The sequence below is a fragment of the Candidatus Omnitrophota bacterium genome, assembly GCA_028717245.1.
Classification (GTDB): Bacteria; Omnitrophota; Gorgyraeia; order Gygaellales; family Profunditerraquicolaceae; genus JAGUYA01.
Window position 1 is genome coordinate 1 of record JAQUOD010000003.1, and the last position, 113,042, is coordinate 113,042.

The following is a 113,042-nucleotide window of genomic DNA, read 5'->3' on the forward strand; positions in this document are numbered from 1 at the left end:
ATATTCACAGTATGAACAAAAAGAAAAGTCCGTCCCAAAAGAAAAAGAACTACTATTAACAATAACATGAAAACCGGACATTCTTGCTTTGCTAGAAACAGGACATTTTTGCCTTGCAATAACAAAGTTAAGAAAAAACCTTGCCCCGTTAGAAATTTTATGCTAATCTATAACAGCATTTCTAGCCCGGAGTAGTTGTTTTTTGCTTACCTGAATTAATATAATTCTATGAATAAAGAGATGCTCAAGAATAGTTTAATCCTGCTTTTAGCGGGAATAGCCATATTTAGCATTTTTAAGTACGTATCATCCGCCAGGGAAAGGCATAATTTAACGCATGCCCTGAACCAGGCAGGGATACAGATAGCGTTTTTAGAAAAAGATAAAGAAAACCTGACGCAGGCGCTTAATAAAAAAAATACTTCAGAGGGGCAAGCCGCTGCCGAAGTTTTGGCGCTTAAAGGGTATTTAAGGGCCGGTAAAAAGAGATTAACTAAACTATTTGCACAGCGCGCGCAGGCGCAAAGGCAAACCGAAGATTTAAGTTCTAAATTTAACCTTTTAAAGGCCGAGAACTCTGCCTTGATAAAACAAAGGAGTAAACTGCATAGCCAGGTAGCGCAGGTTTCCCGGGAAAACGATTCCCTTAAAACAAAATTGAGCTCTGTTTCAGAACTTAAGAGGATAATCGGCGCATTGATGAAAAATAAGAATAAAATCTATGCCCGAAAAAATCCGCAGCAGGCGGCGGATAAAATCGTAGAGGGAAACCGGGGTTTTCTGATAAAAGACGGTAAATTGACTCATCCGGCTAAGGTTAAAATAGAAGTAACTTCTGTTTTTACAAGTAAATAATAATGAGAGAAATATTCGTCCAGATAATCGCGAATAAAGTTTTTGTCATTACCCTTGCTGCCTGGATAATCGCGCAGGCCATAAAGGTAGCTATCGGCGTTATCCGTCAGAGAAAATTTGATTTCCGTTGGCTGATCGGCACAGGGGGCATGCCCTCTAGCCATGCCGCGGGCGCTACCTGTTTAGCTGCCAGCCTCGGGTTAGAATATGGTTTTAATAGCGCTTATTTTGCCTTGGCCGCGTCTTTTGCCATTGTGGTTATGTTTGATGCGCAGGGTGTACGTCGCTCAACCGGCAGGCAGGCGCGTATCTTAAATAAAGTGATGGATGATATTTATTGGCAGGGCAGGATTACTGAGGGCAGGCTACGCGAACTGGTAGGGCACACCCCTGTTGAAGTCTTGGTGGGGGCTTTATTAGGTATAGCAGTAGCTTTCTTTTTGCACTAAAAGGGAGGTTTCGTGAACAGGAGAATAGTTTTAGGCATCATCACAGTTTTAATAGCCGCGGTTATTTTTACCTTAGTAATAAAGAAGATTAATCGCCACTGGCAGATAAAGGCAGGCAGGTTTACTTCTGCCTCCGGCATGTCTACTCAGGCTGCGGCACTCTTGGATAAAGGCGATCTTTTCGCTGCGAAATCTATATACCAGCAAATGATTAATGATTTTCCTAATTCGCGCCAAGTCGTAAATTGGCAGAAGAAAATCGAAGAAATAAATATAAAATTATTATTCTCATCAGTCCTGACCCCCAAGAGCGTACTTTATGAAATAAAGCCCGGGGATACCTTAACCAAGATTGCCAGAGAGTTTAAGACAACTACTGATTTGATCAAGAAAAGCAACGGCATATCCGGAGACAGAATCGCTCCGGGTGAAAAAATAAAGGTATGGGTGTCTCCCTTCAGTATAGTTGTGGATAAATCCCAGAATATACTCATCTTAAAGACCGACGAAGAAGTCGTTAAGACCTATATCGTTTCAACGGGTAAAAATAACTCAACCCCCATAGGCACTTTTAAGATTATCAATAAACTTGCCAACCCCACCTGGTTTAAAACAGGCGCAGTAATTCCTTCAGAGAGCCCCGAGAATATCCTTGGTTCGCGCTGGTTAGGTTTTGATTTGTCCGGCTACGGGATACACGGCACGACCGAACCGCAAAACCTGGGCAAACAAGTTACCCAGGGGTGCGTACGCATGGCTAATTCCGATGTTGAAGAATTATATACCCTCATCCCCGTCGGTACAGAAGTAACTATCGTAGACTAACCTCCTATAAGAGAAAATGAGCGGACTTGATTTCGAAAAACCTATTGTCGCCTTAGAGAAAAAGATCCAGGAATTGAGGGGTTTTGTCTCGGAGAAAAAAATTGACCTTAGCTCTGAGGTAAAGCGCCTGGAAGAAAAGTTGGAGCGGTTAAAGAGAGAAACCTATGATAATTTAACCCCCTGGCAGAGGGTGCAACTTGCCCGCCATCCGCAGAGGCCCTATACTTTGGATTACATTAATATGCTGATGTCCGAATTCATCGAATTACACGGTGACCGCAGTTTTTCGGATGACTTAGCTATGGTTACGGGCTTTGCAAAATTTAATGGGCAGAAAATTGTAGTCATTGGCCAACAAAAAGGCCGGGACACCAAAGAGAATTTAAGGCGTAACTTCGGTTGCGCGCATCCTGAAGGCTACCGCAAGGCCCTTAGGATTATGCAGTTAGCAGATACGTTCAATCTGCCAATAGTGGTATTTATCGATACCCCCGGCGCTTATCCCGGCGTGGGGGCGGAAGAACGCGGGCAGGCTCAGGCCATAGCGCTTAACTTAAGAGAGATGGTCAGTATCGCCACGCCTATAATAGCCATAGTCATCGGCGAAGGCGGTTCCGGGGGTGCTTTGGGTATTGGGATCGCGGACAGGGTCTGTGTTTTAGAGAATGCCTACTATTCCGTTATTTCACCCGAAGGTTGCGCGGCCATATTATGGAAGAACGGCTCCAAGGCGCCTGAGGCAGCGCAGGTCTTAAAATTAACCGCGCAGGATTTGTTAAAGATGGGTATTATTGATGAAGCAGTCCCTGAACCTTTAGGCGGCGCGCATACCGACCCGGAAAAGATGGGCCAAACCTTAAAAGACCTGATAAAAAGAAACCTGCAGGAATTGGGTGCGTTAAAAAAAGAAGAGTTACTCAAGCTGAGATACAAAAAGTTCAGGCAGATGGGCATAAAAGGATGATTGAGCAGGAATTAATACTTCTGGGCCTATTAAAAGAGAGCCCCAAGCACGGCTATGAAATAAAGAAGAAAATCAAAGAGATTTTTTCTTTATTCGCGGGCGTAAATTTAAAATCCATATATTATCCTTTACGGATATTGGAGAAAAAAAAGCTGGTGACCAAGCGGATAACCAGGCCCGGCAGGCACCCGCAACGGTTAGTCTATACCTTGACCCCGCAAGGCGAAGCCAGGTTTAAGGAATTGCTTAACCGCAGCCTGCTTAATTTTAAACGGCCGCAATTCAGCCTGGACTTAAGCCTCTATTTTTTGAATTATATGAAACCGGACATAGTAAAAAACGGATTACGCGCGCGCACGCGGGTCTTACGCAGGCTCTCCAGGAGCTTAAAACAGATGGTCAGCGTTTTAAAAAAGAAAGGGTCTGCCCCTTCGGCTCGCATATTAGAACACAATCTCCAGATGGTAGAAACCGAGTCAAAATTCCTCGCCAGTTTAATAAAGACATTTTAGGACACTAAATAAAAGGCCCGTTCTCGCCGTAATTTACCCCATTGCTTTAAAATAGCTAAAAAATCCTTGACAGAGAAGAGGTTTTTTATATAATTATACTATAATTTAAATAGTAAAATTTTACTATATTTAAGAAAGGGCGCTTTTGATGAACTGGGAGCCGCAGACTAAAGAAAAATTCGGCCTGATGATCTCCAGGATACCCCTTTTTCATCGCCGCATCACCGAAGAGGCAGTGACCAAAAGGGCGCAGGAGCTGGCGGCTTTAAGAAAATCTGCGCAAGTCCAGGAAGAGGATGTGGTGGGCGCCTTTTTTACCGACGTGCCCTCTCCTTTTTACAGTATGATGGTCAGGCTCTTAGAACAGACGGGGTTTGATTATAAAAAATACGGCTTCCCTAGAAATACTTATCATAAAGAATGAAAATTGCAGTAATTGGCGCAGGCGCCATAGGTAATCTTGTGGCGGGTTATTTGAAATTAAAGGGTTTGGATGTATTTCTGATAGGCTATGCCGATTCAGTTAAGGCAATAAGAGAAAAGGGGCTACGGATCTCCGGAGTAAGAGGGGATTTTAATATCAAGGTTGATGTATCCGATAAATTAAATTCAAAGCCCGAGTTGGTAATCCTGACGACTAAAACCCAGGATCTCGGCCCGGCAGTAAAAGAGAACATGGGATTTATTAAAGATGCGGTGGTATTGACTACGCAAAATGGCGTCCAGGCAGAGAACATTGTTTCTCAATATATCCCCAAGGAAAATATCATCTCCAGTATCGTCATGTTCGGGGCAACTTATTTAGAGCCGGCTAAGGTAGTGCATAATTTTGAAGGCAATTGGATCATAGGCAGGATATTCTCCCAGAATGATGAAACTTTACTGAAGATAAGCGAAGTTTTAAATAAGATTTTCCCCGCCATTATAACGCAGGATTTGCAAGGGATGAAATATCTGAAAATTTTTGTCAATGCCAATAACTGCATCCCCGCGATATTAGGTAAGAGTATGCAGGAGGCTTTTTCGGATATCGCTGTCAGCCGCATCAGCATTGGCATATGGAAAGAGGGCCTGGAGATTATTGCTTGTTCAGGGATAAAGCTGGTATCCTTGCCGGATTTTCCGTTAGAGCGCCTGACTAAACTGGCCTCGTTGCCTCTTGAGGAGGCAGCCGGAATATTTTCCGGCATCATGACTAACTTAAGCCAGGAACCTCTTTACGGTTCGATATTGCAGAGCATAAAAAGAAACAGGGCCTCGGAAATAGATTATATCAACGGTGAATTTGTGCGCCTGGCTGAAGATAATAAGCTAGATGCGCCCTTAAACAGGAAATTAGTGGAAATGGTGCATGAGGTAGAGAAGGCAGGGAGGTTTTTTACTAAGGAAGAACTGCTGCGCAGGATGAAAGGAATGGCCGGTTAAAATGCCCAAGATTAATTCTCCCTTTCCCGGATTAAAACTTACGGTAACAGGAGTCTTTGGCGAGTGTTATCACGGATATAAAATCGGCGATGAATTAATCCTGGAAGACTTTACCCATCCTCCGGAATTATTTTGTCTGGGCCTGGCGCATGCGCTTTTTCCGGTTATCTATGCCTTAAGTTTCGGGGCAAGGTTTCCTTTTCGCGATAACCAGCGTTCCTTACTGGTTACTTGCCCTGACGGAGGAAAATTAGAATTTAAGGCAGAGATTCTGGATAAACAGGGGAAAGTCGAAACAATTCCTAAAGACCCCAACTTCCAAGGCCCTAATCCTAAAAAAATGGTTATTGAGGTAGTTAAGGCCAAAGGCAAATGCACCTTTGGTTATAAAGTAGGCGATAAATGGGAAACCACCGGCCTTAAGTGTATTCCCGGTTTTTGCGGCGCGGCGTTTCATACGGCGTTCCCCGCGCTTTTTGCCCTTAATTTCGGCGCTGATTTTTTCTTTATGAAGAATCCCGATTCCGTAGATACGGTTACCTGCCCTGACGGAGGTAATATTATTTTTAAAGTAACGCGGGTTAAAGAGGAGAAAAAGAAATAAAAATGCAAAAGCGGCGAGTAGTTATTACAGGCGTTGGCGTAGTTTCGCCTAACGGCATCGGCAAGGATAACGTCTGGCAGGCGATGTCTTCAGGGAAGTCAGCAGTCAGGCGGGTGGATAGTTTTGACGTTTCTTTATTCAATACCCGTATTGCCGCGGAAGTGCGGGATTTTGACCCCTTTAAGTTAGGCCTGACGCATGAAGAGGCAATGCGCATGGACAGATACGTGCAGTTTGGCGTAGTCTGTGCGGATATGGCTTTGAAAGATAGCGGGTTGGATTTATCTAAAGAAGATCCCGAGCGTATCGGCGTCTGTCTTGCTAATGCTATCTGTGGGACAAAATATATGGAAGAGGAGTTCGCCTTAGTTACCGACGATGGGAAAAATCCCATTGACCCGGCAAAAGTAAGGCCGGATTTGTATGACGCGGCTATGTTTAATACCCCTTCTATTGAAATATCCGCCAGATACGGGCTTAAAGGAATTTGCAATACGCTTTCCACGGGATGCACCGCAGGGACGGATTCATTGGGATTTGCCTTAGAGACAGTCCAGGACGGCGAACAGGATATTGTGTTTTCGGGGGCAGCCGAGGCGCCGATTACCCCGGTTACTTTCGGAGCCTTTGACGTAATCAACGTCTTATCCGTGCACAACGATAACCCGCAGGCGGCCAGCCGGCCTTTTGATAATAAACGCGACGGGTTTGTCCTCTCAGAAGGAGCGGGCATATTAATCTTAGAAGAATTAAACCATGCCTTAAAGCGCAATGCGCATATTTACGCAGAGATCCTTGGCTTTGGCACCAGTTGTAATGCCTTCCATATGACTGACCTGCCTTCAGAAGGCGCAGCCATGGTAAATTGCATTATTCTGGCACTTAAGGATTCCGGCGTAAAGCCAGAGGAGATAGATTATATAAATGCGCACGGTTCGTCCACGCGTATGAATGATATATTTGAAACCTCTGCCTATAAAATAGTCTTTGGCGATTATGCCTATAAGCTGCCGGCGAGTTCCTTAAAGTCTATGATCGGGCATCCTTTGGCAGCCGCCAATGCGGTTGAGCTGGTAGTCTGTTCTATGATTTTCCAGAAGAATATCCTTCCTCCGACCATAAATCAGGAAGAAAAAGACCCCTTATGCGATTTGGATTATATCCCTAATGTAGCGCGCGCTAAAAAGGTCAATATGATTCTTAAAACCTCAAGCGGATTTTCCGGCATACATTCGTCATTGGTGCTTAAACGTTTCTAAAGGTTATAATGGATAAAGTTGCGGTTACGGGTTTAGGTATAGTTGCCCCTCCAGGTATCGGCCGTCGGCAGTTCTGGGCGAATATCAAGTCCGCAAGGCCTTTTATCAAAGAGATTACCCGTTTTGATGCTTCCAAATACCCCTCGCACATTGCCGGGCAGATTGATGATTTAGAAAAATACAGCCACGTTTCAGAGCGGCTCTTAAAAAAGATAGACGCCTTTTCGCATATGGCGCTGATTGCCTCAGAGATGGCTCTACAGGATGCCGGGATAGATATTAAAAAAGAAGACCCTAACTTGGTGGGTATATTTTTAGGCAATGCCATCGGCGGATGGCTTTATGCCGAAACGGAACTACGCGATTTATATATTGAAGGCCGCGAGGGAGTCTCGCCCTACATGGCCTCGGCCTGGTTTCCCGCGGCACCCCAGGGGCAGGTTTCTATTTATTATGGCATAAAGGGTTTCAGTAAGACCGTAGTAGCAGACAGGGCAAGTTCAATTGAAGCCATTGGCTATGCGCGTAAAACTTTAGCCAAAGGCAAACTGAATATGATTTTAGCCGGTGGCATGGAAGCGCCGGTTACGCCCTATGCTTTATTGTGCTGCAATACCTACGGCGGATTATCTACGGATAATGCCTACCCCGAAAGTGCGTATAGGCCGTTTGACAAAAAGCGCACTGGTTTTGTTATCGGCGAGGGCGCAGGTATTGTAGTGATGGAACCTAAAGAAAGGGCTAAGGCGCGGGGTGCAAATATTGCGGCTTATATTTCGGGTTACGGAACAAGCTGTGACGGATACAACAGGATTACCCCTGACCCGAAAGGCCGGCAATTAGCAAGGGCGATCAGTATGGCTTTATCCGATGCGGGAATAACAGAAAATGGAATTGACTATATAAGTTTAGACGGCCTGGCGGTAAATATCTGGGATAATTCAGAAATAGAGGCGCTAAAGAGCGTTTTTGGCGCAAAATTAAAAGATATCCCTGTTAGCTGCCCAAAATCAATGTTTGGCAATCTATTGGGCGCATCAGGAGCGGTAGATTTGATTATTACGATTTTGTCGATGGAAAATAATTTAGTTCCTCCGACGGTAAATTTAGATGATCCGGTCCATCCGGGATTAAATTATATTATGAAAGAAGCCAAGGAACATAAAATAAATAAGGCCCTGATAATTTCCCGCGGTAGGGGCGGGATAAATTCGGTATTAGTAGTAGAAAAAGAATAAACCAGGAGGTCGTTATGAAGATTTTATTTGTGATGCCCAAAGTAGGTTCCTGGGCTACGCACGGAATACACCGTTCGCCCAATCAGCTCTATGCGCACTGGGCAGCATATATACGGGAGCGAGGATATAAGGACGTGGCAGTTATTGACGGCAGGGCATGCGAGACACCCATGGGTGAGCTCATAACACAAGCCAAAGCCAGAAATCCGGATATCGTAGTTATCGGCGAGCAAATCCACGGCTATGGCGGCTACGGGGTCTTGCGGCATTTTAAGGAAGCCGCCGCAAAAATTAAAGAGGCGTTACCTAAGATAAAAATAATCTTCGGCGGCTTATGGTATTCAGCCAGGCCGGTTGAGACCTTAGAAGAAAATCCTGCCGTAGATTTCGTGGTCATGGGTGAGGAGGAATCATTCGCGGATTTAATCGAGGCCATAGATAAGAAGAAAGATTTCAAAGATATTGGCGGCGTTACCTCGCGTATCGACGGAAAAATTGTCATGGGCCCGCATAAATCACTGATGACTGATTTGGATAAACTGCCGCTTCCGGCCTATGATCTGTTTCCTATGGATAAATATGTCGGCCATACCCATTGGAAGCCGTTTGTGGATATGATTACTTCGCGGGGTTGCCCTTCGGCATGTACCTTTTGTTATGAGTGGGATCAGTTTGACCCGCGTTCACCCTCGGATTTCCTGAAGTGGCGCGCAAAATCACCCGAACGGGTTATTGAAGAGTTAGAAGTATTACACAAGCAATACGGGGTAAAAGTCGTGGTTATTCAGGATGATAATTTTAATGTGGACCCTGCCAGAGTCAAAAGATTTTGCGAGCTAAAGAAACAGAAGAATATCCCTATTAAATGGGTCTCCTTAGGCCGGGCCGTTGATTGGGTAAACTGCGAATCGATTTTGCCCCTGATGAAGGAAACGGGTTTATTTATGGGCGTATTTGGTATCGAGGTTACCACGCCCGAAGAATTAAAGCGGATTGCTAAAGGCACTACCATTGACCAGATCAAGAAGACTATCGAGATTTTACGCAAGAATGATATCGCTATCGTCGCAGATATCATGATCGGGTTTGATTACGATACGGAGCAAATTATCAAGCAGCGCTTTGAATTTGCTGACCAGGTTGACCCGGATGTCTTATGGATTGGCTATGTTACCCCTGCGCCGAATTCTCCCATGTGGAGGATTGCCCTGAAAAAAAATTGGATTGACCCGAAGAAAGTGGATTTCAGCCAGTGGGATTTTCTGCATCCGGTAATACCTACGGATCATCTCTCCGTCGAGGATTTAGGCCGTTTGGGCGCATGGTGTATGCGCGAATTTTATTCCAAGCCCGGCCGTATTAACCGGATTATGGAGAGTAATTTTGATATACTCGCCAAGCTATGCTTTCAGGATGTGATGGCGGGGGTAGGCAAGTGGGAGGCAGGCGCGACTAAAGGCGAAGTCCACGTGTAATGAATCTGTCGATTCTCTCGCTTACGAGGTAGCGGGTCCTGCCGCGTGAGCGCCTCTCGCCAAATTTGGCTCGAGGCATCTCCCGCGTCACCCGCTAAATTCTAACGTTCGCTCGAAAACCGCCAGGTTCATTTTAAGGCTAATTATAGTTGCATTTGTAATAAAGGGAGGAAAATAATGGATATAAAAGCGCAAATAAAAGATATCCTGGTTAAGTTGCTGAAAGTAAAGCCCGAAGAATTGAAAGACGATGTGAAGCTTTATGACAGTATAGGCGTTGATTCTACGGAGATGGTGGAGGCGCTCATCGCTTTGGATAAGGTCTTTAACACAAAATTAAGCTCCAACGAAATAGGCAAGTTTTCCACTATCAACGATATCGAAAAAATTATTCAATCCAAGATTAGTAAATAATATCGTGCGATGAAAATAGTTGACTTGAGTTTACCCATTGATGAGAAGGCCTTTGAGGTGCACCGCGTGGATATCGAGCGCGTAAGCCATAAGGCAGGCGTTGCGAAATTCAACCGGGTGATTATGGGCAAGACCCTCTTAGGCAGGGTTAAATACGCTTTGGGTATACGTATCGTTAAGAAAGAAGAACTACCCGATGAAGAATTTCTTTCTCTTGAAATTGTGCACGCCCCGGTGCACGTCGGCACTCACCTGGATTATTCCTTCCATTACGGCTCCAAGACAGAAGGCCGCCCTAGTAAGACTGCTGAAGATATTCCCCTTGAATACTGCTACAGCGACGCAGTTAAAATAGACCTCACCCATAAGAAACCCGATGAGGTCATCAGGGCTCTAGATATAGAGTCCGGATTGAGGAAAATAAATTACTCTCTAAGGCCTTTGGATATTGTGCTTTTATTCACCGGAGCGGATAAATTTTACGGCACGCCGAAATATTTCAGCGATTATCCCGGAGTGGATATCTCCGCCATAGACTATCTTCTGGATAGGGGAATAAAAATTTTCGGTGTGGATACTATGGGTATTGACCGGCCCTATAAGTTTATGCTCAGTGAATTCTTAAAGACAAAAGACCCTAGGAAATTTTATCCGGCGCATTTTCACGGCAGAAAAAGAGAGTTCATCCATATAGAAAGATTGAGCAATCTGGGCAAGCTTCCTGATTATGGATTTAAAATTATCTGTTTTCCCATACGCATAAAACAGACCGGCGCTGCCTGGTCTCGTGTTGTTGCGATATTAGACTAGTATTGTAGGGACTGTCCCCGAAGGGGACTGTCCCTAATAAGAGGGATGGGATGGCCAAATCGGTTATAAAAGATTTAGAAAAAATGATGGAATTCCCTAAAGAGGGGATTTTCAGCAAGGTGCTGGTAAAGACAGATATTTCCAACTATACCCTGATGTGCCTGGCAAAGGGCAGCGATATTTCCGAGCACACCTCAACCCGGGAGGCCGCGGTTACGGTATTAAAAGGTAGAGGCACTTTTGTTTTAAGCGGTAAGAAGATTAAAATGAAACCGGGCGTATTTATTTTTATGCCCAAGAACGCCCCGCATTCTTTAAGCGCCAGGGAAGACTTAGCTATCATTTTAAGCCTTTTTGGAAAAGAACGATAAGGAGGAGAGATATGGGCCATACCTGTAATTCGATTATTATTAATGCGCCTTATGAGTTAATTTTTGATATCTCTAACGATATCCCGCGTTGGACAGAATTATTCGGTACAGAATACAAAAAAGCAGAAATTGTGAAAAAAGAGGGCAATAAAATTACCTTTAAGCTCACGGATGATGAAGATAAATCCTGGCAGTCCTGGCGTCTATTATTTAAAGATAAATATTTGGCTTACGCCGAAAGAGAAGAACCTAAATTCCCCTTTAAATATATGAAGATTATCTGGCTGTATACGCCAAAACCCGAAGGAATTGAATTGACCTGGATTCAGCATTTTGAAATGGATGATAAAGCCAAGTTTAACGACGAGCAGGTAGAGGGTTTTATCAATAAGCATTCCAAGGATAACCTAAAAATATTTAAAGAAGTTATTGAAAGGGCAGCCAAAAAATAGGGAGAAAAAAATGAACAATGACTTAAAAGGAAAGTCTGCGATAATCACAGGTGCCAGCAGAGGTATAGGCAAGGCTATTGCTAAGACCTGCGCGGGTTTAGGCATAAATTTAGCTATTGCCGCCCGCGGCGAAGGCCCTTTAAAAGAAACCGCGGATGAAATCGTCAAGGAATATAAGGTAGAGGTTTTAGCCGTACCTACAGATGTCACCAGTTTAAGCGATTTAGAAAATCTGGTGAAAAAAACAAAAGAGAAATTCGGCAAAATCGATATTTTAATCAATAATGCCGGGGTCTCCAGCCAATATCCCTTTGAGAAACAGCCAATGGAAGACTTGGAACGCTTAGCGCATACTAATTATTTGGGCTATGTGCGCCTCATCCGTCTGGTGATAAACGAGATGATTGAGCGTAAATCCGGCTCAATTATCAATATGGTCTCAGGTTCTACGCTTTGCGATCCTCTGCCGAGGAACTTTCTGGTCTATAGTTCGCTTAAAGTGGGGTTACGCGCTTTTTCCAAGGGCCTATTCTGGGAGATGCGCGACCATGGCATTAAAATTACCTCTATACTGCCTGGGGTTACGGATACTGACCTGACAGGCAAGCTGGATGAGGTAACTATGGATAATTCCCGGCTGATGACTACTGAGGCAATTGAAAACGCCGTTAAGTTTGCTTTGACTGTCCCGGTAAACGTCTGCCCTTTAGAGATTGCCGTGATTAACCAGCAGACGCCTTGGACAAAACCGGTAATACCTTTCACGCAGAAACACCCTAAAAAATAAATGGATAGACACGATACCCTGAATCTCAAGAAGAGATACCTGATCTGGTTATATAAGGCCGCGAAAGAGGCGCAAGATAAGATTGAGCGCAAATTTACGCAATTAGAAATTGACCGGTTCATCCTTAAAGAGCTGGAAAAAGAAAATGCGGGTAAGAATTTTATCGCCGAGTTTAAACAGTATATTGAAAATAAAGAAAAGGACGGCTTAAGCTTAAAATATAAAAATAAGAAATTGAGCCCGAATTACTTATTCCTGGCTTTAAAACTAAAAGCAATTGAGAAAGCCATCATTCATGAGTTGGGGCAGAGGGCCCTTAAAGAGATAAAAACCCTCTATGAGAAAGAGATGACGCAGAGGATTTTAAAGAGCACAGAACAGAAATGATTATAGACAGCCATTCGCATTGGTTACCGGAAGAAATTATTAAGAACGCCCATTTTTTTTCTAAGGTTTGGGGCGATATTGAGGCGCAAATTAAAATAATGGATGAGGCGGGCATTGCTAAAGCAGTCCTGACTTATCCTACTTCGGATGCGCATTTAAAATTGGGTAATGTCAGCCGTATTTATAATGACGCTATTGCCAAAATACTTAAGCGCTATCCAGAGAGGTTTATCGGCGCAGCAGTTTTACCGGTAGGGGATTCTCAAAAGATGCTCGATGAATTAAAGCGGGCAACGCAAGAGTTGGGATTTAAAGCTATTTCTTTAGCCAGCAGTTACAACGGCGTTTATCTTGATGATAAGAGGTTCTTACCTATATATAAGCTAGCCGAGGAGTCTAAAATCCCGATATTTGTGCACTCGCAGATAGTTAACCCCATCGGATTTGAACGCGTAAATGATCCTCTGCTTACGCCGGTTGTTGAATATGTATTTGATACTACGATTTGCATCGGTAAGCTCCTGATGGCGGATATCCTGCGGGATTACCCCAACCTTAAATTTATCTTTGCCTATTTTGGAGGAGTGATTACCCATTTAGAGCACCGTTTTGACGCTACTTACTCGATGCTCAGGGGTATAAATTTTGTCAAAGACCTAAAAGGTAAACCCACGGATTTGTTAAAGAATATTTATGTGGATACCAGCGGTGATATCAAAAAGACTAACTTTTTTTCCGCGCTTGAATTATTGGGCCCCAAACATATCCTCTGGGGCAGCGACTGGCCGGCAAAAAAAGATATTTCCGCCGGCATCAATGCCGTAAAGAATCTAGACATATCCGCGCAGGATAAAGCAGACATCTTAGGTGGTAATTTAGAGAAGATATTCGCTCTTTAATATATTTCGCTGCGGGCTTTGCTCGCGTGCTGAAATTAAAAGTTTTGCGGGTCCTGCCGCGGGGGCGCCTCTCGTCAAATTTTCCTCGAGGCATCCCCCGCGTCACCCGCTGAAGCAATATATAGCAAATAGGAAAGGCGGAGAATAAATGCGAAAGAAGACAGTTATATTTTTGCCATTTATAATCAGCGTGTCTATTCTTCTAGGTTGTGCTAGCGTTGGTAATAAAATTGAGCAAGATAAAGTTAGCCAGATTAAAGAGGGCGTGACTACTGGACAAGAAGTTGTATCTTTGCTTGGCACGCCATATATGAAAACTCTCGATTCTAATGGTAAGACTATAATGCTCTACCAATATACAAAGGTTAAGAATCGTGCATCAAATTTTATCCCGATAGTAAATATATTTGGCGGCGGTATGGATATGCGTCAGCAAATGTTGACGATTCTTGTAGATAAAGAAGGTAAGGTCGAGAAATATACATTAAATGATACAAATACAGAGATTAATTCGGGATTAACCAATACAAAGTGATAGGTAGTATAAAACTCAATACCGTTTCCGAACGAGCATAAATTTTAGTGTTTTGCTGGAGCGTGCATTAGAAAATCTTTGGCAAGAGTGCACAAGGGGTTACGTCGAGCTGCAGCCGAGTAACCTAATCTTACCAGCGTAAGTCGCGAGCGAAAGCGAGACGTAAACCGCAGTGCACGGCAAAGATTTTCAGCACGCGGAAGCGAAACACTAAAATAACAAGCGGTGCGGCGAAAACAAACCAAAACAGGACCCGCTAAAAGTGTAATAATATAGATAATTAGAGGAGAAGAAATCATGCAGATGCAAAAAGAAATTCATTTGACCGGACGGGATTTGACCGAGATGGTGCAGCTACGGCCCCAGGATGTGGGCAAATACGCGATTGTGCCCGGGCCAAAAGACAGGCTGGATTTTCTCATAAAAAAATTAGAGAATCCGGTGCGAAATTTCTCTTTTATGGAATATACTATGTATACCGGAACTTATCAGGGGATTAAAGTTACCGCGATTAACGGCGGAAGATTTTCCACTGATACGGCCATAACTACGGAAGTGATGTGTAATGCCAAGATAGAAAATATTCTGCGTATCGGCACCTGCGGGGCATTAGATGAAAATATCAAGGTCGGAGATTTGGTTGTGGCGGATAAAGTAATCCGCACAGACGGGGTTACCCCTTATTATGTAGATAAGGATTTTCAAACCGTTGCCGATAAGAAAATCAGCGATACTTTATACGCTGTGGCCAAGGATATGGGCATAAATATCCATCGGGGCACAACCTGGACTACGGATGCGCTTTTACGCGAAACAAAAGAGATAGTCGAGGCCAAGCGCAAAGAAGGCGCCATTGCAGTAGATATGGTTTCTTCAAGCCTTTTGACTATCGCCCAGGTTTATAATATCAAAGCAGGCTCTATTCTTGCGGTAAGCGATAATGTCATTACCGGAGAAATGGGGTTTATGAACCCGCTTTATTACATGGCAGAAAGTAAGCTTATTGAGATTGCTTTAGAAACAGTAAAAAGATTAGAAGGAAAATAAATGCGCTATTCTCCCTTATTTTGGCCGGTAAGATTAAAGGGTAATACTATTTATATCCTTGATGAAACTGCCTTGCCTGGTAAATTGACTTATCTAAAGGTTAGGAATTATCAGCAGGCCTGTAGCGCCATAAAAAATATGAAGACGCGGGCAGTAGGCCAGGTGCTTCTAGTCATGTATACATTCCTGCTTGAAGAAAAGCGGAGGACTGACTTAAAAAAAGTGGCTCAAGCCCTTAATTCTACCCGGCCGACGCTATCTTTTAAGATGTTAACTGATATGGTCTTAGATTGGGCGAGTCGCGGCGAGCCTTTAAAAAGGAATATTTTCGGGTTTTTGGAGGTGCTTAAAAACAAGAGGATAGAGCAGGCAAGGCAGGCGAGCGGATTGATTAAAAATAAAGACGTAATCCTTACCCATTGCAATGTCAGCGGCCTGATGCCTTTGATAGGAGATTTCTGCCGTAGGCAAAATAAGCGGGTCAGTTTCTTTGTTACTGAAACGCGCCCTTATTTACAGGGGGCGCGGTTAACTGCCTGGGAATTAAAGCAGGCAGGCTTAGCAGTTACTTTAATTACCGATAGTATGGCTGCTTATGTTATGTCACAAGGCAAGGTCAATAAAGTCATCGTGGGCGCAGATCACCTGGCGCAAAACGGAGACATTGCTAACAAAATCGGCACTTATCAGATAGCTGTTTTAGCGCGTTATTTCAAGATTCCTTTTTATGTTTTATGCCCGCCGCCTTCACGCGTAAAAAGCGGCAAAGAGATTAAAATTGAAATTCGCCCGGACAAGGAGATGTTAGAATACCAAGGCGTTAGGTTAGCGCCCAAAGGTGTAAAGGGCTATTATCCTGCCTTTGACGTTACTCCCAACGAATTAATTACTAAACATATCTACCTGGATATGAACAGATGATTATCGCTAGAGAGAGAAAACTAAAGAAGGAGATAATCGAGATTGGCAAAAGGTTGAATGCCTTGCGTCTTGCGGCAGGCCGTTCGGGGAATTTAAGTGTCAGGTTAAATGATAAGGATATACTGATCACCGCTACGCAAACCGCCTTAGGGGATTTAAAAGAAAAAGATATACTCAAGGTGGACCTGACAAACGAAAGCGAATTAAAGTCTAAGCCTGTAACCACGGAATTCCCCCTGCATAGCTTAATCTATAAGAACTTCCCGCATCAGGCAATTATCCACTGTCATCCGGTAATGGTGAATGCCTATTTTGCGGTTTATTCTGATATCAAGGCCCTTACCTTTGAGACCAAACTTTATTTAGGCAATATCCCTGTTGTCATTCAGGATGCCCCGGCAGTCACCCGGCCGGAATTAGTCATTGAAGCCCTGAAGGAGAATAATTTAGTAGTCTTAAAAAATCACGGGGTTGTGGCAGCAGCGGATAATTTTAAAGACGCGCTCTATTTAATTGAAACTCTGGAAGAAGCAGTAAGGACCTGCGCGGTTGCCAGATTATTTAAGAAAGAAATCCTCGATGATTTGGATAAAGAGCTGAAAGGGGTCTTATCCAGCGATAAGGCCTATGAGATGTTTTCTAAAGAACACATCCAGGCGATCGTAGATTTGGTGAATAAGGATGAATTTATCGCCAATAAAGGCAGGGAGATGGACCTGTCTCTACAATTAGCGATTAAGCTCGACGGCGAGGGTTCAGTTTATAAATTTAATTTTGAAAAAGGGAAAATCATCCGGTTAGATTATGATGCCGAGGCGCCTTTTATCATCTCAGCGCCTAAAGACGCCTGGGAAATGATATTTCTGGGTAAGCTTGACCCGTTTGTGGCGACTACGCAGGGCAAAATGAAGTTAAGGGGAGACTTAGGAAAACTTTCGCGCTGGTACGTGCCTTTTAGCCGTTTATTTGAATTGTTTAAACAGGTTAAAATAAAGTAAAGTGGGTCCTGTCTGGGGCATTTTCTCGCGCATCACGCGCTTCGAAAACGCCCCAGCCACCCACTTTAAACTAAATTAATATGACACATCCATATTCTTTATTCATTAACGGCGAATTTATTGATTCTCGGGAGCAACGGAAGATAATCAATCCTTCTACGGGAGAGGTTATAGCTAGCGTTAGCGTTGCTAATGAGAAGGATGTAGATTCGGCAATCAATAGCGCGCGTACAGCTTTTGATACAGGGCCATGGCCAAAGTTCTCTCTTAAAGAGCGCAAAGAATTTCTTCTAAAAATATCCAAAGGCATTTTGGATAAGGCTGGAGATTTAGCCAGGTTAGAATCTTTGAATACAGGTAAGCCCATAAAAGAATCGACTTTTATGGATATACCATCAAGCGCTAAAACCTTCGAACATTTCGCGCATAATTTAGAAGGATATTTAAAAGATGAACCGCGGGAGATAGCGCAAGATGCGCAAGGTAAACTTTTACGCGAGCCGCAAGGCGTTGTAGTATTAATTGTGCCCTGGAATTATCCTTTATTGATTGCTTCCTGGAAGTTAGCCGTTGCTTTAGCCGCAGGTAATGCCGTAATTTTAAAACCTTCCAGTTTAACGCCTTTAACAGCATTAGAATTAGCGAAAATTATCCAGGATGCGGGGTTACCTAAAGGAGTAGTGAATATTATTCATGGCGCAGGCGACAAATTAGGCGAGGCGCTCTGCGCGGATAAGTGCGTAGATATGGTTTCTTTTACCGGCAGTAATGCCGTCGGCAGACAAATCCTCGGATACTGCGCAAAGCAGGTAAAGAAGTTAATCATGGAGTTAGGCGGTAAGTCCGCCAGTATAGTTTTAAAAGACGCGGATTTAGAATCAGCAGTAAACGGTTCTTTATGTTCCATATTTTTGAATCAGGGCCAGATGTGCACCGCCATGTCGCGTATCTTCGTTGAAGATGATATTTATGATAAATTTATCGCTGACTTTGTGGCCAAGGCAAAACGGATTAAATTAGGCGATAGCCTGGATTACGAAACCCAGATGGGGCCTTTGATTTCCGAAAACCAGCGGAAAAAAGTCCTGGATTTTATCCGTAAGGCCAAGTCAGAAGGCGCGCAAGTCCTCTGTGGCGGAGAAATTTCCGATGAGCCGCGCCTGAAGAAGGGCTTTTTCTTTCCCGCTACGGCATTAACCGGAGTAAAGCCCGCAATGTCTATTTTTCAGGAAGAAGTCTTTGGGCCGGTTGCGTGCGTAGATAAATTTTCTACTTTAGAGGAAGCAGTGGCTTTAGCCAATAACAGCGATTTTGGTTTGGCAGGTTCAATTTGGACTAAGGATGAGGCACGAGCCAAAGATTTATCCGGTAAAATCAACGCCGGCATTATCTGGATTAACACCTACGGGATGTTTCATAATGAAATGCCTTACGGCGGATTTAAACAGAGCGGATTTGGTAAGGAGCTGGGAAGAGAAGGCTTCTTAGAGTATACGCGGTTAAAGAGTATTATTACTGATAAGGCCAAAGAGGCCAAACCCCTGTTAAATTACTGGTATAGCTTTTAGGTTTTTGGCATTATTTTTTTAACTATGCAGGTAGCCCGACTTTTAGAAAAACAGGCAGAAAAATTTTTAGATAAACCCGCCATAATCTGCAAAGACCAATCTATCAGTTTTACCCAATTAAAAGATATTTCTTTTAAATTTGCCAATAGCCTTACGGACTTAGGCGTAAAAAAAGGCGATAAAATCGCCATCTACCTGCCTAACGGGCTGGAATATGTTTACAGCTATTTAGCCAGCTGGTCTATCGGCGCTACTTGCGTGCCTTTAGATTTTATGCTGACAGGGGATGAGCTTATCTCCTGCATGTGCCATGCGGGAGTAAAAATCCTTATCGCCAAAAGTAAACCCGGCATTTCCTTTTCTGTTTTAAAAGAGAAATGCCCTGCCTTAGAAAAAATTATCATTTGCCACGAGAAGATCCCGCCATTTTTCTCCTTTGAGGAATTAGCACAGGAAGGCAAAAGCACTAACCTTCAAGTCCAAATCGATGATAAAGAATACGCGGTTATTTTTTATACTTCAGGGACAACCGGCAAGCCCAAAGGCGTGCTGATTAATTATCAACAGCTGGATGCGCCGCCGATGGCAATAAAATATTTCGTAAATAATGATATCTATGACCGTGACACGATAATATGCCCTCTTCCCTTGTCTCACCTCGCAGGCATTATCTCTATCCAGGCGAACCTTGCCTTCGGCGTCAGTGTTGTTCTGATGGAACGCTTCAGCCCTTTAGAGTTTTTAAAGAATATCGAAAGGCACAAGGTGAACTGGTTCTGGCTTGTCCCTTCCATGTATTATGCAATTTTGCAAATAAAAGAATTTGATACCTTTGATTTATCAAGTCTACGCTGGATAGTGCTCTTTGGGGCGCCCAGCTCAATTGATACCGTACGTAGGTTTCATCAGCGCTGCCCGCGCACTCTTTTTTATCACGGATGGGGCCTGACGGAAACCAATGCCCCTACTACCGTTATTCCCACCGGCTCGCAGAAGTTAGAAAGCGTAGGAAAGCCGGCGCCCTGGATAGAAATCAAGATATTGGATGAGAATGATAAACCAATGCCGGCAAATCAGGTCGGCGAGATTGCAGTGCAGGGCTGGACAGTTACCGACGGTTATTATAAGGAACCGGAGTTGACTAAACAGGCTATACGCCATAACTGGTTTCATACCGGAGATTTAGGCAGGATTGATGATGCAGGAGACCTTTATATTGTAGGCAGGATTAAAGAGATGATTAAGGTAGGCGGCGAGATTGTTTTTGAACCGGAAATTGAAGCAGCCTTACATAAGCATAGCGAGGTAGCGGAGGCAGCGGCAATCGGGGTAGCGGATAAATTAAGGGGCGAGGTCCCCAAGGCCTTTGTCGTCTTAAAAGCAGGCAGCTCCTTAAGCGAGGAGGACCTGCGTTATTTCCTGCGTCAGCATCTGGCACACTTTAAAATCCCCCATTATTTTGAATTCAAAACATCCCTTCCTAAAAACCGCCTCGGTAAGATTGATAAAGAATCTTTAAGAAAAGCATGCGGGATATAAAGGACCTAAGCTTAAGCGGACTGGAAGCTAAATTAAAGAACTGGGAAGAGCCTGCTTTTCACGCCCGGCAGATTTTTTCCTGGATATATAAAAAGGGAGCTGCGGATTTTAGCCGGATGAGCGATTTGCCCGCAGATTTAAGAAAAAAGCTGCAGGATAATTTTTATCTTTTTGGCTTAAAGTTAACTAAAAAATTAGAATCGAAAGACGGGACGGAAAAATTTCTTTTTGCGCTGAAGGATAAAAATTTTATCGAGGCAGTAGCCATACCCGAGAAGAACAGAATGACCGGCTGCCTTTCTACGCAGGCCGGCTGCAGGTTCGCCTGCCGTTTTTGCGCCAGCGGTCTGGGGGGTTTTCAAAAGAACCTATCCTGCGGCCAGATGCTGGAAGAGGCCTTATACCTGAAAAATCATTCCCGATATAAAAAACTCACTCACCTGGTATTTATGGGCACGGGTGAACCCCTAGATAATTATGAAAACGTGATTAAGGCTATCCGCATTATAAATTCCCCAGATGCCTTGGGTATAGGCGCACGCCGGATTACTATCTCTACCTGCGGCATCATCCCAGGCATTAAAAGATTAGCTCAGGAGGGGCTGCAGGTAGAATTATCTGTTTCCCTGCACGCTGCGGACGATAAAACGCGGTCAGAAGTTATGCCTATAAATAAGAAATACCCCCTTAAAGAACTCATTACCGCCTGCCGCGGCTATATCCAGAAGACTAACCGCCAAATCACCTTTGAGTATATTTTAATGCAGGGCATAAATTCTGGCTTGCAGAACGCCCGGAATTTAATTAAAATATTAAAGGGTTTAGGGTTAGTAAAGGTTAATCTGATCCCGGCTAACCCGATACGGGAATTAAAGGTTACTCCTCCCGCAGAGGGAGAAATCCGTTTTTTCCGGGATTATCTGGTAAAAGGCGGTTTACAGGTTACCTTACGCCGGGAGCGCGGAGAAGATATCGAGGCATCTTGTGGGCAATTAAGATTAAGACATGCTCAGAAATAAAATTCTGGTTATTGGGTTATTGGGTTATTGCATTATAGCCTTATGCGCCTGCGCCAAGAAAGAAATCAAGAACATAGATTCTCAAGGCGTAAATATCATTTGTTTCGGAGACAGCATTACCTTTGGATACGGCGCGCAAAGCGGAGAAGATTATCCTACGGCAATGGCTAAGTTAACCGTAATCCCGGTATTGAATATGGGTATAGACGGAGATACCTCTGTTGAGGCTTTAAAGCGCTTGAATTCCGACGTGTTAACCCGGCAACCGCTGGTAGCGATTATTGAATTCGGAGGGAATGACTTCTTAAGGAAGATACCTCAGGAAACCACCATAGTTAACGTCAGGGAAATGGTAGAAAAAATCCAGGCAGTAGGCGCTATGGTAGCAGTAGTAGATATCAGCACCGGGCCTTTTCTTGCCGAGTACCGCAAAGGGTTTTCTAAGATATGCAAAGAAAAAGGCGCCATCTTTATCCCCGGCGCCTTAAGCGGTATTATTACCAACCCGCGCTTAAAGAGCGATTTTATCCATCCTAATTGCGACGGATACAAGCTCATCGCCCAGCGCATCTACAAAGCCGTAAGGCCTTATCTGAGTCAGAATAGCCTATTAAGGCAGGCGCAAAAATAATAAATCCCAAAAATTAAATGCCGGAGAAGGGACTTGAACCCCCATGAGGTTGCCCTCGGCAGCTTTTGAGGCTGCTGCGTCTGCCATTCCGCCACTCCGGCAATATTTAGTTGACGCAAGCTATTTTATATTCTAAAATAGCACAGGTCAACAGAATAATTATGGGGCTGTAGCTCAGCTGGGAGAGCACTTGCATGGCATGCAAGGGGTCGAGGGTTCAAATCCCTCCAGCTCCACCAAGAGTGATAGGGTGCTGCTTCAAGGAGAGGACGGAAGGTACCTTCCGTCGAAAAATTGAGGCGGCGCTCTTTTAAAATACAGTTCGAACCAATCTTTTTCAGAAATTCTTTCTGGGATTCTAAATTTCCCCCTCGAATCGCATAACTTCCCTCATTCAAGGTAGTTACAAAGCGCCTGGCCTGTTCGAACCTATTATTACCCTCATCTGCAAAATCTCCCGCTTTTTCCTGTAAATCTTTCTTTAAGCACACTAATTCATTCTTCTTAAGGTTATATTCTTCAAGAGACAGGGAGCCTTGTAGGTAGAGGTCTATAAGCTTGCTTATCTTTGCGTCTATTTCGTTAATCTTAGCCTTGAGATTTTGCAGATGAGTATGTGATGATTGGCTGAAGCGTTCCTTATCTTTTTCAAGTTCCCTTAAAATATTCTCCAGCCAATCATCACGTAAAGAAACTTTTTGAATGTATTCCTGTATCTGATGCGCCAGCGCTTCCTCACGCACAAACTTTTGACTTGTGCCTTTGCAGGGAGTGAGTTTTCTGGTGCAGTGGTAATAATGATGGCCTTTCTGGATTTCTGCCGTAACCGTTGCACCGCAAACCCCGCAACGCATTAGTCCCTTAAAGACAAAATACTTTGTGTTTTTGCTTTGCGGTTTGCCGCGCTGGCGCATCACTATTTGCACTCGGTCAAAAAGTTTCTTGGTAATAATGGGTTCATGCTTACCCTCAAAGTGTTCGCCCCAATAAGAGAGGAGTCCATAGTAGAAAGGATTAGTGAGTATCTGCTGGCACTTGCTTATTCTCAACTTATTTCCCATCTGGGTGGCAAAGCCGAGGGCGTTAATAGTATCGGTTAATCGCTCTAAGGTGTAGTTACCTGTTGCATATAACTCAAACATCTTTCTAAGTAATGGAGCCTTATTCTTATCTACTACAACTGTCCTTGTCTTAGTATCGTTCAAATAGCCGACTGGCGCGGGACCGGAATAGATACCGTTTCTGATCTTCTGCCTAATGCCTCGCTTAATATTCTCTGAAAGGTTATCCACATAGTATTTGCTTTGGCCAAAGGCAATAGAGAGCATAAACTTGCCTTGAGCGGTGTTATCAAAACGGTAAGTGGGAAATTTTAAGTCCTTAATAACTTCCTTATCAACCAAATAGATTATTTTCCCGCCATCCATAGAATTCCGCGCCAGTCGGTCAGGATGCCAAGAAAGTATGCCCTCGGCTTTGCCATGTTCAAGTAGAGAGATCATCTCATTGAATATAGGCCGGCCAGGCGCTTTAGCTGTTCGGGATTCGATAAACTCCCGGACAATCTCTAATCTTTCCTTCTTAGCGTACTCTAGCGTTTCAGTAATCTGAGCTTGAATAGAAAGAATTTGTCGGTCTTCTTCATCAGTGGACTTACGGGCATAGAGAAAGTAACGCATAAAAACCTCCTTGTAGGGGAAATTTAGAATCCAGCCATTTAATTTTGAGCTTCCGATTGCTCAAAATTAAATGACAAAAAGATTGGTGAAACTTGTCCTTGGCGAAGCCAAGGAGAACTGTATTTTAAAAGAGCGCCGCCTCAATTTTTCGACGGAAGGTACCTTCCGTCCTCTCCTTGAAGCAGCACCCTATCACTCTTGGTGGTGCGTATTGGAGAAAGTTAGAACCTGCCTCCAACACTCGCAGTTAAAATAATTTTAATCTATGTCAATGCTCCGCGCGCGGAGCGCGCTTCCGTATCTCCCGTGCACCGTTCGGCTTTGCTGGGGCAAAGCCTCACTTGGCGTTCGCTTGGCCGCTCACTTCTTGCTAATTTTTAAGCGTGTTCGGCTCGTCTTGCGGCTGGCGGCTGGGTGCGGGCAGCCGCCAGCCACTTGCGTCCAAATCAATTAGTTTATAAGAACGTTTTGTCCGCCTCCCGCCTTCAACACTCTAAAATACAGCTACGAGGCGGGATGCAAAGCCTCTCCCAAACAATGCTTGAGAAACGCAAGCAAAATTTTGGTGCGGGCAAAATTTTGCCAAAAGAAAACCGATATTTCAAGGAATGGAAATGCTATGAATTTGATTGCTATGTTGATTAAAAGTGTTAAAATAAGGCATAACAATAGTGTTTATAAAGTAGTAATATCATAGTAGCTATAATGTAGCATATTGTCAAGCAAAATGTTCGATAAAAGATTAAAACAATTAAGAAAGAAAGCTGGCTGGTCTCAGCAGAGATTAGCAGAAAAGGCCGGTTTATCTTATAACGTTATAACTAAGATCGAGCAAGGAGCAGCTAAGAATCCAAATATTCAAACTATGATTAAACTCGCTAATGCTTTTCAGATTAGCTTAGATGATCTTGTGGGCAGAAAGTAATTGACAAAAGTAAATTTCTATGGTAAGGTATATCCACAATCAGGTAAAAGTGGTATGTTCGAAGGGGGAACTGCCACGTTAAAATAATTAAAACCTTCGCTCAAAAGCGAAGGTTTTTTGTTTATACTATGCGCTATTACGGTTGTAAAAACAGACTTTTGGATTTTCTTGAAGAAGGAGTTGCAAAAACTGGCATTAACCATGGGTCCAGTTTTTGCGACTTATTCAGCGGGACTACTGTTGTCGCGCAGCATTTCAAAAGAAAAGGGTTTACTGTTTTTACAAATGATATTATGGAATTTTCATATGCTATTGCTAGAACATATATCAAAAATAATCAATATCCATTTTTTAAAGGTTTAAAAGGCCAAGTTATTGGAGTTAATGGTTGTAGAGAAAATATTATAAGAGTAATCGAGCACCTAAATAGCCTTCCGCCATCAAAAGGCTTTATCTACAATAATTATTGTCCCTCCGGTTCAAAAAATGGACCACATCAAAGGCAATATTTTTCTGATGAAAATGGTAAGAAAATAGATGCGATTCGTTCTGTAATTCAAGTTTGGAAAGAAGCAGAACTAATAAGCCTTGATGAATTTTATATTCTTTTATCTTCCTTGTTAGAAGCTGTGCCTTTTGTAGCAAATATTTCCGGTAATTATGCGGCTTTTTTGAAGTGTTGGGATCCCAGGGCGTTGAAGCCTTTAAAATTAAGAGTGCCTGTAATACCGCCGAGCAAAAGAAAAAATAAAGTGTTTAAAGGCGATGCTAATGAACTGATAAAAAAATTGTCGTGTGATATCCTTTATATGGATCCACCGTATAATGAAAGGCAGTATGCCCCAAATTATTTTATGCTCGAACTAATCGCTGAAGGTTGGTTTAACGGCGATAAGCCTCAAATATATGGAAAAACTGGCATGAGGCCATATGAGAATCAGAAGTCTTCATATTGCCAAAAGGTGAATGTCAAAATTACTTTTAAGGATTTAATAGAAAATGCCGATACTAAATATATGCTTCTAAGCTATAACGATGAAGGGTTAATGAACGAAGAGGAAATAGTTGATGTTTTGTCATCCAGAGGAAGAGTAAGGATTCTTGAGCGAGATCATCGCAGGTATAAAAGCATAAATCAGGCTGAAACGGATAGGCGCATAGTCAAAGAAAAGTTATATTTTGTTAAGGTGGCGAGATAATGGCAGAAAAGTTGAATAAATTAAACGGTGGAACCTGGCTCCAATACTCTTTCAGTATTTGGCGAGATGTCCAAAAAAACCAGGAAGAATGGAAATTAAAGCATCCCGCCATGTTCCCGATAAAACTGGCAGAACGCTTAATTGAGATATACACAAATAAACCGAATCAAATAGTTCTAGACCCATTTATGGGTAGCGGTAGCGTAATGATTGCTGCTCAAGCTATGAAAATGAAAGGTGTTGGTTTTGAGATAAACAAGGAATATTGCGGCATGGCTAAAAAGAGGTTAGAAGAAACATACAAAAGCATGTTTAGTGAAGACAATTCTACAATTTACTGTGACTCGTCTTTAAATATTAAAAAATACTTGGCGTCTGATTTCGTGGATTTAACGGTTACTTCACCGCCCTATTGGGATATCCTAAATCGTAAAAGGACAGCAGACAAAAAAGAGATTCAAAATTATAGTGATTCTAAAGACGATTTCGGGAATATTCCAAGCTATGAAGATTTCTTAGCTTCATTACAAAAAGTTTTTAAGGAAGTCTATGATGTTACAAAGCCAAAGCGTTTTTGTATAGTAGTTGTGATGGATATTAGAAAAAATTCTACATTGTATCAGTTGCATTCGGATTTAACTAGGAAAATGGAAGAAATAGGTTTTTGTTTAAATGATATTATTATTTGGGATAGACAAAAAGAATATAACAATATGCGTCCACTTGGATATCCGTATTCTTTTATCGTAAATAAAGTGCACGAATATATATTGATTTTTAAGAAACCAGACATCCAAAAGGAGAAATAAAACAATGTCGACATTTTTAGACCCGGATATGGCTTATCTGCTAGGTTTAATTGTTGGAAGAGGAACGATGAGAGAGGTAAGCGGTATGAGGCAGCTGGTTATTGATTATCCGTTTCGGAGCTTGGAAGCAAAAGGGATCAAGAAATCATTTGATACCAAGGACAAGATATTATTAAGTTTAGATGATACTATAAATCGCCTTGGAGAATTAACAGAAGTTACACCAAAGAAGGTACAATTAAAAAATTCCGTAAGCATAATCATTGAATCAACCAAAAATTCTTTGCTTTGGCGCAATATTAATAAATTGCTCCAAGGAAAAACAAGTTTTAGGGAAATGGAAGTACCGGAAATTATCTTTGGAGCAGAAGAAGAAATAAAAAAAGAGTTCCTTAGAGGTATCGCTGATGTGACTGGCTCTATTGGTACTGGTGGGCGAGATCAAGCTGGTAGGCACAGGGTTTATATCTCGATTTTAAACGAAAACTGGAAATTACCGGTACAAATTTGTAACCTGCTCCAGAGTGAACCGTTAATAATACCTGTGAATACTATAGACTGGGGCCATCCTAACATTCGAAATGGCCATGCCAAGGAATACCATGAAGGGCGAGAGCAAGCTTGGGCTAGAGAGCACCAATTAAAGGTTTACGCTGAATATTTTGAGCCAGTGGGTTTCAGGATTATTCATAAAAATGAAATTCTGAAAGAATTAGCAGAATATAATAAATTATATTTCTCCGGTAGAAAAGCAAAGCTGTGCATGCCCGAAAGAAAGAGGCAGAGGCAAAGAGGTATTCACCCCGAAGAAAATTCTGATAAATTACCGCGAGAGTTGAAGGGTAAGCATTGCGATACTTATTGGCAGGTTTGTTTGGAGCTTGGCTGTAAACAATCCGACAAAGAGAAAACTCTTTTTCAAGAAAAGGAATAAATGTATTCATCAGAAAAGGAATTATACCCAGAGATAATAAAATGGCTCGAAAAGTATCTTGAAGGTAAGTATCCTAAAGCCGAAATAAAAGCTTACGATACTTCCCGGCAAGATTTATCAGAGTTTCTGAGGCACCATAAACTACATTCATTTTTTCCTGAGTTCGAAACATATGTTATTAAAATTGATATCACTGCTTCTATAAAACATAAAGATAAGTGCGATTTAGCTTTTGTCGAATGTAAGCTAAATTCCATCAATCTAAATGACATATCTCAGCTATTAGGTTACTCAAGGGTTGTTAGGCCTAGGCATTCCTTTATTATCTCTCCAAATACTATTAGCGCTCCCGTTAGTACCTTAATAAAAATATTTAAACGATATGATATTTTAGATTACGCGACGGGCGCTCGAATTAGAATCGCCCAGTGGAATAAAATAACTCAAGGAATAGATATTTCGACCTTATTGCCACCGGGTGAGCATTTATAAATTTCTAAGGATGCTTATTTTGGAAATGTTCCAATAACCGGAAACGGCCCGAAGGATTTAAGTCATGGAACAACAAACAGAATTACAAGAGCTAAAACCTTGCCCTTCATGCGGAACTATGCTGCCGTATGACAAATGGCTTAAGGTAGTAGGTGTTTATGAAGAACAGCAAAAACACAGGAAACAGCTCGAGCAAGAACTTTCTAAAGCAAAAGAGCAAAGCCAAAAACTTAAAGAGGAATACAAAAACGTCAGAGAAAAAGAGAAACAATTAAAAAATCAATACTTGCAAAAAATAAAAGACAGTCGAGCACAAGTTAAAGAAACACAAGGGAGATTAAAAAACAAAGAGCGTCTCTTAAAATCAGAACTTAAACAGAAATTTAACTTGCGAGAAGAAAAACTCCAATCTAGATTTGAAAAAGATAAACAAACAGCATTAAATCGGATCAGAAAAGAAGGGATAAGAATTGGCTCAGAAAAAGAGAAAATAAAAGCAGAAAAACTTAAAAATGATATAGAGAAATTAAAAAAAGAACAAGTAGATGCTAAGGCAAAACTTAAAGAGAAATTTCAGAAAGAGCAAGAAAGAATTAAGCGTAAATTAGAAAGAGAAAAACATAAAGAACAGAAGCAGATTCGTCAAGATGGCATAAAGACGGGAATGGATAAACAAAGAGCGAGGACAGAGAAGGTAAGCCAAATGGCTGAGAAATATCGAAAAGCAAGAGATGAAGCAATTGAGAAAGCTAAGCAGCTTGAGGAAATGATAAAAAAAGGCACAACGCCACAGATAGAGGGTCTTGATTTTGAGCATGAGTTAGCTAATCAACTCAAACAGAAATTTCCAGAAGATGAAATAAAACCAACGGGACGAAAAGGTGATATTATTCAGACAGTGCAAGCGGAAAGCAAGAAGATCGGGAAGATTATTTATGAGTGTAAAAAGACCAAAGAATTTCAGAATCAATTCATAGAACAAATTCGACGCGATAAAGCTAGAGTAATTGCAGACCATGGGATAATCGTTACTTGGGCTACCAAAGAAGACAGGCGGGGTTTTTGGGTCGAAGGCGATATAATTATAGTTCATCCCTATGGAGTTTTGGATATGGCAACATTCCTTCGAGAAACATTACTACAGATGTATGCGCTTAAATTATCAAAGTCAGAATTTGAAACTAAAGGTAAGGCCATACTTGAATTTATGCAATCCGAAGAATTTAGGACCCGAATTCAAGATTCTATTACGAAAAGTAAAGAAGCCTATGATATTTTGAAAAAGGAAGTCAAAACACATATGAATACTTGGAAAAAGAGATTCAAAATATACGAGGGAATCCATAGAAATACTAGCATTATTCAGAATACGGTTCGTTACGTGTTGCTTCACGGTAAAATTCCGGAGAAACTTCCTGAGGCAAAAGAACTCCCAGCTTTACCTCTATCAATGGAAACAACAGGAAATAAGTCCAGGCCTATTTTAGAGACATAAATGTCGATTTTCATTTTTTCTTTATAGCGGGAACTTGCTTTAAAGATAATTTCTCAATTCTTTTCATTCATATGAAGGATTTATTTGGAAATCAGAAAGATAAAAATCAGCTTATTAATCTTAATCTATTTTGCGATGAAGCTGAATCTCAAGGTTGGCTGTATCTAGGGATTCTGATAATTCCAGTGGCAAGGGAAAATGAATTCATTCAAGATTTGCTAAACTGTCGTTGTGGTAATCCTGCTAAGAATACAATTTGGGGTGAATGCGTAGACATTTGTAGACATCATGCTAAGAATAATACGCATATTCATTTTAAAGATATTCACAAGGCAAAGGACAAGTTTTTTATCGCCAAAAAATGGATAGAATATTTACTGTCAGATCGAGAAATAATTCATTTTTACATATTAGGCTTAGATATCAATAAAATAGACCTATCTCAATTCGGAGAACGGAAACAACGCAGTAATATTTACAATAGATTCTTTAGAACAGCGATTTTAAAATCAGTTAAGTCGTACTTCCATAAATGGGATACCATTGTAATAGATAATATTTATCACGATAATAATCGATCGTTAGAAACACATAAACATTTTCCTTGGCATCCGATATTCTTTATATCAAGCAACGATGAAAAAATTACAATAAAAGCAAAGAATGTTACTTTTATTGATTCCGATCATAGATTATCGGGGAGTCAATATTCTCACCTTATTCAATTTATGGATTTGGTATTAGGATGTGTGCATAATTGTTTGCATCACACTTCAAAAGATAATGATAAGGAGATAATTGCTTTACAATCTTTAAAGCTAATACAGCGGATTATTGATAAGCCAAATAATCGCAACAGCCAATATAACTATGTGGGTAGACAAAAAATAGAATTTTTTCCAAAGTATGATTTGAGGAATCTAAATGAAAGTGAACTGGAGTGTGAAAACAAAAGGATGGGAGCATTTTATACAGGAAGACATATTAAGATAAAGGATAGAAACCAGATTACGCTTTTTAATTAATTGCTTATAATTTGTGGTAAAATAAAGCTTTCCATTCCTTGAAATATCGGTTTTCTTTTGGCAAAATTTTGCCCGCACCAAAATTTTGCTTGCGTTTCTCAAGCATTGTTTGGGAGAGGCTTTGCATCCCGCCTCGTAGCTGTATTTTAGAGTGTTGAAGGCGGGAGGCGGACAACCGTTCTTATAAACAAAGTTGATTTGGACGCAAGCGGCTTTTGGCTGGGTGGCGGCAGCCAAAAGCCGCAGCAAAGCCGACCACGCATTGCATTAGCAAGAAGCCCCGCCCCAGCGGGGCGCCCAGCGAGGCTTCTGCCCACAGAAGCCGAGCGGTGAAAAGGGAAATACGGGAGCGCGCTCCGCGCGCGGAGCATTGACATAGATTAAAATTATTTTAACTGCGAGTGTTGGAGGCAGGTTCTAACTTTCTCCAATACGCACCACCAAAAATTTCAGGGCGGCTCTTAGCCGCCCTTTGTTTTTCCTAGTATGCCCCTTGACGCTAAATTCTAAATAGAGTATAATTTAAGGCATCATGCTGCTAGGAATGCAGGTTTCTACTGAGGGGAAGGTTTACGAGGCACTGGAACGGGCGCATAAATTAGGCTGCAACACCATGCAGATATTCGCGCGCAATCCCCAGCAGTGGCGCCAGGATTTTTTAGAACCCAAAGATATTGAGGAATTCCGGCAGAGGCAGGAAAGATTTAAGATTTCTCCGCTTTTTCTCCATATCTCTTATTTGATTAATCTGGCCTCGCCCAATCCCAGGCTCTATAATGCCTCTATCGAAGCCTACATCGAGGATATCCTGGAGGCGCAGGTCTTAGGTGCTGATTATATTGTCACGCATATGGGTAGCCACAAGGAGACTACAGAAGAAGAAGGTTTGGCGAGATTCATCGAAGCCTTAGACAGGATATTACAGAAATCCCAAAGTACTAAGGTTGGCGTATTGCTGGAGAATACCGCAGGTTCTGGATCGTGGCTCGGTTATAAGTTCAGCCACCATAAAGAAATTATCCAGTGTTTAAAACATAAAGAGCGCGTCGGCCTTTGCTTGGATACCGCGCACGCGTATCTGGCCGGTTATGATATTGCTACTAAAGAGGGCTTGGAAGGCGTCCTCGATGAAATAGATGAAATGGTTGGCCTGAATCGGCTCAAGGTTATACATCTTAACGACGCCAAAGACAAGCTGGGCTCTAAACATGACCGGCACGAACACATCGGAAAAGGAAAGATAGGCTTAGAAGGCATGAAACGGATTATTAATCACCCTAGATTAAGGGATCTACCTTTTATCTTAGAGACCCCTAAGAAGAGCGATGAAGACGACAGCATGAATTTAAATACTGTCAGAAAACTCAGGCAATAAAATACGATGTATCCTTTTAAAGAAACCGAAGAAAAGTGGCAGAAGTACTGGCTGGAACATAAGATTTTTAGCGCTGAAGCAAAATCCGGCCGCAAAAAATATTATGTCCTGGAGATGTTCCCTTATCCGTCGGGAAAAATCCATATGGGCCATGTGCGTAATTACACTATCGGCGATGCCTACAGCCGCTATAAATGGATACAGGGCTATAACGTCCTGCACCCGATGGGTTTTGATGCCTTTGGCCAGCCTGCAGAGAATGCTGCCATAAAAAATAAGACCAAACCCGATACCTGGACGCATAAATGTATTGACTGGATGAAGGCGGAATTAGAAAAAATGGGCTTCTCCTATGATTGGCAAAGACAAGTCTCAACCTGCGAAAGCGATTATTATAAATGGAACCAGTGGATATTCTTAAAGATGTTTGAGCGGGCCTTAGCCTACAAGAAAGAATCTTCTGTCAACTGGTGCCCGGCCTGCGAGACCACCCTGGCTAATGAAGAGGTTATTAACGATGAATGTTGGAGGTGCCATACTAAGGTAGAGCAGAAGGATTTAGAGCAATGGTTTTTAAAGATTACCGAATACAGAGAGCGCCTCTTGGATGACCTTAAGGCATTGAAAGACTGGCCTGAGAGAGTCGTTGCCATGCAGACCAACTGGATAGGCAAGAGCGAAGGTGTTGAGATATATTTTCGCCTGAAAGATAACGAAAAAACCATCCCTGTTTTCACTACCAGGGTAGATACTATTTTTGGCGCAACCTACATTGTTTTGGCTCCGGAGCATCCTTTAGTAAAAGGGGTTATTCAGGGTAAGCCTCAGGAAAAAGAGGTTTTGAAATTTATAAAAAAGGTAAGCAAGGAGAGTAGAGTTGTGCGCGCTGCCTCTGACGTAAAGAAGGAGGGCATCTTTACCGGCGCTTATGCCTTAAATCCCGTAAATAACGAAACTATCCCTGTATGGATTGCGGATTATGTTTTAATGGAATACGGCACAGGCGCGATTATGGCTGTGCCTTGCCATGACCAGCGTGACTTTCTTTTTGCCAAAGAACACAAGCTACCAATGAGAATAGTTATTCGGACCAACGACCAAAGACCAACGACCAACGACCAAATAACTGAAGCATACGAGGGCGACGGGGTACAGGTTAATTCCGGGCAGTTTGACGGACTCCCTAATCAGGAAGCTAAGAAAAAGATTTCCGAGTGGATGGACGCTGCCGGAATCGGAAAAATCCAGACCCACTGGCGGCTGCGCGACTGGCTCATCTCGCGCCAACGCTACTGGGGGACACCCATTCCGATTATCTACTGTAAAAAATGCGGGGTTGTCCCTGTGCCTTACGAAGATTTGCCTGTGGAGCTACCTAAAGACGCGCCTTTTACCGGAAAAGGCGGAAGCCCTTTGGGCAAAGTAAAAGAGTTCGTTAATGTTTCCTGTCCAAAGTGCAAATCTCCTGCCCGCCGCGAAACCGATACCATGGCTACCTTCTTTGATTCCTCCTGGTATTTCTTAAGATTCTGTTCGTCTGCCTTTAGAGAAGCGCCCTTTGATAAAGAACAGGCCAAATACTGGATGCCGGTTGACCAGTATATCGGCGGCATAGAGCATGCCATTCTGCATTTATTATATTCGCGTTTCTTTACTAAGTTTTTCCAGGACCTCAGGATGATAGATTTTTCCGAGCCGTTTAAGAAATTACTCACCCAGGGCATGGTTTTAAAGGACGGGGAAGTAATGTCTAAGTCGCGTGGCAATATCGTTGACCCGGATTCCATTATTAAGAAATGCGGGGCGGATACCTTGAGATTATATATTTTATTTGCTGCGCCGCCGGAAGTAGAGATGGAGTGGTCAGAGCGCGGCATTGAAGGCGCATTTAGGTTCTTAAACCGCCTCTGGCGTTTGCTTGAACATCAGGAGAAGAAAAATTCATCTTCGGCTATAAGCCTACGGCTAGAAAAGAAGATGCACTCTACGATTAAGGAAGTGACCCGGGATCTGGAAGGCTTTAAATTTAATACGGCCATCTCCCGGATTATGGAGTTGGTGAACGAAATTTACCAGAACCTTGACGCAGATATAACCGAAGCAGTAAAGACCGCGGTATTGTTGATTTCCCCGTTTACGCCCCACTTGGCTGAGGAGATGTGGCAGAAATTAGGCCATAAAGAAAGCATACTTGCCGCGGGGTGGCCGAAATACGAGGAAAAATTCCTCCGGGAAGATTCCGTTACCATTATTGTTCAGGTAAATGGTAAGCTGCGCTTAAAAGTCGAGGCCCCGGCAGATATCAGCGAGGATAAATTAAAGGAACTCGTGCTTAGCGATGAAAAACTCAAACCCTGGATTAAAGGCCAGCCGATCAAAAACTGCATTATCGTCCCCAAGAAGCTCGTCAATATCGTAATATAATTCCCTCAATTACTTTTATATTTAGCGGGTCCTGTCTGGGGTATTTTCTCGCCGCACGCCGCGTCTCGAAAACACCCCAGCCACCCGCTAAATAATAAAAACTATTTTTGTTAGATTTCCCTTTTTCCTGCGTCTATTATAGTGAGGAAGGAGGATTTTATGTTTAATCTCACAACACAGGAGCGCAGGGTGATTTTGTTTTTACTTGCTGTGGCCCTGTTGGGCTTAGGCATAAATTTCACGCTCAAGGTTAATTCCCGCATAGCCAGCGTCGTCCGGATAGATGAGCGCATTACCAGAGTAAACTTGAATCAAGCCAACCCGCAAGACCTTTTAAACCTGCCCGGTATCACGCCAAAGTTAGCGGACAAAATAATGGCTTACCGCAATACCCAAGGCCGATTTAAAGATATTGAGGAACTAAAAGAGATAAAGGGTATCGGCGATTACCGGTATGAAAAATTAAAAGAGCTCTTTTATGCGGAGTAGTATAACTAAACGGCCCCTGGTAATATGCACAGTTATTTTCTGTTCAGGGATAATCATTGCCGATTGCTTAAGGTCGCCTTTTTTATGGGTTTACATTTTTGCCTTGGTTTTTCTGCTGCTTAGTTTTATTTTTCTTAAAAAGAGCGCCCGCTTTGATTTATTTTTATCCTGCCTGATATTCTTCTTTGCCGCGGCCTTATTAAGAAATGCACGGGTTCTTCCTAAATCCCATATTGGGAAATTCTTATCCTACCAGAGTAATCATACCTATATAGTAAAAGGGGTTGTGGATAACCAGCCTTTCTTAAAAAATAATCAGACCTCCTTTATCTTTAAGGCCGAAGAGATACAATCCGCTGATTCAAGGTATAAAACCTGCGGTAATATCCTGGTGCGTATAAAAGGCAGGGAAAATTTAAACTACGGGGAAGAATTGCTTCTTCATGGTAATCTCCGTCGGCCATTTAGTTTCGGTAATATTAAGCGGCAGAGTTACCGTAATTATTTATATAATCAGGGTATATTTTCTATAATGGCCGTGCGTTCCCCGGGCCTTGCGGTGAAATTAAATCAGAATAAAGCCCTGGCGCTAAAACGCCTGGTCTTTTGGTTAAAAAACAGGATGGAGGAGGTAATTTTTCAACGCCTTTCTCAGGTAGCCGCCGGCATATTAGATGCCATGGTCCTGGGCGAAAAGAAAAACATATCGCCGCTTATTTATAGCTCTATGATTAAATCCGGGACAGTGCATATACTGGTGGTGAGCGGTTTTAACACGGGTATAGTTAGTTTTCTTATTATTTTATTTTTAAGGTTAATCCGCATACCCAGGGAAATACGTTTTTACCTCGCTACCCCTCTACTGATTATTTATTGCCTGATGACCGGCGCATCGAACCCGGTAATAAGAGCGACGGTGATGGCCATAGTCTTTATGTTTGCTTATTTAGTCAGGAGGGAAGCAGATATCTATAATTCCTGCGCCCTGGCCGCGCTATTTATATTAAGTATCAAACCCGGGCAGTTATTTGATGTAGGTTTTCAACTTTCCTTTGTCAGCGTTCTTTCCCTAGCTTATTTTTATCCCCGGGTAAAATCGTTTCTGCGCGTGGATACCCTGAAAAGAAGATATATAAGGTTTTTCATAGAGGGCTGTATAGTTTCCTTTTCCGCCTGGCTGGGGACACTGGCGTTTATTGCATACTATTTTAAGATTATCTCTCCTGTAACCGTATTAGCGAATATATTTATTGTACCCCTAGCCTCCCTGGTTACTTTATGCGGTTTTAGCCTGATAGCCGCGCAGCTTTTTTGCCCTTTTTTGGCTCCTTATTTTGCCGCAAGCACCGAATTTGTAGTCAAGCTCCTCCTGGGCACCAATAGTCTCTTAATCAGGCTGCCCGGAGCCTATTTCTACCTACTTTAAACCCCTTAATTCAATTGACAAAAATAAGGGCGTATGTTAAATTAAAGCACTATGAGGCGGATAATCTTAATCTTTGTAATTTTATGCGGTTTGTCGGTTGAACCGGCTTACCCTTATTGGATCTGGACCCCCAAAACCGGAAAATGGATTAATCCCAAGAACCAGCCTAAATCCACGCCTAAAGAGCAATTTGATTACGCCAAGAGTTTTTATGATATAAAAAAATACGAAGAGGCAAAGCGTGAATTCCAGCGGGTGCTCAAGTTTTATCCGAAATCAGCCGAGGCTGCGGAGAGCCAGTATTATCTGGGGTTGGTAGATGAGGAATTGGGTGATTTATACGCCGCCTACCAGGCATACCAGAAGGTGATTGACAAGTACCCCTTTTCCGAAAGGATACCCCAGATTATCGAACGCGAATACAAGATCGGTGAACAATTTATGTCAGGGTATAAACGTAAGGCCCTGGGCGTGCCATTACCGGTAGAAAACCCGGCTATAGAGATATTCAGTAAGGTGGTGGATAATTCTACTTACGGCCCCCTGGCGCCCGCGGCACAGTATAAGCTGGGTTTAGTTTTGAAGAGCCTGTTACGTTATTATGAGGCAGAGGATGCCTTTAATAAAGTAGTCTCGAGTTATCCGGATAGCGAGTGGGCGGGGGCAGCTAAATTCCAGATTGCCTCCTGCCGTGCTGCCGTATCCCGCAGCCCCGATTATGACCAGTGGGCTACCAACGAGGCAAAGCAGAAGTTCGAGGAGTTCGTCCGGGAACATCCGGATGCGGTCCTTTCACGCGAGGCCGAGAAGAATATCGATGCCTTGAAAGAAAAAGAGGCGCAGAGTGATTATAATATCGCCAGGTTCTATGAGAAACAAAAGGCATTTGAGTCAGCCAAAATTTATTATAGGGAGATAACCGATAATTATCCCGGTAGCCAATGGGCAGCCAGGGCTTTAGAGAGGCTGGAGATATTGGAGAAGAGGGGAAAATGATAAATATTAAAAAGTTATTGGATTATTGGGTTATTGGATTATTGGGTTGTTGGATTATTGGGTTGGCCGGTTGTGGTTATACTACTAAATCAATGATATCTACCCAATTCAAGACCATATACGTGGTTCCCTTCGTCAATAAGATAGATATCACCCAGGAGAGCAGCGTCGGGAATAAATACAGGATCAATAAGCCGATGCTGGAGTCGGATATTACCAGGAGGGTCTCGAATAAGTTTCTTTTTGACGGTAACCTGCGGCCTGCCAAGGAGGAATCCGCGGATTTGGTTTTAAAGGGAGAATTGGTAGATTTCCGCCGCGACCCCTTACGCTATAATGATAGTGACGACGTAGAGGAATACCGGATCAACCTGGTAGTCAATATCAGCCTCTGGGATAAAAAGGAAAATAAATTAGTCTGGGAGGAAAATAATTTCACGGGTGATTATACCTACTTTACCAGCTTTGCCCCGTCAATCGCGGTAAAGAAATCCGATGATACCGCCGTCAACGAGGCCATGGATGATTTAGCGCGCCGGATTGTCGAGCGGACTGTCGAGCAATGGTAAAGAATGAGAGCCCCGTATATCTGTTTATCGGCCAGGATAGTTTTTCCAAAGATATACGGCTGAACAGGATAAAAGAAGAATTCCTCGATAAAAACACGCAGCACTTTAACCTCGATATACTCTACGCCAGGGAATTGAAACTCCCTCACCTGCAGGAAAGATTGTTATCCCTGCCCGTCAAAGCAAAAAAAAGAATCATCGTCATAAAAGACAGCCAGGATTTAAAAGAAGAGGTTAAGGAATTTCTCCTGAGGTATGTAAAGAAGCCCGAAGCCAGGGTGGTCCTGATTTTAGATGCGGATAAATCTTCGCCCAGGGATGATTTTTTCAGGCAGCTCATGCGGCATGCTTTGACCTGCCGTTTCAGGGAAACAGTGAACTTAGACGCCTTTGTCTTAAGCCGTTCCATAGATTTTAAAAAGACAGGCCATGCCTTATGGGTACTCAGTCAGCTTTTAAAAAACGGCGAGAAACCGGAACGGATTTTAGGGGGTTTGAGATATTCCTGGGAAAATAGCGTGGCCCATTCTTTAGAGACAAGAAGGAAAATGAAAGCCCTGCTTAATTGCGATATCGATATTAAGACTGGAAGGTTAAAGCCCGACTTTGTCCTGGAGAGGTTGGTAGTGAAACTATGCGGTCCGGTTAAGCCTTCGGGCTAAACGCGATTTCTTGCGGCTGGCGGTGTTGGAATGGATGACTCTTTTTTTTGCGGCTTTATCCAGTTGAGAAAAAATCTTTATCAGGTAAGTCTTTGCCTCGTTGATATTCTTGGCCGAAATCAAAGCCTGGAATTTCTTTAAGGCTTTTTTCAGTTCTTTTTTTATTTTGAGGTTGCGCAGGTGCCTTTTTTTATCCGTACGGTTTCTTTTTAAAGAAGTTCTACGCCTTGGCATATTCTTCTCCTTTTTAAATGAGCACATAAGTTACGGAATAAAATGACGTAACTTATAAGTGCGAATTAAACCCGCCAAAGTTCTATGGCGGATAAATTCGGTCAAATAATTTATGGTCGCTGTCGCTCCATAAATTATGACCTCATTTATAACATAACAAATTCATTATGTCAATAAACAAATCTATTGCCAAATCCGCCTCGGTCATTGCTTTTGCCACCCTTTGCTCGCGCCTGCTGGGGTTTATCCGCGATGTGGTTATTGCCCGCCTCTTCGGTGTTTATGTTTATGCCCAGGCCTTTGTCGTAGCCTTTAAAATCCCCAATCTATTCCGTGATTTAGTGGGGGAAGGCGCAACTAACGCTGCGTTTGTCCCGGTGTTTAGCGAATACGCGCTAAAGCACAATAAAGATGAATTCTGGGAACTCGCTAATGTAGTTTTAAATCTCTTGCTGGTGGTAGTAACGGCGGTTACCCTGGCAGGCATAATATTTTCTCCCCTCTTAGTCAGGCTCATTGCCCCGGGTTTTATTTCCGACCCCCAAAAGTTAGAAATCACCGTTAGATTAAACCGGATTATCTTTCCTTATATCTTGTTAGTCAGCCTGGCAGCATATGCCATGGGGATACTTAATTCCCTGAAGCATTTCAGCTTCCCGGCGTTTGCGCCCTGCCTTTTGAATATCTCTATCATTATTTTTGCTTTGGTGTTTGGAGAAGGTAGTATAGCCGGCCTGGCTTTAGGTATTCTCGTAGGCGGGGTTTTGCAATTAGCTATCCAGGTGCCGGTTCTTTACCGCAAGGGCTTTCGCCTGCATTTATTCCGTAGTTTCCGGCATCCCGCGGCAGGGGCCATCGGTAAATTGATGTTGCCGCGGGTTTTTAGCTCCGCGATTTACCAGCTGAATAATTTTGTGGACTCCATATTCGGTTCCCTGGCTTCTATCGTTGGAGAAGGGGGTGTAGCAGCATTATATTTTGCTTACCGGTTGATTCTTTTTCCTATCGGGATTTTCAGTAACTCACTTGCGCAGGCAATACTGCCTACTTTATCTGTCCAGGCTGTAGAGGCCGAACATAACGAATTAAAACGCACACTCTCTTTTGGCCTGCGGGCAGCATTTTTTGTGATGCTGCCGGCATCTATCGGGTTTATGGTTTTAGCCCAGCCGATTATCCGGATTTTATTTGAGCATGGGAAGTTTGATCCTTATTCTACGCAGATGACTGCAAATGCCCTCTTCTATTACAGCATTGGTTTGTTTGCCTACGGCTCAACCAAGATACTGCAGTCTTGTTTCTTTGCCTTAAAGGATACGGCAACCCCGGCAAAGGTTTCGTTTATAACCCTTATCTTAAATATTATCTTGAATTTTATTCTCATGTATCCTTTAAAATTAGGCGGGCTGGCCCTGGCTACCTCTATCTCCGCTATCATTACTTTTATCATCCTCTTTTTGCTATTGGAAAAAAAGATAGAGGGTTTTGAGGCAGGGGCGCTGGCGCTTTCTTTTATACGTATACTCCTGGCTAGTATCTGTATGGGTGTAGTCTGCGCGCTGGTCTCCCGCAATATTGTCTTTGGCTACAACTTCCTGCCCAAGCTGCTCAATCTTATCTTAACCATTATCGCCGGGGTTATCTCCTACATTGTTTTTTGTTTTATCTTGCGGGTAGGAGAAATACAGGAATTCTGGCGTTGGGTTGCAAAGAAGGGACTGTCCCCGCAGAAAGCTAATCCGAAGTAAACCAAGGGGACTGTCCCTGATAATTATATTTTGCGGGTCCTGCCGCGGGGGCGCCTCTCGTCAAATTTTCCTCGAGGCATCCCCCGCGTCACCCGCAAAAGAGATTAATTGATCTAGAATGAGGTGTTCTAAACTAGAAATAAGGAGATTTACATGGGAATAATTTTCCAGTTCATTTTTATATCTTACTTGGTGACTATATTTTTAATTGATAAGTTTAACTGGGGGAAATATTATATATTAAATTTGCTATTCTTTGCAGCAGCCTTATTTTTTCCAAAGCAAATACTGGGGATGTATGGAAAGGGAGGAGGTAGAATAGAAACATTCGTATTTGTTACCTATACTTTTTTCATTTTTTATATGTTGCCATCTTTCTGTATCTTGCGAGCTCGTAAGTTATTAAAGGTTAAAATAAATTTTGCTATAGATTTTATAATTCAATGTTTTGCATTTTTTATTTTATGGTTATTTTTTTATATTATCTTACTTTTCTTACCAATAAGTCGCTGGTCGATAAAAACAACGGGTGTTGGGCCATAAGGTAAAATAGTTATTTAAGTAACCAGTATAATAGAAACAGTTTCCGATGCAATCGGGAACTGTACCTGTTTTAAGATAGGAACTGTACTTTTTAGCGGATGGCTTGGCTTGGTTTCGAGCAGGGCGTTTGCAGGCCGAGCGGGCACGGTTCCCCCGCTATTAAATTATCTATGCGAATAATAGACGCTTTCCGAGGTAATCGGGAAAGTGTACTTATATCAAGATAGAAAGTGTACCTTTTAGCGGGTGGCTTGGTTTCAAGCGGGTTTTATATTCAATCTGCATGAAATCCTATTCTGCGTTTTGGTTGTTCAGGAGGAGCCATGAGTTCACGTATGGCTTCGAATACACCCTGTATTTCCGCGTCATGTTTCTCAATCCTTCGTTCCAATTCTTCTAATTTATGAGCCAATTCTTTATGGGTAGAGAGGATTCGTCTCAGTTTTACAAAAGCACGCATGATGGCTATATTGACCTGTATAGCTCTTTTGCTGCGTAATACGCTGGAAAGCATTGCTACGCCCTGCTCGGTAAAGGCATACGGCGGATGCCGCCTGCCACCCCAACTTGAAATCACAAATTGTGATTTCAAGTTCTTAAATTCTTCATCTGTTAACTGGAACATGAAATCTTCGGGGAATCTTTCTATATTGCGTTTTACTGCCTGAATTAGAGCCCTTATTTCTACTCCATAGAGCTTAGCAAGATGAATGCTTAGCATAACTTTTTGTCCATGTAACAAGAAAATTTTACGCTCAATTATCTCTTCCGGGATTAATTCTTTCATTTTTCCTCCTTTCTACTATAATAGACGCAAGAAGTTGTTAGATCTAACATGACTTTTAGCGGGTGGCTTGGGTGTTTTCGACAGCATGTAGTTTGTGCGAACGGTCAGGGTTCACCCGCTAATACGGAGTCGGTGAGAGTGAGCACAAACTTCAAGCGATCCGCCGTAGGCGGAGAGCGGTGCTGGAGAAAATACCCAAGCCAGGACCCGCTAAAACCAAATAATATGAATAGATTGAAAGATATCGTTGCGAATTTGCCGGATACGCCGGGGGTTTATATTTTTAAGGATGCTGGCGGCGAGATTATTTATGTCGGCAAGGCCAAGTCTCTTAAAAAGCGCGTGCAGTCTTATTTTAGACGATTTCTTGCTACAAAGACCCAGCTAATGGTTGCCAAGATAGCGGAGATAGAATATAAGTTGTGCCAGACAGAGAGTTTGGCCCTCATACTTGAAGCGAGCCTCATACATAAATACACGCCCAGATATAATGTGTCCCTGCGCGATAATAAAAGCTTCCCGTTGGTAAAGATAACCCGCGAGGATTTTCCGGTTGTCTGTATCACCCGTAAAAAAGTCGCCGACGGCTCGCGCTATTTCGGGCCCTATACCAACGCCGGGCTGCTTAGAGAAGCGTTAAGGATTATCCGTAAATATTTTCCTTACCGCTCCTGCGAAAAAATGACGCAGGAAGCGCGGATGTACCGTAAGATCGGGCTTGCTCCTGTTTTGGATGAGAGAGGCAGAAAAGAATACGCCAAGACAATTGAAAATATTTCTTTGATTTTAGAAGGCAAGACCGAAACCCTGATTAAGAAATTATCGCAGGAGATGATGACGAATTCCAGGGAACAGAAATTCGAAGAGGCAGCGAAAATCCGCGACCAGATAGAGGCCTTAAGCGTGATGTCAGAAGGCGCCGGACATTATAGCCGTAAAGAAGAATTAGAGGATTTAAAGAATCTGCTGCAGATGAAAAAATTACCCGTAAGAATCGAGGCCTTCGATATCTCTAACATTTACGGCAAAGAGGCCACGGGTTCTATGGTGAGTTTCTTTAAAGGCCTTGCCGATAAGGATAATTACCGTAAGTTCCGTATCAAGACCGTAGAAACAATAGATGACTATAAGATGCTGGCTGAAGTAGTCCGCAGGCGCTATTCCGGTTCGCTCTCAAAAGAGTTAGTATTGCCGGATTTAATCCTGATTGACGGAGGTAAATCTCATCTTGCGGTAGCTGATAGAGAGTTGGGAAAATTAAACTTAAAAATACCCTTAGTCAGTATTGCTAAAGACAGGGAGAACATATATACTGAAGGCAGGAGCCGCCCTATAAATTTAGATTCAGATACGCCGGCGCTGAATTTAATCCGCAGGGTCCGCGATGAAGCGCATAGGTTCGCGGTTTCCTATCATCATCTCTTAAGAAGGAAGAAAGCCATTGGCAGATAAAAGATACGCAAGCATTAAAATTTGCGGGTTTAAAAAAATAACCCCTTTTGCCAAGAGAGTCTATAGGGTAGTATTAAATATTCCTTTGGGTGAAGTGCGTAGTTATGCCTGGGTGGCGCAGAAAATCGGCTGCCCTAAAGCCGCGCGCGCAGTAGGGCAGGTTTTAAAACGCAATCCCTGGCCCTTGATTATTCCCTGCCACCGGGTAATTTCTGCGGACGGGAAACTCACCGGTTATTCCTCCGGAATAAAAAAGAAAAAGCTGCTTTTAGATTTAGAGAAGCAATTAAGCAAAGATATGGTATAATAAGTGAGCACATAAGTTATGGAGATGGCTGTTTATTAGCTAAGCGACATAACTTATGTGTGCGAACTTATACTTGACATCGTTAGATGTCAAGTATCTAATTATCACTGGAGGTGCGTAATGAATATAAAAGGTTACCTGAAATTAATGATTGAGAAGAATGCCTCGGATATGTTCTACCGCGCCGGGGCAAATGTGCGCATGCGCATTGACAGCAAGGTAGTCTCTGTAGACGAGAAGATCATCAACCTGGATGAAGTCAATGACGCGGTCAAGGAATTGACTTCTAATGAGCTAAGGGACTTTTTCCAGAAAAACCTGGACGTGGATTTTGGCATATATCTACCGGAACTTGAGCATCGCTTTCGTATCAGTATCTTCATGCAGCGTAACTGGCCGGCGCTGGTCATCAGAAACGTCCGTTCCGACGTCCAGACCTTTGAAGACCTGAACCTGCCGGGTAAGGTCCTGAAAGATTTATCTATGGAGACCCGCGGCCTGGTACTTTTAACCGGCAGCGCGGGCAGCGGGAAATCCACTACTATTGCCAGCATGATCGAGCATATTAATATTAATAGCAACAGGCATATTTTGACGGTAGAGGAGCCCATTGAATTTACCTTCAAAGACAAGAATTCCATTATTAACCAAAGGGAATTGGGTCGCGATGTCGCATCATATGAGATGGCGCTGCGCGCTTTTACGTTGCAGAGCCCGGATGTCATATTTATCGGTAATATCCGCGACCATGAAACTATGGCCGCTGCCTTGACTGCCGCGGAAACCGGAGTATTGGTCTTAAGTACTTTGCATACCATTAATACCGCACAGAGCGTAGAGCGGATTATCAATTTTTTCTCTCCGTACCAGCATGAAGAAATCAGGACGCAGCTATCTTCTCTTTTAAAAGGCGTAATCTCTCTGAGGCTGTTGCCTTTAAAAGACGCACCCGGGCGCATACCGGCCTATGAAACAATGCTCCTCACCCCTACCATCAGCCGGCTGATCAGGGAAGGAAAAATCTGGGAGATAACTCCTTTTATCGAAGACGGCACTATGTTCGGCATGCAGTCATTCAATCAATCCCTGGTAAAATTAGTCCGTGAAGGCAAGGTCAGCGAAGAGGTGGCCGTAAGCTTTTCGGATAATAAAGACGAATTTATCCTGGCCTTAAAAGGCATCAAGAAGATATAAAGTCCACCAGTCACGGAGGTATTTAAGATGTTAGAAGAGATGAAATCTAAACTTTCCGCTATAGAGATCCAGTTGCAGAATTTAAGAGGTTATCTTTGATGTAGATAACAAGAAAGGCCTCATCGATGATTTAACCTCCCAGATGGCGAATCCCGGGTTCTGGAACGATGAAGAGAATTCCGGTAAAATCGTAAAAAAACTAAAGTCTCTTAAGTCCGCAGTCGAACCCTGGGAGAACGCCCACCGTAAATACCAGGAATTAAAAGAACTCGTCGATATCCTCAAGGGCCAGGATAAGGAATTAATCGCTGACTTGACCGGAAATATCACGCTTCTTACGGGGGAAGTTGATAAGCTTGAATTCAGGACTCTTTTGGGCGGTGAGTTTGATAAGAGCAGCGCTATATTAAGTATTAATTCAGGCGCAGGCGGCACAGAGTCGTGCGACTGGGCGAGCATGCTTTTTCGCATGTATAGCCGTTTTGCCGAAAGCCACGGTTACGTCATAAATGCCACAGACGTGCTCTCCGGCGAAGAGGCAGGGATAAAGAATATTACCGCCCTGATTGAAGGAGAATATGCCTACGGTTATCTAAAGGCAGAGCGCGGGGTGCATCGGCTGGTGCGCATTTCGCCTTTTGACGCCAATAAGCGCAGGCACACCTCTTTTGCCTCGGTGGATGTCATCCCTGAAATCGAAGAAGACGTAGATCTTAAAATAGAAGAAAAAGACTTGCGTATTGATGTATTCCGTTCTTCCGGCGCAGGCGGCCAGAGCGTAAATACCACGGATTCGGCAGTAAGAATTACCCATCTGCCCAGCGGCATAGTTGCGCAGTGCCAGAACGAACGCTCCCAATACCAGAACAAGCAGACCGCCATGAAGATATTGAAGGCGCGAATTTATGAGCTACAGAGGCGAAAGAAGGAAGAGCAGTTATTGAAACAATACGCAGGAGAAAAGAAAAGAATCGAATGGGGCAGCCAGATACGCTCCTATGTTATGCATCCTTATAGCCTCGTAAAAGACCACCGCACGGATTACGAAACCGGCGATGTAAATAAGATAATGGACGGCGGCCTGGATGAATTTATCGAGGCGTATTTGAAACAGCAGGCGCGAAACAAACAATAAAATGTTGAGCTTTATTAAAAAGCAGCTTTTAAAACAAAAACAAAATATTATCCGCAAGAAATACCCGGATATTAATATCGTCTTACATGCGGAGATGCCCGCCCCTGCCATAAACAAGATGGTGGAGTTGGCTAAGACCGTTAATATAGTCAACAGCCTGGAATCTAAGATAAGCGTTCTTTCCGATGCGCAGTTACGGGAGAAGACGCGGGAATTTAAGGAGCGCCTTCTTGAAAAATCCAAAGAGTATGAGATGCAGATTAAGGATTTAGAGGAAGCGCTTCTGGCTGTGGCCATACCGGAGGAAAAAGAAAAATTAAAAGAGAAGTTGAAGCTGACGAGAAATAAGACCTTTGCCCCGGTATTGCCTGAAGCCTTTGCCGTGGCTAGAGAGGCAGCCAGGCGCACGGTAAATATGCGGCATTTTGACGTGCAGATAGCCGGCGGCATAGTATTGCATGAAGGCAGGATCGCGGAGATGGCCACCGGCGAAGGAAAAACCCTGGTGGCGACGCTGCCGGCGTATCTAAACGCATTATTGGGCCGCGGCGTACATATTATTACTGTTAACGATTACCTCGCCCGCAGGGACCGCGAATGGATGGGCCCGATTTATGAATTCTTAGGTTTAAGCGTAGGGGTAATCCAGCACGATATGTCGGATGAACAGAGAAAACAGGCTTATGCCTGCGATATCACCTACGGGACAAATAACGAATTCGGTTTTGATTACCTGCGTGATAATATGAAGTATAATTTAGAGGACCTGGTGCAGCGGCCTTTTTATTATGCCATTGTGGATGAGGTAGATTCCATATTAATAGATGAGGCGCGCACGCCTTTGATTATTTCCGGGCCCGCGGAAGAGTCCACCGATAAGTACTATATCATTGACAAGATTATCCCGCGCCTGAAGATAAGGAAGACTTTGGAGAAGGATGAGATTGAGGCAAAATATAGAGGCGAGGACCTCTCTAAAGGTTTTGACGCGATTGTCGATGAGAAGGCGCATACCGCCCACCTTACCGAGGAAGGAGAGTCCAAGGCCTGCGCTGTGCTGAATATCGCTAACTTGCATGATATTGAGACTATGGAGTGGCGCCATCATATTATACAGGCGCTGCGCGCGCACCAACTTTACCAGAAAGACGTGGATTATGTGGTGAAGGATGGCGAAGTAGTGATTGTGGATGAATTCACCGGCCGCATGATGCCCGGCAGGCGCTGGTCAGACGGGCTACATCAGGCAATCGAGGCAAAAGAGGGCCTGAAGATAGAGCGCGAAAACCAGACCTTAGCCACCATTACTTTTCAAAATTACTTCCGTATGTATGAGAAGCTGGCAGGGATGACCGGGACCGCCTTCACCGAAGCAAATGAGTTTAAGAGCATATACCAGCTGGATGTGGTGACTATCCCTACAAATAGTACCCTGATCCGCGCCAATTATTCTGACTGTATTTATAAAACAGAAAAAGAAAAATTTAATGCTGTGGTGGAGGAAATTGTCCAACTTTACAACTCAGGAAGGCCTGTGCTGGTGGGTACCATTTCTATAGATAAATCCGAACACCTGGCGGATATGCTTAAAAAGCGCGGTATACCCCATCAGGTGCTTAACGCTAAATACCATGAGATGGAGGCCCAGATTGTGGCCCAGGCCGGCAGGTATAAGGCTGTAACTATTGCCACCAATATGGCCGGCCGCGGAACGGATATCCTCCTCGGCGGTAATCCGGAATTTATGGCGCGTAATCTGGCTAAAGAGAAAATAGCTCCTGATGACCCTAGTTACCAGGAAGAATATAAGAAAATATTGGATAGATATAGGAGTGAGACTGACGCAGAGCATAAAAAAGTAGTCCAAGCCGGTGGTTTGCATGTGTTAGGCACAGAGCGCCATGAGGCGCGGCGCATTGATAATCAGCTGCGCGGACGTTCCGGCCGCCAGGGAGACCCTGGTTCGTCAAGATTTTATGTATCATTATGCGATGACCTGATGCGCTTATTCGGCTCAGACCGGCTTATCGGGATTATGGATAAACTCGGCTTAGAAGAAGGCCAGGTGATTGAACACCCCTGGGTCAGTAAATCCATTGAAATCGCCCAGAGGCGCGTAGAAACCCATAATTTTGAGATTAGAAAACAGCTTTTGGAATACGACAATGTGATGAATAAACAAAGAGAGGTTATTTACGGCCAGCGCCGCGCAGTATTAGAAGGTACGTTTCTTAAAGAAGACATACTGGCCATAATGGATAAGATTATCGCTGATATAGCGGCCTTGCATATAAATGAGAACACCAGCCCCCAGGAATGGGATATCGTTGGCTTGATGAGTATGATCAGGTTAAAATTCGGCATAGACATTAATACCTCTAAAATACAAAATCTAAATAAAGAAGGCATAAAGGAGGAGTTGTATAATAATCTTGTTGCCGCCTATGAGGGAAAAGAAAGATCCCTCGGCAGCGAGGCCACGCGTCATTTGGAGCGCATGGTCTTTTTACAGATAATCGACGCCAAATGGAAAGACCACCTTTATGCTATGGATAATTTAAGGGAAGGTATTGGCCTGCGCGCTTATGGCCAGCGCGACCCTCTGATAGAATATAAGCGCGAGGCCTTTGAGATGTTTAGCCAGATGGTTTGCGGTATTGAAGAAGAGGCCATCGAGGCGATCTTTAAAATTCAGCCGGTAAAGCCGGAGAGATTTAGGGGTATATTCAGCCAGGTGAGCCAGGATTTTTTGCATCCTGAGGCGGCTAAATTCGAAATACCGCCTGAGCAATCAGAATCTGCTGAGCTGACGCCCCAATCTTTTAGCGGGAAAACCTCGGCCATTAAACCGGCTAAGGCCACCGGTGTCGGCCGAAACGACCCCTGCCCTTGTGGTTCCAAAAAAAAATACAAAAAATGTTGCGGAAGATGATTTCGTCGCTAGTCGCTAGTCGCTGGTCGCTGGTAAAAGATCTCCTCTTATGTTTATTCTCCGCAGGTTTATTCATCTTTTCTTTCCCCAATTTTAATCTCTGGTTATTTGCCTGGTTTGGGTTTGTGCCTTTGTTTTTTGCTATTCAGGGCAAATCTAAGACTAAGGCATTTTTACTCGCTTATTTGACAGGTTTTATTTTCTGGCTAGGTATTATTTATTGGTTAATTCATGTCACTTTTTCCGGTATGTTCGTCTTGGCATTATACCTAGCATTATATTTTGGTATTTTTGGTTTAATCATCAGTACTTACAACTTACAACTTACAACTTACAGCTTCTTTTTTATTCCTTCAGCCTGGGTTTTACTGGAGTATGCCCGCAGCCATCTTTTTACCGGCTTTCCCTGGGTGCTCTTAGGGTATTCGCAGTATCTTAATTTACCGGTTGTCCAGATAGCAGATATTACAGGCGCCTGGGGGGTTTCGTTTCTGGTAATGCTGGTCAATGTGGCGATTTATTTAGCTATTAGTCGTTTGTCGTTAGTCGTTAGTGAAAAAAAGAAATATCTCGTGCCGATATTATGTATAATTGTTAGTTTAGGTTACGGATATTATAGATTAAACCAACGACCAACGACCAACGACCAACGACCTATTAAGATTTCCGTCATCCAGGGTGATATCCCTCAGGAATTAAAATGGGATAGCCGCTTGAGTAATTATATCATAAATAAATACTGGGATATCTCCTTTGCCGCGGCTAGGGAAAAACCGGATTTAATCATCTGGCCGGAGGCAGCGCTGCCGGTAATCGTGGAAGAAGAGCCTTTTTATTATGAAAGGGCAAAGGACTTAGCCAAAGAAATTAATACGCCCCTGCTTTTAGGCGCGGTTACTTTCAGGGATAATTCTTATTATAACAGCGCCCTTTTGCTTTCGAAAGAGGGTGAACTTCTTACCAGGTACGATAAACTACATCTTGTGCCTTTTGGGGAGTATATCCCCTTAAAGAAAACCCTACGGTTCTTAGAGACAATCGTGCCTATCGGTGATTTTACTCCCGGCAGAGAATATACAGTATTCAACCTACCTGCTAAATTTTCTGTCCTTATTTGTTTTGAGGATTTATTCCCTGAGATTTCCAGAGAGTTCATAAAAAGAGGCGCTGTTTTCTTAGTCAACATTACTAATGACGCCTGGTTTAAGAAGACAACCGCGCCATATCAGCATCTGCAGGCCTCGGTATTCCGGGCAGTAGAGAACCGCGTATTTTTAGTGCGCTCTGCAAACACCGGCGTTTCGGGTTTTATCGCTCCGACGGGAAAAATTGTTTCTTTGCTCGCGGATAAGGCCGGGAATAATATTTTTGTCCCCGGTTATAAGAGCAGCGAGATTTCTATTTCCGGGTGCGGCCTTAGTTTTTACAGCCGTTACGGCGATATCTTTATTGCAGCCTGCTTTTTTTTCTTTGTCTTATACGGCATAATTGCCCTTAGGAAGAGGCCATGAAAAAGCTATTCTTATTTTTACTTTTGTTCTTATTGGGTTATATCGTGCTGAGTTTTTATTTTCTGGATAAATGTTATTTTCTCTGCCCCATAGAGTATAAGGGGGATATTGTTATTCGTCACGATAGCCGGGGCAATGGTTTTTTTGCCGCCCAGCGTAACGGCAGGAGGATACATGAGGGTATTGACCTTTACGCAGAAGTCGGGACCCCGGTTTTGGCCTCCCGTTCGGGGGTGGTAGTCGCGGCCAGAAAGAGCAAAGGCATGGGTAATTTCGTGATCGTCCGCCACAACAGCCGCATCATTACTATTTACGGCCACCTTTCTAAAATTTTCGTCCGGCGCAATGAATTTGTCAGTCAGGGAGAAGTTATAGGCAGCGTTGGGAAGACCGGGAATGCCAACTCCCCAGATATAAAACCGCATCTGCATTTTGAAGTAAGGAAAAACGGCAGGCCCCAGGACCCCTGGGAGTATTTACAATAACCCGTAACTCGTAATTTTAAAAAAATTAATAATTTTAAGGATATCGGTTATACCTTTTCTTCCGGTTCTATGTGCACTACTACGTCAGTGACTTCCGGGATGCCCTTTTTGATTTCCTCTTCGATAGTATAGCTTATCTTATGCGCCTTATCCACATGCATATCCGGGCTTACCTGGACATGTAAATCCACATAGATATCGTCTGGCCTGCCCCGCGTCCTGATCTTATGGCAGGTCCTGACCCCTCTTATGCCTAAGACAATATCAGTTATTCTCTGGGTGTCCATTATTGCTACTGTATCGCAGAGTATCCGGGAGCTTTGGCGTGTTATATCAAAGGCGGCATGGGCGATAAACAGGGCTATAACTATGGTAGCGATAGGGTCTAAAATGGAATATCCTAATTTTATCAATACCAGCGTGATGATTACCGATAAGGAAGTAAAGATATCAGCCTTGGTATGCAGGGAATCCGAAACGAGTATGTCGCTTCGTAAGTCTTTGCCTTCCTTATACTCGTAATTCATCACCAAAAGATTAATCCCCAGCGTAATAACCATGACCACGAAACTTATAATATCGACCTGCGGGGTGAGCGGATGATAGAGGCGCGTTATGGCTTCCCTGATCAGGTTGACGCAGATGATAATCAACAATGCGACTATGCCTAAAGAGAAGAAGGTTTCATATTTTTTATGGCCATAAGGATGGTCGGCATCTTTGGGCTGGCAGGCAAAATGTATACCGATAAGGCAAATGATATTGGAAGCGCCGTCGGATAGGGAATGCAGGCCGTCAGCCGTCATACTGGTGCAGCGGCTGAGCAGCCCGTAGATAATTTTTGCCAGGGCTACTAGCCAGTTAAGGGCCAATATCCAGATTAGTATGCGCCGGATTTTCTGATAATGCCCCCGAGCCTCTTCTGTCATACGTATAATTATATACGGATTTAACTTGTCTTTCAAACAATTTATTGTTCCAGAAATTCTATGTCACTTTTCTTGCCTTTATGAGGTAGTGGGTCCTGTCAAGGCTATTTTCTCTCAGCACCGCTCGATTTTCCCCACCGAGGAAAATCTCGCTTGAAGTTTCTGCTCGCTCTCACTGATTATCTAAATAGCGGGTGAACCCTGGCCGCTCGCATAAACTACATGCTGTTCGAAAACAGCCTTGCCACCCACTAGACCCTTCGCTAGCTCAAAAACTGCCAGATTCATTTGTTACAAATTGACATATTTATCTTTAGCGGGTGACGCGGGGGATGCCTCGAGGAAAATTTGACGAGAGGCGCCCCCGCGGTGAGGACCCGCTGCCTAGTAAAATTTATACAAGATTGGGTATGCTACCGCGCAGAGGTTCTGTATTGATTTATCCGGGTTTATGTGTTAAAATAAAATTTCCTAACGTATTCCAGAATATAATAACGAGGGGCAGGTTGATTTTTCATGGTTAAAAAAAGCGTATTTATCCTGGTTTATATTGTTTTAACTATCGGCTATGCCTATGCGTGTGCAACCATACCGCAACCGCCGCCGCTTACGCTTAACAGTATTAAGCCCATAGAAAAGAATGACCGTATCCTTATCCTCGCCCCGCACCCCGACGATGAGGCCATAGGTTGCGCGGGCATTATCCAGGAGGCAGTAGATAAGGGGGCGGATATCCGGATAGCCTATCTGACTAACGGCGACCATAATCAGGTCGCCTTTATTGTCTATGAAAAAAGGCTCACCTTCAGGAAGGGTGAATTTATCCATATGGGTGATGTGCGCAGGAAGGAAGCTGCCAAGGCCATGAAACTCCTGGGCGTGGATGAGAAGAAACTCATCTTCCTGGGTTACCCTGATTTCGGGACACTTACGATTTTCAAGGATTTCTGGCAGAGCGCTCGGCCTTATAAGAGCATGTTAACCCGGATATCCCAGGTTCCTTCCAAAGAGAATTTTTCTTTCGGTGCGCCCTATAAGGGGGAGAATATCCTGGCAGATATTAAGAAGATACTCAGGGATTATAAACCTAATAAGATATTTGTCTCTCACCCTGCGGATACGAATGTAGACCATAAGGCCCTTTACCTCTTTCTGCGGATTGCCCTATGTGATTTAGGGGCGGAGATCCCCCGTCCTGAAATATACCCTTATCTTGTGCATTGCCTAGGCTGGCCCTTGCCGCGCCATTACCACCCGCAGTTAGGGCTTAATCCTCCCAGGCAATTTTCAGGTTCTCAGGTGGAGTGGCTCAAATTTGATTTGACCCCCGAGCAATTAAACAAAAAATACCAAGCCATCCTCTGCCATAGGAGCCAGACGTCTTCCAGCGCCTTTTACCTCTTATCGTTTGCCCGTAAAAACGAATTATTCGGGGATTATCCTGATGTGGAATTAAAGAAAGAAGAATCGCCCTTGCAAAAGGCGATATCATTCTTCGGGTTTTCCAATATGTTTGCTGATTCAGGCCCGGGGGCTACTTTTGAAAGTTCAAAACAACTCACTGAGAATAAAGGCCAGGTCAGTTACGGCCTTTCAGGAGACATCCTGCTCATCCGTGTAGATAAGCCCAGAGAATTAAATAGGAAGTTTCGCCTCCAGCTTTATCTTTTTGGCTATAGCACAAAAATACCTTTTGCCTCTATGCCCAAGATACGCATTATTACCAAATATAAAAAATTTAAGGTGTTTGATGCCAGGAAAATGATTAAAGCGCAGGGCATAGACTTAGAGTTTAACCACAAGGAGCTGATCTTGAAAGTGCCCCTAAAAATATTGGGGGACCCGGATTTTATCCTATCCGCAGTGAAAACCTACACCAGCTCCATGCACGTAGATACCACAAGTTTTAGGAATATAATTATCAAGTAGGAGGCATCATGCTGGAATTTAAAACAGTCAAGGTGAAGAAACCCGATGACGTAAACGTAATATTGGGCCAGAGCCATTTTATCAAGACAGTAGAGGATTTATACGAGGCAATAGTGAATAATATCCCGGCTGGTGAGTTCGGCCTGGCATTCGTAGAGTCTTCGGGCGCCTGTAAGGTCAGGTCTGAAGGCAATGATACGGAATTAAAGAAACTGGCAGAGGCAAATGCCCTGGAGATTGCCGCGGGACATAGTTTTATCATATTTTTAAGGAATACTTACCCGATAAATGTCTTGAATGCGCTTAAAACTGTCCCGGAAGTCTGTAATATATATTGCGCTTCGGCCAACCCCGTTGAGGTGATTATTGCCGAAACAGAGTCCGGCCGGGGGGTATTGGGGGTTATTGACGGGGCAAGGCCTAAGGGCATCGAATCCAATGAAGATATCGCCTGGCGCAAGGAATTTTTACGTAAGATCGGCTATAAGCTTTGATTTTTAACTTGCATTATCCGGCTCTTTTATCTATAATTTTTTTATCTTGCGGGAATAATGGATTCTAAGAAGATACGTAAAAGTATAGGCCGTTTTTTTGGCTGGATAGGCCTGGGTTTTAGCTCTTTGATAATCAAGGCCATCCCAGAGCACTGCATCTATACCCTTGCTAAAAGCCTGGCTGCTATCGGTTATGTTGTCGCCGCCAAACAGCGCAAGATTGCCTTAGAGAGCCTGACCATTGCCTTTGAAAAAGAGAAATCCAGAGAAGAAATAGAGCAGATTGCCAGGGATTGTTTTGTTTTTATGGCCAAGGCGGGGTTAGAACTATTGTTCTTTATGGACAGGCTGGAGTTGATCAAGAAACGGGTAGGGATAGCAGGGAGAGAGAATCTTGAAACTGCTTTAGCTAAGGGCAAGGGCGCTATTTTAGTCAGCGCGCATTTTGGCAGCTTTCCTTTGCTATTGGCCAAGTTGAGTTTGGAAGGTTATAAGACCGCTGGGATAATGCGTTATATGCGGGATGAACGGGCAGAGAAATTCTTTCTGGCCAAGCGTAACCGGGTAGGCATAAAGACGATATACAGCCAGCCGCGTAAGGCCTGCGTGGAAGAGACCATCAGGACATTAAGGGATAATGGTTTGGTCTTTATACCGTTAGACCAGAATTTTGGCACAGGCGGCGTATTTGTAGATTTTTTCGGCAGGAAAGCGGCTACGGCTACCGGCCCGGTAGTGCTTGCCTTAAGGACAGAAGCAGCAATGCTGCCTTGTTTTATAGTGAGGCAGAAAGATGATACGCATAAAATAATTTTTGAACCGGCGTTAAACCCGGAAAAGGGCAGGGACTTTCAAGAGACTGTAGCCTTAAATATACAGAAGTTGACCGGCATAATTGAGTCTTATATACGCAAATACCCCGCGGAATGGGGTTGGATTCACAGGCGTTGGAAGAGTAAGCCGGATTAAAAGGGGGTGGGAGAATGGCGGAAGAGATAAAACAGGAAGAGAAAAAAACAGGCGCGAAAAGGGTGTTTTCTTCTCTCCTTAAGGTTATTCTGGGTTTAGTGTTTCTGGCCTTAGGAGCTCTGGCTATTATCAAATGGTTGCCTGACCTTCTAGCCGTGGTAAGGGGTTGTATTGGTTTGTTTCTGATTTTAGCCGGTATGATTGCTCTAGCGATAGCCAAGGAATAAACTTTTCACCAACCAAAAGGAAAAACAGAATGCGAGAATTAATACTGAAGAGGGAAATAGTAGTCAATAAAATACTCTGCCGGTTATTGGGCGTGGGTATTTTTCTTATTCTTAGTTGTCTCGGCGCATTTGTGCGCATACCCTTGCCGTTTACGCCTGTGCCCATAACGCTGCAGACCTTTTTCGTTTTGCTCTCAGGGGCTTTTCTGGGGAGTAAGTTAGGTTTTTTGACTCAGTTAAGCTACATATTCTTAGGGATATGGGGCTTGCCTATTTTTACCGGGGCAGGAAGCGGCTTGTTGTATCTTCTAGGGCCTACGGGCGGGTACCTTTTAGGTTTTGTTTTAGCTGCTTTTTTAATCGGCAGTTTTATAAAGTTTAGCGATAACCTGCTTTTTACTTTCGCTTTATTCTGTTTGGGCGATGCGGTCCTTTTATTTTGCGGCACTCTCTGGCTTAAGTTCCTCTTCGGGTATGATTTAACCAGGGCGTTGTTTATAGGATTCTTGCCTTTTATCCCCGGGGATTTATTGAAAATAACGGCAGCCAGCGTTATTTACGGCAGGTTAAGATCCCGCCTCAAAGAGATTTTTTAGGCCGGCAGGTTTTAAAGCCTATTTTCTTAATTGGCAATTTGGCTTGACAAGGCCCCGGATTGTGTTAGAGTAGACTTTTGTAAAGCCCCCTAAGGAGGTAGAAAATGAAAAGGCAAACGATTATTACTATGTCTATTACGTTTCTTTTAACCTTCTGCGCAGGTATTTTGCTCTTTGCCCAGGATTTAGAGACGCAAGATACCGCTATGCCGCAGAAATCCCGGGGCGCTGCTATAGCTACGCAACAACCAATTACTGCTGCGGCAGAACCAGAAGTAGAGTGGCTTTGGGGAGAGGTAGTCTCCATAGATACGGATAGCAAACAGTTGTTAGTTAGGTGCCTGGATTATGAGACAGATACCGAAAAGGTGATAAGTATTAACATAAACGAGAAGACTACTTACGAAAACGCAAAATCCCTAGCTGAAATCAAAACGCAGGATACGTTGAGTATTGATTATGTAGCTGCTCTTGATGGCAAAAATATAGCCAGGAATATCAGCGTGGAAAAGGACGAAGGCGCAGAGCAGGTTATGCTGGAGGAGAATAAAGCGGGGGCAAAGGCTACGCCTGGCTTGGAATAAACTTATAACAGGCATCCGCTAATAATAGCTTAGTGAAGATGAGGCAGGAAGGGTTTCCTGCCTTTGTTGTTTATCCTTGCCATGAAAAATATAAAACTCATTATTTTTGATCTGGACGGGACATTGGTTGACGCCTATCCCGCCATTATCAGCAGCTTCAATTATACTATGCATAGGCTCGGCTATCCTAAGCAGAGTAAGCTGTCTATCCGCCGGGCAGTAGGCTGGGGGGATGAGAATCTCCTAAAGGTCTTTATAAGGCAAAAAGATTTATCTGCGGCATTATCCATATACCGTCAGCACCATGAGGCCTCATTGATAAGGCAATCGCGCCTCTTTCCTTACGTAAGTAAAGTACTTACCTATCTTAAAGACAAAGGGTATAAACTTGCCGTAGCCAGTAACCGCCCGAGCCGTTTTTCCCAAATTTTAATCCGCCACCTGAAAATAAAACGATATTTTAGTTATGTCCTCTGCGCGGATAAATTAAGGCGCGGAAAACCCCATCCGGAGATAATCAATAAAATCGTTAAAAAATTAGTCTTAAAACCGCAAGAGGTTTTTTATGTAGGCGATATGGTTATCGATGCCTTGGCAGGTAAGGCGGCTGGGGTTAGAACCATCATTGTTACTACCGGTTCCAGCTCTAAAGAAGAGGTTAAAAAAACAAAGCCCTACCGTATTATCAGAAGGATATCAGGGCTTTTGCATATATTGTAGCGTCGGCTTTTGTCTTGACAGTGGGATGTATTTTTTATATAATTTTCAGCACAGTGGTATTTAAAGGCGGAAATAATGAGGAAATTATTACTGATTGCCGGGTGCGTTATTTTTATCGCAGGATTAATGGGTTGTGCTTTGATACATCGTAAGGCCGCCCTTAATAACGCGGGCGCAGCGCCTTTACCGTCCTATTCCGGGCCTAAGGCGCGCATTGCCGTGGCGGATTTCGAAGTCAAGGCAGCCAAGGCTACCGCTGAGGCTGGTTTGGGCCTGCGCGAGATGCTGGTAATGGCCCTAGCCAATAGCAACCGTTTCTCGGTAGTGGAACGACAGGAATCAGGCGCAGATTTAATCATCAGCGCTGCGGTTACCGAATTCGAGCCCGAGGCATCCGGAGGCAGGGCAGGCATCGGCGGAGGAGGAGGCGCTGGTAGCGGCGCTTTAGGAGGATTATTGGGCGGGGCCTCAAATAAGGCGCACATGGTTTTAGATATACGTATTGTTGATCTCCCTACTTCTAAAGTTTTAGCCGCTACGCGCGTTCAGAGTCAGGCCTCGGATATTGCCGGCGGCGTGATGTCCGGGTTTTTCGGCAACTGGGGTTTAGGCGCGGGATTGTCCGGTTACGCCAATACCCCCATGGAAAAAACTATACGCATTTGCCTCATTGAGGCAGTGCGCTATATATCCCAAACTATACCGGAGAATTATTATAAGTATTGATATGGGTAAACGTAAACGTAGAGGCAAACTCAACTGGCGTTCAAAACGGGCGAATAAAGGCAGAAAGCCTAACTTAGGGTAGTCATTTTTAGGCCAGCTGTTTTTTATTTATTATTGCTGATTCTAAAGAGGATAACTCCTGATATCCCGCTTAAGACGTTAGTTATAATGAGGGGTACTAAAGTGCATAATTCTCTTTGGCTTTTGTTAATTTCGACTATCTCCGTTGCTTTTCTGCACGCCCTTGCCCCGGATCACTAGATGCCTTTTGCTGCTATTGCCAAGGCGCAGAAATGGCCGAAGTTGAAACTTCTTTGGGTAACTTTTATCTCTGGGTTAGGGCACGTGGGTATTTCTATAATTTTCAGCGTCATCGGTATTTTATTGGGTTTTAGCCTGTCTAAACTGAAAGCCGTAGAAGGCCATCGCGCAGAGATTGCCTTGTGGCTTCTGATTGGTTTCGGGGTTGCCTATATGCTTTGGGGCATAAAAAAAGCGCAGGAGCAAAAGCGCAAAAATATAGATGAAGCAAAACTCAAGGCAGAAACCGTGGCGGTCTGGACGATATTCGCCGTAATTATTTTAGGCCCCTGCGAGCCGCTCGTTCCCCTGATGTTTTTGGGGTATAATTACGGCTGGGTAGGAGTTGTAAGCGTGACTGTCGTTTTTTCTGCGATTACGATAGCGATGATGCTGGGGCAGAGCCTTTTGGCATTCATGGGCATTCAATTGATAAAGAACGATATTGCAGAGAGATACTCCCACGCTTTTGCCGGCCTGGTTATTGCTTTAACAGGCGTATTTGTGATGGCTTTAGGTATCTAGCTTTATTCTCCATAAGAGGCATATATATTAGTATGGCTAACTTTTTTTGGGCGCTCACCGCCAGCATAGTGGTCAGCCTGATTTCTTTAATCGGCATTTTTAGTTTTTTATTTAAAGAAGCGCGGCTGAATAAGATACTGATTCTCCTTATAGGTTTTTCCGCGGGCGGGCTGATCGGCGGGGCATTCCTGCATTTGCTTCCGGAGGCATTAGAGCAGGCTAAGAGTGAGGCCGTTTTTCTTTACCTTATTTTAGGTTTTATCGCTTTCTTCATCCTGGAGAAATACCTGCATTGGCGCCATTGCCATGAGGGCGCCTGCGCGGTCCACGCCTTTACCTACCTTAATCTTATCGGGGATAGTATCCATAATTTTACTGACGGTCTGGTTATCGGCGCCAGTTTTATGCTGGGCATACATTTTGGGTTTATCACTACCCTGGTAATTATACTGCATGAGATTCCCCAGGAAATAGGCGACTTCGGAGTCTTGGTCTACGGCGGCTTCAGTAAGCTTAAGGCGCTTTATTATAATTTTGTCACTGCCCTCACCTGCATTCTGGGGACGATAGCAGGATATTTTATTGCTGCGCATATCCGGGATTTTTCTGTATTCCTCCTGCCTCTTACCGCAGGCGGCTTTATTTATATCGCTGCCTGCGACCTGGTACCGGAGCTGCATAAACAGCAGGGGGGTTTAAAAAAGAGCATAGCGTCGCTGCTTGCCTTCTTATGCGGTATCCTGCTTATATTTTTGGTAAGGATAATGCACAGCCATTAAAGGCCTCGCCCTTTTTCCCCGAATGAAAGCAATCGCCTTAATTTCCGGTGGTTTAGACAGCATGCTGGCAGCTAGATTGATTAAAGAACAGGGTATTGATGTTATCGGTTTAAAATTTAAGATTCCCTTTTCTGGTAATACAAACCAGAATTTTGCTGATTCAGGCATAGATATCCGGGAAGTAGATATCGGGGGTGATTTCTTAAAGATGCTGGAGAACCCCAGATATGGTTATGGCGTTAACATGAACCCCTGCATAGACTGTAAGATTATGATGTTAAATAAGGCCAGAGAGTTAATGGGGCAGTATGATGCCAAATTTATCATCACCGGGGAGGTTTTGGGCCAGCGTCCGATGTCGCAAAATAAAGAAGCCCTGGCTACTATTGTTAAAAGAGCAGGCCTTGAGGGTCTGGTTTTAAGACCGCTTTCAGCTCAACTCCTTGCGGAGACTGTCCCGGAAAGAGAAGGCTGGATTAAGCGCCGGGACTTATTGAATTTTAGCGGCCGGGGCCGCAGGCAACAGATAAAATTAGCACAGGACTTCGGCATCAAAGAATACGCCCAGCCTGCCGGAGGGTGTTTATTGACTGACCCTGAATTCTCAAAAAGGCTCAAGGAGATCATTGTCCACAAAGAACTCACCTTAAGTAATATAGAATTGTTAAAAGTAGGCCGGCATTTTAGGATTTCGCCGAATGCAAAATTGATAGTAGGGCGTAACGAGAAGGAAAATGAGAAGCTGGTGAGCCTTGCCGGGAAAGATGACTATCTGTTTTTCCCTTGCGCTGACTTAGCCGGCCCAACTTCATTAGGCAGGGGGGAATTCAACAAAGAATTAATTGCGCTCTCTTGCGCCATAACCTGCCGCTATTGCGATTTAAACGGTAACCTTGATGCAGAGATAGTTTATCGAAGAATCCCCGAAAAGGAGAATAAGGCGTTACGAACCTCACCTATCACAGAGCTTGAGCTTTTAAAAGTCCGGATATGAGAGAAGCCCTGCTTTACGAAAAGCTAGATGGTAAAATCGTGCGTTGCTATCTATGCAGCCATGGCTGCCGGATTGCCGATAAGAAATTCGGGTTATGCGGAGTGAGGGAAAACAGGGGCGGTATATTATATACATATGCCTATGGGAAGGTTATCGCCAACCATGTTGACCCTATTGAGAAAAAGCCCCTGTATCATTTCCTGCCGGGGTCAAAGAGTTTTTCTATTGCTACTATCGGCTGTAATTTCCGCTGTGAATTCTGTCAGAACTGGAAGATTTCACAAAGCACGTTTAGAGAAGGCGGTAATCTGGGCGCAGAAGAATTCCCGCCGCAGGAAATAGTAAAAGCAGCCATAGAAAATAAATGCCGGAGCATTTCTTATACTTATACAGAGCCCACTATATTCTTTGAGTATGCCTTGGAGACGGCAAAATTAGCCAAAGAGGCCGGGCTCTACAACAATTTTATTACCAACGGGTATATGAGCGCAGAGTGCCTTGAGATGATCAGGCCTTATCTGGATGCGGCTAACGTAGACCTGAAGTTTTTTAAAGACAGCTCTTACCGCAAGGTCTGCGCTGCCAGCCTAGCGCCGGTGCTGGATTCTATTGTCTTAATGCATAAATTAGGTATTTGGTTGGAGATAACTACTTTAATCGTACCGCAAGAGAATGATTCCGAAGAGGAATTAAGCGGTATTGCCGGATTTATCGCCGGGATAGACAAGAATATCCCCTGGCATGTCTCCCGTTTCCATCCGGATTATAAACTTACCCACCGCCACCCTACGCCGGAGGCAACCCTGGAAAAAGCCCAGGCTATAGGCAGGAAGGCAGGGCTGAAGTTTATTTATGCGGGCAATGTTTATGGCTGGGGCAATGATACCCATTGCCCGAATTGCAAGGAGTTAATAATTAAAAGAGAAACCTTCAGCGTTTTAGAGTATAATATCAGGCAGGGCAAGTGCGTTTATTGCAATACGGTTATCCCGGGTCTATTTGATTGAGAGATTGTAAAAATGGAAAACCTTTTACAGAATATACATCCTGTAATACAGGCTTTTATTGCCGGGCTCTTTACCTGGGCGATGACTGCCTTTGGAGCGTCAGCTGTATTTTTAGCTAAAGATATAAACCGCAAGATACTTGATGTGATGTTGGGGTTTGCCGCCGGGGTAATGTCTGCTGCAATCTATTGGTCAATGTTGGCACCTGCCATGACCATAGCAGTTGCCAGGCAAATTCCTCCCTGGCTTCCGGCTGCGGTAGGTTTTCTAGCAGGAGGGGTCTTTTTAAGAGGCATCGATAAAATACTGCCCCATCTTCAGTTCGGGGCTCCTATAGAAAAGGCCGAGGGTATCAAAACACATTGGCATAGGCCCACCCTACTTATTTTGGCCATGACTTTACATAACATTCCCGAAGGCCTGGCAATAGGGATTGCCTTTGGTGCTACTGCTGTAGTTTCCCCGAGTACTACTTTACAGACAGCCATAGCTTTGGCCATAGGTATAGGGATACAGGATATCCCCGAAGGATTGGCGGTTTCAATACCGCTACGCCGGGAAAAAATATCGCGGTTAAAAAGTTTTTGGTATGGACAACTATCAGGAATAGTCGAGCCGGTTGCCAGCGTTATCGGCGCGTTGGCCGTAATCCTTGCGCAATCTATCCTGCCGTATACCTTGGCTTTTGCCGCAGGCGCTATGTTTTTTATCGTAGTCGAAGAAATTATCCCGGAGTCTCAGCGCGGCGGCAATGCTGCCCTGGCTACGATGGGTACGATAATAGGTTTTATAGCGATGATGATACTGGACGTGGCGTTTAGTTAGAAGGATTTAAGATGAAATTTAAAAAAGCGCTTTTGGTTGTGGATGTGCAGAATGATTTTTGCCCTAATGGTGCCCTGGCTGTCCCCGAAGGCGATAAAATCGTCCCTAGCGTCAATAAATATATAAAGATTTTTTCCAAAAAGAAATTACCGATTTTTCTTACCCGCGACTGGCACCCTAAGAAGACCGGGCATTTTAAGAAATTCGGAGGCGCCTGGCCGGTGCATTGCATTCAGAATACTAAAGGCGCAGCCTTTCATCCTAAACTTAAGCTTCCTAAGGGAGCAATTTTTCTCTACAAGGGCATATATCCGCAAAGAGACGGTTATTCTGTTTTCGAAGCAGAAACCCTAAGCGGGATGAGTTTTTCGAATCTTCTGGAATTATTCGGCATAGAAGAAATTTATATAGCCGGACTGGCTACGGACTACTGCGTTAAGTTTTCTACCAGAGATGCCTTAAGGGGGGGATTTAAGGTAAAATTATTGATGGATGCCGTAAAAGGAGTGAATATAAACCCCGAAGACTCTGAAGATGCGGTGAGGGAAATGGCCAGAAACGGGGCCAAAAAGATAACCTTAAAAGATATGGAGAGATAATATGCAGCTGGATGAAATAAAAATTTCCCGGGCAATAATTGAATCTTACAAGAATAAGCTTGTTGATTCTTTAGATATAGACGCAGCCATTGCCGGTGCCGGGCCTGCGGGTATGGTTTGTGCCTATTATCTGGCCAAGGCAGGCAAGAGAGTGGCTATCTTTGAGAGAAAATTATCCGTAGGCGGCGGTATGTGGGGCGGCGGGATAATGTTTAATGAGATAGTGGTACAGGAGAAGGCCAGAAAAATCCTGGATGAATTCGGGGTGAAAACCAGGCTCTATGAAAAAGGATATTATTTAGCGGATTCCATTGAGGCGGTTTCGACTATCTGCTCAAAGGCAGTTAAGGCAGGGGTTAAGGTGTTTAACTGTTTTAGCGCCGAAGACGTAATGGTCAGGAATAAACGTGTCTGCGGTTTAGTTTTAAACTGGACTGCCGTAGAGATGGCGAACCTACACGTTGACCCCATTACTATGAGGGCTGAGTTCGTCATAGATGCCACCGGCCATGCCGCAGAGGTAGTGCGTATTGTAGAGAAGAAATCCGGCATAAGGCTTAAGACTAAGACCGGAAAAATTATAGGCGAGCAATCTATGTGGGCAGAGGTGGGGGAGGATACTATTGTAAAAAACACCAAAGAGGTTGCCTCCGGGCTCTATGTCTGCGGGATGAGCGCAAATGCGGTCTTTGGCGCTCCGCGTATGGGCCCGATATTCGGCGGTATGCTTTTATCGGGTAAAAAATTAGCAGAGGACTTAATTTAAATGAAAATATTTGTCGTAGCAATATTCCTTATTACCTATATGTTCCTTATGTTAAAGAAGGGGCATCCTTTTATCGTCTTAGGCACTGCTATAGGTTTACTGTTTTTAAGCCGCGCCATTAATCTGGCGCAGGCATTTGCCAGTATAAATTATAATGTCCTGGGCGTATTCCTGGGGACGATGATTTTATCGAGCCTCTTTATATTTTCAGGCGTTCCGGCATATCTGGCCACAAAATTAGTGGATAGGTCAAAGACCGTAGGCATGGCTTTATTGTCTGTTTGTTTACTTGCGGGTTTTATTTCCAGTTTTGCGGAGAACGTGGCTACGGTTTTCATAGTAGCGCCCATTGCCTTTGAGGTAGCCAAGAGGCTAAAGGCCAATCCCGTTCCTTTTCTCATCGGTATAGCCGTATCTTCAAACCTGCAGGGGTGCGCCACGATGATAGGCGACAGCCCCAGTATCATCCTTGCCCTTTCTAGCGGTATGAATTTTATGGACTTCTTCTGGATGAAAGGCAGGCCCGGCATAACCTTTGCCGTAGAGCTGGGCGCGGTTGCTTCGTTCGTTATTTTATACCTATTGTTTAGAAAATATAAAGAACTGGTAGTGCAAATAGAAGAGGTAAAAGTCAAGACCTGGTTTCCTGCCTGGCTGCTTGGTTTTATGATATTTACTCTGGCGGTTTCCAGTTTTATCAAAAACAAGCCTGCTTACTCCATAGCCTTTATCTGCCTCGCCTATGGCATCATCGGGTTAATCTGGCATGAACTGAAACACAGGGAATCGCTTTCAGCCATAAAGGATTTGGATTGGCACACCTTTTTCTTTTTAATCGGGGTATTCGTCCTGGTAGGAAGCCTGACTTATGCGGGCATAATAGATGATATAGCGAATTTCATAATAGGCTTTACTAAAGGGAACAAATTACTGGCATATACAATTATAGTCTGGCTTTCGGTTTTGTTATCGGCATTCGTAGATAATATACCTTATACCGTAGCCATGATACCCGTGGCAAAACTTGTAGCAGCTTCCTTAGGCATAAGCCCACAGCTGCTTTTATTCGGCCTGCTTATCGGGACGTCGCTGGGAGGAAATATCACGCCCATAGGCGCCTCGGCGAATATGGTCGCCGTAGGCCTATTGCGTAAAAAAGGCCTTCAGGTCAGTTTCGGCGACTTTGTAAAAATCGGCCTGCCTTTTACCCTTGCCGCGGTAAGCGTAGCTTATTTATTTATCTGGTTCATCTGGAGCAGATAATGGCGCAAGACCCCGTTTGCGGGATGACGGTAGATGAATTACGCGGGATTAGAGTAAATAGAGACGGACAGGATTATTTCTTCTGCAGCACTCATTGTAAAGATAAGTTTCTCCGCCAGGAGAAAATAAAAGATAATTCTGCCTGCTCTCCTTTGCCAGGAAAGCCGCTTTTTAAGAATAAATTATTTATTACCGTCGGCATACCCGCTCTCCTTTTAATACTCTCCTTATTTTTTCCTCTACTGGTAGCATTTCGTAATTCTTTCCTTATGTATTTAAAAACCATTTGGTGGGCGGTGCTGGCAGGCCTATTTCTTGGCGGGGTTATTGATTACTATATCCCGCGGGAATACATCTCTAAAATCTTAGCCAAGAAATCCCCGCTTACAATATTTAATGCGGTATTCTTAGGTTTCTTGATGAGCGCCTGCAGCCACGGCATACTTGCGCTTTCCATGCAGCTGCATAAAAAAGGGGCGTCTAATCCTAGTGTAGTCAGTTTCCTCCTGGCCAGCCCCTGGGCGAATTTTACGATTACGGTAATGTTAGTCGGGTTGTTCGGCATGAAGGGGTTGTTTATTATCGTGGCGGCCCTAATAGTAGCTGTTAATACCGGCCTTATATTTATGTTTCTGGAAAAGAAGGGCCTGATTGAAAAAAATAAGAATATCGTAGATGTACCCGGACAATTTTCTATTTTTAAAGATTTAAAAATCCGCCTGAAGAATTATAGATTCAGCCTTGCTGCCCTAGCCGATGATTTTAAAGGCGTGATTAAGGGGGCCATAGCGCTTTCGGATATGGTCCTCTGGTGGATTATCTTAGGTATGCTTATTGCCAGTATAGCCGGCGCGTATATTCCGACCCATTTCTTCCATAGGTTTATGGGGCCGACCTTGCTGGGTTTAGTGGTGACGTTGGGTTTGGCGACGATAATTGAGGTCTGTTCGGAAGGTTCCTCTCCGCTTGCTTTTGAGATATACCGCCAGACCGGCGCCCTGGGAAACAGCTTCGTTTTTTTAATGGCAGGCGTAGCTACGGATTATACGGAGATAGGGTTGCTTTGGGCAAATGTAGGCAGGCGCGTAGCATTATGGATGCCTGTAGTTACCGTACCGCAGGTAGTAATCATCGGTTATCTGGCCAATATTATCTTTAGATAAGAAAGGAGATGGTATGAAAAAAGTCGTTTTATGCATAACCGTATGTTTTTTAATAGCAGTTTATTCCATAGCCTATGCCCATCCGCCGTCCGATATAATTATTACTTTTTATCCGGCGTCTAAGATCTTGAAGGTAGTAATCATGCATAATGTGAGCGACCCCGAGAGCCATTTTATCATGAAGGTCGACATCGCGCTTAATGGTAAGCAGATTATCGAGCAGGAGATCAGCAGGCAGGATACTAATTCCAGCCAGACCCTCAGTTATCTGATCCCCGATGCAAAATTAGGCGATACTATTTCGGTTGAGGCATATTGCAGCATCAGCGGGGCCTTAGAAAAGGAAACCAAGGCAAGGTTTTAGCAGTTTTTAAGGGGGGTAGTTAAAATTCTACCCCCTAAATTTCTCTTGACAAATGATACTATTATAGTATCATTTATGTATGGAAGAGGGGGTGATGATAATGGATGTAACTATTAAATATATGCTACGGCCGGTAGCGCACTGTAAAGAGGGCTGCTGTAATTTGTCCTGGGCACGACGTTTCCCGCCATTCAATATAGTTATCAGGCGGGATCCCGCCTGTTCCTTAAATAGTTTAGCGGGAAAACTACCCTTTCTATTTTTGCCACAGAGTTAATTACCGGAGAAGAGGATGAAATTAATCACCAGAGATACGGACTATGCTTTACGGGCCTTATGTTTTATCGCTAAAAATAAAAAACACAGGGTTTCTGTTGGGGAATTAGTAGGGCGCCTGAAGATACCGCGGCCTTTTTTAAGAAAAATACTGCAGGTATTGAATAAGAAGAGGATACTTAAGTCCCACAAAGGCTGTGGCGGAGGGTTTTTATTAGCTCAGCCGGTAGATAAGATTTTTTTAGCAGGCCTCATAGAGATATTCCAGGGGTCGTTACGCTTAAATGAATGCTTCTTTAAAAAAATGGCCTGCCCTAATGCAAAGACCTGCGCCTTAAGAAAAAAAATTAATAGTATCGAAAAATATGTCATACGGGAATTAAAATCTATTACGCTGGCATCTTTATTAAGAAAGGAGTAGGTTTAGAGATGTTTTTAAAATGCCCGGGACAGGATAAAAGAAACATTAAGGCGGAAACAATCAAGTGTCCTGATTGCGGATATAAGATAGAGATTTTTTCTGACGAGGTAAAGGTCAACTGCCCTAAATGCAAGAGTTTAGCATGCCGTCAGAGGCTGCCTTCTTGCGTGGATTGGTGTAAACACGCCCGCGAATGTATAGGCGAGGAAAAACTGGAGAAGATGAATAAACTTCCGTTTGAAAGGAATTAGTATATAATATATAATAATATAAGGAGGTGACGTATGTTTATGGCAAGAGTTGGGGGTTTGTTTACATTTATTCCGGCAACGCTGTTATTGACCTTAAGTTTTTTTGTATTGTATGCCTTGCGCAAAACGGATACGCAGGGGTTGAAGTCCTTCGGTTATATTATTGCGGCACTACTTTGGTTATCCGCGCTGCTGGTTTTTTCCGCGGGGATTTATACCTTGGCTACAGGCCGCCGTCCGATGAAGTGTATGATGCAGGAAATGATGCAGCATAAGATGCAGGGTATAGCGGAGGAAGGAAAAACGCCCGGTATGATGCATAAAGGTATAGGCGAATCTATGATGAAGCGTTAAATACTCGATTTTGTTTTAAGATAATAAAGGAGAGCCAGAGTGGATAAATATAAATGTTTAGTCTGCGGTTATATTTATGACCCTGCTACCGGTGATTCAACGCAAGGGGCTAGCCCGGGGACAGCTTTCGCTGACTTACCGGATACCTGGGTTTGCCCTGAGTGCGGAGTGGGGAAAGACCAGTTTGAAAAAATAAGTTAGCTGCAGGGACAATAAATATCGGGTATCTGGTAAATGGCAATCGAATCAGAAGTAAAAATCAAAGAGATAATCCAGCGGACTTATAATGTCAAGAGTTTCCGCGTAGAAACCGGCGAGGGGGTAGATTTTAAGGCAGGGCAGTTTCTGCAGGTTAACCTCAAGGCCAGGCCGGAATTAAAAAGGTACCTTTCTATTTCCAGTTCTCCGTCGGAAAAAGGATACCTTGAGTTTACCAAGAAAATTACCGAGAGTGATTTCTCCATGGCGTTAGATACCTTAAAGCCCGGAGATGCCGTAAATATACAATACCCTTTCGGAAATTTTACCCTAAATGAGACGGGAAAAAATATCGCTTTTATTTCCGGAGGCATAGGTATTACCCCTATTAGGAGTATCTGCAAGTTCATAGTAGATAAAAGTCTTGGCATCGATATTGTGCTTGTCTATGCTAACCGTACTATCAGCGATATCGCATTCAGGGAAGATTTCCAGAAGATGCAGGAGCAATGCCCTAAGTTAAAAGTTGTCCATGTGCTCTCTGAGGCCTCGGATGAATTAATGTCGCGTTCCGGCAGAGTCAACAGCCAGGTCATTAAAGAAGAAATCCCTGACTACCCGCAAAGGAAGTTTTATCTCTGCGGCCCGCCTGCTATGGTCGAGGCCATGGAAAAAATACTCGTCGAAGAATTAACCTTACCCAAGGGAAACATTATCACGGAAAATTTTACGGGTTATTAGAGGAGGCCGTTATGCCTAACATAAAAATATTACCGGATATTTATTCCGTAGGTGTTATAGACTGGGCAGTGCGTAATTTTCACGGGCACACCTATACCACAAAGCGAGGGACCACCTATAACGCCTATCTTATGCTGGATGATAAGGTGGCTTTAGTAGATACTGTCCTGGGTTCTTTTTCCGGGGAATTGATTGAGAATATCCGGGAGCTCGTACCTCTTGAGAAGATAGATTACATTATTGCTAATCACGTCGAGACTGACCATTCCGGGGCGCTGCCCGCTATAATGAAGCTCTGCCCGAAAGCAAAAATCTTCGGCACGCAAAAATGCAAGGAAGGGCTCTACCGGCATTATTACGGCAATTGGGATTTTCAGGCAGTTAAGAGCGGCGATAAAATAAAGCTGGGTAAAAGGACATTGGCCTTTATTGAGGCGCCGATGATCCACTGGCCGGACAGCATGTTTACCTATTGCCCCGAGGAAGAGATGTTGCTTCCTAATGACGCCTTCGGCCAGCATTATGCCACTAGCCAGAGGTTTGATGATGAAGTAGATACTTGCGCGCTTATGGAAGAGGCAGCTAAATACTATGCGAATATCCTCTGGCCGCTAAGTTCCGTAATCCTTAAAAAGATTGAGGAGGTCCAGAAGCTAAATATTCCCATAAAGATGATTGCCCCCAGCCACGGGATCATCTGGCGCAAAGACCCCTTAAAGATAATTAATGCCTATTTATCCTGGGCGCGCAATGAGACGAAACCAAAGGCAGTGGTTATATATGAGACTATGTGGGGCGCAACCGAGAAGATGGCCAGGAGAATAGCCGACGGCATAACTGCTGCCGGAGTAAGCGTGAAGGTTTTTGACGTCACCTCTTCTGACCGCACCGAAATAATCAAAGAGATGCTGGATGCTAAAGGATTCATCTTCGGTTCTTCCACGCACGATAATGATATACTCCCGAATATGGCGGGATTTTTGGAATTTTTAAAAGGGCTTAAACCAAAGGACAGGATAGCCGCCGTATTCGGCTCCTATGGCTGGGCAGGAGGGGCGGTAAAAAACATCGAGGATATTTTAAGGGAAGCGGGTATAGAATTAATAGGCTCCCCGGGTTTATCCGTGAAATATGTCCCCGACGAGAATGACATTAAGCGTTGCTATGAGTTCGGCCGTAATTTTGCCGGGAAATTAAAATAGTCCGGTAACGTAAAAAAGGAGGTAAAAATGGATACCTTTGTCTGCGGAAAATGCGGATATATTGCCTTTAAAGAGGCGCCGGGGAGTTGTCCGGTATGCGGTGCAAAGAAAGAGGCCTTTGAGCTTGACCCGACGGCTATCAAAAAACCCGTTGACCCCAAAAATCTTAGCGAACTGGAAAAAAAACATATCTCCGTGATTGAAATCAGGAGACAATGCGGCTTGGCCGGCCCAGGATGTGTTGACGCCAATATTAAAATAGGCCAGATACTACACCCGGCGGAAGAAGGCCACCACATTATGTATATTGATGCATACCTTGACTATGGTTTTGCTGCCCGCTACCATTTTACCGCACAGTTAAATCCCGTTTTAGGCATACACCTTAAGTCAGCTTCGGGAAGATTACTGGTTTTGGAGAACTGTAATCTCCATGGCCGCTGGATGAGCGAAACAGAGCTCTAATGGCAAGATTAAACGACAGGATACTGCAATTTTTCCGGAATCAGGGTTGCGTGATAATTTCCACTGTAGATAAGAACGGCCTGCCGCATAGTGCCTGCAAAGGGATAGTCAAAATAAATAAAAACGGCAGGGTCTATCTGCTTGACCTTTATCGCGCCAAGACCCGCGATAATTTGAGATACAATGCATACATCAGTATTACCGCGGTTGATGAACATAAATTTATGGGTTATTGCCTGAAAGGTAAGGCGGAAATGACGCCGAGAAAGAATATACCGCCTGCGGTTATCCGGGCATGGGAGGCCAGGATTGCCGGCAGGTTGACGCAAAGGCTCTTAAAGAATATCCACGAAGAAAAGGGGCACCCCCGGCATCCGGAAGTCCTTTTACCCGAGCCTCAATATATGATTGTTGTAGAAGTAAAAGAGATCGTTGACCTTACGCCGCAACACTTAAAAAAGGAGTTTAAGCATGGGCAATATATTCGCAGCGAGCGAAATACTGGAAATAGGGATTCAGATTGAGAGAAACGGCAGGGATTTTTACGGCGTCTTAACGGGTGAAGCGAAAAATCCAAAGTCTAGAAAAATGTTTGAGTACTTATCCGCAGAAGAGGAGAAACACGCCCTGATTTTTCAGAAGATGTTAGATGCAATACAAAAATACGAGCCAACCGAGGCATATCCGGGGGAATATTTTGCCTATATGCGTGCCTTAGCGGCCGAAAACGTATTTACTCAGGCAGTCAAAGGTAAAGAGATGGCCGCGAAAGTAAAAAGCGATAAAGAAGCAATAAATATAGGCATAGGGGTTGAGAAGGACTCCATTATTTTCTACGAGGGGATGAAGAAGATAGTGCCTGAATACGACCAAACAATAGTAGATGAGGTAATCGCGCAGGAGAAGGACCATTTAGAAAAACTGCTGGATTTAAAAGCCAATCTTTAGCCGGAGAGAAATATGGATAAAAATGTAAGAGTCTATAGTACGCCTACCTGCCCCTGGTGCATCAGGGCTAAACAGTTCCTTAAGGATAATAATATAATTTTTGAAGACAAGGATGTTTCTACGGATCATCAGGCAGCAGATGAGATGGTCCGGAAATCCGGCCAGATGGCTGTGCCGGTTTTGGATATCGGCGGTGAGATTATTGTAGGATTCGATAAAGAGAAGATAAAGGCACTATTAGGGTTATAATTATAAATTTTAGCGAATTAACCATGTATGACTTAATTATTATCGGCGCAGGGCCGGCGGGTATTACCGCGGCCGTATATGCAGCACGTAAAAAGATGAACTTGCTGGTTATCTCCAAAGATATCGGCGGCCAGGCCGCCTTAAGCGGCGATATAGAAAATTACACGGGTTATCAGTTTATTACCGGAGTGGATTTAGCCGCCAAGTTTGAGGAACACATGCGTAAATATGATATCACTCTTAAGGAGAACGAAGAAGTCAATGAAGCCCAAAAAAGAGGGGATTTAATCTCCGTAAAAACCAATAAAGGCGCATACGAAGCCAAAACAGTAATTATTGCTTCCGGCAAGAAATCCAGGGAATTGAATGTGCCTGGCGAAAAGGAATTCAAAAACAAGGGGCTTACTTATTGTGCCACTTGTGACGGCCCCTTATTCTCCGGGAAAGACATCGCCATTATCGGCGGCGGAAACTCTTGTTTAGATGCGGCCTTACAGTTAATCAAGATAGCCAGGCATGTCTATATAGTCAATATTACCTCCGGATTAGGCGGGGATGCCATTATGCGCGAGAAGGTTGAGGCAAGTAAAAATGTAACTATTTTAAATAATACCCAGGTGGCCGCTATAATAGGAGATAAGATGGTGAGTGGCATCAGAATAAAAAGAGAAGGCAAACAGGAACAATTAGTTGTCCAGGGGGTATTTGTAGAAGTTGGCCTCATACCCAATTCTGATTTTGTCAAAGAGGTAGAAAAAAACCAATTAGGGGAGATCGAAGTAAATTCCCGCAATGAAACCAGTATCCCCGGTATCTTAGCCGCAGGAGATGTCACTGATGTGCCGGAGAAACAGATTATTATTGCCGCAGGAGAAGGCTCTAAGGCTGCGTTAAGCGCTTTTCGGTATTTATCCCAACGTAAATAATTTCCCGATATCTAAAAATTGTAGAAAATGGGGCCAAAAATAAAGATTAACGCGTATAGTTTATTGGAGAAAATCAGGCAGAATGCGCCGTAAAATTATCCGGCGGCCCGGGTACATTTAAGGAAAAGATTTTTTACTATATTTTTAATCTGGATAAGAAAACGATTGATAAAATACAAAGGATAGAATGTTGAGTGGCTATTACTTTATCACCGACTCAAGGTTAAGCCGCGCCGGGAATATCAGCGACGTAAAGAATGCCTTGGCCTGTGGAGTAAGGGTTGTGCAGTACAGGGATAAATATTCCAGCACAAAAGATATGTATATAGAGGCGTTAAAATTAAGGTCAATTTGCAGGAAGATAATTTTTCTGGTCAATGACCGGCTGGATATAGCTCTGGGCGTAAATGCGGACGGCTTGCATATAGGTTGCGATGACCTGCCTTATCACGTGGCCAGAAAGCTGCTGGGGAAAGATAAGATTATCGGTCTGACCGTCCATAGTTTTAAAGAGGCAAAAGCAGCGCAAAGGCTAGGCGCAGACTACATAGGCGTATCTGCGATATTTGCCACAAGAACAAAAGGCGACGCAGGAGAGCCACTAGGCACGGGCTTGATAAGAAAGATAAGGGAAGAAGTATCTATCCCTATCATTGCCGTCGGCGGAATAAATTTATCCAATGCTAAAGAGGTAATTGAATGCGGGGCTTATGGGCTATGCGCGATATCCGCGGTCATAACAAAGCCGGACGTAAAAAAAGAAATAAAGAAGTTCCAGGCACTGTTTTTATCGTACGCCCGCAGCCACCAGGAGGGTCTTAAAAAAAATACTTGACAAATATATTTTTTAAGTTATACTCTACTATTATAATAGAGATTATAGAGAAAAAGCCAATATGCATATTACTTATCGGGGCGATTACGCCTTAAAGACCATACTGGATCTGGCGTTACATTATGAGAATAGCCCGGTGACTATTCACGAGTTAGCTATGCGGGCGGATATACCCATAAAATTCCTGGAGCAGATACTCCTGGATTTAAAAAGGGGCGGCTTCGTAGAAAGCAGGCGCGGGGCAATCGGCGGTTATCTCCTTGCCAGGGCCCCTGCGCAAATAAAGCTGGGTGAGGTCATCAGATTCATGGACGGACAGGTTGAGCCCATTGCCTGCGTAGGTAATAATTATAAAGGGTGTACGCATATAAACAGGTGCGTCTTCAGGGGCGTGTGGCAGAAAATAGCTGAGGGCACCTCGCGTATTATTGATAATATCACCTTTGAAGACCTTTTAAAAAAAAGCAGGCGCTCCAACCCTGCTTTTATTTACCAGATTTAGTTTAAAAGATGAAGATAGCCAAAGACATCACAAAACTCATTGGTAATACGCCCTTGGTGCGGCTGAACAAATTAACCCGCGGTTGCCTTGCCAGTGTAGTAGCAAAATTAGAATTCTTTAACCCCTGCTCTTCGGTTAAAGACAGGATCGGCTTGAGCATGATTGAGCAGGCAGAAAAGGAAGGTATAATTAAAGAGGATACGATCATCATTGAGCCGACTTCCGGGAATACGGGCATTGCCCTGGCTTTTGTCTCGGCGGTAAAAGGATATAAATTAGTTTTAACTATGCCTGAGACGATGAGCTTAGAGCGCCGGCAGCTTTTAGCGGCCTTTGGCGCGGAGATTATTCTGACACCCGGCAGCGAAGGGATGTCCGGCGCGGTAAGAAAAGCAGAAGAACTTGCAAAGAGCAATAAACATTATTTTATGCCGCAGCAGTTTAGGAACCCGGCTAATCCGCAGGTTCATCGTAAGACCACCGCCCTTGAAATCTGGGATGATACTGACGGGAAAATTGATATTCTCGTCGCAGGCGTAGGCACGGGTGGTACGATTACGGGCATAACCGAGGCCCTCAAAAAGAAAAAACCCGCATTCCGCGCTATCGCGGTTGAACCGGCAGCCTCGCCGGTTTTGTCAGGCGGTAAGCCGAGTGCGCATAAGATTCAAGGTATCGGCGCGGGTTTTGTCCCGGAGGTCTTAAATACCAAGATTATTGATGAGATAATCCAGGTTTCTAATGAGGATGCCATTGAGACGGCCAGAAGACTGGCCAGGGAAGAAGGTATTTTAGCGGGTATCTCTTCGGGTGCCGCTACCTTCGCGGCGATAAATGTAGCCGGGCGTAAAGAAAATAAGGATAAGCTTATTGTAGTAATATTACCGGATACGGGCGAAAGGTATCTGAGCACGGAGTTGTTCACTAAATAAACGGAGGTTTTTATGAAAGAAAAAGTAGAAGAGGCCTTGAATAAAATCCGCCCTATGCTTATGGCTGACGGTGGTAACGTAGAGCTGGTAGAAGTTACGGATGACGGTATAGTAAAATTAAAACTTACCGGGACCTGCGGGTGCTGTCCGATGAGCCAGATGACTTTAAAGATGGGGATTGAAAAATTATTGAAAGAAGAAGTCCCGCAGATAAAAGAAGTCATTGCTATATAAAGTCATAATGAAAGCGAGCATAAAAGATGCGTACGATTAAAGAAATAAATGCCAGGATTAAAAAAGGCGTAGCGGTGGTGGTTACCGCGGAAGAAATCATTGATTTAGTCCAAAAAAAGGGCGTTAAAAAGGCAGCGCAGGAAGTAGACGTAGTAACTACCGGCACCTTTGGCCCGATGTGTTCATCAGGCGCCTATTTTAATATCGGGCATTCCAGGCCCCGCATAAAAATAGGCGGCGGAACCTGCAGACTTAATGATGTTCCTGTTTATACGGGCTTTGCGGCAGTGGATATCTATCTGGGCGCCACCGCCATACCTGATGATGACCCGCGCAATAAAGTTTTCCCGGGTGAATTTAAATACGGCGGCGCTCATGTAATCCAGGAGATAGTAGCAGGAAAGGATATCCGCCTGGAAGCCACTGCTTACGGTACGGATTGCTATCCGCGCAAGAAATTAGAGACCCTGGTTAATATCAAAGATTTAAATGAGGCAGTGCTGTTTAATATCCGTAATTGTTATCAGAATTACAATGTAGCGGTAAATTTATCGGATAAGATAATCTATACCTATATGGGTGCATTGAAACCAAAATTAGGCAATGCCAATTATTGCTCAGCAGGCCAGCTCTCCCCGCTTTTAAAGGACCCCTACTATAAGACTATAGGCATTGGCACAAAGATATTCCTAGGCGGTGGGATCGGCTATGTGGCCTGGCAGGGCACCCAGCATAACCCGACGGTAAAAAGAAAAGATAATGGCATACCCCAGGCGCCCGCAGGCACGCTGGCGGTCATCGGCGATTTAAAACAGATGAGACAGGAGTTTTTAGTAGGCACGAGCATGTTGGGTTATGGCGTAACCTTGACCGTAGGCATAGGCGTTCCTATACCTGTATTGGACGAAGAAATACTCAAATACGCAGCGGCTAAAGATGAGGAAATTTATGCCCAGGTAGTAGATTATAGCCAGGCTTATCCGCAGATGGTTCCAGGAAGCCTCACGGAAGTAAATTATGCGCAGTTAAAATCCGGTAAGATTAAGGTAGAAGGTAAAGAAATACCCACGGGTAACCTATCCAGTTATTCCAAGGCGCGCGAAATCGCCGAGGAATTAAAATCCTGGATTAAAAAAGGCGATTTCCTTCTGACTGAAAGCCAGGCAGCCTTACCCGGCGCAGAATCCGGATATACGTTTAAGCTATTAAAGGAAAGGCCGATTGTATAAAGTTTAAATGTTTGATGTTGTAAATTGAAGGAGCAAAAAATGATTTCTAAAAGGATAGTATTGCATTTTCCCCACCGGCTGGTAGACCAGCCGATTATCTGTAAATTAGTCAAGGATTATGACCTGCAGTTTAATATCCTCAAGGCTTATGTCACGCCCCAGGAAGAGGGTCTGATGGTCTTAGAATTAAGCGGTGAGGATGCGAAGTTTAATAAAGGGATAGAATATCTGCAGTCTAAGGGGGTGAAGATTCAGCCCCTTAGCCAGGATGTTATACGCAACGAAGCTAAATGCACTGACTGCGGCGTATGCGTGCCTATCTGTCCTACCGGCGCTCTGGCCATTGACCCCCTTACGCGCAAAGTCCATTTTTACGATAATAAATGCATTGCCTGTGAGCTTTGCGTGAAGATTTGTCCTCCCCGCGCCATGGAAGTACGCTTCTAAAATGGAGTTAAAGAAAAAATTAATCCGGCTCAAGAAGATAATTTCAAATATGCAGTCAATATTGATTGCTTTCTCTGGAGGCGTAGACAGCACCCTCTTGCTTAAGGTATCCTCGACGGTATTACCGAAGGATAAGGTCCTTGCGGTTACCGCCAGTTCAGCTACGTATCCTGAAGAAGAATTATTATTTTCTAAAAGTATGGCCCAGCGCCTTGGTGTAAGGCATAAGATAATTAAGACCCGCGAATTAAAAGACAAAAGATTTACTGCTAATCCGCTTAATCGTTGTTATTTCTGTAAAAAGGAACTCTTTAGCAGGTTAAAGGCTATGGCGAGAAAATTTAAATTAAATTTTGTAGCGGATGCCAGTAATATATCCGATAAAAAGGATTTTCGTCCGGGGAATAAGGCCAAGGAGGAACTCAGGGTGCGTTCTCCGCTTCAGGAGGCAGGTTTTAACAAAGAGGATATCCGGCAGTTGAGCAGAAGATTAGGTTTGATTACCTGGGATAAGCCGGCCTTAGCTTGTCTAGCTTCACGTATCCCCTATGGTGAAAAGATTACCCCGCGTATTTTAACACGGGTTAACACAGCGGAAGGGTTTTTAAGGCAGTCGGGTTTTAAACAGGTGAGGCTGCGGTATTACAACGGCCTTTGCCGCATAGAGATACCCAAAGAAGATATCCCCAGGCTTATGAGCCGGAGCAATTTGATAGTAGCAAAATTAAAAAGATTGGGTTATAATTATATTACTGTGGATTTAGAAGGTTACCGCACAGGCAGTATGAATGAAATTCTTAACAGAGGTTAAACTATGAAGAGGATATATTTGGATTATGCTGCTACCACTCCCTGCGACCCCGAGGTTTTAAAGGCAATGGAGCCGTATTTCTTTGAGCAGTTTGGTAACCCTTCCAGTATTCACACCGAAGGCCAGGAGGCAAAGGCAGCGATTGAAGAATCCCGCGCAAAAGTTGCCGCATTTTTAGGTGCTAAGCCGGAGGAGATTACCTTTACTTCCGGCGGGACAGAATCCGATAATTCTGCTATCCAGGGCGTAGCCTATGCCCAGGAAAAGAAGGGCAATCATATTATTATCAGCGCTATTGAGCACCATGCCGTAAGCGAACCCTGCAAATTTTTAGAAAAGAGGGGTTTTAAAATTAGCCATATTGGCGTAGACAAATATGGTCTGGTTAACCCCGCTGATATTGAAAAGGCGATTACCGATAAGACAATCCTTGTTTCGGTGATGCATGCTAACAACGAAATCGGCACCATCCAGCCCATTGCCGATATCGGCGAAATTACCAGGGTCAAAGGCATATATTTTCATACGGATGCGGTCCAGACAGTAGGGCATATTCCGGTGAATGTGGATACCTTAAATATTGACCTCCTATCTTTGTCGGCGCATAAATTCTATGGGCCCAAGGGCGTGGGTGCCTTGTATGTCAGGAAGGGCACACGCATCGAGAGATTTTTACACGGAGGCGACCAGGAAAGAGGCAGGCGCGCATCCACCCATAATACCCCGGGCATTGTGGGATTAGGTGAGGCCATAGAACTCTGTCAGGAGAAGATGGCAGATGAAGCCAAACTTCAGATGCGTTTACGCGATAAGCTGCTTAAAGAAATCCAAAACAGGATCCCCGAGGTTTACTTAAACGGCCATCCTCAGCAAAGGCTGCCCAATAACGTTAATTTTTCCATCAAATATATTGAAGGCGAATCCATGCTTTTGAATTTGGATATGCTGGGTATTGCCGCTTCCACAGGTTCTGCCTGCACCTCTACTTCTTTAGAGCCTTCGCATGTATTGCTGGCTATCGGATTACCCCATGAAATCGCCCATGGTTCTTTAAGGCTTACTCTGGGCAGATGGACAAAAGAAGAAGATATAGACTACCTCTTAGAGTGCCTGCCGCAAGTCGTGGAAAAACTTCGAAAGATGTCTCCCCTCTACGAAAAGAAGTAATGATGCAAGAAAAGATCCTCGATTTCCTAAAAAGAAAACAGGACTATATCTCCGGTGACCTGATCAGCCACCGTTTAGGGATAACGCGCCAGGCATTATGGAAGCACATCCAGATACTTAAGGATGCCGGTTATGATATCGTGGCTGTGCCGCATTTAGGGTATAAACTTGTTTCCTGCCCGGATAGGCTTATGCCCCTTGAAGTAAGCCGCGGGTTAAATACAAAGTTTGTGGGAAAGAAAATTCGCTATTTTGATACGGTCTCCTCGACTATGGATGTGGCTTTACAGTCAGGGATAGAAGGTTCAGGTGAAGGTACACTTATTTTAGCGGAGACACAGACCAAAGGCAGGGGCAGATTAGGCAGGGAATGGTTTTCGCCCAAATATAAAGGTATATATTTTTCTTTGATCTTAAAGCCGAAAATTTTGCTTAACCAGACGCCTCTTTTAACTCTTATGGCCGCAGTAAGTATCTGCGAAGCGATAAAAGAAAAAATAGCCCTAACCTGTCAGATAAAGTGGCCCAATGACATACTACTTCACCATAAAAAAATAGGCGGGATACTGACCGAACTGAATGCCGAAGCAGACTTGAGCCGTTTTGTAGCCATTGGTATCGGCTTAAATGTAAATAATGATAAAAAGACACTTCTTGCCGGCGCGACATCTTTAAAAGAACAGGTCAGGGAAGAGGTAAACCGGCCGGATTTATTACGGGAGATATTGCATAAGATAGAAGAGAACTACCTTATTTTCCAGAAACAGGGCAGCAGGCACATTATTGATAAATGGCGGGAGTGGAACGTAAGCCTGGGCAGGAGGGTAAGGGTAGCCTGTCAGAAAATACACATCGAAGGTCAGGCCCTGGATATCGATACAGACGGAGGGCTATTGATCAGGGATGACTCCGGATTAGTCCAAAAGGTCATGAGCGGGGATGTGGTACATTGCAGGTAAATGTAAACCTATAAATATAATTTAGTTGACAATAACCGCGCCTTCCTTATAATAATTATTATGCTTAAGAGGCGCGGTTTGTTTTTTATAATTATCCTATATTTTTATGCCGTATCCTACGCCCAAGAGGATTCAGCCGGTGATAAAATTTTTAAGAGGCAGGAGGCGCCGTTAGATTTAGAGCCCATTGTTATCACTAAAAGCAGAAGCTATCTTCTGCATCCTTATCCGCTTGATTCCGATGCCTTAAAAAACTCTCCTTACGACTCTCCTGTTGAAGCATTAAGTTTCCTACCCTTAGACCTGCAGAGCCGTTCTCCAAAATCCGGTATACAGACGGATTTTTCTTTACGGGGTTCTAATTTTCAAGGGGTCTTAATGCTGTTAGACGGCCAGCGCATTAATGACCCCCAGACAGCCCATCACAACGCTGACATACCTTTGACTAAGGAAGATATAAGAAGAATCGAGGTCACCCCGGGGGCAAGTTCTAGCCTCTTTGGCCCGGATGCCATCGGCGGGGCTATAAATATGATTGTTAAAAAACCGCAGGATAAGAAGATAGTTTTAGAATTAAAAGGAGGCCGCTACCAGAGCAAATCCGCGCTTTTGAGCGTAAGCGATAAAATAGATAACTTGGGTGTAAGGTTAAGTTTAGAAAACCAGGATTCTAGGGGGTTTCGTTATGATACTGATTTTAAGAAATTTACCGCTACTTTGAATTCGTCCTTGGATATCACCGACGGAGAGTTCAATATCCAGGCGGGGTATCAGGAAAAGCAATTCGGGGCCTATGATTTTTATACGCCGGGCTTAGGTTATCCTTCCGAGGAATGGACCAAAACTTATTTATGCAGCGCCGGGTTAAATCTGGATAAGGCAGGCTTTATGATTAAGCCGAATATGCTTTGGCGCCGGCACTATGATAAATTTATGCTGGATAAGACCCAGGTGAGAAGTAATTATCTTAACCATCATCACACGGATATTTATACCCCCAATATTTATCTGCAGAAGGAAGCAGGTATTTTAGGTAAGCTGGGCCTGGGGTTAGAGTATGGAGAAGAGTGGATTAACTCCACGAATTTAGGTAAGCATACCCGAAGGCATAAAAGCCTATTCGCGGATGAAAATAAAGAATTGAATGATCAATTATCTTTGGGTTTATCCTTTCGTAGCGATGACTTTGATAGTTTTGGCTGGGTTTATACCGGCTCAGCCAGTTTTAGGTATAAAATTTCCGAGAGAGACTCTTTGCGTTTTGGCGCTTCCAGAAACATGCGTATTCCATCCTTTACTGAACTTTATTATAGTGACCCTACTACGCTGGGTAACACTGATCTTTCCGCCGAAAAATCGCTGAACTACGAGGTCGGGTATGATTATAAAAAAGAAAAATTATCGGCAGGCCTTACTTTTTTCTTAAGGCAGGAGAGTGATTCTATTGATTGGATAAAACGCGAACCATCCCAGGCCAAGTGGCAGGTAGAGAATATTACCGAAGCAGACGTAGTGGGCCTGGAAAGTTATTTAAGGCTAAAAATAAGCGAGCGCGTAACTGTGGATTCTAATTATTCTTATATTAATAGACACGCGGATGACCGGGGGTATCTTTATAAATATGGCCCGAATTATATAAAGCACCTGGTGAATACCGCGCTTACCTTTAACCTACCCTTCGGGGTTCAAACTTTGGGGCTGACCTATAAGAAAAAGCCGAGTCGCCGCGGCTGGCTCCTTTTAAATACCCGCCTCTGCCATAATCTTCCCAAAAACTCCCAAATCTTTTTAGAGATTACCAACCTCCTCAATGTCGAATATCAGGAAATAGAGGGCATACCTCAGCCAGGCCGCTGGATTGAAGGCGGGTTGCGGGTTGAATGGTAATTAGTAGCGGCTGCCTTACCTAACCTCAACCCCATTTCCTCTCTCGCAGTAAGGTGCTCGTCGCATTCGGCTTGACTTCTTCTGTAAGCCCCCCATCCCCCGCTGATATTTCAAATGAGGCGGGGGTTACTCATAGATGCTAAGCAGTACGAAGTCTCGCCTCATAAGAGTGCTCCTGCGCTCCTTATGCTCGTTCGGAAACGGGCTTGAGGTTTGCAAGCGGTTTTCAAATAACGGAGAATTCAGCGGGTGACGCGGGGGATGCCTCGAGGAAAATTTCCTGTCTGCCGGCAGGCAGGGAGAGAGGCTCACTCCGCGGTGAGGACCCGCTGCCTGATAACAGGGAGAATAAAGCACGAAACAAGACAAGACAGACGCTAATTATTCCTATTCCTTTTGAAGAGGGTTGCCTTATGGTATAATAAATTACATTTATAGGGAGATATATGAAAGAGCGGGTAGCGGTGGCGATGAGCGGCGGCGTGGATTCTTCTGTAGCAGCAGCCTTGTTAAAAAAGCAAGGTTATGAAGTTATCGGGCTGACTATGTGTTTCAATTTAGCTGATTCTACTACAAAAAGGCCTAATTGCTGCGGTCTAGAGGGAATAGAAGATGCCCGGCGCGTGGCCCATAAATTAGGGATAAGGCATTATGTCTTGAATTTCAGCAAAGTTCTGAAAGAAAAGGTCATCGCGGATTTCTGCCGGGAATATTTAAGAGGCAGGACACCCAACCCTTGCGTAAGGTGCAACCAGTTTATAAAATTTGATGCCTTGTTGAAAAAGGCCCTCTCCTTAGACGCTGGGTTTCTGGCTACCGGACACTATGCGCGCATAGAAAAAGTCGTTAGTCGTCAGTCGCTAGTCGTTAGTTATTTACTAAAGAAAGCTAAGGACAAAAAGAAAGATCAGTCTTATTTTTTATATTGTTTAGGCCAAAAGCAATTAAGGCGCATACTTTTTCCTTTAGGGGATTATACGAAGGAGGAAGTGAGGAATTTAGCCAGGAAATTTAATTTACCCATCGCGGATAAATTAGCCAGCCAGGAGATATGTTTTCTCCCGGATGCGGATTATCGTAGGTTTTTAAATACGCACGCTAAGGCAAAGATAAAGCCCGGCCCCATACTGGATAAAGAAGGCAATGTATTGGGCCAGCATCAGGGGGTCGCTTTTTATACTATCGGACAGCGTGAAGGATTAGGTATTGCCAGGGGTTATCCTTTATACGTGATAGAAATAAACCCCGGAAATCGCAGCATAATAGTAGGTAAGAAAGAGGATGTGTATAAGGATGAGTTTTATCTTAAGAATACGCATTTTATCATCGGTCTTAAGAAAAAGAAGGTTGCCCTAAGAGTAAAGATAAGGTATAATCACCCCGAAGCGCAAGCACAGGTTATAGTTACGGGACGCAAGGTAAAAGTCAAGTTTAGTAAACCCCAGTTTGCCGTTACTCCGGGCCAATCCGCAGTATTTTATGATCATGATACGGTCGTAGGCGGCGGAGTCATCGGTAAAGTTTTATAAAGAGACAGGTACAATCTTAATTTCGCACCAGGTGCTATGGTTAAGGATATTTTAGAGAAGAAGATCGGGGAGTTAAAAAAGAAGCGTAATGCCGTTATCTTAGTGCACAACTATCAGCTCCCGGAGGTGCAGGATGTGGCGGATTACCGGGGGGATTCTCTGGAACTAAGCCGCATTGCTGCCAAGACCGACGCCAAAGTGATTGTTTTTTGCGGGGTGCATTTTATGGCTGAAACGGCGTCAATTCTCTGCCCCGATAAAAAAGTGATCATGCCTGACGCGCAGGCAGGCTGCCCCATGGCCAATATGATTACTGCCGAGGACCTAAAGAGGCTAAAAAAACAGCATCCCGAAGCAATAGCAGTGGGTTATGTGAATACCTCGGCAGAGGTTAAGGCAGAGCTGGATGTGTGTTGCACTTCGACTAATGCCGTCGCAGTAGTTGAAGCCATAGCAAAAGATTCCGCCGCAGGCGGATCCGCCTTCGGCGGAAAAAAAGAGATTATTTTTGTGCCGGATAAATATCTGGCAGACTTTGTTTCCAAGCAGACAGGGAGGAAGCTTATTTCCTGGAATGGATTCTGCCCTACCCATGTCAAGATGTTACCCGAGGATATCAAAAGAGAAAAGAAATTCCACCCTCAGGCTAAGGTGATGGTGCATCCGGAGTGCCTGCCTCAGGTGGTGGCCATGGCAGATGCAGTGCTTTCTACCAGTAAGATGTGCCAGTTTGCCCGTGAGACAGAGGCAAAGGAGATAATTGTAGGCACAGAGGTTGGCCTGATCTACCGCCTCAAAGAAGATAACCCTAAAAAAGAATTCTATCCTGCTTCAGAGAGGGCAGTCTGCCCTAATATGAAACGCACTACCCAGGAGAAAATCCTCTGGGCATTGGAAGAACTTAAGCAGGAGGTAAGGGTATCTGATCAAATCCGGTTACGCGCCAGGAAATCCATAGACAGGATGCTGGAAATAATTTAAGTGAATATCCCCGTAATTTATGAAGATGATTGGCTGCTGGTTTTAGATAAACCTTCCGGATTACTCACTATCCCCACCCCTAAAAATGAATCGCGCACATTGAGTAGCATCCTGAATGAGGATGCAAAAAAAAGAGGCCTGTCTTATCGCCTCTATCCCTGCCACCGTTTAGACAGGGAGACATCCGGTTTAATCATTTATGCCAAAGGTAAGTCTGTTCAAAAAAATATGATGCACGCCTTCAGGGATAGAAAAATAAAAAAGACATATCTGGCCTTTGTGCAGGGGAGGTTAGCGCTAGAAAAAGGGGATATGCGTTATCCTATTGAAGGTAAGAACGCTGTTACCGGATACAGGGTAGTGGAAAAAAGAAACGGCTTTACGGTGGTAGAGGCAGCACCTTTAACCGGAAGAACCAACCAGATCAGGATACATTTTAAGCGGATCGGGCATCCTTTGCTGGGTGAAACAAAATTCGCCTTTCGCCGCGACTTTGAATTGAAGGCCAAACGCCTGTGTTTGCACGCGCAAAGATTAGAATTCGCACATCCGGTAAGCAAAAAGATAATATCGCTAGCTGCGCCTTTAGCCGATGACATGCGGGATTTCTTAAACAAACATTAAATGCCTTTTAACCCGAAGAAGTTAAAAAGCCCGTTTTTAATTTTCTCCTGGGCGCTCTATGACCTGGCCAACCAATTCTTTGCCTTAAATATCGTCTCGCTTTATTTTGTGCGCTGGGTGACTATAGAAAGGCAGGCCCCGGAGATACTTTACAGTATCGCCTTTGCTGTCTCCACATTTTTTATCGCGGTTTCCGCGCCCATACTGGGGGCAATTTCCGATATGACGCAAAGACGCCGGCCATTTTTAATCTATCTTACTTTGCTTTCTGTTGTATTCACCATGGTCCTGGGCGTATCTAATAATGTAATCATGGCGCTTTTATTCTTTATCATCGCAAATTACGGCTGTCAGACCGCCACGGTTTTTTATAATGCCTTGATGGTCAATATCACGCCCCCGAACAAAACCGGTTTGGTTTCCGGATTCGGGAAAATGATGAGTTATGCCGGGGCAGTCCTGGCATTATATATGGTTAAGCCCACAGTTTTAGAAAGCGGTTATCGGGCGACATTTTTGCCCACAGGTATTTTATTCCTGCTCTTTTCTCTGCCCTGCCTGATTTTTGTCAGGGATAAACCATCCCCGATAGCCGTAGGCTTTAAATCCTGTTTAGAAAAGGATAAAATACTTTGCATCTTTAAAACCCTCAAAGGCACTCTTTTTGACAGGCATCGATTTCCCGGGTCAGATTTTTTAAAATCCGCCTTTTTTATTTTCTGTGCGGTTAATGCCGTTATCCTTTTTATGTCCATATATGCTACACGCGCCTTCGGGTTGAATGAGGCGGAAGTGGTCAACCTGATTATTGTCTCCACCCTCTTTGCCATGGCAGGGAGTTTATTCTCGGGCTTTATCAGCGATTACCTCGGGCATAAGCGTGCGATGGCTGCGATATTCCTGCTGTGGGCAATATGTTTTTTGTGGGGGGCCTTTGCCAGGGATAAACACCTTTATTGGGTCATCGGCGCTTTAGCCGGTGTAGCCTTGGGTTCTACTTGGACAGTGACGCGCGCTATGGCGATTAATATTGTACCGGTAGAAAAAGTAGGCGAGATTTTTGGCCTTTTTAATCTAGTCGGGTATCTTTCTGCTATGGTGGGGGTCATTTTCTGGGGAGTCCTGATTTGGTTTCTCTCTCCTTTGGGAGAAGCAGGATACCGCATCACGCTTTTGAGTTTAATTTTATTTATTGCCCTGGGTTTTATTTTTCTGTTACGCTTGCCAAATAATAAATCAACCTACGGCTACTCCGGTCTAAAGACTTAGAGTCCGTCACGGTTGATACTGAGCGGCCAAGCTCCATCTGTGTCCTAAAGGGACGTGAGTTTTGTGGCCGCGAACGTATAAATGCCTGAAGAAAACTTAACTATACCACAGATATTCAATCAGGTTGCCTCCCGATTTCCGGATAAGGTAGCCTTAAAGATTAAAAGGGGCAACCAGTGGCAGAATTTTACCTACCGGGATGTGCAGGAACGCTCTTTGCAGGTAGCTACTTTTTTGATCCAGGCCGGATTCCATAAGGGGGATGCCGCCATATTAATAGCGGAGAACCGTCCGGAATGGGTAATGATTTACCTGGGCATTGTCCGTGCGGGATTAATCTGCGTTCCGCTAGACCCGCAGTTAAACGCGCAGGAAATAAAAAATCTGGTTAGTGATAGCGCGGCCAAAATTATATTTTGCTCTTTGGCCATATTTAAGGAAAAGATTAAGGAGTATATCCAAAATGGCGCTATAAAAACCGTTGTCTTAGATGCCCCAGGCCTTGGCCATGAGAACCTGATAGATTTTTCCCGCTTTAAGGATGTGCCTTCGGATAAAAATATGATGCCGGATATCACCCGGCAGGATATCGCCTCGCTTATCTACACCTCAGGCACAACCGCTACCCCCAAGGGGGTATTATTAAGCCACGCCAACATCTGCTCTAATTTTCAGAGCATAGCAAAACTGAATATTTGTCTGCCTTCGGATAATTTCCTGGCTATTTTGCCTTTGCATCATACCTATGCCTTTATGATTACTTTAATCGTGCCTTTATTTTTAGGCACTACCATTACTTATTGCCTGAGTTTTAGCCCTTCTGAAATAAGCCGGGCCCTGAAAGAAGCAGATATCAGTATCTTGGTAGGCGTGCCGCAACTTTTTTCAATGTTATATAAAACCATATTTGAACGGATTAAGAAAATCCCCGGCTCATTCTTGCCTCTTGCCTTATGGCCGCTAAGAATTAAAATACGCCGGGAATGGAGGGGTTTGAGGTTATTAGTGAGCGGCGGAGCAAGGCTTGAGCCAAAGATCGCCCGGGGTTTAACAAAATTATTAGGGATTAAGTTAGTTGAAGGATATGGCCTGACTGAGACTTCTCCTGTAGTCACCTTGAATCCCCCGCAGAAGATAAAGTTAGGTTCAGTGGGTAAACCCATACCGGATGTCCAGATTAAGATTTTTAATCCCGATAAATCAGGCATAGGTCAGGTTTTAATCAAGGGGCCGAATGTAATGCAGGGGTACTTTAAGCATCCGGAGTGGACTGAAAGTGCGATAAAAGAGGGTTGGTTTTATTCCGGGGATTTAGGCTATATAGATAAGGAGGGTTATCTATATCTGGTGGGCAGGGAGAAAGAAGTGATTGTTTTAAGTTCAGGTAAGAATATCTATCCCGAGGAATTAGAGGAATACTACGGCAGGAGCCCTTATATAAAAGAAATATGTATCCTGGGGTCTGCGGAAGAAAAATTCGGCCAGCCGATAATATCCTTGTACACCGTAGTGATACCTAACTTAGAATATTTCCGCAGGATGAAAGAAGCGAATATCCGCGCAAAAATCCGTTGGGAACTGGAGAACCTGGGCAAAGGCGCGCCTTCCTATCAACATATCATGGGTTTTACCGTGGCCAAAGAAGAATTACCGCGCACGGCCTTGAAGAAGATTAAGAGGTATCAGGTTAAAGAGAAATACCTTAAGGAGATAGAGACGCCTTCTGTTTCCCCGGCAGTTCCCGTAAAAGATAATTTAGAGGGTTTAAATAAAGATATCGCCGGAAGAGTCATCCGTTACATATCTCAACAGACACGTAAGAGCGTATATTCAGAGAGTCATTTAGAGCTGGATTTGGGCATTGATTCTTTAACTAGGGTAGAATTGGGTTTAGGGCTAGAAGAGATCTTCAAAGTGAAAATACCCGATGAGCTGCTTTATGGCGCGGATACCGTAAAAGAAATTATCCTGAATCTCTCAAAACTCATCGAGGCGCCTCTTGCTGTAACGCAGAAAGCAGGCGCAACCGCTGCGGGAAATTGGAGTTATATTTTAAGCCAAACCCCTGAAGATAAAATTCTGCGGAAAATCAGAATAGAGCCGCGTTTTCTGGATAAGCTGTTTACCCGGATACTCCAGGGTATTCTCTTATCCGTCTTTCGGGTATTCTGGTTTTTAAGGATAGAAGGCAGTAGTAACCTTCCCTTAAGCGGGCCGTATATCATTTGTTCTAATCACGCCAGTTATCTAGATGGATTCCTACTTTTTAGCAGCATTAAACCCGTCCGGGCAATAAATTTATTCTTCTTAGGTTACAGCGCTATCCTGGAGAAACCTTTTATAAGCTGGGCAGCCAAGTCAACGCGCCTCATCTCTATTGACCCCAATATGCACTTAATTCAAGCCTTGCAGGCTGCTTCTTTTGTGCTGGCGCAGAAAAAGATAGTCTGTATATTCCCGGAGGGGAGGCGTTCTATAGACGAGAATATGGGCGAATTCAAAAAAGGCATAGGCATTCTGGTTAAGGAACTGGATGTAGCAGTAGTGCCGGCTTATATTAAAGGTTCGCACTATTCCTGGCCGAGGACCAGCCGCCTGCCGCGCATATATCCTTTAAAAATTATCTTTGGCCGGCCCTTATCTAAAGAAGAATTATTAAAAAATAAAGAAGGCCCCGCAATTGATGATTATGGGTTGATTGCGCAGAGATTAAGGGAGGAGATCGCAAAGTTGGCATGTTAAGTTATATAATATTGGGGATAATCCAGGGCATCACTGAATTTTTTCCGGTGAGCAGCTCTGCTCACCTGGTTATCGCCCAAAAACTCCTTGGCGTAAATGAACAGGCGCTGGTTGTGTCGGTAGTGTTGCATTTGGGCACATGTGTAGCTTTAATCATCTTCTTTTTTAAGGATATATTAAATTTATTGCGCAATTTTAAGCTACTCTCGTATATAATAATCGTTACCTTAATCACGGGCATCATTGGTATTTCAGGGAAGGATTTTTTTGAGAAGCTCTTCGGTTCTCCGGTGCTGGTTGCCCTGGCATTAATTGTTACCGGAGCAATCCTTATTTTTACTAAGAAGTTCATCCGGGCAAAGAGGAATAGCCCGAATATAAAAGATGCCCTTACTTTAGGCCTTACGCAGGGTATTGCGATTATACCGGGCATTTCGCGCTCCGGGATAACTATCTCCACGCTTTTGTTCAGGGGGGTAGACAGAGAAACGAGTTTTCGTTTTTCCTTCCTTGCCTCTATCCCCGCGGTCTTTGGCGCGGCAATATTAGAATTGAAGGATATCAGCCTCTGCGGTAATTTAGGAGCGGGGAATCTGGCTATTGGTTTTGTCTTCAGCCTGTTAACCGGGATCCTCTCCCTTAAAATATTAAAGATGATCTTAGGTAAAGCCAAACTTTACTATTTCGGATATTATTGTATAATTATTGCTGTGGTTACCTTATTGTTTATAAAATGAGTATTATTGTTTTAGGGACAGTAGCCTTAGACACGGTCAAGACGCCTTTTGGCAGGAAGGAACATCTGCTGGGCGGTTCAGCCGCGCATTTTTCCATGGCGGCGCGGCTCTTTACCGAAGTGCACCTGGTAGCGATTATCGGTGAAGATTTCCCCGATAAACATATTGATTTTCTGCGCAAGAAAGGCGTAGTCTTAACTTCCCTTATTAAAGAAAAAGGCAGGACCTTTAAATGGGAGGGAGAATATAAGGGCGATTTAAATACTGCCCTTACCCTGAATACGGAATTAGGCGTACTCTCCGCTTTTCGTCCGGTTATCTCCGAAGAGCAGAAGAGGATTAAACACATATTCCTGGCTAATGTCGACCCTGATATCCAAAGGCACCTTCTGGATAATATGCGTTCTCCTGCCCTTGTGGGTTTAGACAGCATGAATTATTGGATACGCCATAAGCGTAGTGCGCTCCTGCGTTTATTAAAGCGGATAAATATATATGTAGCCAATGACCAGGAAGCCAGGGCATTATCGGGCGAGAATAATTTATTGAAGGCGGCCAGGCATTTATCTTCCCATGGGCCGAAGATGGTCCTGATTAAAAAGGGCGAACACGGAGTAATTTTTTACAGCGATAAATTTATTTTTTGTATCCCGGCGTATCCCACGGATAAAGTAGTTGACCCTACAGGTGCAGGGGATACCTTTGCTGGAGGGTTTATGGGTTATTTAGCGAAGGTAAGAAAAATAAATGCTGTCAGTATTAAGAAGGCAATTGCCTACGGCACCATAGCCGCTTCCTTTAACGTAGAGGATTTCGGGCTAAACAGGACTAGCTGTCTTACGCCAGGCGATTTAGAACGCAGGTTATCCAGGTTCAGGGGCCATATTTTGTTTTAACCAGGGGGTATTGATGTTAGAAGAAAAAATTTTTAATGACTATAAAGAAGCGATGAAGAACAGGGACAGTTTGAAGAGCTCGGTATTGAGTTTTTTACGCGCCAGCTTCATGAATACGGCGATTGAGAAGAAAAAGAAGAATCTTGATGACAACGATTGTATCGCGGTGATAAAAAAACAGATAAAACAGCGGCAGGATTCCATAGAGCAGTTTCAGAAAGGTAACCGTCAGGACCTGGCGGATAAAGAAAACAAAGAATTGGATATCCTCAAATCATATGTCCCCGCGGAAATGAGCGTTGATGAGATCCAGAAGATAATTGAAGAGGTTATTTTGTCTGTCGCCGCATCAGGCATGAAGGATATGGGTAAGGTCATGAAAGAGGTAAACGCTAAAATCGCCGGCAGGGCAGACGGCAAGTTAGTCAGCGACCTGGTAAAGACGAAGCTTTCCCCGCCCGCGCCTTAAGTTTTTGCCTTGACAAGAGCGATTAAATATAGTATTTTAGAGTCACATTTTATTTTTTGAGAGGGTTATCTTGTGATAGTTTTCACAATATCCCGCCCAACAAATTCTCCGTTATGCACCAGATATATTATATTGAATCCAATCAGTTAGAGACTCTTTTCCAGAAATTAAAAAAGAGCTATAAGGTATTCTCTCCGGTAGCTAAAGGGCCGAATTACACCGCAAAGGCGGATTATTCCTATAAAGGCCTCGCCGAAGGCGAAAGCCCCGTGTTTAATCCTTACCGGGCAGTTGAACCCCTTAAGTCCTTCTTTACCTATGCCCAGGATCAGGCCGCAGAATATTTTAACCGCGACGAACCGGTTTTGGATTCAATGCAGGTTATAGTATTCGGCGTTAAAAGTTGTGATATAGCAGGCCATAAGGTGCAGGATTTTGTATTCTTAGAAGGCGTAGAGGTAGATTCTCTATACCGTTTAAGGCGGGACAACACAATACTTATTTCCGGTGACTGCACTGATTTCAAGGATGTCTGTCATTGTCTTGCCTGGGATATACTGCCGCACCCCACAGAGGGTTTTGACCTTAATTTCTCGCCTCTGAATGATGGGTATTTAGTAGAGGTGGGTTCAAAAAAAGGCGAAGGCCTTATCCAACAATACCAGGAATATTTCACTCCGGCAAAGGAAACCCAGATAGCAGGCCGGCGGGTAAAAAGGGAGAATCTTATCGAGCGCCTTAAAAGGCATCTTTTACCGCAAAAATTGGTTTCCAAGGATAGTGTGCAAAGATTAATGAGAGAGGGCTATAACCTGGATACCTGGCAGCAGTTTATGCTTACATGCGTCGAATGCGGCGGATGTAATCTTATCTGTAATACCTGTCATTGTTTTCTCCTGGCGGATAAGAAAGAAGGTAATATTAACAAGAAAGTCAAAGTCTGGGATTCCTGTCAATACGCAAATTTCACCAGGGTCGCCGGAGGGGCCAACCCTTTAAAGACCAGGACGCAGAGGTTAAGAAACAGGTTCCTGAAAAAATTCGATTTTTTCGTGGATAATTTAGGCATGCCTGCCTGCTGCGGATGCGGCAGGTGTATTGAGGTCTGCCCCGGTAAGATTGATATCCGGGAAGTTTTAAAAGACGTAGCCAAAAAGCTTAGTGCCTCCAAATGAAGAATATTTATCGGCCCATAGAAGCTGTGCTTGAAGATATCATTACCGAGAGCCCTACAATAAAGACATTTGTTTTAAGGCCCAAAGAGCCCTTTGAATTCAGGACCGGGCAATTTATCGAGTTGACTTTACCCGGGGTGGGCGAAGCGCCTTTTACGCCTTCATCTGACCCTAACCTGAAAGACAAGATAGATGTGACCATAATGAATGTGGGTGAGGTCACCGCGCTTTTACATTCCAGCGCCAAAAATATATCCTTAGGCATACGCGGCCCCTACGGCAAGGGGTATCCCCTGGATAAATTTGAGGGTAAAGATATTTTAATCGTCGGCGGAGGAGTGGGGCTGGCGCCTTTACGTTCTTTATTATTCAGCCTATTTGCCGATATTGATAAATACAATAAAGTAGTATTGCGTTACGGCGCGCGTACTGCCAATGACATCATATATAAGGAAGCCATTCCGCATTGGGCAAAAAAGAAGAAGGTTGACCTGGTTACGACAGTGGATATGGGTAGCCCCGAATGGAAAGGAAACGTCGGCTTAGTAACCACGATATTAAAGGACCTGCCCCTGGATTTGAAGAAAGCAATTTGCGTTGTCTGCGGCCCGCCCATCATGATGAAATTCGTCACTTTGAAATTACTGGACTTAGGGTTTAATCCTAAAGACATATACCTGTCTATGGAAAAGAATATGTCCTGTGGCCTGGGTAAATGCGGGCATTGCCGTATCGGCAGTTATTACATTTGTAAGGACGGCCCGGTGTTTACTTATGAGCAGTTAAAGGATTTGTACGATATATGGGATTAGATAGATGAAACGTTTATTTGTCGACTTAGACATCTGTAACCAGTGCAAAGATTGCAGCGCATTCTGCGATTATTTTTATCATCCGCAGAATAACGGGATCACTTCTTTGCGCGAATATGCCACCTTTGCTACTATCTGCCGGCATTGCGAAGAGGCGCCCTGCGTAAATTCCTGTTATCATAATGCCTTGGAACGCTCAAGCGACGGTCACATTAAACGTTATAAGATGCGCTGCACCAGCTGTAAATCCTGTTCTGTAGCTTGTCCCTTCGGGATAATCTTTCAGGATTTCATCCTATATCTAGACTCCAGGTGTGATTACTGCGTAGGCAAGAGCGCTAAGTTGCCTAAGTGCGTAACCAGCTGCCCCCATAAGGCCATAGAGATTAAAGAAATAGAAGAGGATTTGGAGAAAAATATTTATTTTGTAGGCGAACATCTGGCTGTGCATACGCGTAAGTGGTCGAAAGAAGACTTGCAGCCAAAAAAGAGATGACAAGTTCGTTATAGCGTTATAGGGTTATAGCGTTATAGCGTTTGTCAACACAGGTAGCCCGATAACGCAATAACGAAATAACGAAAATATGCTAAAATTATTTTTTCAGTATTTAATATTTCCCGGTTTTCTTTTTAGTGCCTGCGTAGGCTTAATCGCCGGATGGATAGATAGAAAAGTCAGCGCCCGCATCCAGTGGCGGGTAGGCCCGCCCTGGTATCAGAATTTTGTGGATATCGTGAAATTATTAGGTAAGGAGACCATTGTGCCTGAAGGGGCAAAACTAACCTTTTTATTCTCGCCCTTTTTAGGCCTATTAAGTTTGATTTTAGTAGCAACAATCTTGGGATTGAATATGTATTCTGCTCCGGCAGGCTTTAGCGGAGATATCATTGTAATCTTATATCTTTTGACTGTCCCTGCGCTGGCAGTAATCATGGGCGCTTCTTCTTCCAGGAACCCCTTGGCCTCCATTGGTGCCTCACGAGAGATGAAACTGGTTTTAGGATACGAATTGCCGTTTATATTAGCCGTGATTGCGGTAATAATCAGGTCCGAAGGCGCGATAAAAATCGGCTCGGTCTTAGGGCATCAGATAAATGCCGGCTCAAATCTGGCATCCTGGTCAGGGGCCCTGGCGTTTCTGGTAGCCATAATTTGTATGCAGGCAAAGTTGGGCCTGGTGCCGTTTGATATGTCCGAAGCGGAGCAGGAGATTATGGGCGGGGCCTTTATTGAATATTCGGGCCTGCCTCTGGCTATCTTTAAATTGACAAAGGCGATTTTACTTTATACAATGCCCCTGTTCTTGATCAGTTTATTCTGGGGTGAGGGCTTAAGCATTTTAGCTTTAACAGGTAAATACATCGCCATATTAGTCATCATCATCCTGATTAAAAATACCAACCCGCGTTTACGCATTGATCAGGCATTAAGATTCTTTTGGGGGCCGGTGACTATTTTAGCGGTGATTGCGGTTGTATTAGCGTTGTTTGGTATATAAATGTTAGAATGTTCAAATGTTGTAAAGTTTGAATGTTGTATATGTTTGTATAAATCTTAGAAAACATTTTAACATTAAAACTTAACATTAAAACATTATAACTTTATAACATTCTAACAGTAAAAGCATGGACCTTAAATTAAAAGCATTAACAAAATCAATCTGGGTTTTTCATGCAGCGACGTCTCCCTGCAACAATTGCGATATTGAAATCCTGGACTTACTTACTCCCAGGCACGATGTCGAACGCTTGGGGATAGTTTTAGTAGGAAGCGTGCGGCAGGCTGATGCCCTTTTAGTAACGGGGGTGCCTAATTATAAAACCAAAGAAAGGCTAAAAAAACTCTATGCTCAAGCGCCTAAACCTTGTTTGGTTGCGGCAATCGGCGGCTGTGCCTGCGGAAGGATAATTTTTCAGGAATCCTATAATAGCCCCTGCGCAGTGGATGAAATAATTCCTGTAGATGTCTATATCCCCGGCTGCCCGCCTAAGCCGGAGGCAATGATCGCGGGAATCGCAAAGTTGATAAAGAAAGTTAGAGGCGAAAAATAATGTCTATAGCGGATGAGATTAAAGATAAATTGGCCGGTAAAATAGCTCATTGGCATGAGCACTCGGCAAAGAGGATATATTTTTCCATCAATCCTCAGGATATCAGGGGCGCAGTGAGTTTCTTATTCAAAGATTTGGGTTTAAGGTTTGCTACTGCTTCGGCCCAGGATACGCCGCAGGGCTTAGAGATATTATACCATTTTAGTTTTGATGAGACCGGAGAAATGGTTTCGGTGCGGGTTTTGATAGAAGATAAAAAGAATCCCCAGATAGATTCTATCGCCCCGCTTTTTAAGGGCGCAGAGTGGATTGAGCGTGAAGTATGGGAGCTATTGGGAATTAATTTTATCGGGCATCCGGATTTAAAGAGGTTACTCCTGGCTGATGAATGGCCGGAAAATAAGTATCCATTAAGAAAAGAAAAATAGTTCGTTGAGTTTTTAGAGTTCATTGGGTTCGTAGAGTTTTAACTCAATAACTCAAGAAACTCAAATAACTCAATAAACAAATATGTCGCACAAAGTTATAATACCAATTGGCCCCTATCATCCTCTGCAGGAAGAGCCGGAACTCTTCAGGCTTTATGTAGAGGGGGAGAAGGTAGTGGATATCGATATCGTCTTAGGCTATGTGCACCGGGGAATCGAAGAACTCTCTGAGCACAAGCATTTTGACCAGGTCCCGTTTCTGGTCGAGCGTATCTGCGGTATCTGTTCCTCTAGCCACCCCTATGCCTATGTGTTGGCAGTAGAGGATATATTAGGCGGCGAAGCAAAGGTGGTGCCCGAGAGGGCGCTCTATATACGCACGATTGTAGATGAACTGCAGCGTATTCACAGCCATTTATTATGGCTGGGCTTAGCCGGCCACTTTATCGGATACAATACCGTCTGGATGTGGGCCTGGAAATACCGCGAGCCGGTATTGGATTGTTTTGAAATGATTTGTGGTAACCGCAATCATTACGGTATGAGCAAGGTCGGGGGCGTGCGCCGCGATATAAAAGATGAGGATATACCTATATTAAAGAAGGTTATAGATGAGTTAGCCCCGGCCGTGGACATGTTTAAGGGCGCAGTAATGGATGACCCAGTGATACAGGCAAGGCTTAAGGGAGTAGGTATTTTAACCAGGCAGCAGGCTGTTGACTGGTGCGTTGTCGGCCCGACGGGGAGGGCCTCGGGAGTAAATATAGATGTGCGCAGGGACGACCCCTACGGCGTATTTGATAGGGTAGACTGGAATGTAATTATAGAAAAAGACGGGGATGTATTCGCCAAGACAAGAGTCCGGATCTTAGAGCTTTATGAATCAATAAGCATTATCCGTCAATGCCTGAATAAAATGCCTAAGGGTGAAATCGACGCCGATATAAAGGATATACCTGCCGGAGAAGGCATAGGCCGCGTTGAGGCGCCCAGGGGAGAGTGTTTTCATTACGTAAGAAGCGACGGCACGAACAGGCCGATCAGGCATAAAATCCGCGCCCCCAGTTTTATGAACGTAGCTTCTAATAAGGTCGCTGTAATCGGAGGCACCATATCAGATGCGGCCATTACCCTGGCAGCGGTTGACCCTTGTTACTGTTGTACGGAGAGGCTGGCGGTTTTAGACAGGGGTAGCGATAAAAAGGTGATGAACGGCTGGGACCTGATAAAATTATCCCAGGAAAAGACGGAGAAGTTGAAAAAAAGCCGTAAGTTGTAAGTTTATATTATAGCTAAAATGATAAACTTTTTTTACCCTTTATTTAAATGGGATAGTTTAAATAGTTTTGTGGTCCTGGCAATAGGTTTATTCTCCGTCCTGACCATAATCTATTCTTTTGGCTTCATGAAAGGAAAACAGCGGCTTTTTCAATATTATACCTATATTATCTTAACGGCAGCCGCCTCTGTGTTAGCCGTACTTTCTAACCATCTGGCTTTACTTTTATTGTTCTGGGGTTTTTTGGGCCTGACGCTTTATCTTCTTGTGAATATGGGCGATAATGCCAGCGCTATAGCCAAAAAGACCTTTATTATCGTAGGCGGTTCGGACGCATTAATGTTATTGGGCATAGGCATTATTTATTATCTTGCGGGCAGCATGCAGATGGATATGATTAAAATCAGGCCGGATAGCGGCCTAGCAATATCGGCCTATCTTTGTATTGCCGTTGCCTGTTTTGCCAAGGCCGGTGCCATGCCGTTTCATTCCTGGATTCCGGATACAGCCAAAGATGCCCCGCTTCCGGTGGTAGCGTATCTTCCCGCTGCGCTGGATAAATTATTAGGGATTTATCTTTTGGCGCGGCTCTCCCTGAATTTATTTGTAATGAACAACGGCTTAAATATATTCCTTATGGTTATCGGCGCCTTTACTATCGTGGCTGCGGTGATGATGGCTTTAGTCCAGCACAATATGAAGAAACTCCTGGGTTACCATGTGGTTTCACAGGTAGGGTACATGATTTTAGGTATAGGCACGGGTAATCCTATTGGTATTGCCGGCGGCCTCTTCCATATGCTAAACAACGCAATATATAAATCCTGTTTATTTTTCACCAGCGGCAATGTTGAGTATCGCACTAAAACCAGCGAATTAGATGAATTAGGCGGCCTTGCCAGGGCAATGCCCCTTACCTATATATCCGCGCTTGTGGCCAGCCTTTCGATATCCGGGATTCCGCCTTTTAACGGATTTTTTTCCAAATGGATGATCTATCAAGGAATTGTTGAAATGTTTAAAAGTTCAAATATTTACGTGTTTAAAAATCTTTTATGCATGTTATGTTTAATTGCAGCGATGCTTGGAAGTACTTTGACTTTAGCATCATTTATGAAAATAATTCATGCTGTTTTTTTAGGACAATCGCCTAACATTAAAACATTCCAGCATTCCAACATTTTAACAGAAGTCCGTTGGGCAATGTGGCTTCCCTGCATTATTTTGGCAGGCCTTTGTATTATCTTCGGCGTATTTGCTGTGCAGCTGCCCATGAAATATTTTATTTTACCCGTCGTGGGCCCGGTTGTTTTTATCGGGGCATGGTATGCGGGCTTATCGATGCTACTGATAGTTGTTGCTTTAGCCATAGGTATTTTTATAGTGGGTTTTGGTTTATTAAAGACTTCTCTGCGCCAGGATGTGGCATTCACGGGTACAGAATCCCTCGATTTAGAAGAGCACAGGGTCACGGGAACGGAATTTTATAACACTATCAGGGAATTCGGCATTTTTAAAGCGCTTTATAAAAAAGCAGAGGCAGGATTATTCGATATTTACGAAGGGCTTAAGAAGCTGGTATTTGCCGTATCCGGGGCAATGCAGTATTTACATAACGGCATATTGCCGACATACCTGGTCTGGTGTTTATTAGGGATGGCGGTTTTATTTTTCTGGTTTTTTAGATAGGAGAATATGGAGATTTATCTGCTTTTATTATTTATGATTGTGGCTGCCATAGCTGCGATTGAAATCAAGGATATGCTCTCTAGCGTCATTGCCTTGAGCACGGTAGGCCTGGGCCTATGCCTGGCGTTTTTGATTTTAAAGGCGCCTAACCTGGCTATTATGCAATTGGTTATTGAGCTCTTATGCCTGATCCTGCTTATCCGCGCCACCATCAACAAGGACCTGCCTCTGGTCAGGGATGGGCGCTGGCTCTTTAATACTATAGCTAGCGTATTATTTATTGCCGTATTTTTAATTTTTGCTTATTTTGCGCTCCTTGAGCTGCCTCGTTTCGGTGAGCCGATTATGCGCGTTTCGCAGGAATATATTGCCCGGGGGTTAGAAAAAACCGGTTCGGCTAATATTGTGACGGCAGTCGCCCTTAACTTCCGCAGTTACGATACGTTAGGCGAGATTGCCGTGCTGGCGACTGCAGTAATAGGCATACTTGCAGTGATGAGGAAGACAGGAAGGATACATGGAAAATAAGGAAGCAGGGATGGGTATAATCGTTAAGACCATTACCCGTTTGACTATCGGCCTGATATTTATCTATGGCATATATGTCAGCCTGCACGGCCATATGCGGCCGGGCGGCGGATTCGCCGGGGGGCTAATCATTGCGCTTTCTTTTATCCATGTCCTGCTTGCCTTCGGCAAGGATGTTGCCTTGAAGAAATTGAATCAAACATTCCTGTTATCCCTGATGGCCTTGGCAGCAGCGGTTGTTTTGCTGATTTTAATATCCAGGCCAGCGAATTTAATTATTCTTTCTTTATGCGATATAGCCATATGTTTTACCGTGGGGGCGGGGTTGTTCATAATTTTTTTGGCTTTAGCTTTGATAAAAAAAGACGGGGCGTAGATTATGATGATATATATATTGTGTTTTATACTTTTTTCTATCGGCCTTTACGGCGTATTGCGTAAGAGAAACGTCATCAAGATTATCATCGGCCTGGTAGTTATGGATTACGCCGTCAATCTATTCCTGATCCTGGTAGGTTATCGTTTAAAGGGCCGCGCGCCCATATTTGCCAAGGACCAGGTAATTTTAAATATGGTCGACCCCTTACCCCAGAATTTAGTTTTGACTGCCATGGTCATCGGCCTGGTTATTACTGCTTTATTGGCGGCTATTGCCATAAGGATATACGAAAAGTACGGTACATTCGATATCACTAAAATAAATAAACTGAAAGGTTAGGTTTATGCATCAGGTATCGCCGGTATTATTTGTCGCTATTCCTTTAACAGCAGCATTCTTTATTATCCTTTTAGCGAGGGCATTAAAGCAGCTGGAGTATATTTTTTCTATACTGGCCAGTTCCGTACTTTTTTTGTTATCCTTAAGCGTCTTATTCTTTATACCCAAGGCAACAAATAATATATTTGTTTATAAACTGGGCGCCTGGCTTCCGGCGCTGGGCGTATCTTTGGCCCTTGACGGTTTGAGCGCTTTAATGCTGGTTACGGTCAATCTGATTAGTTTCTTAGTTACAATATATTCTTTAGGTTATATGCAACGCTATAGCGACAAATGGAAATTCTCTGCCTTATTTATGCTGATGTTGGCAGGGATGAACGGGATAATTATAAGTGCGGATTTATTCAGTATCTATGTATTTTTGGAAGTCGCCTCTATAGCCGGTTATGCCTTGGTTGCTTTTGGCACTGAGTCAGAAGACCTGGAGGCCTCTTTTAAATATGCGGTGATGGGTTCTGTGGCTTCTATCTTTATTCTCCTGGGCATAGCCATGCTCTATAGTTATACTTCTACCTTGAATATGGCGGATATGGCCGCGGTATTATCCGCGAAACCCCAAGGTATGATCATTCGATTTGTAACGGTTTTATTCTTAGCCGGTTTTGGCCTGAAGGCCGCAATAGTCCCTTTTCATGCCTGGCTGGCGGATGCGCATCCGTCTGCCCCGGCGCCGGTATCCGCAATTCTATCAGGGGTATTTATTAAAACCTCAGGCATATATGCCTTAAGCAGGGTTATTTTTAATATCCTGGGAGTTTACGGTAAAGTGCTCTGGGTTTTTATAATCCTGGGGGTATTGTCAATGGTAGCAGGGGCATTTCTGGCAATAGCGCAGAAGGATATTAAAAGGATGTTTGCCTATTCTAGCGTCAGCCAGATAGGTTATATTATCTTTGCCCTCGGGATTAACACGCCCTTAGCTATTTTTGCTGCCTTATTCCATCTGGTCAATCATGCCTTATTTAAGTCGCTCCTCTTTTTGGATGCCGGCGCAATAGAGTATTCTACCGGCACGCGCCGGCTCGATAAATTAGGAGGGTTAAGCAGCCGCCTGCCTGTTACGTGCTCCACAAGTTTAATCGGTTCCTTGGCTATTTCGGGCATTCCGCCTTTGGGCGGTTTCTGGAGTAAGTTACTTATTGTTATAGCAGCAGTCCAGGCGCGCTACTTTGGACTGGCCCTGACGGCAGTGCTGGTGAGTATAATCACCCTCGCTTATTATTTAAAATTCCAGAATTTTACATTTTTCGGCAAATCCGAAACCAGCCGGAAGGATATAAAAGAGGTACCCCTGAGCATGAAGATGCCTATGATTATTTTGGCAGTTATCTGCGTATTGAGCGGGTTATTATTGGCCCCTGCATTCAGGCCTTTTCTTCAGAGGGCAGCCGAGGTTTTATCGTCAGGCAATAATTATCAGAATATCTCCGCGGGTGCAATAAAATGATAAAGACGCGTATAATCCTGTTTATATTGGCATGGCTAGTTTACCTATTATTAAGCTGGTCCTTGTCTCTGGGGGATTTAATTGCGGGGGTGCTCTTGGCTTTGACGGTTTCCTGGTTAACCCACGATTTATTTATACAGGATCCCCATATTTTTAAGGATCTTAAGCGCTACCTCTGGTTTATTTATTATATTCCTTTATTTATCTGGGAATGTATCAAGGCAAATGTTGACAGCGCCTACCGTATAGTGCATCCTGCCTTACCTATACGGCCGGGGATCGTCAAAGTAAAGACTACCCTGAAGTCGGATATTGGGTTAGTATTCCTAGCCAATACCCTCACCCTTAAGCCGGGCACTATGACTGTGGATATCGATAAAGAAAATGGTTTTTTATATGTGCACTGGGTTGAGGTTGGGAGTGAAGATATGCGGCAGGCAACAGACATGGTTATCGGCAAGTTCGAACGCATACTGAAGAGGATATTTGAATGAAGAGGCTGCGCTGGTTTTTGGGGCTAATAATTATTTTATTTATTTTTTCCGCGATTCTGTTTTACCCTTTACCGTCTTTACTGGAATGGCAGTCCGTATTTTTAAAAAAGGCATTTTTTATCCTGCTTTTCTGCGGCGTATTCTGTTTGTGGCGCGTATTAAAAGGCCCGACCGCCGTGGATAGGGTGGTAGCTATAGATATCCTGGGGATTATCATTGTGGGCTTCTGCGCTATTTTAGGCATTCCTACGGGCCGCGACTGGTACATTGATATCGGTATTGCCTGGGCGCTGCAGAGTTTTATTTCCATTTTGGCTTTGGCTAAATACCTGGAAGGAAAAAATTTTGAGGAATAAATAAAAATGAATGAGATTTTCGGCATGGTTATGATTATGGTCGGTTTGGGGTTTAATTTTTTAGGTTGCCTGGGGCTGATAAGGCTGCCCGACGTCTATAACCGCTTGCATGCCTCTATCAAATGCGTGACCTTAGGGACCAGCAGCATACTTTTCGGCTTATTCCTCTATAAAGGTTTTACTGCCTGCGGGGCGAAGGCCCTTTTATGCATATTATTTCTGGCATTAACCGCTCCTGTGTCAGCTCACGTCTTATCCAGGAGCGCGCATAAATCAGGCGTGAAGCTTTGGGAAAAGTCAGTCTGCGATAAGTACGCAGAAGATAAAAAATGAAATATCCCAAACTAAGAGAATTAAAAGAAGCAATAAGGGCACTCATCAAGGGTCCTTACACTTCTAAGTTTCCTTACCAGCCGCATAAGCCTTTTGAGAGATTCCGGGGAAAGCCGGAATTCCACGAGAAAGATTGCGTGGGTTGCGGCGCCTGTTTTCAGGTCTGCCCGTCAGGGGCAATCAAGATGGAAGATACCAGAGGCAAGAGGGTCCTGACGCTGAATTGGGATATGTGCATATTCTGCGGGCAATGCCAGGCCAATTGCATAACCGGTAAAGGCATTATGCTTTCCAATGAATTCGATTTAGCGACAACGGGAAAAAGAGGGGAGCTAAAACAGACGATAGAAAAGGAATTTATTGTTTGCTGCTGTTGCGGTGAAAACATTATACCTTACGCGCAGATGCTCTGGGTAGCCAATAAACTCGGCCCGCTTTGTTTCTCCAATGCTTCGTTGATGCTTTTTTATCTAAAAGACTTAGGACTCGCCCCTGAAACAGAATGCCCTCCTAAGGAAGGATTCGGATTCCGGCGCGCTGACCGTATAGAAGTCCTCTGCCCCCGCTGCCGGCGCCTAGCTGTGCTCAAATCCTAAGATGCTCTCTTCATTAAAAGTAAGAAATTACCGGCTCTATTGGCTGGGGATGTTTATTTCGCTTATCGGCACCTGGGTCCAGGCAGTAGCCCAGAGCTGGCTGGTATTCCAAATCACGGATTCGGCATTTTTGCTGGGGTTTGTGGGCTTCTTAGGTTCCATACCGGTCTTTCTTTTATCTTTATTCGGCGGGGTAGTAGCAGACCGGGTGAATAAAAAGATTATCCTTCTTTTTACCCAGAGCGCTTTTATGATTCTGGCATTTTTTTTGGCAGCCTTGACGCAGATGAAGGTGATTACACCCGGCCAGATAATGTTTATCGCGGTATTAAACGGTATGGTTATGGCCTTTGATGCCCCCAGCCGCCAGGCAGTGGTGGTAGAGTTAGTCGGCCGGGAGCATTTATTTAATGCCATTGCCCTTAATTCCATAGCTTTTAATTCCAGCCGGATAATCGGCCCGGCTTTAGCCGGCGTGCTCATCGCAGGTATTAGTATGAGCGGATGCTTTTATATAAACGCCATAAGTTTCCTGCCGCTGATAATTATTCTTTTGTCTATTAAGATCCATAATAACCCCAGGGCCCCGGGGAATAATACAGTGGCGAGAGACCTGGCCGAGGGCCTGAGGTTTATAAAAAATAGCCGTTTGATATTGGTATTGATTACCATGGTCGGTATCTCCAGCTTATTCGGCATTTCTTATGTTATACTCATGCCTGTTTTTGCCGAACGTATATTAAAGGTAGGTGCCGGGGGTTTAGGCATACTGATGTCTTCCAGCGGATTCGGCGCTTTGATTGCGGCATTGGTCCTGGCGGCCCTGGGGGATTTTAAATATAAAGGCAGGCTCCTCGTTTTTTCTTCCCTAGTATTCTCCCTTGCTTTAATATTATTTTCTTTATCAAAAATATTTTTGTTATCAGTTATTGCCCTGATGTTGATCGGCTGGGGTTCTGTTATGGCCATAGCGGTAATAAATACCCTCTTACAGGTTAGTGTCAAAGATGAATTCAGAGGCAGGGTGATGAGCGTATTTATGTTTACCTTTGCCGGCTTTATGCCTTTTGGTAACCTGCTGGCGGGAATCTTATCGCAGGCATGGGGGGTCTCTCTTACAGTAATGGTAAGCGGTATTATCTGCGCCATATTTTTTACGGTTATCAACATAGCATATCCGGATATAAGAAGGCAACATTAAAGTTTTATTTGATACATTCGGCGACCCTGCAAAAGGCGGGGTCGCAATTAGGCATACGAATGTGTTGATTTTTTTGAAAAAAGTATTAGAATAAATAAAGACATCCGCCTTTGGCGGATTAAATTCGCACTTATAACTTACTTATACTGCGTATCCGTAAGTTATGTGCTCATTTAAGAAAGGGGGAGTGGGGTATGAAGAAGTTCGTATTTATCGTTTTAGCCTTAGTAGTGAGCATTTCTCTGTTTAGCTGCGCTAAAAAAGAGCAGTCCCTTACAGAAATGCAAGAACCGCTTTCCATAGAGGAATTAGGTAACCAGGGTTATGTTTCAACGCCCGAAACAACTTCTAAAACCGCTACACCCGCAGTAACAATAGTTCCGGTTGAGACAAAAACAGAACTGCCCTTGCCGCCTACAACCTTTAAGCCCACGGTTGAAGAGATTCAGACCGCGCTTAAGAATTCCGGTTACTATACGGGATTGGCGGATGGCAAAAAGGGACCCATGACCAAGAAGGCAATTGAGGATTTCCAGAGGGCAAATAATCTGGAAGTTGACGGTAAAGTCGGGCCTAAGACCTGGGCCTTATTGAGCCAGCATCTTAACCCCGCGTCCGTTTCGTCTACGTCCAAGAAAAAAAGATAACCCTGCTTTTTTAAAAGAGGTGTAGCATCAAACCCACAGGCCATGTTATCTGCACTTTAACTATCAGTGGGCTGGTTTATCTATTTTTCAGGTCTACTATAGCATTTTTTGCCTCTTTGGCTGCCGGCATATTGATAGATTCAGACCATGTTCTGGATTATTATGCCAACCAGGGGATAACGCTAAAAATAAAAGATATATATGCCTGGTGTGTAGAGGAGAAATACCGCCTTATAGTCCTCATTTTTCATTCCCTAGAGTTAGCAATCCTATTATGGATTCTCATCTGGTTCCTAAGATTAGGCATATTCTGGATTGCCCTTGCCATTGGTATAACACAACATATGGTCTTTGACCTCCTTTTTAATCGAAAGCTAAAGATTTTCGCTTATTTTTTCACATTTAGGATTATCAAAGGGTTTAAAGGCGAAAAGATATTTAGATAATTTAGGCGTATCCTCACCTTGAAAAACAGGTAATTATAGTGTATACTTATATTAGCCGATAAAGGTAAACCCGCCGAAAGGCGGATAACGCAAAGCCACAGGCCTAAGTTGCTTTAGCCGGTCGTTTCTATCGCGAATTTTTCGGGTAGAATAGTGAGGCGGTGAGTAGCAATATGGTAGCTGGGTTGCCGTAAGTAAAGGTGTTGCAAGCTGCGTAAAGCGGGCACCTTTATCGGCACGTTTATCCTCAAAAATCCCAACAAAAAGTTGGGATTTTTTATTTTAGAGTGCTATAATAAGTGAGTGCACAATTTATGGAACGTTAGTGAACATAAATTGTATGCACGAACTTACCCCGCCCTTTTGGCAAGGCAAGCAATCGTAGCAGAATCTGCCTAAAAGAGCGGGGTTTCGCGGAGACAGAGTGATTCAATTCCCTAAAGATTTCTTCTGGGGTGCAGCCACATCTTCCTATCAGGTAGAAGGCAACAATATAAATAGCGACTGGTGGGAGTGGGAGAAGAGAGTCGGTTTAAGGGACGCCTCAGGCCAGGCCTGCCGCCACTATGAGTTTTATAAAGAGGATTTTGCCTTAGCAGCTAGCCTTAACCATAACTGCCACCGTTTATCCATAGAGTGGAGCCGCATTGAACCCCGGGAGGGGGAGTTTTCAGCATCAGAAATACAGCGCTATAAAGAAGTAATCCTTTCCTTAAAGGCCAACAGCCTTGAACCTGTAGTTACCCTGCATCATTTTACTAACCCGCTTTGGTTTGCAAAATTAGGGGGTTGGCAGAATAAAAAGTCCGGCTTTTACTTTTTACGTTACGTGGATAAGGTGGTGCGGGAGCTGGCTCCAGGAGTGCGCTATTGGGTAACTATAAACGAACCTCTGGTTTATGCCTATCATGCCTATATCCTGGGTGTCTGGCCGCCCCAGGAGAAATCCATTCTTAAAGCTAACCGCGTCCAGGAAAATTTGATCCGCGCCCACATAGAAACCTATCGTTTGATCCGGCGCATTTACGAAGATAAATCCTTAAATTATCCTTTAATAAGTATCGCCAAGAATACGCAGGCGTTTGTTGCCTGCATCCCCACCCTAAGAAATAAGATCGCTGTTTATTTAAGAAACAGGTATTACAATCTTGATTTTGTAGAGAGGCTGCTACGTGCCAAGACGCTGGACTTTATAGGCATAAATTATTATAGCCGCAGCCTGGTGGAGACGCAAGGCTGGGGCATCAGGAACCTGACAATGGATGTCTGCCAGGGAGGCCATAGTTGCCTTAAGAAGAACTCTATGGGCTGGGATATTTATCCTGAAGGTTTATACAGCGTGCTCTTAGAATTTAAAAAATATAACCTGCCGCTGTTTATTTTAGAAAACGGCGTATGTACTGACGACGATAATTTAAGGTGGGATTTTATCTATGCGCATTTAAAAAATTTACATCTGGCGATACAGGCAGGGGCGCCTCTCTTAGGCTATATTTACTGGTCGCTGATAGACAATTTTGAATGGGATAAAGGTTTCGCCCCGCGTTTCGGCCTTATTGAAATAGATTACCATACTTATAGGCGCACTGTCAGAGAAAGCGCAAAGAGACTTTCTTTAGTCTGTAAGACGGGCAGGTTGGAGTAAAAATGGAGACCGTAAATAAAGACTACATCTTCCAGGAGATTCCTTTATTTTTAGGCTTATCCCGAATAGAATTAGATATTATTAAGGAAAAAAGCAGTTTCGTAGAATACAGGAAGGGAGAGCTTATTTATAAAGAGGGTTCGCCTCCGGATGCCTTTTATTGCATTATTCTAGGCAGGGTAGTCATCTATACCCAGGACACCCAGGGCAACGAAACAGCCCTGGAGTATCTGCACCGCGGAAAATATTTCGGGATTATCTCGCTTTTGACAGGCGAGCCCCATTCCGTTACTGCCAGGGCCATAAATGACAGCCTGCTTCTGGTGATTAAGAAAGAAGACTTCGATTTTGTTTTGAAGAAGATCCCGCGCCTGGCTATTGATTTAAGCCAGACCTTATCCCGCAGGCTCAAACGCAAGGACATCCACCAGAAGACGGTTTTTGAAAGCGCTATTATTGCCGTATTCAGCTCTTATTCGCAGGCCGGTAAGACTGTATATGCGCTGAATCTGGCTTTAAGCCTTCAAAAGGAAACGCATAAGTCTGCGGCCATATTGGATATATGCCTTAAGGATAATACCCACAGCCTGCCCGCAAAATTAGAAATTAATACCAACTATCCTGTTTTTAGTCTCTCTGGCTCTACGGCAGATGCCCCTGATAAGATAAAAGATTTCGTTTTACATAATAACTTCGGCATGGATTTAATCTGTTTTTCTTACGAACAGGAAGATGCCTCTTGCGTGAAAAACCTGATCGCTGTTTTAACCCTTTTAGTGAACGATTATCACTACCTGATTTTAGACTTACCTTCGGCCATGGACCGCGCGGTCTTTGATATGCTGCATCAGTCAGACGTGATTAATATCCTTACCAGCCCTGAGCCTGTGGATTTAAAGAGGACGCGCCATTTGATAGAAAGGCTTAAAGCAGACTTTCATTTCCCCGAGAAAAAGATAAAAGTCATCATTAATGAATATAAACTCTCCAGGCTTACGCATGAAGGGCAAAGAGAACTTTTGGGTCAGCCGATATTCGCTACCCTGCCTAAGATAGAATTTTCCAGCACTGACAGGCTGGTATTGACGGGCCCGGATAGCGAATACGCCAAAGCTGTAAAAAGAATCGCGCGCCAGATGGGGGATTGTTTGGTAGGCCTGGCATTAGGCGTGGGCTTTGCTTATGGTTTTTGCCATATCGGGGTCTTGAAGGTAATTGAGGAGGAGAAGATACCCGTAGATGCGATCGCCGGCTCCAGTATCGGCGCGGTTATCGCTGCCCTTTGGGCGACAGGTAAGTCATCTGGCGAGATACTCCAGATAACCAAAGAATTCAAAGAGCCCAAATACATCTGGAGTTTTATAGACCTGACCCTGCCGCTAATGGGCTTTATTAAAGGCAATAAACTCTATAATTTCCTGAAGAAACACTTAGGAAATAAGACTTTTTATGATGTCAAGCTGCCATTGATGATTATCGCCAGCGATGTAAAAAAGAAAGAATCCCGGATTATAGATAAAGGTTTGCTGATAGACGCGATTATGGCCAGCTGTGCCATGCCCGGCGTATTCAAGCCCTTTAAATTTAAAGAGGAAATATTGTTTGACGGAGGAGTGATCAATCCTTTGCCTACGGAGGCATTATTTAAAACAGGCATGAAAAAGATTATTGCCGTGAATGTCACGCCCTCTAAAGAGGATATACTCAGCCAATACGAAAAAGTAAAGGAAGCCATTGATATAAAGGAGATAAAAAAGAAGAAGTGGTTCGGTTTAGGCAGCTATATTAGGGATAAGTTCAAAGATAATATAGTCGGCATCATATTCAGCAGTATCGAGATGCTGCAGTCGGAAGTGGCGCAAAAAGAGGCGCAGCTGGCGGATATCGTGCTTCATCCGGATACCGGCGGCCTGCATTGGCTACAACTGCATAAGTCAGAAGATTTTGCCAAAAGAGGAGAGGATGAAACGCGTAAGAACCTAGATAAAATCTGGCAGGTCATTAATGAATAAAATGGAGGAAAAAATGTTAAATCCCAAATCCCAATTTACAAATCCCAAACAAATCCCAAATCCCAATTTACAAAATTATAAACAAAAAATTTTCAGTCATTGGTTATTATTGGGAATTTGCTACTTGATGTTTGGAATTTTAATGAGCGGTTGCGCTTCGCTGACCGAGGCGGCTAAAGGGTTCGCCGGCATTTCTACCAAAGTTCTGGAGGACAACCGTAGTTCTGCCATCACTAAGGTCTTTAATTACGATTACTTTAGCTCTTATACCAAAACGCTGGATATCCTTAAGCGCATGGAGGCATACATTTATAAACAGGACATTAAAAAGCATATGATTGCTATTTATGTTTCCCGCGAAGATACTACTGTGGTGGGTTTATTTTTTAAAGAGATAGACGCTAATAATACCAAAATAGAAGTATCTTCGCCGAGCACCTATGCCAAAGAGTTTATTTCCGCAGGCGTATTTTCTGTTTTGGATAAAACAATGACTTTGGAAGAACTGGAGGTGCGTACCCGTGTACAAAGACAAAAAGCAAAAGAACAAGCAGGACTGGGAGATAAATAAATTTATCAGGGAATGCCACCGTATCGCTAAAGATAAGGGTTGGTGGGACAGCGAACGTAACGACGGAGAGCTCATCGCCCTGATGCATTCGGAGTTATCCGAGGCCTTAGAGGCGATGCGTAACCACGGCCACAAAGATAATATTGCGGAAGAATTGGCAGACTGCTGCATCCGTATCTTTGATTACTGCGGGGCCAGAGATATTGACCTGGAAAAAACCCTCCTGAAGAAAATAGAATATAATAAGACCCGTCCCTACCGGCATGGTAAAAAATTCTAAATTGCTCACTGCAAGGCAATCAAAAGATATCGATATAAAGGCGCGTGAAGTTTTCGGTATTTCTACTCTCGTCTTAATGGAGAATGCCGGGAGAGGGGTTTCTGAGGAAGCAATAAAACTACTGCGCCGCAAGGAAAAGAAGGTGGCGATATTTTGCGGTAAGGGCAATAATGGCGGCGATGGGTTTGTAACAGCGAGGCATCTTTTAACGCAGGGGATAAAACCCGATATTTATTTAGCCGGCAGTATCGCTGAAGTAGAAAATGAGGCGAGGCCGAACCTGGAGATTTTGTTAAAATTAAAACAGAGGGTGCTGGAAATTAGTGAGGAAAATTTGCATTTAGTAAAAAATAAGATTTCCGGATATAATCTGATTATTGATGCGCTTTTGGGAGTGGGTTTAGCGGGCGAAGTAAGGGGTATTTATCGGGACTTAATCGGCATCATCAATATCTCCAATGCCCATATCTTATCCGTGGATATACCTTCGGGTTTGGATGCTACAACAGGAAGGGTATTGGGTTGTTGTGTAAAAGCTGATACAACCGTGACCTTTGTGGCTAAGAAGCGCGGTATGCTTGTTGGCGATGGGCCGAAGTATTGCGGTAGAATCGTAGTCAAGGACTTAGGGATACCGATATAGTATTTTGCTGCGGGCTTTGCTCGCGTGCTGAAATTGTTCGCTGACGCACGAAGGCTTACGTCTCGCTTTCGCTCGCAACTTACGCTGGTAAGAGTAGGTTACTCAGGCTTTGAGCTTGACGTAATTCCTCGTGCACCTTTGCCGAACAATTTCTATTGCACGCTCGCAAACCCTCCGCAAAATAACATGAAATTCCATTTACCATAAATATTAATAGATTTATTTGAACGGATGACTTGGCTTGCTTTCACACAGCATGTAGTTTGTGCGAGCGGCCAAGGTTCACCCGCTATTTAAATAATCAGTGAGAGCGAGCACAAACTTCAAGCGAGAAATTCCTCGGTGGGGAATTTGGAGCGGTGCTGCGGGAAAGTAAGACAAGGCAGCCGTAGAAAGTCATGTTAGACCATCTTAAATCTCACCTAAAAGGTAAAGTGGCCATCGTGGGTATCGGCAATACCATGCGTAGTGACGATGGGGTGGGGTCAGTTTTGGCCAGCCGCCTCAAAGATAAGGTAGCGTTTAAAGTTTTTGATGTTGGCGTAAGCCCGGAAAACTACTTAGAAAAGATTATCAAAGAAGAGCCCGACACTATAGTGATTATAGACGCGGTGGATTTCGGGGCTAAGCCGGGAGAATTCCGGATTCTGGAGGCGCGGGATTTAAAAACAACCAATCTCTTTGCCACGCACAATGCCTCTATTTCCTTGACCATAAATTACTTGCAAAGCAATTTAAAGGCGGATATAATTATTTTAATTATTCAGCCGGAATCGATTGCTTTCGGGGAAGGATTGAGCCGGGAAGTGGCCCGGAGACTGGATAGGCTGGAGAGTTGGTTTCATGATACAGGCAAAGAAGAGGGATAGCTGGGGTTCGCGCTTAGGCATAATCATGGCAGTAGCAGGTTCTGCCGTAGGTTTAGGGAATTTTTTAAGGTTTCCTGCCAAGGTCGCCTCAAACGGCGGCGGCGCATTTATGATCCCCTATTTCATCTCTCTTTTTTTATTGGGTATACCACTGATGTGGATTGAATGGACCCTGGGCCGTTACGGAGGCGGCTTTGAGCACGGTACAGCCCCCGGGATATTCCACAGCATCTGGCAGAAGAACCGTTTTATTAAATATTTCGGCGTTATCGGAATATTCGGCCCCTTAGTTATATTAATATATTATACCTATATAGAGTCCTGGACCTTAGCCTACAGTTTCTTCGCCCTTTTGGGTAAATACAGCAAATTGGCCGACCAGGCAGCAATGCAGAGTTTCCTAAGGGGTTTTCAGGGCCTGGAGAATAACCAGTATTTTCACGGGTTAGGCCCGGCATATTTATTTTTCCTCATCACCTTTATTTTAAATATCTGGGTGATATATTATGGTATAAAAGGGGGCATAGAGCGGCTCTGTAAATGGGCGATGCCTCTTTTATTTATCTTTGGCGTAGTACTCTTAATAAGGGTTGCGACTTTAGGCACGCCTGACCTAACCAGGCCTTCTTGGAACATAATTAATGGCTTTGGTTTCTTATGGAATCCGGATTTTTCTGCCTTAAAATCCGCCAAGGTGTGGCTTGAGGCAGCAGGCCAGATATTTTTTACTTTAAGCGTAGGTATCGGAGTAATACTCACCTATGCCAGCTATTTATCTAAAGGGGATGACGTTGTCCTCTCCGGTTTGACTGCTGCCAGCACCAATGAAATAGCCGAGGTTATTTTAGGCGGCAGCATTATTATACCCGCGGCCTTTGTTTTCTTCGGCCCGCAGGATATACAATCTATCGCCCGTTCAGGGGTATTTAATCTGGGGTTTGTGACTATGCCTTTGGTTTTGAATAAATTACCGCTGGCGCAGATTTTAGGATTCTTCTGGTTCTTTCTGTTGTTTTTAGCAGGGATAACTTCTTCGGTATCGCTTGCCCAGCCGGCAGTAGCATTTTTAGAGGATGAGTTTGATATCAGCAGAAAAAAGGCAGTAGCGTTATTCGGTATCGTAACTTTTATCCTCTGTCATGCCGTAATATTCTTTTTAGGCAACGGCGTAGTGGACGAATTGGATTTCTGGGGCGGGACATTCTTTTTGGTTTTATTTGCTACCATTGAAACTATACTCTTTGCCTGGGTTTTCGGCATGGAGAAGGCCTGGGATGAGATACACAGGGGAGCGGATATGCGGGTGCCTAAGGTTTATAAGTTTATTATCCGTTATATCACTCCTTTATTCTTATTTTTTATATTGGGGATGTGGTTCTGGCAGGAGTGGCTCCCTATTATATTCATGAAGAATGTCTCTTCGGTAGACCGGATTTTTATCTTAGGCACAAGGATAGGGCTGCTTTTAATATTCTTGACCCTGGCAGTCCTGGTAAAGATAGCCTGGCAGCACAGAAGGCCTAAAATGCAAAAAAACATAATATGAAAATATACGGCTTGATTTTTATTATTCTATCCTGGGGTATAATCTTGGGGCTTACCGGCCTTTGTTTCGTAAAAGTTTTTTCCAAAAAGGTCTTAAAATGAAAAAGACAGCCTTATTTTTATTGCCCTGTATTCTTTTAGTTATTTCAGGATGTGCGCCTTTAATCGTGGGAGGCGCAGTAGGCGCTGTAGGAGGTCATGCCTCAAGCAGGGATACCATACAAGGCGAAACGGATAAATCTTATGATAGCCTTTGGGCTTCTGCTCTTACCATCAGCAAGATCCGCGGCCAGATAAAATACGAGGATATGGCCAAGGGCTATATTGAGTTGGAAGCAGAATCAAGTAAGGTATATATTAGGTTA

Annotated in this window: 126 protein-coding genes, 2 tRNA genes and 1 riboswitch (1 of these 129 running past the window's edge); of the genes, 124 read left to right on the forward strand and 4 right to left on the reverse strand. The window is 43.8% G+C overall.

Annotation, left to right across the window (positions count from 1 at the left end):
* Positions 1–228: 228 nt before the first annotated feature.
* The 26 genes from PHV44_02340 (at position 229) to PHV44_02465 (ending at position 21,984) form a co-directional block, all read left to right on the forward strand.
* Positions 229–855 (forward strand): hypothetical protein, encoded by a 627-nt coding sequence (locus PHV44_02340; GenBank protein MDD5592123.1) that lies wholly within the window; start codon positions 229–231, stop codon positions 853–855.
* 2 nt (positions 856–857) lie between these two features.
* Positions 858–1,304 carry a divergent PAP2 family protein gene (locus PHV44_02345; GenBank protein ID MDD5592124.1) on the forward strand — a complete coding sequence of 149 codons (447 nt, stop codon included), beginning with the start codon at positions 858–860 and terminating at the stop codon, positions 1,302–1,304.
* A 12-nt stretch (positions 1,305–1,316) separates the two neighbouring features.
* Positions 1,317–2,129 carry a L,D-transpeptidase family protein gene (locus tag PHV44_02350; protein MDD5592125.1) on the forward strand — a complete coding sequence of 271 codons (813 nt, stop codon included), beginning with the start codon at positions 1,317–1,319 and terminating at the stop codon, positions 2,127–2,129.
* A gap of 16 nt (positions 2,130–2,145) precedes the next feature.
* A complete protein-coding gene (locus PHV44_02355) occupies positions 2,146–3,093 on the forward strand; it encodes an acetyl-CoA carboxylase carboxyltransferase subunit alpha (GenBank protein MDD5592126.1) in 948 nt (315 codons plus the stop codon).
* The gene (locus PHV44_02360) at positions 3,090–3,605 is read left to right on the forward strand and encodes a PadR family transcriptional regulator (protein MDD5592127.1); all 516 of its coding nucleotides are present in this window, start codon (positions 3,090–3,092) and stop codon (positions 3,603–3,605) included. Before PHV44_02355 ends, PHV44_02360 begins: the two co-directional genes overlap by 4 nt.
* Positions 3,606–3,753: 148 nt before the next feature.
* On the forward strand, positions 3,754–4,029 hold the full coding sequence (locus tag PHV44_02365; protein MDD5592128.1) for a hypothetical protein: 276 nt from the start codon (positions 3,754–3,756) through the stop codon (positions 4,027–4,029).
* A complete protein-coding gene (locus tag PHV44_02370; GenBank protein ID MDD5592129.1) occupies positions 4,026–5,030 on the forward strand; it encodes a ketopantoate reductase family protein in 1,005 nt (334 codons plus the stop codon). The genes PHV44_02365 and PHV44_02370 overlap by 4 nt, the downstream gene beginning before the upstream one ends.
* A gap of 1 nt (position 5,031) precedes the next feature.
* Positions 5,032–5,634, forward strand: a complete 603-nt coding sequence (locus tag PHV44_02375; protein ID MDD5592130.1) for a TIGR04076 family protein — start codon at positions 5,032–5,034, stop codon at positions 5,632–5,634.
* A gap of 2 nt (positions 5,635–5,636) precedes the next feature.
* Entirely contained in the window at positions 5,637–6,893 is a 1,257-nt protein-coding gene (locus tag PHV44_02380) for a beta-ketoacyl-[acyl-carrier-protein] synthase family protein (GenBank protein ID MDD5592131.1), read from the forward strand.
* Between the two features lie 8 nt (positions 6,894–6,901).
* Complete coding sequence (locus tag PHV44_02385; GenBank protein ID MDD5592132.1) at positions 6,902–8,131, forward strand: beta-ketoacyl-[acyl-carrier-protein] synthase family protein; 1,230 nt, start codon at positions 6,902–6,904, stop codon at positions 8,129–8,131.
* A gap of 14 nt (positions 8,132–8,145) precedes the next feature.
* Entirely contained in the window at positions 8,146–9,606 is a 1,461-nt protein-coding gene (locus tag PHV44_02390) for a radical SAM protein (GenBank protein MDD5592133.1), read from the forward strand.
* A 177-nt stretch (positions 9,607–9,783) separates the two neighbouring features.
* Positions 9,784–10,020, forward strand: coding sequence for an acyl carrier protein (locus PHV44_02395; protein MDD5592134.1), 237 nt, complete (start codon positions 9,784–9,786; stop codon positions 10,018–10,020).
* A gap of 9 nt (positions 10,021–10,029) precedes the next feature.
* A complete protein-coding gene (locus PHV44_02400; GenBank protein MDD5592135.1) occupies positions 10,030–10,830 on the forward strand; it encodes a cyclase family protein in 801 nt (266 codons plus the stop codon).
* 50 nt (positions 10,831–10,880) lie between these two features.
* Positions 10,881–11,201 (forward strand): cupin domain-containing protein, encoded by a 321-nt coding sequence (locus tag PHV44_02405; GenBank protein ID MDD5592136.1) that lies wholly within the window; start codon positions 10,881–10,883, stop codon positions 11,199–11,201.
* Positions 11,202–11,212: 11 nt separating this feature from the next.
* Positions 11,213–11,653 carry an SRPBCC family protein gene (locus PHV44_02410; protein ID MDD5592137.1) on the forward strand — a complete coding sequence of 147 codons (441 nt, stop codon included), beginning with the start codon at positions 11,213–11,215 and terminating at the stop codon, positions 11,651–11,653.
* 10 nt (positions 11,654–11,663) lie between these two features.
* On the forward strand, positions 11,664–12,440 hold the full coding sequence (locus PHV44_02415; GenBank protein MDD5592138.1) for an SDR family oxidoreductase: 777 nt from the start codon (positions 11,664–11,666) through the stop codon (positions 12,438–12,440).
* Positions 12,441–12,827, forward strand: a complete 387-nt coding sequence (locus tag PHV44_02420; GenBank protein ID MDD5592139.1) for a hypothetical protein — start codon at positions 12,441–12,443, stop codon at positions 12,825–12,827.
* Positions 12,824–13,726, forward strand: a complete 903-nt coding sequence (locus PHV44_02425; GenBank protein ID MDD5592140.1) for an amidohydrolase family protein — start codon at positions 12,824–12,826, stop codon at positions 13,724–13,726. The genes PHV44_02420 and PHV44_02425 overlap by 4 nt, the downstream gene beginning before the upstream one ends.
* A 148-nt stretch (positions 13,727–13,874) precedes the next feature.
* Positions 13,875–14,261 (forward strand): outer membrane protein assembly factor BamE, encoded by a 387-nt coding sequence (bamE, locus tag PHV44_02430; protein ID MDD5592141.1) that lies wholly within the window; start codon positions 13,875–13,877, stop codon positions 14,259–14,261.
* Positions 14,262–14,564: 303 nt separating this feature from the next.
* The gene (locus PHV44_02435) at positions 14,565–15,308 is read left to right on the forward strand and encodes a hypothetical protein (protein MDD5592142.1); all 744 of its coding nucleotides are present in this window, start codon (positions 14,565–14,567) and stop codon (positions 15,306–15,308) included.
* A complete protein-coding gene (locus PHV44_02440) occupies positions 15,309–16,229 on the forward strand; it encodes an S-methyl-5-thioribose-1-phosphate isomerase (protein MDD5592143.1) in 921 nt (306 codons plus the stop codon).
* Positions 16,226–17,227, forward strand: coding sequence for a class II aldolase/adducin family protein (locus tag PHV44_02445; protein ID MDD5592144.1), 1,002 nt, complete (start codon positions 16,226–16,228; stop codon positions 17,225–17,227). The genes PHV44_02440 and PHV44_02445 overlap by 4 nt, the downstream gene beginning before the upstream one ends.
* Positions 17,228–17,307: 80 nt before the next feature.
* Positions 17,308–18,795 (forward strand): aldehyde dehydrogenase family protein, encoded by a 1,488-nt coding sequence (locus PHV44_02450; protein MDD5592145.1) that lies wholly within the window; start codon positions 17,308–17,310, stop codon positions 18,793–18,795.
* Between the two features lie 24 nt (positions 18,796–18,819).
* Entirely contained in the window at positions 18,820–20,334 is a 1,515-nt protein-coding gene (locus PHV44_02455; protein MDD5592146.1) for an AMP-binding protein, read from the forward strand.
* Complete coding sequence (gene rlmN, locus PHV44_02460) at positions 20,322–21,353, forward strand: 23S rRNA (adenine(2503)-C(2))-methyltransferase RlmN (GenBank protein MDD5592147.1); 1,032 nt, start codon at positions 20,322–20,324, stop codon at positions 21,351–21,353. Before PHV44_02455 ends, rlmN begins: the two co-directional genes overlap by 13 nt.
* On the forward strand, positions 21,340–21,984 hold the full coding sequence (locus PHV44_02465) for a GDSL-type esterase/lipase family protein (protein MDD5592148.1): 645 nt from the start codon (positions 21,340–21,342) through the stop codon (positions 21,982–21,984). Before rlmN ends, PHV44_02465 begins: the two co-directional genes overlap by 14 nt.
* 18 nt (positions 21,985–22,002) lie before the next feature.
* Here PHV44_02465 and PHV44_02470 read toward each other — a convergent pair.
* Positions 22,003–22,085 (reverse strand) — tRNA-Leu (locus PHV44_02470).
* A 62-nt stretch (positions 22,086–22,147) separates the two neighbouring features.
* Between PHV44_02470 and PHV44_02475 the strand changes: the two genes are divergently transcribed.
* The 15 genes from PHV44_02475 to PHV44_02545 all read left to right on the forward strand — a co-directional run bounded on the left by PHV44_02475 (position 22,148) and on the right by PHV44_02545 (position 38,483).
* Positions 22,148–22,223 (forward strand) — tRNA-Ala (locus PHV44_02475).
* Between the two features lie 2,167 nt (positions 22,224–24,390).
* The gene (locus tag PHV44_02480) at positions 24,391–24,588 is read left to right on the forward strand and encodes a helix-turn-helix transcriptional regulator (protein ID MDD5592149.1); all 198 of its coding nucleotides are present in this window, start codon (positions 24,391–24,393) and stop codon (positions 24,586–24,588) included.
* A 128-nt stretch (positions 24,589–24,716) separates the two neighbouring features.
* Positions 24,717–25,787 (forward strand): DNA adenine methylase, encoded by a 1,071-nt coding sequence (locus tag PHV44_02485; protein ID MDD5592150.1) that lies wholly within the window; start codon positions 24,717–24,719, stop codon positions 25,785–25,787.
* Positions 25,787–26,596 (forward strand): site-specific DNA-methyltransferase, encoded by an 810-nt coding sequence (locus tag PHV44_02490; protein MDD5592151.1) that lies wholly within the window; start codon positions 25,787–25,789, stop codon positions 26,594–26,596. The genes PHV44_02485 and PHV44_02490 overlap by 1 nt, the downstream gene beginning before the upstream one ends.
* A 4-nt stretch (positions 26,597–26,600) precedes the next feature.
* Positions 26,601–27,530, forward strand: coding sequence for a hypothetical protein (locus PHV44_02495; GenBank protein MDD5592152.1), 930 nt, complete (start codon positions 26,601–26,603; stop codon positions 27,528–27,530).
* Entirely contained in the window at positions 27,531–28,022 is a 492-nt protein-coding gene (locus PHV44_02500) for a hypothetical protein (GenBank protein ID MDD5592153.1), read from the forward strand.
* 64 nt (positions 28,023–28,086) lie between these two features.
* Positions 28,087–29,517, forward strand: a complete 1,431-nt coding sequence (locus tag PHV44_02505; GenBank protein MDD5592154.1) for a DUF2130 domain-containing protein — start codon at positions 28,087–28,089, stop codon at positions 29,515–29,517.
* 71 nt (positions 29,518–29,588) lie between these two features.
* The gene (locus tag PHV44_02510) at positions 29,589–30,542 is read left to right on the forward strand and encodes a hypothetical protein (protein MDD5592155.1); all 954 of its coding nucleotides are present in this window, start codon (positions 29,589–29,591) and stop codon (positions 30,540–30,542) included.
* A gap of 532 nt (positions 30,543–31,074) precedes the next feature.
* Positions 31,075–31,917: a deoxyribonuclease IV gene (locus tag PHV44_02515; protein MDD5592156.1), complete on the forward strand. Its 843-nt coding sequence runs from the start codon at positions 31,075–31,077 to the stop codon at positions 31,915–31,917.
* Between the two features lie 6 nt (positions 31,918–31,923).
* Entirely contained in the window at positions 31,924–34,341 is a 2,418-nt protein-coding gene (gene leuS, locus PHV44_02520) for a leucine--tRNA ligase (protein ID MDD5592157.1), read from the forward strand.
* A 159-nt stretch (positions 34,342–34,500) separates the two neighbouring features.
* Positions 34,501–34,830, forward strand: coding sequence for a helix-hairpin-helix domain-containing protein (locus PHV44_02525; protein ID MDD5592158.1), 330 nt, complete (start codon positions 34,501–34,503; stop codon positions 34,828–34,830).
* The gene (locus PHV44_02530; GenBank protein MDD5592159.1) at positions 34,820–36,256 is read left to right on the forward strand and encodes a ComEC/Rec2 family competence protein; all 1,437 of its coding nucleotides are present in this window, start codon (positions 34,820–34,822) and stop codon (positions 36,254–36,256) included. Before PHV44_02525 ends, PHV44_02530 begins: the two co-directional genes overlap by 11 nt.
* A gap of 51 nt (positions 36,257–36,307) precedes the next feature.
* Positions 36,308–37,252, forward strand: a complete 945-nt coding sequence (gene bamD, locus PHV44_02535) for an outer membrane protein assembly factor BamD (GenBank protein ID MDD5592160.1) — start codon at positions 36,308–36,310, stop codon at positions 37,250–37,252.
* On the forward strand, positions 37,249–37,821 hold the full coding sequence (locus PHV44_02540) for an LptE family protein (GenBank protein ID MDD5592161.1): 573 nt from the start codon (positions 37,249–37,251) through the stop codon (positions 37,819–37,821). The genes bamD and PHV44_02540 overlap by 4 nt, the downstream gene beginning before the upstream one ends.
* Positions 37,815–38,483: a hypothetical protein gene (locus tag PHV44_02545; protein MDD5592162.1), complete on the forward strand. Its 669-nt coding sequence runs from the start codon at positions 37,815–37,817 to the stop codon at positions 38,481–38,483. Before PHV44_02540 ends, PHV44_02545 begins: the two co-directional genes overlap by 7 nt.
* On the opposite strand, the gene rpsT is transcribed toward PHV44_02545, so the two are convergent.
* Positions 38,454–38,717, reverse strand: coding sequence for a 30S ribosomal protein S20 (gene rpsT, locus PHV44_02550; GenBank protein ID MDD5592163.1), 264 nt, complete (start codon positions 38,715–38,717; stop codon positions 38,454–38,456). The two genes, PHV44_02545 and rpsT, sit on opposite strands and share 30 nt — an antisense overlap.
* A gap of 167 nt (positions 38,718–38,884) precedes the next feature.
* On the opposite strand from rpsT, the gene murJ reads away from it, so the two are divergent.
* Positions 38,885–40,465, forward strand: coding sequence for a murein biosynthesis integral membrane protein MurJ (gene murJ / locus PHV44_02555; protein ID MDD5592164.1), 1,581 nt, complete (start codon positions 38,885–38,887; stop codon positions 40,463–40,465).
* 153 nt (positions 40,466–40,618) lie between these two features.
* Positions 40,619–41,008 (forward strand): hypothetical protein, encoded by a 390-nt coding sequence (locus PHV44_02560; GenBank protein MDD5592165.1) that lies wholly within the window; start codon positions 40,619–40,621, stop codon positions 41,006–41,008.
* Positions 41,009–41,282: 274 nt separating this feature from the next.
* Here the strand turns inward: PHV44_02560 and PHV44_02565 are convergent, their stop codons facing one another.
* Positions 41,283–41,795, reverse strand: a complete 513-nt coding sequence (locus tag PHV44_02565) for an ORF6N domain-containing protein (GenBank protein MDD5592166.1) — start codon at positions 41,793–41,795, stop codon at positions 41,283–41,285.
* 225 nt (positions 41,796–42,020) lie between these two features.
* Here PHV44_02565 and PHV44_02570 point away from each other — a divergent pair, with 225 nt between their 5' ends.
* From PHV44_02570 to PHV44_02600, 7 genes are all read left to right on the forward strand, one after another.
* Positions 42,021–43,247, forward strand: a complete 1,227-nt coding sequence (locus PHV44_02570; GenBank protein ID MDD5592167.1) for an excinuclease ABC subunit UvrC — start codon at positions 42,021–42,023, stop codon at positions 43,245–43,247.
* Complete coding sequence (locus PHV44_02575; GenBank protein MDD5592168.1) at positions 43,237–43,554, forward strand: MGMT family protein; 318 nt, start codon at positions 43,237–43,239, stop codon at positions 43,552–43,554. Before PHV44_02570 ends, PHV44_02575 begins: the two co-directional genes overlap by 11 nt.
* Positions 43,555–43,674: 120 nt before the next feature.
* The gene (locus PHV44_02580; GenBank protein ID MDD5592169.1) at positions 43,675–44,748 is read left to right on the forward strand and encodes a PilT/PilU family type 4a pilus ATPase; all 1,074 of its coding nucleotides are present in this window, start codon (positions 43,675–43,677) and stop codon (positions 44,746–44,748) included.
* A 27-nt stretch (positions 44,749–44,775) separates the two neighbouring features.
* A protein-coding gene (gene prfB, locus PHV44_02585) for a peptide chain release factor 2 (GenBank protein MDD5592170.1) occupies positions 44,776–45,883 on the forward strand; the annotation gives its coding sequence in 2 pieces (ribosomal slippage) (positions 44,776–44,844 and positions 44,846–45,883; 1,107 coding nt in all).
* Positions 45,884–46,001: 118 nt separating this feature from the next.
* A complete protein-coding gene (secA, locus tag PHV44_02590) occupies positions 46,002–48,815 on the forward strand; it encodes a preprotein translocase subunit SecA (GenBank protein MDD5592171.1) in 2,814 nt (937 codons plus the stop codon).
* Positions 48,812–50,326 (forward strand): apolipoprotein N-acyltransferase, encoded by a 1,515-nt coding sequence (lnt, locus tag PHV44_02595; GenBank protein ID MDD5592172.1) that lies wholly within the window; start codon positions 48,812–48,814, stop codon positions 50,324–50,326. Before secA ends, lnt begins: the two co-directional genes overlap by 4 nt.
* Positions 50,323–50,811, forward strand: a complete 489-nt coding sequence (locus PHV44_02600; GenBank protein MDD5592173.1) for a M23 family metallopeptidase — start codon at positions 50,323–50,325, stop codon at positions 50,809–50,811. Before lnt ends, PHV44_02600 begins: the two co-directional genes overlap by 4 nt.
* A gap of 47 nt (positions 50,812–50,858) precedes the next feature.
* Here the strand turns inward: PHV44_02600 and PHV44_02605 are convergent, their stop codons facing one another.
* Positions 50,859–51,740 (reverse strand): cation diffusion facilitator family transporter, encoded by an 882-nt coding sequence (locus PHV44_02605; protein ID MDD5592174.1) that lies wholly within the window; start codon positions 51,738–51,740, stop codon positions 50,859–50,861.
* A gap of 516 nt (positions 51,741–52,256) precedes the next feature.
* Between PHV44_02605 and PHV44_02610 the strand changes: the two genes are divergently transcribed.
* From PHV44_02610 to PHV44_02975, 74 genes are all read left to right on the forward strand, one after another.
* Positions 52,257–53,669: a PIG-L family deacetylase gene (locus tag PHV44_02610; protein MDD5592175.1), complete on the forward strand. Its 1,413-nt coding sequence runs from the start codon at positions 52,257–52,259 to the stop codon at positions 53,667–53,669.
* An 11-nt stretch (positions 53,670–53,680) separates the two neighbouring features.
* Entirely contained in the window at positions 53,681–54,163 is a 483-nt protein-coding gene (locus PHV44_02615) for an adenosine-specific kinase (GenBank protein ID MDD5592176.1), read from the forward strand.
* Between the two features lie 57 nt (positions 54,164–54,220).
* Positions 54,221–55,132: a lysophospholipid acyltransferase family protein gene (locus tag PHV44_02620; protein ID MDD5592177.1), complete on the forward strand. Its 912-nt coding sequence runs from the start codon at positions 54,221–54,223 to the stop codon at positions 55,130–55,132.
* A gap of 14 nt (positions 55,133–55,146) precedes the next feature.
* Entirely contained in the window at positions 55,147–55,359 is a 213-nt protein-coding gene (locus PHV44_02625) for a hypothetical protein (protein MDD5592178.1), read from the forward strand.
* Between the two features lie 29 nt (positions 55,360–55,388).
* Positions 55,389–55,955 carry a biotin transporter BioY gene (locus tag PHV44_02630; GenBank protein ID MDD5592179.1) on the forward strand — a complete coding sequence of 189 codons (567 nt, stop codon included), beginning with the start codon at positions 55,389–55,391 and terminating at the stop codon, positions 55,953–55,955.
* 104 nt (positions 55,956–56,059) lie between these two features.
* Complete coding sequence (locus tag PHV44_02635; GenBank protein MDD5592180.1) at positions 56,060–56,539, forward strand: hypothetical protein; 480 nt, start codon at positions 56,060–56,062, stop codon at positions 56,537–56,539.
* Positions 56,540–56,620: 81 nt separating this feature from the next.
* Positions 56,621–57,259, forward strand: a complete 639-nt coding sequence (locus PHV44_02640) for an HAD family hydrolase (GenBank protein MDD5592181.1) — start codon at positions 56,621–56,623, stop codon at positions 57,257–57,259.
* Between the two features lie 75 nt (positions 57,260–57,334).
* Entirely contained in the window at positions 57,335–57,985 is a 651-nt protein-coding gene (locus PHV44_02645; protein ID MDD5592182.1) for a CsgG/HfaB family protein, read from the forward strand.
* A 261-nt stretch (positions 57,986–58,246) separates the two neighbouring features.
* A complete protein-coding gene (locus tag PHV44_02650) occupies positions 58,247–58,810 on the forward strand; it encodes a hypothetical protein (protein MDD5592183.1) in 564 nt (187 codons plus the stop codon).
* A gap of 32 nt (positions 58,811–58,842) precedes the next feature.
* Positions 58,843–59,589, forward strand: a complete 747-nt coding sequence (locus tag PHV44_02655; GenBank protein ID MDD5592184.1) for a ZIP family metal transporter — start codon at positions 58,843–58,845, stop codon at positions 59,587–59,589.
* Between the two features lie 22 nt (positions 59,590–59,611).
* Positions 59,612–60,583, forward strand: coding sequence for a tRNA 4-thiouridine(8) synthase ThiI (locus PHV44_02660; GenBank protein ID MDD5592185.1), 972 nt, complete (start codon positions 59,612–59,614; stop codon positions 60,581–60,583).
* The gene (amrS, locus tag PHV44_02665) at positions 60,580–61,590 is read left to right on the forward strand and encodes an AmmeMemoRadiSam system radical SAM enzyme (protein MDD5592186.1); all 1,011 of its coding nucleotides are present in this window, start codon (positions 60,580–60,582) and stop codon (positions 61,588–61,590) included. The genes PHV44_02660 and amrS overlap by 4 nt, the downstream gene beginning before the upstream one ends.
* 12 nt (positions 61,591–61,602) lie before the next feature.
* Positions 61,603–62,415, forward strand: coding sequence for a ZIP family metal transporter (locus PHV44_02670; GenBank protein ID MDD5592187.1), 813 nt, complete (start codon positions 61,603–61,605; stop codon positions 62,413–62,415).
* 11 nt (positions 62,416–62,426) lie between these two features.
* The gene (gene pncA / locus PHV44_02675) at positions 62,427–63,014 is read left to right on the forward strand and encodes a bifunctional nicotinamidase/pyrazinamidase (GenBank protein ID MDD5592188.1); all 588 of its coding nucleotides are present in this window, start codon (positions 62,427–62,429) and stop codon (positions 63,012–63,014) included.
* 1 nt (position 63,015) lies between these two features.
* Positions 63,016–63,780, forward strand: a complete 765-nt coding sequence (locus PHV44_02680) for a sulfide-dependent adenosine diphosphate thiazole synthase (protein MDD5592189.1) — start codon at positions 63,016–63,018, stop codon at positions 63,778–63,780.
* On the forward strand, positions 63,781–65,043 hold the full coding sequence (locus PHV44_02685; protein ID MDD5592190.1) for an SLC13 family permease: 1,263 nt from the start codon (positions 63,781–63,783) through the stop codon (positions 65,041–65,043).
* Entirely contained in the window at positions 65,043–66,206 is a 1,164-nt protein-coding gene (locus PHV44_02690; protein ID MDD5592191.1) for a permease, read from the forward strand. The genes PHV44_02685 and PHV44_02690 overlap by 1 nt, the downstream gene beginning before the upstream one ends.
* Positions 66,207–66,219: 13 nt before the next feature.
* Complete coding sequence (locus PHV44_02695; GenBank protein MDD5592192.1) at positions 66,220–66,570, forward strand: hypothetical protein; 351 nt, start codon at positions 66,220–66,222, stop codon at positions 66,568–66,570.
* A 292-nt stretch (positions 66,571–66,862) separates the two neighbouring features.
* Positions 66,863–67,267, forward strand: coding sequence for an Rrf2 family transcriptional regulator (locus PHV44_02700; protein ID MDD5592193.1), 405 nt, complete (start codon positions 66,863–66,865; stop codon positions 67,265–67,267).
* Between the two features lie 8 nt (positions 67,268–67,275).
* Complete coding sequence (locus tag PHV44_02705; protein ID MDD5592194.1) at positions 67,276–67,518, forward strand: phosphohydrolase; 243 nt, start codon at positions 67,276–67,278, stop codon at positions 67,516–67,518.
* A gap of 33 nt (positions 67,519–67,551) precedes the next feature.
* Positions 67,552–67,872 carry a hypothetical protein gene (locus PHV44_02710; GenBank protein ID MDD5592195.1) on the forward strand — a complete coding sequence of 107 codons (321 nt, stop codon included), beginning with the start codon at positions 67,552–67,554 and terminating at the stop codon, positions 67,870–67,872.
* Between the two features lie 39 nt (positions 67,873–67,911).
* A complete protein-coding gene (locus PHV44_02715; GenBank protein ID MDD5592196.1) occupies positions 67,912–68,073 on the forward strand; it encodes a rubredoxin in 162 nt (53 codons plus the stop codon).
* Between the two features lie 33 nt (positions 68,074–68,106).
* Positions 68,107–68,811: an FAD-dependent oxidoreductase gene (locus tag PHV44_02720; protein ID MDD5592197.1), complete on the forward strand. Its 705-nt coding sequence runs from the start codon at positions 68,107–68,109 to the stop codon at positions 68,809–68,811.
* Positions 68,812–68,822: 11 nt separating this feature from the next.
* The gene (locus tag PHV44_02725) at positions 68,823–70,013 is read left to right on the forward strand and encodes a flavodoxin domain-containing protein (protein ID MDD5592198.1); all 1,191 of its coding nucleotides are present in this window, start codon (positions 68,823–68,825) and stop codon (positions 70,011–70,013) included.
* 27 nt (positions 70,014–70,040) lie between these two features.
* Positions 70,041–70,478, forward strand: coding sequence for a desulfoferrodoxin family protein (locus tag PHV44_02730; protein MDD5592199.1), 438 nt, complete (start codon positions 70,041–70,043; stop codon positions 70,476–70,478).
* The gene (locus PHV44_02735) at positions 70,478–71,002 is read left to right on the forward strand and encodes a pyridoxamine 5'-phosphate oxidase family protein (GenBank protein ID MDD5592200.1); all 525 of its coding nucleotides are present in this window, start codon (positions 70,478–70,480) and stop codon (positions 71,000–71,002) included. Before PHV44_02730 ends, PHV44_02735 begins: the two co-directional genes overlap by 1 nt.
* Complete coding sequence (locus tag PHV44_02740) at positions 70,950–71,426, forward strand: ferritin family protein (GenBank protein ID MDD5592201.1); 477 nt, start codon at positions 70,950–70,952, stop codon at positions 71,424–71,426. The genes PHV44_02735 and PHV44_02740 overlap by 53 nt, the downstream gene beginning before the upstream one ends.
* 12 nt (positions 71,427–71,438) lie before the next feature.
* Positions 71,439–71,675 (forward strand): glutaredoxin family protein, encoded by a 237-nt coding sequence (locus tag PHV44_02745; GenBank protein MDD5592202.1) that lies wholly within the window; start codon positions 71,439–71,441, stop codon positions 71,673–71,675.
* Between the two features lie 23 nt (positions 71,676–71,698).
* The gene (locus tag PHV44_02750) at positions 71,699–72,601 is read left to right on the forward strand and encodes an FAD-dependent oxidoreductase (protein MDD5592203.1); all 903 of its coding nucleotides are present in this window, start codon (positions 71,699–71,701) and stop codon (positions 72,599–72,601) included.
* 187 nt (positions 72,602–72,788) lie between these two features.
* A complete protein-coding gene (thiE, locus tag PHV44_02755; GenBank protein ID MDD5592204.1) occupies positions 72,789–73,436 on the forward strand; it encodes a thiamine phosphate synthase in 648 nt (215 codons plus the stop codon).
* Positions 73,437–73,497: 61 nt separating this feature from the next.
* A complete protein-coding gene (locus PHV44_02760; protein ID MDD5592205.1) occupies positions 73,498–73,938 on the forward strand; it encodes an Rrf2 family transcriptional regulator in 441 nt (146 codons plus the stop codon).
* An 8-nt stretch (positions 73,939–73,946) separates the two neighbouring features.
* Positions 73,947–74,870, forward strand: a complete 924-nt coding sequence (cysK, locus tag PHV44_02765) for a cysteine synthase A (GenBank protein MDD5592206.1) — start codon at positions 73,947–73,949, stop codon at positions 74,868–74,870.
* A 12-nt stretch (positions 74,871–74,882) separates the two neighbouring features.
* Complete coding sequence (locus PHV44_02770) at positions 74,883–75,104, forward strand: NifU family protein (GenBank protein MDD5592207.1); 222 nt, start codon at positions 74,883–74,885, stop codon at positions 75,102–75,104.
* A 26-nt stretch (positions 75,105–75,130) separates the two neighbouring features.
* A complete protein-coding gene (locus PHV44_02775) occupies positions 75,131–76,333 on the forward strand; it encodes a homocysteine biosynthesis protein (GenBank protein ID MDD5592208.1) in 1,203 nt (400 codons plus the stop codon).
* A gap of 39 nt (positions 76,334–76,372) precedes the next feature.
* The gene (locus PHV44_02780) at positions 76,373–76,780 is read left to right on the forward strand and encodes an NIL domain-containing protein (protein MDD5592209.1); all 408 of its coding nucleotides are present in this window, start codon (positions 76,373–76,375) and stop codon (positions 76,778–76,780) included.
* Between the two features lies 1 nt (position 76,781).
* Positions 76,782–77,591 carry an ATP-dependent sacrificial sulfur transferase LarE gene (gene larE / locus PHV44_02785; protein MDD5592210.1) on the forward strand — a complete coding sequence of 270 codons (810 nt, stop codon included), beginning with the start codon at positions 76,782–76,784 and terminating at the stop codon, positions 77,589–77,591.
* Positions 77,592–77,594: 3 nt separating this feature from the next.
* Entirely contained in the window at positions 77,595–78,758 is a 1,164-nt protein-coding gene (gene nifS, locus PHV44_02790; GenBank protein MDD5592211.1) for a cysteine desulfurase NifS, read from the forward strand.
* The gene (locus PHV44_02795; protein MDD5592212.1) at positions 78,758–79,717 is read left to right on the forward strand and encodes a biotin--[acetyl-CoA-carboxylase] ligase; all 960 of its coding nucleotides are present in this window, start codon (positions 78,758–78,760) and stop codon (positions 79,715–79,717) included. Before nifS ends, PHV44_02795 begins: the two co-directional genes overlap by 1 nt.
* Before the next feature lie 78 nt (positions 79,718–79,795).
* On the forward strand, positions 79,796–81,604 hold the full coding sequence (locus PHV44_02800) for a TonB-dependent receptor (protein MDD5592213.1): 1,809 nt from the start codon (positions 79,796–79,798) through the stop codon (positions 81,602–81,604).
* Positions 81,605–82,050: 446 nt separating this feature from the next.
* Positions 82,051–83,133, forward strand: a complete 1,083-nt coding sequence (gene mnmA / locus PHV44_02805) for a tRNA 2-thiouridine(34) synthase MnmA (GenBank protein ID MDD5592214.1) — start codon at positions 82,051–82,053, stop codon at positions 83,131–83,133.
* A 36-nt stretch (positions 83,134–83,169) separates the two neighbouring features.
* The gene (gene nadA, locus PHV44_02810) at positions 83,170–84,114 is read left to right on the forward strand and encodes a quinolinate synthase NadA (protein MDD5592215.1); all 945 of its coding nucleotides are present in this window, start codon (positions 83,170–83,172) and stop codon (positions 84,112–84,114) included.
* A complete protein-coding gene (locus tag PHV44_02815; GenBank protein MDD5592216.1) occupies positions 84,115–84,738 on the forward strand; it encodes an RNA pseudouridine synthase in 624 nt (207 codons plus the stop codon).
* The gene (locus PHV44_02820) at positions 84,739–86,007 is read left to right on the forward strand and encodes an MFS transporter (GenBank protein ID MDD5592217.1); all 1,269 of its coding nucleotides are present in this window, start codon (positions 84,739–84,741) and stop codon (positions 86,005–86,007) included. It begins immediately after the preceding gene.
* Between the two features lie 81 nt (positions 86,008–86,088).
* Positions 86,089–88,749, forward strand: a complete 2,661-nt coding sequence (locus PHV44_02825; GenBank protein ID MDD5592218.1) for an AMP-binding protein — start codon at positions 86,089–86,091, stop codon at positions 88,747–88,749.
* A complete protein-coding gene (locus PHV44_02830; protein MDD5592219.1) occupies positions 88,743–89,486 on the forward strand; it encodes an undecaprenyl-diphosphate phosphatase in 744 nt (247 codons plus the stop codon). The genes PHV44_02825 and PHV44_02830 overlap by 7 nt, the downstream gene beginning before the upstream one ends.
* Entirely contained in the window at positions 89,483–90,382 is a 900-nt protein-coding gene (locus tag PHV44_02835; GenBank protein MDD5592220.1) for a PfkB family carbohydrate kinase, read from the forward strand. The genes PHV44_02830 and PHV44_02835 overlap by 4 nt, the downstream gene beginning before the upstream one ends.
* A 13-nt stretch (positions 90,383–90,395) precedes the next feature.
* The gene (locus PHV44_02840; protein MDD5592221.1) at positions 90,396–90,851 is read left to right on the forward strand and encodes a GatB/YqeY domain-containing protein; all 456 of its coding nucleotides are present in this window, start codon (positions 90,396–90,398) and stop codon (positions 90,849–90,851) included.
* Between the two features lie 113 nt (positions 90,852–90,964).
* A complete protein-coding gene (locus PHV44_02845) occupies positions 90,965–92,026 on the forward strand; it encodes a 4Fe-4S dicluster domain-containing protein (protein MDD5592222.1) in 1,062 nt (353 codons plus the stop codon).
* Positions 92,023–92,838, forward strand: coding sequence for an FAD/NAD(P)-binding protein (locus tag PHV44_02850; protein MDD5592223.1), 816 nt, complete (start codon positions 92,023–92,025; stop codon positions 92,836–92,838). Before PHV44_02845 ends, PHV44_02850 begins: the two co-directional genes overlap by 4 nt.
* A gap of 4 nt (positions 92,839–92,842) precedes the next feature.
* Entirely contained in the window at positions 92,843–93,334 is a 492-nt protein-coding gene (locus PHV44_02855) for a 4Fe-4S binding protein (protein MDD5592224.1), read from the forward strand.
* A gap of 88 nt (positions 93,335–93,422) precedes the next feature.
* Entirely contained in the window at positions 93,423–94,337 is a 915-nt protein-coding gene (locus PHV44_02860) for an NADH-quinone oxidoreductase subunit H (GenBank protein MDD5592225.1), read from the forward strand.
* A 127-nt stretch (positions 94,338–94,464) separates the two neighbouring features.
* Entirely contained in the window at positions 94,465–94,890 is a 426-nt protein-coding gene (gene nuoB / locus PHV44_02865) for an NADH-quinone oxidoreductase subunit NuoB (protein MDD5592226.1), read from the forward strand.
* Positions 94,890–95,318, forward strand: coding sequence for an NADH-quinone oxidoreductase subunit C (locus tag PHV44_02870; protein MDD5592227.1), 429 nt, complete (start codon positions 94,890–94,892; stop codon positions 95,316–95,318). Before nuoB ends, PHV44_02870 begins: the two co-directional genes overlap by 1 nt.
* 82 nt (positions 95,319–95,400) lie before the next feature.
* Positions 95,401–96,597 carry a nickel-dependent hydrogenase large subunit gene (locus PHV44_02875; GenBank protein ID MDD5592228.1) on the forward strand — a complete coding sequence of 399 codons (1,197 nt, stop codon included), beginning with the start codon at positions 95,401–95,403 and terminating at the stop codon, positions 96,595–96,597.
* 18 nt (positions 96,598–96,615) lie between these two features.
* Positions 96,616–98,286 (forward strand): proton-conducting transporter membrane subunit, encoded by a 1,671-nt coding sequence (locus PHV44_02880; protein ID MDD5592229.1) that lies wholly within the window; start codon positions 96,616–96,618, stop codon positions 98,284–98,286.
* A 6-nt stretch (positions 98,287–98,292) separates the two neighbouring features.
* The gene (locus tag PHV44_02885) at positions 98,293–98,814 is read left to right on the forward strand and encodes a DUF4040 domain-containing protein (protein ID MDD5592230.1); all 522 of its coding nucleotides are present in this window, start codon (positions 98,293–98,295) and stop codon (positions 98,812–98,814) included.
* Entirely contained in the window at positions 98,804–99,190 is a 387-nt protein-coding gene (locus PHV44_02890) for an MnhB domain-containing protein (GenBank protein MDD5592231.1), read from the forward strand. Before PHV44_02885 ends, PHV44_02890 begins: the two co-directional genes overlap by 11 nt.
* A gap of 3 nt (positions 99,191–99,193) precedes the next feature.
* Positions 99,194–99,532 (forward strand): sodium:proton antiporter, encoded by a 339-nt coding sequence (locus PHV44_02895; protein MDD5592232.1) that lies wholly within the window; start codon positions 99,194–99,196, stop codon positions 99,530–99,532.
* 4 nt (positions 99,533–99,536) lie between these two features.
* Entirely contained in the window at positions 99,537–101,039 is a 1,503-nt protein-coding gene (locus PHV44_02900) for a proton-conducting transporter membrane subunit (GenBank protein ID MDD5592233.1), read from the forward strand.
* The gene (locus PHV44_02905) at positions 101,036–101,533 is read left to right on the forward strand and encodes a Na+/H+ antiporter subunit E (GenBank protein ID MDD5592234.1); all 498 of its coding nucleotides are present in this window, start codon (positions 101,036–101,038) and stop codon (positions 101,531–101,533) included. Before PHV44_02900 ends, PHV44_02905 begins: the two co-directional genes overlap by 4 nt.
* Positions 101,530–101,889, forward strand: coding sequence for a cation:proton antiporter (locus PHV44_02910; protein MDD5592235.1), 360 nt, complete (start codon positions 101,530–101,532; stop codon positions 101,887–101,889). Before PHV44_02905 ends, PHV44_02910 begins: the two co-directional genes overlap by 4 nt.
* Positions 101,890–101,895: 6 nt before the next feature.
* Entirely contained in the window at positions 101,896–102,222 is a 327-nt protein-coding gene (mnhG, locus tag PHV44_02915) for a monovalent cation/H(+) antiporter subunit G (GenBank protein ID MDD5592236.1), read from the forward strand.
* Positions 102,219–102,818, forward strand: coding sequence for a 4Fe-4S binding protein (locus tag PHV44_02920; protein MDD5592237.1), 600 nt, complete (start codon positions 102,219–102,221; stop codon positions 102,816–102,818). The genes mnhG and PHV44_02920 overlap by 4 nt, the downstream gene beginning before the upstream one ends.
* 1 nt (position 102,819) lies before the next feature.
* A complete protein-coding gene (locus tag PHV44_02925) occupies positions 102,820–104,019 on the forward strand; it encodes an MFS transporter (GenBank protein ID MDD5592238.1) in 1,200 nt (399 codons plus the stop codon).
* 194 nt (positions 104,020–104,213) lie between these two features.
* Entirely contained in the window at positions 104,214–104,666 is a 453-nt protein-coding gene (locus PHV44_02930) for a peptidoglycan-binding domain-containing protein (protein MDD5592239.1), read from the forward strand.
* 116 nt (positions 104,667–104,782) lie between these two features.
* Complete coding sequence (locus PHV44_02935; protein MDD5592240.1) at positions 104,783–105,112, forward strand: hypothetical protein; 330 nt, start codon at positions 104,783–104,785, stop codon at positions 105,110–105,112.
* Between the two features lie 53 nt (positions 105,113–105,165).
* A riboswitch (cyclic di-GMP riboswitch) is annotated at positions 105,166–105,305 on the forward strand.
* 231 nt (positions 105,306–105,536) lie between these two features.
* Positions 105,537–106,757 (forward strand): glycoside hydrolase family 1 protein, encoded by a 1,221-nt coding sequence (locus PHV44_02940; protein MDD5592241.1) that lies wholly within the window; start codon positions 105,537–105,539, stop codon positions 106,755–106,757.
* Between the two features lie 2 nt (positions 106,758–106,759).
* A complete protein-coding gene (locus PHV44_02945; GenBank protein ID MDD5592242.1) occupies positions 106,760–108,769 on the forward strand; it encodes a patatin-like phospholipase family protein in 2,010 nt (669 codons plus the stop codon).
* Positions 108,770–108,896: 127 nt separating this feature from the next.
* On the forward strand, positions 108,897–109,340 hold the full coding sequence (locus PHV44_02950; GenBank protein ID MDD5592243.1) for a hypothetical protein: 444 nt from the start codon (positions 108,897–108,899) through the stop codon (positions 109,338–109,340).
* The gene (locus tag PHV44_02955) at positions 109,291–109,620 is read left to right on the forward strand and encodes a hypothetical protein (protein ID MDD5592244.1); all 330 of its coding nucleotides are present in this window, start codon (positions 109,291–109,293) and stop codon (positions 109,618–109,620) included. Before PHV44_02950 ends, PHV44_02955 begins: the two co-directional genes overlap by 50 nt.
* The gene (locus PHV44_02960) at positions 109,604–110,263 is read left to right on the forward strand and encodes an NAD(P)H-hydrate epimerase (protein ID MDD5592245.1); all 660 of its coding nucleotides are present in this window, start codon (positions 109,604–109,606) and stop codon (positions 110,261–110,263) included. The genes PHV44_02955 and PHV44_02960 overlap by 17 nt, the downstream gene beginning before the upstream one ends.
* A gap of 398 nt (positions 110,264–110,661) precedes the next feature.
* Entirely contained in the window at positions 110,662–111,132 is a 471-nt protein-coding gene (locus PHV44_02965; GenBank protein MDD5592246.1) for a hydrogenase 3 maturation endopeptidase HyCI, read from the forward strand.
* The gene (locus PHV44_02970; protein ID MDD5592247.1) at positions 111,107–112,678 is read left to right on the forward strand and encodes a sodium-dependent transporter; all 1,572 of its coding nucleotides are present in this window, start codon (positions 111,107–111,109) and stop codon (positions 112,676–112,678) included. The genes PHV44_02965 and PHV44_02970 overlap by 26 nt, the downstream gene beginning before the upstream one ends.
* A gap of 97 nt (positions 112,679–112,775) precedes the next feature.
* On the forward strand, positions 112,776–113,042 hold the 5' portion of the coding sequence (locus PHV44_02975; GenBank protein MDD5592248.1) for a hypothetical protein. It continues 114 nt past the right edge of the window; the window shows 267 of its 381 coding nt (coding positions 1–267); the start codon lies at positions 112,776–112,778; its stop codon lies beyond the right edge, outside the window.

What these genes read in the sequence shown, in the direction of transcription:
- PHV44_02340 (MDD5592123.1), top strand. Translation starts at nt 229, where the DNA reads ATGAATAAAGAGATGCTCAAGAATAGTTTAATCCTGCTTTTAGCGGGA.
- PHV44_02345 (MDD5592124.1), top strand. Translation starts at nt 858, where the DNA reads ATGAGAGAAATATTCGTCCAGATAATCGCGAATAAAGTTTTTGTCATT.
- PHV44_02355 (MDD5592126.1), top strand. Translation starts at nt 2,146, where the DNA reads ATGAGCGGACTTGATTTCGAAAAACCTATTGTCGCCTTAGAGAAAAAG.
- PHV44_02360 (MDD5592127.1), top strand. Translation starts at nt 3,090, where the DNA reads ATGATTGAGCAGGAATTAATACTTCTGGGCCTATTAAAAGAGAGCCCC.
- PHV44_02365 (MDD5592128.1), top strand. Translation starts at nt 3,754, where the DNA reads ATGAACTGGGAGCCGCAGACTAAAGAAAAATTCGGCCTGATGATCTCC.
- PHV44_02370 (MDD5592129.1), top strand. Translation starts at nt 4,026, where the DNA reads ATGAAAATTGCAGTAATTGGCGCAGGCGCCATAGGTAATCTTGTGGCG.
- PHV44_02375 (MDD5592130.1), top strand. Translation starts at nt 5,032, where the DNA reads ATGCCCAAGATTAATTCTCCCTTTCCCGGATTAAAACTTACGGTAACA.
- PHV44_02380 (MDD5592131.1), top strand. Translation starts at nt 5,637, where the DNA reads ATGCAAAAGCGGCGAGTAGTTATTACAGGCGTTGGCGTAGTTTCGCCT.
- PHV44_02385 (MDD5592132.1), top strand. Translation starts at nt 6,902, where the DNA reads ATGGATAAAGTTGCGGTTACGGGTTTAGGTATAGTTGCCCCTCCAGGT.
- PHV44_02390 (MDD5592133.1), top strand. Translation starts at nt 8,146, where the DNA reads ATGAAGATTTTATTTGTGATGCCCAAAGTAGGTTCCTGGGCTACGCAC.
- PHV44_02395 (MDD5592134.1), top strand. Translation starts at nt 9,784, where the DNA reads ATGGATATAAAAGCGCAAATAAAAGATATCCTGGTTAAGTTGCTGAAA.
- PHV44_02400 (MDD5592135.1), top strand. Translation starts at nt 10,030, where the DNA reads ATGAAAATAGTTGACTTGAGTTTACCCATTGATGAGAAGGCCTTTGAG.
- PHV44_02405 (MDD5592136.1), top strand. Translation starts at nt 10,881, where the DNA reads ATGGCCAAATCGGTTATAAAAGATTTAGAAAAAATGATGGAATTCCCT.
- PHV44_02410 (MDD5592137.1), top strand. Translation starts at nt 11,213, where the DNA reads ATGGGCCATACCTGTAATTCGATTATTATTAATGCGCCTTATGAGTTA.
- PHV44_02415 (MDD5592138.1), top strand. Translation starts at nt 11,664, where the DNA reads ATGAACAATGACTTAAAAGGAAAGTCTGCGATAATCACAGGTGCCAGC.
- PHV44_02420 (MDD5592139.1), top strand. Translation starts at nt 12,441, where the DNA reads ATGGATAGACACGATACCCTGAATCTCAAGAAGAGATACCTGATCTGG.
- PHV44_02425 (MDD5592140.1), top strand. Translation starts at nt 12,824, where the DNA reads ATGATTATAGACAGCCATTCGCATTGGTTACCGGAAGAAATTATTAAG.
- bamE (MDD5592141.1), top strand. Translation starts at nt 13,875, where the DNA reads ATGCGAAAGAAGACAGTTATATTTTTGCCATTTATAATCAGCGTGTCT.
- PHV44_02435 (MDD5592142.1), top strand. Translation starts at nt 14,565, where the DNA reads ATGCAAAAAGAAATTCATTTGACCGGACGGGATTTGACCGAGATGGTG.
- PHV44_02440 (MDD5592143.1), top strand. Translation starts at nt 15,309, where the DNA reads ATGCGCTATTCTCCCTTATTTTGGCCGGTAAGATTAAAGGGTAATACT.
- PHV44_02445 (MDD5592144.1), top strand. Translation starts at nt 16,226, where the DNA reads ATGATTATCGCTAGAGAGAGAAAACTAAAGAAGGAGATAATCGAGATT.
- PHV44_02450 (MDD5592145.1), top strand. Translation starts at nt 17,308, where the DNA reads ATGACACATCCATATTCTTTATTCATTAACGGCGAATTTATTGATTCT.
- PHV44_02455 (MDD5592146.1), top strand. Translation starts at nt 18,820, where the DNA reads ATGCAGGTAGCCCGACTTTTAGAAAAACAGGCAGAAAAATTTTTAGAT.
- rlmN (MDD5592147.1), top strand. Translation starts at nt 20,322, where the DNA reads ATGCGGGATATAAAGGACCTAAGCTTAAGCGGACTGGAAGCTAAATTA.
- PHV44_02465 (MDD5592148.1), top strand. Translation starts at nt 21,340, where the DNA reads ATGCTCAGAAATAAAATTCTGGTTATTGGGTTATTGGGTTATTGCATT.
- PHV44_02480 (MDD5592149.1), top strand. Translation starts at nt 24,391, where the DNA reads ATGTTCGATAAAAGATTAAAACAATTAAGAAAGAAAGCTGGCTGGTCT.
- PHV44_02485 (MDD5592150.1), top strand. Translation starts at nt 24,717, where the DNA reads ATGCGCTATTACGGTTGTAAAAACAGACTTTTGGATTTTCTTGAAGAA.
- PHV44_02490 (MDD5592151.1), top strand. Translation starts at nt 25,787, where the DNA reads ATGGCAGAAAAGTTGAATAAATTAAACGGTGGAACCTGGCTCCAATAC.
- PHV44_02495 (MDD5592152.1), top strand. Translation starts at nt 26,601, where the DNA reads ATGTCGACATTTTTAGACCCGGATATGGCTTATCTGCTAGGTTTAATT.
- PHV44_02500 (MDD5592153.1), top strand. Translation starts at nt 27,531, where the DNA reads ATGTATTCATCAGAAAAGGAATTATACCCAGAGATAATAAAATGGCTC.
- PHV44_02505 (MDD5592154.1), top strand. Translation starts at nt 28,087, where the DNA reads ATGGAACAACAAACAGAATTACAAGAGCTAAAACCTTGCCCTTCATGC.
- PHV44_02510 (MDD5592155.1), top strand. Translation starts at nt 29,589, where the DNA reads ATGAAGGATTTATTTGGAAATCAGAAAGATAAAAATCAGCTTATTAAT.
- PHV44_02515 (MDD5592156.1), top strand. Translation starts at nt 31,075, where the DNA reads ATGCTGCTAGGAATGCAGGTTTCTACTGAGGGGAAGGTTTACGAGGCA.
- leuS (MDD5592157.1), top strand. Translation starts at nt 31,924, where the DNA reads ATGTATCCTTTTAAAGAAACCGAAGAAAAGTGGCAGAAGTACTGGCTG.
- PHV44_02525 (MDD5592158.1), top strand. Translation starts at nt 34,501, where the DNA reads ATGTTTAATCTCACAACACAGGAGCGCAGGGTGATTTTGTTTTTACTT.
- PHV44_02530 (MDD5592159.1), top strand. Translation starts at nt 34,820, where the DNA reads ATGCGGAGTAGTATAACTAAACGGCCCCTGGTAATATGCACAGTTATT.
- bamD (MDD5592160.1), top strand. Translation starts at nt 36,308, where the DNA reads ATGAGGCGGATAATCTTAATCTTTGTAATTTTATGCGGTTTGTCGGTT.
- PHV44_02540 (MDD5592161.1), top strand. Translation starts at nt 37,249, where the DNA reads ATGATAAATATTAAAAAGTTATTGGATTATTGGGTTATTGGATTATTG.
- PHV44_02545 (MDD5592162.1), top strand. Translation starts at nt 37,815, where the DNA reads ATGGTAAAGAATGAGAGCCCCGTATATCTGTTTATCGGCCAGGATAGT.
- rpsT (MDD5592163.1), bottom strand. Translation starts at nt 38,717, where the DNA reads ATGCCAAGGCGTAGAACTTCTTTAAAAAGAAACCGTACGGATAAAAAA.
- murJ (MDD5592164.1), top strand. Translation starts at nt 38,885, where the DNA reads ATGTCAATAAACAAATCTATTGCCAAATCCGCCTCGGTCATTGCTTTT.
- PHV44_02560 (MDD5592165.1), top strand. Translation starts at nt 40,619, where the DNA reads ATGGGAATAATTTTCCAGTTCATTTTTATATCTTACTTGGTGACTATA.
- PHV44_02565 (MDD5592166.1), bottom strand. Translation starts at nt 41,795, where the DNA reads ATGAAAGAATTAATCCCGGAAGAGATAATTGAGCGTAAAATTTTCTTG.
- PHV44_02570 (MDD5592167.1), top strand. Translation starts at nt 42,021, where the DNA reads ATGAATAGATTGAAAGATATCGTTGCGAATTTGCCGGATACGCCGGGG.
- PHV44_02580 (MDD5592169.1), top strand. Translation starts at nt 43,675, where the DNA reads ATGAATATAAAAGGTTACCTGAAATTAATGATTGAGAAGAATGCCTCG.
- secA (MDD5592171.1), top strand. Translation starts at nt 46,002, where the DNA reads ATGGTGGAGTTGGCTAAGACCGTTAATATAGTCAACAGCCTGGAATCT.
- lnt (MDD5592172.1), top strand. Translation starts at nt 48,812, where the DNA reads ATGATTTCGTCGCTAGTCGCTAGTCGCTGGTCGCTGGTAAAAGATCTC.
- PHV44_02600 (MDD5592173.1), top strand. Translation starts at nt 50,323, where the DNA reads ATGAAAAAGCTATTCTTATTTTTACTTTTGTTCTTATTGGGTTATATC.
- PHV44_02605 (MDD5592174.1), bottom strand. Translation starts at nt 51,740, where the DNA reads ATGACAGAAGAGGCTCGGGGGCATTATCAGAAAATCCGGCGCATACTA.
- PHV44_02610 (MDD5592175.1), top strand. Translation starts at nt 52,257, where the DNA reads ATGGTTAAAAAAAGCGTATTTATCCTGGTTTATATTGTTTTAACTATC.
- PHV44_02620 (MDD5592177.1), top strand. Translation starts at nt 54,221, where the DNA reads ATGGATTCTAAGAAGATACGTAAAAGTATAGGCCGTTTTTTTGGCTGG.
- PHV44_02625 (MDD5592178.1), top strand. Translation starts at nt 55,147, where the DNA reads ATGGCGGAAGAGATAAAACAGGAAGAGAAAAAAACAGGCGCGAAAAGG.
- PHV44_02630 (MDD5592179.1), top strand. Translation starts at nt 55,389, where the DNA reads ATGCGAGAATTAATACTGAAGAGGGAAATAGTAGTCAATAAAATACTC.
- PHV44_02635 (MDD5592180.1), top strand. Translation starts at nt 56,060, where the DNA reads ATGAAAAGGCAAACGATTATTACTATGTCTATTACGTTTCTTTTAACC.
- PHV44_02640 (MDD5592181.1), top strand. Translation starts at nt 56,621, where the DNA reads ATGAAAAATATAAAACTCATTATTTTTGATCTGGACGGGACATTGGTT.
- PHV44_02645 (MDD5592182.1), top strand. Translation starts at nt 57,335, where the DNA reads ATGAGGAAATTATTACTGATTGCCGGGTGCGTTATTTTTATCGCAGGA.
- PHV44_02650 (MDD5592183.1), top strand. Translation starts at nt 58,247, where the DNA reads ATGCCTTTTGCTGCTATTGCCAAGGCGCAGAAATGGCCGAAGTTGAAA.
- PHV44_02655 (MDD5592184.1), top strand. Translation starts at nt 58,843, where the DNA reads ATGGCTAACTTTTTTTGGGCGCTCACCGCCAGCATAGTGGTCAGCCTG.
- PHV44_02660 (MDD5592185.1), top strand. Translation starts at nt 59,612, where the DNA reads ATGAAAGCAATCGCCTTAATTTCCGGTGGTTTAGACAGCATGCTGGCA.
- amrS (MDD5592186.1), top strand. Translation starts at nt 60,580, where the DNA reads ATGAGAGAAGCCCTGCTTTACGAAAAGCTAGATGGTAAAATCGTGCGT.
- PHV44_02670 (MDD5592187.1), top strand. Translation starts at nt 61,603, where the DNA reads ATGGAAAACCTTTTACAGAATATACATCCTGTAATACAGGCTTTTATT.
- pncA (MDD5592188.1), top strand. Translation starts at nt 62,427, where the DNA reads ATGAAATTTAAAAAAGCGCTTTTGGTTGTGGATGTGCAGAATGATTTT.
- PHV44_02680 (MDD5592189.1), top strand. Translation starts at nt 63,016, where the DNA reads ATGCAGCTGGATGAAATAAAAATTTCCCGGGCAATAATTGAATCTTAC.
- PHV44_02685 (MDD5592190.1), top strand. Translation starts at nt 63,781, where the DNA reads ATGAAAATATTTGTCGTAGCAATATTCCTTATTACCTATATGTTCCTT.
- PHV44_02690 (MDD5592191.1), top strand. Translation starts at nt 65,043, where the DNA reads ATGGCGCAAGACCCCGTTTGCGGGATGACGGTAGATGAATTACGCGGG.
- PHV44_02695 (MDD5592192.1), top strand. Translation starts at nt 66,220, where the DNA reads ATGAAAAAAGTCGTTTTATGCATAACCGTATGTTTTTTAATAGCAGTT.
- PHV44_02700 (MDD5592193.1), top strand. Translation starts at nt 66,863, where the DNA reads ATGAAATTAATCACCAGAGATACGGACTATGCTTTACGGGCCTTATGT.
- PHV44_02705 (MDD5592194.1), top strand. Translation starts at nt 67,276, where the DNA reads ATGTTTTTAAAATGCCCGGGACAGGATAAAAGAAACATTAAGGCGGAA.
- PHV44_02710 (MDD5592195.1), top strand. Translation starts at nt 67,552, where the DNA reads ATGTTTATGGCAAGAGTTGGGGGTTTGTTTACATTTATTCCGGCAACG.
- PHV44_02720 (MDD5592197.1), top strand. Translation starts at nt 68,107, where the DNA reads ATGGCAATCGAATCAGAAGTAAAAATCAAAGAGATAATCCAGCGGACT.
- PHV44_02725 (MDD5592198.1), top strand. Translation starts at nt 68,823, where the DNA reads ATGCCTAACATAAAAATATTACCGGATATTTATTCCGTAGGTGTTATA.
- PHV44_02730 (MDD5592199.1), top strand. Translation starts at nt 70,041, where the DNA reads ATGGATACCTTTGTCTGCGGAAAATGCGGATATATTGCCTTTAAAGAG.
- PHV44_02735 (MDD5592200.1), top strand. Translation starts at nt 70,478, where the DNA reads ATGGCAAGATTAAACGACAGGATACTGCAATTTTTCCGGAATCAGGGT.
- PHV44_02740 (MDD5592201.1), top strand. Translation starts at nt 70,950, where the DNA reads ATGGGCAATATATTCGCAGCGAGCGAAATACTGGAAATAGGGATTCAG.
- PHV44_02745 (MDD5592202.1), top strand. Translation starts at nt 71,439, where the DNA reads ATGGATAAAAATGTAAGAGTCTATAGTACGCCTACCTGCCCCTGGTGC.
- PHV44_02750 (MDD5592203.1), top strand. Translation starts at nt 71,699, where the DNA reads ATGTATGACTTAATTATTATCGGCGCAGGGCCGGCGGGTATTACCGCG.
- thiE (MDD5592204.1), top strand. Translation starts at nt 72,789, where the DNA reads ATGTTGAGTGGCTATTACTTTATCACCGACTCAAGGTTAAGCCGCGCC.
- PHV44_02760 (MDD5592205.1), top strand. Translation starts at nt 73,498, where the DNA reads ATGCATATTACTTATCGGGGCGATTACGCCTTAAAGACCATACTGGAT.
- cysK (MDD5592206.1), top strand. Translation starts at nt 73,947, where the DNA reads ATGAAGATAGCCAAAGACATCACAAAACTCATTGGTAATACGCCCTTG.
- PHV44_02770 (MDD5592207.1), top strand. Translation starts at nt 74,883, where the DNA reads ATGAAAGAAAAAGTAGAAGAGGCCTTGAATAAAATCCGCCCTATGCTT.
- PHV44_02775 (MDD5592208.1), top strand. Translation starts at nt 75,131, where the DNA reads ATGCGTACGATTAAAGAAATAAATGCCAGGATTAAAAAAGGCGTAGCG.
- PHV44_02780 (MDD5592209.1), top strand. Translation starts at nt 76,373, where the DNA reads ATGATTTCTAAAAGGATAGTATTGCATTTTCCCCACCGGCTGGTAGAC.
- larE (MDD5592210.1), top strand. Translation starts at nt 76,782, where the DNA reads ATGGAGTTAAAGAAAAAATTAATCCGGCTCAAGAAGATAATTTCAAAT.
- nifS (MDD5592211.1), top strand. Translation starts at nt 77,595, where the DNA reads ATGAAGAGGATATATTTGGATTATGCTGCTACCACTCCCTGCGACCCC.
- PHV44_02795 (MDD5592212.1), top strand. Translation starts at nt 78,758, where the DNA reads ATGATGCAAGAAAAGATCCTCGATTTCCTAAAAAGAAAACAGGACTAT.
- mnmA (MDD5592214.1), top strand. Translation starts at nt 82,051, where the DNA reads ATGAAAGAGCGGGTAGCGGTGGCGATGAGCGGCGGCGTGGATTCTTCT.
- nadA (MDD5592215.1), top strand. Translation starts at nt 83,170, where the DNA reads ATGGTTAAGGATATTTTAGAGAAGAAGATCGGGGAGTTAAAAAAGAAG.
- PHV44_02820 (MDD5592217.1), top strand. Translation starts at nt 84,739, where the DNA reads ATGCCTTTTAACCCGAAGAAGTTAAAAAGCCCGTTTTTAATTTTCTCC.
- PHV44_02825 (MDD5592218.1), top strand. Translation starts at nt 86,089, where the DNA reads ATGCCTGAAGAAAACTTAACTATACCACAGATATTCAATCAGGTTGCC.
- PHV44_02830 (MDD5592219.1), top strand. Translation starts at nt 88,743, where the DNA reads ATGTTAAGTTATATAATATTGGGGATAATCCAGGGCATCACTGAATTT.
- PHV44_02835 (MDD5592220.1), top strand. Translation starts at nt 89,483, where the DNA reads ATGAGTATTATTGTTTTAGGGACAGTAGCCTTAGACACGGTCAAGACG.
- PHV44_02840 (MDD5592221.1), top strand. Translation starts at nt 90,396, where the DNA reads ATGTTAGAAGAAAAAATTTTTAATGACTATAAAGAAGCGATGAAGAAC.
- PHV44_02845 (MDD5592222.1), top strand. Translation starts at nt 90,965, where the DNA reads ATGCACCAGATATATTATATTGAATCCAATCAGTTAGAGACTCTTTTC.
- PHV44_02850 (MDD5592223.1), top strand. Translation starts at nt 92,023, where the DNA reads ATGAAGAATATTTATCGGCCCATAGAAGCTGTGCTTGAAGATATCATT.
- PHV44_02855 (MDD5592224.1), top strand. Translation starts at nt 92,843, where the DNA reads ATGAAACGTTTATTTGTCGACTTAGACATCTGTAACCAGTGCAAAGAT.
- PHV44_02860 (MDD5592225.1), top strand. Translation starts at nt 93,423, where the DNA reads ATGCTAAAATTATTTTTTCAGTATTTAATATTTCCCGGTTTTCTTTTT.
- nuoB (MDD5592226.1), top strand. Translation starts at nt 94,465, where the DNA reads ATGGACCTTAAATTAAAAGCATTAACAAAATCAATCTGGGTTTTTCAT.
- PHV44_02870 (MDD5592227.1), top strand. Translation starts at nt 94,890, where the DNA reads ATGTCTATAGCGGATGAGATTAAAGATAAATTGGCCGGTAAAATAGCT.
- PHV44_02875 (MDD5592228.1), top strand. Translation starts at nt 95,401, where the DNA reads ATGTCGCACAAAGTTATAATACCAATTGGCCCCTATCATCCTCTGCAG.
- PHV44_02880 (MDD5592229.1), top strand. Translation starts at nt 96,616, where the DNA reads ATGATAAACTTTTTTTACCCTTTATTTAAATGGGATAGTTTAAATAGT.
- PHV44_02885 (MDD5592230.1), top strand. Translation starts at nt 98,293, where the DNA reads ATGGAGATTTATCTGCTTTTATTATTTATGATTGTGGCTGCCATAGCT.
- PHV44_02890 (MDD5592231.1), top strand. Translation starts at nt 98,804, where the DNA reads ATGGAAAATAAGGAAGCAGGGATGGGTATAATCGTTAAGACCATTACC.
- PHV44_02895 (MDD5592232.1), top strand. Translation starts at nt 99,194, where the DNA reads ATGATGATATATATATTGTGTTTTATACTTTTTTCTATCGGCCTTTAC.
- PHV44_02900 (MDD5592233.1), top strand. Translation starts at nt 99,537, where the DNA reads ATGCATCAGGTATCGCCGGTATTATTTGTCGCTATTCCTTTAACAGCA.
- PHV44_02905 (MDD5592234.1), top strand. Translation starts at nt 101,036, where the DNA reads ATGATAAAGACGCGTATAATCCTGTTTATATTGGCATGGCTAGTTTAC.
- PHV44_02910 (MDD5592235.1), top strand. Translation starts at nt 101,530, where the DNA reads ATGAAGAGGCTGCGCTGGTTTTTGGGGCTAATAATTATTTTATTTATT.
- mnhG (MDD5592236.1), top strand. Translation starts at nt 101,896, where the DNA reads ATGAATGAGATTTTCGGCATGGTTATGATTATGGTCGGTTTGGGGTTT.
- PHV44_02920 (MDD5592237.1), top strand. Translation starts at nt 102,219, where the DNA reads ATGAAATATCCCAAACTAAGAGAATTAAAAGAAGCAATAAGGGCACTC.
- PHV44_02925 (MDD5592238.1), top strand. Translation starts at nt 102,820, where the DNA reads ATGCTCTCTTCATTAAAAGTAAGAAATTACCGGCTCTATTGGCTGGGG.
- PHV44_02930 (MDD5592239.1), top strand. Translation starts at nt 104,214, where the DNA reads ATGAAGAAGTTCGTATTTATCGTTTTAGCCTTAGTAGTGAGCATTTCT.
- PHV44_02945 (MDD5592242.1), top strand. Translation starts at nt 106,760, where the DNA reads ATGGAGACCGTAAATAAAGACTACATCTTCCAGGAGATTCCTTTATTT.
- PHV44_02950 (MDD5592243.1), top strand. Translation starts at nt 108,897, where the DNA reads ATGTTTGGAATTTTAATGAGCGGTTGCGCTTCGCTGACCGAGGCGGCT.
- PHV44_02960 (MDD5592245.1), top strand. Translation starts at nt 109,604, where the DNA reads ATGGTAAAAAATTCTAAATTGCTCACTGCAAGGCAATCAAAAGATATC.
- PHV44_02965 (MDD5592246.1), top strand. Translation starts at nt 110,662, where the DNA reads ATGTTAGACCATCTTAAATCTCACCTAAAAGGTAAAGTGGCCATCGTG.
- PHV44_02970 (MDD5592247.1), top strand. Translation starts at nt 111,107, where the DNA reads ATGATACAGGCAAAGAAGAGGGATAGCTGGGGTTCGCGCTTAGGCATA.